85 protein-coding genes and 2 tRNA genes are annotated in these 98,597 nt (G+C 35.7%); 28 read left to right on the top strand and 59 right to left on the bottom strand.

Translation table 11 applies throughout. The annotated features are described in order from the left end of the window. Positions 1–252: 252 nt before the first annotated feature. From BHE19_RS01350 to mutS, 3 genes are all read right to left on the bottom strand, one after another. Positions 253–338, bottom strand: a tRNA-Leu gene (locus BHE19_RS01350). Between the two features lie 14 nt (positions 339–352). Continuing rightward, positions 353–425 (bottom strand) — tRNA-Gly (locus tag BHE19_RS01345). A gap of 151 nt (positions 426–576) precedes the next feature. After that, positions 577–3,183, bottom strand: coding sequence for a DNA mismatch repair protein MutS (gene mutS, locus BHE19_RS01340; protein WP_070905659.1), 2,607 nt, complete (start codon positions 3,181–3,183; stop codon positions 577–579). A gap of 157 nt (positions 3,184–3,340) precedes the next feature. On the opposite strand from mutS, the gene BHE19_RS01335 reads away from it, so the two are divergent. Further along, positions 3,341–3,763: a DUF1573 domain-containing protein gene (locus tag BHE19_RS01335; protein WP_017497760.1), complete on the top strand. Its 423-nt coding sequence runs from the start codon at positions 3,341–3,343 to the stop codon at positions 3,761–3,763. 74 nt (positions 3,764–3,837) lie between these two features. Then, the gene (locus BHE19_RS01330; protein WP_017497759.1) at positions 3,838–4,374 is read left to right on the top strand and encodes an RNA methyltransferase; all 537 of its coding nucleotides are present in this window, start codon (positions 3,838–3,840) and stop codon (positions 4,372–4,374) included. Positions 4,375–4,430: 56 nt separating this feature from the next. Here the strand turns inward: BHE19_RS01330 and folK are convergent, their stop codons facing one another. Both folK and BHE19_RS01320 read right to left on the bottom strand, forming a co-directional pair. Further along, positions 4,431–5,567, bottom strand: coding sequence for a 2-amino-4-hydroxy-6-hydroxymethyldihydropteridine diphosphokinase (folK, locus tag BHE19_RS01325; RefSeq protein WP_070905658.1), 1,137 nt, complete (start codon positions 5,565–5,567; stop codon positions 4,431–4,433). Between the two features lie 58 nt (positions 5,568–5,625). Continuing rightward, complete coding sequence (locus BHE19_RS01320; protein WP_070905657.1) at positions 5,626–6,813, bottom strand: carboxypeptidase-like regulatory domain-containing protein; 1,188 nt, start codon at positions 6,811–6,813, stop codon at positions 5,626–5,628. Between the two features lie 204 nt (positions 6,814–7,017). On the opposite strand from BHE19_RS01320, the gene sppA reads away from it, so the two are divergent. The 3 genes from sppA to BHE19_RS01305 all read left to right on the top strand — a co-directional run bounded on the left by sppA (position 7,018) and on the right by BHE19_RS01305 (position 12,505). After that, positions 7,018–8,775 (top strand): signal peptide peptidase SppA, encoded by a 1,758-nt coding sequence (gene sppA, locus BHE19_RS01315; RefSeq protein ID WP_070905656.1) that lies wholly within the window; start codon positions 7,018–7,020, stop codon positions 8,773–8,775. Between the two features lie 13 nt (positions 8,776–8,788). Next, positions 8,789–9,736, top strand: coding sequence for an alpha/beta hydrolase family protein (locus tag BHE19_RS01310; protein WP_070905655.1), 948 nt, complete (start codon positions 8,789–8,791; stop codon positions 9,734–9,736). Between the two features lie 174 nt (positions 9,737–9,910). Then, positions 9,911–12,505: an AsmA family protein gene (locus BHE19_RS01305; protein WP_070905654.1), complete on the top strand. Its 2,595-nt coding sequence runs from the start codon at positions 9,911–9,913 to the stop codon at positions 12,503–12,505. A gap of 42 nt (positions 12,506–12,547) precedes the next feature. Here BHE19_RS01305 and BHE19_RS01300 read toward each other — a convergent pair whose 3' ends face one another. Both BHE19_RS01300 and BHE19_RS01295 read right to left on the bottom strand, forming a co-directional pair. Then, positions 12,548–13,627, bottom strand: a complete 1,080-nt coding sequence (locus tag BHE19_RS01300) for a glycosyltransferase family 9 protein (RefSeq protein ID WP_070905653.1) — start codon at positions 13,625–13,627, stop codon at positions 12,548–12,550. A 242-nt stretch (positions 13,628–13,869) separates the two neighbouring features. Continuing rightward, positions 13,870–14,664: a DUF2797 domain-containing protein gene (locus tag BHE19_RS01295; RefSeq protein WP_017497752.1), complete on the bottom strand. Its 795-nt coding sequence runs from the start codon at positions 14,662–14,664 to the stop codon at positions 13,870–13,872. A gap of 249 nt (positions 14,665–14,913) precedes the next feature. Between BHE19_RS01295 and BHE19_RS01290 the strand changes: the two genes are divergently transcribed. Genes BHE19_RS01290 through BHE19_RS01275 form a run of 4 tightly spaced genes read left to right on the top strand, consistent with a single transcriptional unit; the run spans position 14,914 to position 17,949 of the window. Beyond that, positions 14,914–16,422, top strand: a complete 1,509-nt coding sequence (locus BHE19_RS01290) for a GH3 auxin-responsive promoter family protein (protein WP_017497751.1) — start codon at positions 14,914–14,916, stop codon at positions 16,420–16,422. Positions 16,423–16,461: 39 nt separating this feature from the next. Beyond that, positions 16,462–17,067 (top strand): hypothetical protein, encoded by a 606-nt coding sequence (locus BHE19_RS01285; protein WP_070905652.1) that lies wholly within the window; start codon positions 16,462–16,464, stop codon positions 17,065–17,067. Beyond that, positions 17,064–17,660, top strand: a complete 597-nt coding sequence (locus BHE19_RS01280) for a Zn-dependent protease (RefSeq protein ID WP_070905651.1) — start codon at positions 17,064–17,066, stop codon at positions 17,658–17,660. The genes BHE19_RS01285 and BHE19_RS01280 overlap by 4 nt, the downstream gene beginning before the upstream one ends. A 43-nt stretch (positions 17,661–17,703) precedes the next feature. Next, positions 17,704–17,949, top strand: coding sequence for a redox-active disulfide protein 2 (locus BHE19_RS01275; protein WP_070905650.1), 246 nt, complete (start codon positions 17,704–17,706; stop codon positions 17,947–17,949). A 242-nt stretch (positions 17,950–18,191) separates the two neighbouring features. Here the strand turns inward: BHE19_RS01275 and serB are convergent, their stop codons facing one another. From serB to BHE19_RS01245, 6 genes are all read right to left on the bottom strand, one after another. Next, positions 18,192–19,421 carry a phosphoserine phosphatase SerB gene (gene serB, locus BHE19_RS01270; protein WP_017497747.1) on the bottom strand — a complete coding sequence of 410 codons (1,230 nt, stop codon included), beginning with the start codon at positions 19,419–19,421 and terminating at the stop codon, positions 18,192–18,194. A 252-nt stretch (positions 19,422–19,673) separates the two neighbouring features. After that, positions 19,674–20,117: a VOC family protein gene (locus tag BHE19_RS01265; RefSeq protein ID WP_070905649.1), complete on the bottom strand. Its 444-nt coding sequence runs from the start codon at positions 20,115–20,117 to the stop codon at positions 19,674–19,676. Positions 20,118–20,147: 30 nt separating this feature from the next. Beyond that, complete coding sequence (locus tag BHE19_RS01260; RefSeq protein ID WP_070905648.1) at positions 20,148–20,585, bottom strand: SRPBCC family protein; 438 nt, start codon at positions 20,583–20,585, stop codon at positions 20,148–20,150. 2 nt (positions 20,586–20,587) lie between these two features. After that, entirely contained in the window at positions 20,588–20,995 is a 408-nt protein-coding gene (locus BHE19_RS01255; protein WP_070905647.1) for a VOC family protein, read from the bottom strand. A gap of 90 nt (positions 20,996–21,085) precedes the next feature. After that, complete coding sequence (locus BHE19_RS01250; RefSeq protein ID WP_070905646.1) at positions 21,086–21,490, bottom strand: SRPBCC family protein; 405 nt, start codon at positions 21,488–21,490, stop codon at positions 21,086–21,088. A 55-nt stretch (positions 21,491–21,545) separates the two neighbouring features. Then, positions 21,546–21,950 (bottom strand): SRPBCC domain-containing protein, encoded by a 405-nt coding sequence (locus BHE19_RS01245; RefSeq protein WP_070905645.1) that lies wholly within the window; start codon positions 21,948–21,950, stop codon positions 21,546–21,548. 169 nt (positions 21,951–22,119) lie between these two features. Here BHE19_RS01245 and BHE19_RS01240 point away from each other — a divergent pair, with 169 nt between their 5' ends. Then, a complete protein-coding gene (locus BHE19_RS01240; protein WP_070905644.1) occupies positions 22,120–23,085 on the top strand; it encodes a GlxA family transcriptional regulator in 966 nt (321 codons plus the stop codon). Here BHE19_RS01240 and BHE19_RS01235 read toward each other — a convergent pair whose 3' ends face one another. The 11 genes from BHE19_RS01235 to BHE19_RS01175 form a co-directional block, all read right to left on the bottom strand. Next, a complete protein-coding gene (locus BHE19_RS01235) occupies positions 23,086–23,331 on the bottom strand; it encodes a hypothetical protein (RefSeq protein ID WP_070905643.1) in 246 nt (81 codons plus the stop codon). A gap of 328 nt (positions 23,332–23,659) precedes the next feature. Then, the gene (locus tag BHE19_RS01225) at positions 23,660–24,235 is read right to left on the bottom strand and encodes a hypothetical protein (protein ID WP_070905641.1); all 576 of its coding nucleotides are present in this window, start codon (positions 24,233–24,235) and stop codon (positions 23,660–23,662) included. Between the two features lie 361 nt (positions 24,236–24,596). Next, positions 24,597–24,917: a hypothetical protein gene (locus BHE19_RS01215; RefSeq protein ID WP_070905640.1), complete on the bottom strand. Its 321-nt coding sequence runs from the start codon at positions 24,915–24,917 to the stop codon at positions 24,597–24,599. A gap of 336 nt (positions 24,918–25,253) precedes the next feature. Next, on the bottom strand, positions 25,254–25,847 hold the full coding sequence (locus BHE19_RS01210; protein WP_070905639.1) for a hypothetical protein: 594 nt from the start codon (positions 25,845–25,847) through the stop codon (positions 25,254–25,256). Between the two features lie 18 nt (positions 25,848–25,865). Further along, positions 25,866–27,053, bottom strand: coding sequence for a hypothetical protein (locus tag BHE19_RS01205; RefSeq protein WP_070905638.1), 1,188 nt, complete (start codon positions 27,051–27,053; stop codon positions 25,866–25,868). 137 nt (positions 27,054–27,190) lie between these two features. Beyond that, positions 27,191–28,423: an ATP-dependent Clp protease ATP-binding subunit ClpX gene (gene clpX, locus BHE19_RS01200; RefSeq protein ID WP_017497935.1), complete on the bottom strand. Its 1,233-nt coding sequence runs from the start codon at positions 28,421–28,423 to the stop codon at positions 27,191–27,193. A gap of 201 nt (positions 28,424–28,624) precedes the next feature. Then, positions 28,625–29,299, bottom strand: a complete 675-nt coding sequence (gene clpP, locus BHE19_RS01195) for an ATP-dependent Clp endopeptidase proteolytic subunit ClpP (RefSeq protein WP_017497934.1) — start codon at positions 29,297–29,299, stop codon at positions 28,625–28,627. 232 nt (positions 29,300–29,531) lie between these two features. Continuing rightward, positions 29,532–30,854 carry a trigger factor gene (locus BHE19_RS01190; RefSeq protein ID WP_070905637.1) on the bottom strand — a complete coding sequence of 441 codons (1,323 nt, stop codon included), beginning with the start codon at positions 30,852–30,854 and terminating at the stop codon, positions 29,532–29,534. Positions 30,855–30,972: 118 nt separating this feature from the next. Beyond that, positions 30,973–31,317, bottom strand: coding sequence for a phage holin family protein (locus tag BHE19_RS01185; protein WP_017497932.1), 345 nt, complete (start codon positions 31,315–31,317; stop codon positions 30,973–30,975). 39 nt (positions 31,318–31,356) lie between these two features. Then, on the bottom strand, positions 31,357–31,845 hold the full coding sequence (locus tag BHE19_RS01180) for a YdcF family protein (RefSeq protein WP_070905636.1): 489 nt from the start codon (positions 31,843–31,845) through the stop codon (positions 31,357–31,359). A 39-nt stretch (positions 31,846–31,884) separates the two neighbouring features. Further along, positions 31,885–32,649 (bottom strand): alpha/beta fold hydrolase, encoded by a 765-nt coding sequence (locus BHE19_RS01175; RefSeq protein ID WP_070905635.1) that lies wholly within the window; start codon positions 32,647–32,649, stop codon positions 31,885–31,887. Positions 32,650–32,847: 198 nt separating this feature from the next. On the opposite strand from BHE19_RS01175, the gene BHE19_RS01170 reads away from it, so the two are divergent. Continuing rightward, entirely contained in the window at positions 32,848–34,224 is a 1,377-nt protein-coding gene (locus BHE19_RS01170) for a hypothetical protein (RefSeq protein WP_070905634.1), read from the top strand. A gap of 60 nt (positions 34,225–34,284) precedes the next feature. Here BHE19_RS01170 and BHE19_RS01165 read toward each other — a convergent pair whose 3' ends face one another. From BHE19_RS01165 to BHE19_RS01150, 4 genes are all read right to left on the bottom strand, one after another. Next, entirely contained in the window at positions 34,285–35,127 is an 843-nt protein-coding gene (locus BHE19_RS01165) for a DUF4249 domain-containing protein (RefSeq protein ID WP_070905633.1), read from the bottom strand. Positions 35,128–35,132: 5 nt separating this feature from the next. Continuing rightward, positions 35,133–37,412 carry a TonB-dependent receptor plug domain-containing protein gene (locus tag BHE19_RS01160; RefSeq protein WP_070905632.1) on the bottom strand — a complete coding sequence of 760 codons (2,280 nt, stop codon included), beginning with the start codon at positions 37,410–37,412 and terminating at the stop codon, positions 35,133–35,135. Between the two features lie 80 nt (positions 37,413–37,492). Beyond that, positions 37,493–38,479, bottom strand: coding sequence for a PDDEXK nuclease domain-containing protein (locus BHE19_RS01155; RefSeq protein WP_070905631.1), 987 nt, complete (start codon positions 38,477–38,479; stop codon positions 37,493–37,495). A gap of 34 nt (positions 38,480–38,513) precedes the next feature. Beyond that, positions 38,514–39,227, bottom strand: coding sequence for a pyridoxine 5'-phosphate synthase (locus tag BHE19_RS01150; protein WP_017497925.1), 714 nt, complete (start codon positions 39,225–39,227; stop codon positions 38,514–38,516). Positions 39,228–39,343: 116 nt separating this feature from the next. Between BHE19_RS01150 and BHE19_RS01145 the strand changes: the two genes are divergently transcribed. From BHE19_RS01145 to murI, 8 genes are all read left to right on the top strand, one after another. Next, positions 39,344–40,003, top strand: a complete 660-nt coding sequence (locus BHE19_RS01145) for a CBS domain-containing protein (RefSeq protein WP_070905630.1) — start codon at positions 39,344–39,346, stop codon at positions 40,001–40,003. 95 nt (positions 40,004–40,098) lie between these two features. Continuing rightward, positions 40,099–40,986, top strand: a complete 888-nt coding sequence (locus BHE19_RS01140) for an NAD kinase (protein WP_017497923.1) — start codon at positions 40,099–40,101, stop codon at positions 40,984–40,986. 173 nt (positions 40,987–41,159) lie between these two features. Next, entirely contained in the window at positions 41,160–41,849 is a 690-nt protein-coding gene (porG, locus tag BHE19_RS01135) for a type IX secretion system protein PorG (RefSeq protein WP_017497922.1), read from the top strand. A gap of 5 nt (positions 41,850–41,854) precedes the next feature. After that, positions 41,855–42,595 carry an isoprenyl transferase gene (locus tag BHE19_RS01130; protein WP_070905629.1) on the top strand — a complete coding sequence of 247 codons (741 nt, stop codon included), beginning with the start codon at positions 41,855–41,857 and terminating at the stop codon, positions 42,593–42,595. After that, positions 42,528–45,275: a BamA/OMP85 family outer membrane protein gene (locus tag BHE19_RS01125; protein ID WP_070905628.1), complete on the top strand. Its 2,748-nt coding sequence runs from the start codon at positions 42,528–42,530 to the stop codon at positions 45,273–45,275. The genes BHE19_RS01130 and BHE19_RS01125 overlap by 68 nt, the downstream gene beginning before the upstream one ends. Positions 45,276–45,320: 45 nt before the next feature. After that, the gene (locus BHE19_RS01120; RefSeq protein WP_017497919.1) at positions 45,321–46,334 is read left to right on the top strand and encodes an OmpH family outer membrane protein; all 1,014 of its coding nucleotides are present in this window, start codon (positions 45,321–45,323) and stop codon (positions 46,332–46,334) included. 15 nt (positions 46,335–46,349) lie between these two features. After that, on the top strand, positions 46,350–46,853 hold the full coding sequence (locus BHE19_RS01115) for an OmpH family outer membrane protein (RefSeq protein ID WP_017497918.1): 504 nt from the start codon (positions 46,350–46,352) through the stop codon (positions 46,851–46,853). A gap of 452 nt (positions 46,854–47,305) precedes the next feature. After that, positions 47,306–48,082, top strand: coding sequence for a glutamate racemase (gene murI, locus BHE19_RS01105; protein ID WP_017497917.1), 777 nt, complete (start codon positions 47,306–47,308; stop codon positions 48,080–48,082). 4 nt (positions 48,083–48,086) lie between these two features. Here murI and BHE19_RS01100 read toward each other — a convergent pair whose 3' ends face one another. After that, positions 48,087–49,322, bottom strand: a complete 1,236-nt coding sequence (locus BHE19_RS01100; protein WP_070905626.1) for a PorV/PorQ family protein — start codon at positions 49,320–49,322, stop codon at positions 48,087–48,089. Further along, positions 49,323–50,651: a DUF4270 family protein gene (locus BHE19_RS01095; RefSeq protein ID WP_233431342.1), complete on the bottom strand. Its 1,329-nt coding sequence runs from the start codon at positions 50,649–50,651 to the stop codon at positions 49,323–49,325. Between the two features lie 440 nt (positions 50,652–51,091). On the opposite strand from BHE19_RS01095, the gene BHE19_RS01090 reads away from it, so the two are divergent. From BHE19_RS01090 to BHE19_RS01075, 4 genes are all read left to right on the top strand, one after another. Then, complete coding sequence (locus tag BHE19_RS01090; RefSeq protein ID WP_070905624.1) at positions 51,092–52,096, top strand: Kelch repeat-containing protein; 1,005 nt, start codon at positions 51,092–51,094, stop codon at positions 52,094–52,096. Then, positions 52,086–52,418, top strand: coding sequence for a DUF4907 domain-containing protein (locus BHE19_RS01085; protein WP_070905623.1), 333 nt, complete (start codon positions 52,086–52,088; stop codon positions 52,416–52,418). The genes BHE19_RS01090 and BHE19_RS01085 overlap by 11 nt, the downstream gene beginning before the upstream one ends. Beyond that, positions 52,419–53,525 (top strand): sensor histidine kinase, encoded by a 1,107-nt coding sequence (locus BHE19_RS01080; RefSeq protein WP_070905622.1) that lies wholly within the window; start codon positions 52,419–52,421, stop codon positions 53,523–53,525. A 138-nt stretch (positions 53,526–53,663) separates the two neighbouring features. After that, positions 53,664–54,380, top strand: a complete 717-nt coding sequence (locus BHE19_RS01075; protein ID WP_026110134.1) for a LytR/AlgR family response regulator transcription factor — start codon at positions 53,664–53,666, stop codon at positions 54,378–54,380. Between the two features lie 81 nt (positions 54,381–54,461). On the opposite strand, the gene BHE19_RS01070 is transcribed toward BHE19_RS01075, so the two are convergent. After that, positions 54,462–54,986: a gamma carbonic anhydrase family protein gene (locus tag BHE19_RS01070; RefSeq protein WP_070905621.1), complete on the bottom strand. Its 525-nt coding sequence runs from the start codon at positions 54,984–54,986 to the stop codon at positions 54,462–54,464. Positions 54,987–54,995: 9 nt separating this feature from the next. Continuing rightward, positions 54,996–55,985, bottom strand: a complete 990-nt coding sequence (locus BHE19_RS01065; protein ID WP_070905620.1) for a PorP/SprF family type IX secretion system membrane protein — start codon at positions 55,983–55,985, stop codon at positions 54,996–54,998. A 143-nt stretch (positions 55,986–56,128) separates the two neighbouring features. Between BHE19_RS01065 and BHE19_RS01060 the strand changes: the two genes are divergently transcribed. The 3 genes from BHE19_RS01060 to BHE19_RS01050 all read left to right on the top strand — a co-directional run bounded on the left by BHE19_RS01060 (position 56,129) and on the right by BHE19_RS01050 (position 58,499). Then, a complete protein-coding gene (locus BHE19_RS01060; protein ID WP_070905619.1) occupies positions 56,129–57,028 on the top strand; it encodes a NifU N-terminal domain-containing protein in 900 nt (299 codons plus the stop codon). Positions 57,029–57,191: 163 nt separating this feature from the next. Beyond that, a complete protein-coding gene (locus BHE19_RS01055; RefSeq protein ID WP_070905618.1) occupies positions 57,192–57,599 on the top strand; it encodes a hypothetical protein in 408 nt (135 codons plus the stop codon). A gap of 87 nt (positions 57,600–57,686) precedes the next feature. Further along, positions 57,687–58,499 carry a mechanosensitive ion channel family protein gene (locus BHE19_RS01050; protein ID WP_035746896.1) on the top strand — a complete coding sequence of 271 codons (813 nt, stop codon included), beginning with the start codon at positions 57,687–57,689 and terminating at the stop codon, positions 58,497–58,499. Between the two features lie 6 nt (positions 58,500–58,505). On the opposite strand, the gene tsaB is transcribed toward BHE19_RS01050, so the two are convergent. The 7 genes from tsaB to BHE19_RS01015 form a co-directional block, all read right to left on the bottom strand. Then, complete coding sequence (gene tsaB, locus BHE19_RS01045; protein WP_070905617.1) at positions 58,506–59,180, bottom strand: tRNA (adenosine(37)-N6)-threonylcarbamoyltransferase complex dimerization subunit type 1 TsaB; 675 nt, start codon at positions 59,178–59,180, stop codon at positions 58,506–58,508. A gap of 34 nt (positions 59,181–59,214) precedes the next feature. Then, complete coding sequence (locus BHE19_RS01040) at positions 59,215–60,507, bottom strand: efflux RND transporter periplasmic adaptor subunit (protein WP_070905616.1); 1,293 nt, start codon at positions 60,505–60,507, stop codon at positions 59,215–59,217. Positions 60,508–60,513: 6 nt separating this feature from the next. Beyond that, positions 60,514–61,896: a TolC family protein gene (locus tag BHE19_RS01035; RefSeq protein ID WP_070905615.1), complete on the bottom strand. Its 1,383-nt coding sequence runs from the start codon at positions 61,894–61,896 to the stop codon at positions 60,514–60,516. An 80-nt stretch (positions 61,897–61,976) separates the two neighbouring features. Next, positions 61,977–63,089, bottom strand: coding sequence for an efflux RND transporter periplasmic adaptor subunit (locus BHE19_RS01030; RefSeq protein ID WP_070905614.1), 1,113 nt, complete (start codon positions 63,087–63,089; stop codon positions 61,977–61,979). 40 nt (positions 63,090–63,129) lie between these two features. Beyond that, positions 63,130–64,395 (bottom strand): ABC transporter permease, encoded by a 1,266-nt coding sequence (locus BHE19_RS01025; protein WP_070905613.1) that lies wholly within the window; start codon positions 64,393–64,395, stop codon positions 63,130–63,132. 2 nt (positions 64,396–64,397) lie between these two features. Beyond that, positions 64,398–65,642, bottom strand: a complete 1,245-nt coding sequence (locus tag BHE19_RS01020; RefSeq protein WP_017497899.1) for an ABC transporter permease — start codon at positions 65,640–65,642, stop codon at positions 64,398–64,400. Beyond that, positions 65,635–66,336: an ABC transporter ATP-binding protein gene (locus BHE19_RS01015; protein WP_017497898.1), complete on the bottom strand. Its 702-nt coding sequence runs from the start codon at positions 66,334–66,336 to the stop codon at positions 65,635–65,637. The genes BHE19_RS01020 and BHE19_RS01015 overlap by 8 nt, the downstream gene beginning before the upstream one ends. 180 nt (positions 66,337–66,516) lie before the next feature. On the opposite strand from BHE19_RS01015, the gene BHE19_RS01010 reads away from it, so the two are divergent. After that, positions 66,517–67,923, top strand: a complete 1,407-nt coding sequence (locus BHE19_RS01010) for a DUF4403 family protein (RefSeq protein WP_070905612.1) — start codon at positions 66,517–66,519, stop codon at positions 67,921–67,923. 63 nt (positions 67,924–67,986) lie between these two features. Here BHE19_RS01010 and BHE19_RS01005 read toward each other — a convergent pair whose 3' ends face one another. The 17 genes from BHE19_RS01005 to tnpA form a co-directional block, all read right to left on the bottom strand. Continuing rightward, complete coding sequence (locus BHE19_RS01005; RefSeq protein ID WP_070905611.1) at positions 67,987–68,289, bottom strand: hypothetical protein; 303 nt, start codon at positions 68,287–68,289, stop codon at positions 67,987–67,989. After that, the gene (locus BHE19_RS01000; protein ID WP_070905610.1) at positions 68,282–68,821 is read right to left on the bottom strand and encodes a DUF420 domain-containing protein; all 540 of its coding nucleotides are present in this window, start codon (positions 68,819–68,821) and stop codon (positions 68,282–68,284) included. The genes BHE19_RS01005 and BHE19_RS01000 overlap by 8 nt, the downstream gene beginning before the upstream one ends. 2 nt (positions 68,822–68,823) lie before the next feature. Further along, positions 68,824–69,513: an SCO family protein gene (locus BHE19_RS00995; protein ID WP_070905609.1), complete on the bottom strand. Its 690-nt coding sequence runs from the start codon at positions 69,511–69,513 to the stop codon at positions 68,824–68,826. Positions 69,514–69,523: 10 nt separating this feature from the next. After that, entirely contained in the window at positions 69,524–70,165 is a 642-nt protein-coding gene (locus BHE19_RS00990) for a hypothetical protein (protein ID WP_070905608.1), read from the bottom strand. Between the two features lie 78 nt (positions 70,166–70,243). Then, complete coding sequence (locus BHE19_RS00985; protein ID WP_017497892.1) at positions 70,244–70,594, bottom strand: cytochrome C oxidase subunit IV family protein; 351 nt, start codon at positions 70,592–70,594, stop codon at positions 70,244–70,246. A gap of 18 nt (positions 70,595–70,612) precedes the next feature. After that, positions 70,613–71,599 (bottom strand): cytochrome c oxidase subunit 3, encoded by a 987-nt coding sequence (locus tag BHE19_RS00980; RefSeq protein ID WP_017497891.1) that lies wholly within the window; start codon positions 71,597–71,599, stop codon positions 70,613–70,615. 42 nt (positions 71,600–71,641) lie between these two features. Beyond that, positions 71,642–72,241 carry a cytochrome c oxidase subunit 3 gene (locus BHE19_RS00975; protein ID WP_017497890.1) on the bottom strand — a complete coding sequence of 200 codons (600 nt, stop codon included), beginning with the start codon at positions 72,239–72,241 and terminating at the stop codon, positions 71,642–71,644. Positions 72,242–72,243: 2 nt separating this feature from the next. Continuing rightward, positions 72,244–73,146 (bottom strand): heme o synthase, encoded by a 903-nt coding sequence (gene cyoE / locus BHE19_RS00970; RefSeq protein WP_017497889.1) that lies wholly within the window; start codon positions 73,144–73,146, stop codon positions 72,244–72,246. 159 nt (positions 73,147–73,305) lie between these two features. Further along, entirely contained in the window at positions 73,306–75,429 is a 2,124-nt protein-coding gene (locus tag BHE19_RS00965; protein ID WP_070905607.1) for an energy transducer TonB, read from the bottom strand. 18 nt (positions 75,430–75,447) lie between these two features. Then, positions 75,448–76,191, bottom strand: coding sequence for a deoxyribose-phosphate aldolase (gene deoC / locus BHE19_RS00960; protein WP_089059938.1), 744 nt, complete (start codon positions 76,189–76,191; stop codon positions 75,448–75,450). Between the two features lie 375 nt (positions 76,192–76,566). Beyond that, positions 76,567–76,938, bottom strand: a complete 372-nt coding sequence (locus BHE19_RS00955) for a VanZ family protein (protein ID WP_232424379.1) — start codon at positions 76,936–76,938, stop codon at positions 76,567–76,569. A 4-nt stretch (positions 76,939–76,942) separates the two neighbouring features. Further along, positions 76,943–77,323 (bottom strand): glycine cleavage system protein GcvH, encoded by a 381-nt coding sequence (gene gcvH / locus BHE19_RS00950; RefSeq protein WP_026110132.1) that lies wholly within the window; start codon positions 77,321–77,323, stop codon positions 76,943–76,945. An 88-nt stretch (positions 77,324–77,411) separates the two neighbouring features. Then, the gene (sov, locus tag BHE19_RS00945) at positions 77,412–84,635 is read right to left on the bottom strand and encodes a T9SS outer membrane translocon Sov/SprA (RefSeq protein ID WP_070905606.1); all 7,224 of its coding nucleotides are present in this window, start codon (positions 84,633–84,635) and stop codon (positions 77,412–77,414) included. Between the two features lie 25 nt (positions 84,636–84,660). Continuing rightward, positions 84,661–85,242: a Holliday junction branch migration protein RuvA gene (ruvA, locus tag BHE19_RS00940; RefSeq protein ID WP_070905605.1), complete on the bottom strand. Its 582-nt coding sequence runs from the start codon at positions 85,240–85,242 to the stop codon at positions 84,661–84,663. Positions 85,243–85,319: 77 nt separating this feature from the next. After that, positions 85,320–87,611, bottom strand: a complete 2,292-nt coding sequence (locus BHE19_RS00935) for an NADP-dependent malic enzyme (protein ID WP_017497882.1) — start codon at positions 87,609–87,611, stop codon at positions 85,320–85,322. Positions 87,612–87,771: 160 nt separating this feature from the next. Then, on the bottom strand, positions 87,772–88,197 hold the full coding sequence (locus BHE19_RS00930; RefSeq protein WP_070905604.1) for a CBS domain-containing protein: 426 nt from the start codon (positions 88,195–88,197) through the stop codon (positions 87,772–87,774). A gap of 710 nt (positions 88,198–88,907) precedes the next feature. Next, positions 88,908–89,360: an IS200/IS605 family transposase gene (tnpA, locus tag BHE19_RS00925; protein WP_070905603.1), complete on the bottom strand. Its 453-nt coding sequence runs from the start codon at positions 89,358–89,360 to the stop codon at positions 88,908–88,910. A gap of 708 nt (positions 89,361–90,068) precedes the next feature. Between tnpA and BHE19_RS00920 the strand changes: the two genes are divergently transcribed. After that, positions 90,069–90,398: a hypothetical protein gene (locus BHE19_RS00920; RefSeq protein WP_070905602.1), complete on the top strand. Its 330-nt coding sequence runs from the start codon at positions 90,069–90,071 to the stop codon at positions 90,396–90,398. A 334-nt stretch (positions 90,399–90,732) separates the two neighbouring features. Here the strand turns inward: BHE19_RS00920 and BHE19_RS00915 are convergent, their stop codons facing one another. From BHE19_RS00915 to BHE19_RS00905, 3 genes are all read right to left on the bottom strand, one after another. Continuing rightward, positions 90,733–92,673 (bottom strand): OmpA family protein, encoded by a 1,941-nt coding sequence (locus BHE19_RS00915; RefSeq protein WP_070905601.1) that lies wholly within the window; start codon positions 92,671–92,673, stop codon positions 90,733–90,735. 11 nt (positions 92,674–92,684) lie between these two features. Beyond that, positions 92,685–93,590: a PorP/SprF family type IX secretion system membrane protein gene (locus BHE19_RS00910; RefSeq protein ID WP_026110131.1), complete on the bottom strand. Its 906-nt coding sequence runs from the start codon at positions 93,588–93,590 to the stop codon at positions 92,685–92,687. Positions 93,591–93,639: 49 nt separating this feature from the next. Further along, the coding region (locus BHE19_RS00905) for a T9SS type B sorting domain-containing protein (protein ID WP_124020454.1) at positions 93,640–98,597 on the bottom strand (4,958 nt) is incomplete at its 5' end.

Genomic DNA, 98,597 nt, shown 5'->3' with positions numbered 1-98,597 from the left:
AGATTCTTAGATTCTTAGATTCTTAGATTCTTAGATTCTTAGATTCTTAGATTCTTAGATTCTTAGATTCTTAGATTCTTAGATTCTTAGATTCTTAGATTCTTAGATTCTTAGATTCTTAGATTCTTAGATTCTTAGATTCTTAGATTCTTAGATTCTTAGATTCTCTAAAATAAATCTGCTTCGCAGATTTATTTTAGAACTCCTGGATTTACACCATAAAAAAAGCCTCTTCAAAAGAAGAGGCTTTAGTACTCAGAGCGGGACTTGAACCCGCACGAACATTGCTGTTCACTGGATTTTAAGTCCAGCGTGTCTACCAATTTCACCATCCGAGCATTAGATGATATAGAGCGAAAAACGGGGCTCGAACCCGCGACCTCGACCTTGGCAAGGTCGCGCTCTACCAACTGAGCTATTTTCGCATTTCAAATTCTAATTAAGAACTGCAACACTTGATTTGTTCTGTATTGCGAGTGCAAATTTAGGACATTTATTCAATTACACAAGCGTTTTTTGAAAAAAAAATCTACTTATTTTATAACTTTCTGATAACCTAAACTTTAAATATGAAATTTATTTTCGTACCAACATTCTTTTAATCTCATTGAGTTTCATCAACGCTTCAACCGGTGTGATCGCATTAATATCAAGCCCCAGAATTTCTTCTTTTATCTCTTCCAGCAAAGGATCGTCTAAATTAAAGAAACTCATCTGCATTTCATCATTTTCAGACTTTACACCATTTAACGCTTCACTTGAGTGGTTTTTCTCCAGTTTTTTCAACATCTTTTGCGCCTTCAAAATTACAATCTGAGGCATTCCGGCCATTTTTGCTACATGAATTCCAAAACTATGAGCACTTCCTCCTTTTACCAGTTTACGAATGAAAAGCACATTGTCTTTTAACTCTTTTACCGCAACATTATAATTTTGAATTCTTGGCAACGATTCTGTCATTTCATTCAATTCATGATAATGCGTTGCAAACAAGGTTTTAGGTCTTCCCGGGTGTTCGTGTAAAAATTCGGCAATCGCCCAGGCAATCGAAATCCCGTCATATGTACTGGTTCCTCTTCCAATTTCATCCAGAAGTACCAAACTGCGATCTGAGATGTTATTCAAAATAGAAGCGGTCTCATTCATCTCCACCATAAAAGTAGATTCTCCCATCGAAATATTATCCGAAGCCCCTACTCTGGTAAAAATCTTATCTACAATTCCCATTCTTACACTATCAGCAGGAACAAAACTTCCCATTTGAGCTAACAATACAATTAAAGCCGTTTGTCTCAAAATAGCAGACTTACCGGACATGTTAGGACCTGTAATCATAATCAGCTGCTGCGTCTCTCTGTCTAAATAAACATCATTAGCAATATAAGGCGTTCCAACCGGTAATTGCTTTTCAATAACCGGATGACGTCCGTTTTTAATCTCTAACTCAAACGTTTCATCAATTTCAGGACATACATATTGATTCTCTATAGCCAATTGTGTAAACGAACACAAACAGTCCAGCTGTGCCACCAAATTAGCATTCATCTGCACCGGCTTGATATAAGTTCCAATCCAGATCACCAATTGCTCAAAAAGCTCTGTTTCGATCTTGTAAATCTTCTCTTCCGCTCCCAGAATTTTAGTTTCATATTCTTTTAATTCCTCGGTAATATATCGCTCTGCATTAACCAGCGTCTGTTTACGAATCCACTCTTCAGGAACTTTATCTTTGTGTGTATTTCTAACTTCAATATAGTAACCAAAAACATTATTAAACGAGATCTTAAGCGAAGAAATTCCGGTACGCTCCGATTCTCTTTTTTCAATTCCCTCAAGATATTCTTTTCCGGAAGTAGAAATAGCACGCAAATCATCCAGCTCTTCACTGATTCCTTTTGCAATAGCATTTCCTTTAGCCACCGCGACAGGCGCATCCTGATTTAAAGTATTTTTAATCTTTTCTCTTAACAAATCACAGGCATGCAGACTATCTCCTATTACCTTCACCGCTTCCTGCGGACTTTCAAGTGCCAGAGTTTTAATTGGAATAATTGCATCCAACGATTCTTTCAGATACACAATCTCACGTGGTGAGACTTTTCCTGTTGCTATTTTAGAAATCAAACGCTCTAAATCTGAGATTTGCTTGATTTGATACTGGATACTTTGTAAAACTTCGGAATTGGATTTTAAATAAGAAACCACATCATGACGGCTTTTTATTCTGGCACTGTCTTTCAAAGGTAAAGCCAGCCAGCGTTTCAACAAACGCCCTCCCATTGGCGAAAGCGTTCTGTCAATCACATCCAAAAGGGTAACCGCATTTGGATTATAACTATGATACAATTCTAAGTTTCTAATGGTAAAACGATCCATCCAGACATAGGCATCTTCGGCAATACGCTGAATCGCTGTAATATGCTGCACACGATTGTGCTGCGTTTCCGACAGGTAGTACAAAATTGCTCCGGAAGCAATAATTCCTTCTCTTAATTCTTCTACTCCAAAACCTTTTAAGGAAGAGGTCTGAAAGTGCTTCGTCAGCGTTTCCAGAGCATAATCTTCCTTATAAATCCAGTCTTCTAAATAAAAGCTATGAAAATCATCTCCAAAAGCATCTTTAAAGTCACTTTTATTCTGTTTCGGAACCAAAACCTCACTCGGGTTGAAGTTTTGCAGCAATTTGTCGATGTACTCTGCATTTCCCTGAGCCGTTAAAAACTCTCCTGTAGAAACATCCAGAAAGGAAACTCCGATATTTTTGTTAGCAAAATAAACTGATGCTAAAAAATTATTTGATTTGGATTGTAAAACTTCGTCGTTTAAAGAAACTCCGGGAGTTACCAATTCAGTAACACCACGTTTCACAATAGTTTTAGTCATTTTTGGATCCTCCAGCTGATCACAGATCGCCACACGAAGTCCGGCTTTGACTAATTTTGGCAAATAAGTATTGACAGAGTGATGCGGAAAACCGGCCAAAGCGGTTTCTGTATCAGAACCGGCGCCTCTTTTGGTTAATGTTATTCCCAGAATTTTTGAGGCTCTAATAGCATCTTCTCCAAAGGTTTCATAAAAGTCTCCTACTCTAAAAAGCAAACAGGCATCAGGATATTTTCTCTTGATTTCATTGTATTGTTTCATTAAAGGTGTCTCTTTAACCACTTTCTCTTTCGCTGCCAAATTATTGTATTTTAAATGAAAAAATTAAGACAGCGAATTTATGACATTTTGAAGGAATATCGAAGTAGTGCAAAAATTAAAATATTTTAAGCTTTTTTTAAGTTGAGATATAAGAATTTTACATAGATTTGTCTTAATTAAAAAAGACTCTAAAAAGATGAAAAAAATAATTTTAATCGCTATGTTAGCTGTAGTTGGAATTACAGCTTCTAATGCTCAAAGCAATAAAAAAGGTAAAATTGCCAAAGTAGAAGGTGCAGGAATGGCTTTCGAAACAGAAACCATTGATTATGGAACTATTGCTCATAATGCAGATGGGAAACGTGAATTTGTTTTTGTAAACAATGGAACCAAACCTCTTATCATCACAAACACAACTGGATCTTGCGGTTGTACAGTACCAACAACTCCAAAAGAGCCAATTGCTCCGGGTGCTAAAGGTATTATTGGTGTAAAATATGCTACTGACAGAGTTGGTGCTTTTACAAAAACTGTAACTGTAACTTCTAATGCTGAAGGACAACCAACAAAAGTACTTACTATTAAAGGTACTGTTTTACCAGATCCGGTAAAAAGCTAATCTAAAAAGTAAAATAGAATAATTCAAAAAGCTTCCTTAACTTTGGAAGCTTTTTTTATGACCTGAATAAACCTATGAGAAAACTTGAAAATAGCGAACTGGACCGTAAATCAATAGAGGATTTTAAAAAATCAGACAAAACTCCTTTGATTTTAGTTTTAGATGATATTCGCAGTCTGCACAATATTGGATCTGTGTTCAGGACCGCTGATGCATTTTTAATTGAAAAAATAATCCTGTGTGGTATTACCGCCACTCCACCCAATAAAGAAATTCACAAAACGGCTCTTGGCGCGACTGAGACTGTTGCATGGGAACATCACGAAAATGTATTGGAAGTAATCGAAAATCTTAAAAAAGAAAATGTACTGACGCTTGCCATCGAACAGGTGGAAAGCTCTATTTTCCTTCAGGATTTTAAAACGGAGAAAAATCAGAAGTATGCATTGGTTTTTGGCAATGAGGTTTACGGAGTTGCTCAGGAAGCAGTTGCGCTTTGTGATGGTTGTATTGAAATCCCACAATTAGGCACCAAACACTCTTTAAATATTGCCGTAAGCGCGGGAATTGTGGTTTGGGATTTATTTCAGAAATTAAACTGGCCCAAATAGATAATGTGTCAATTAGATAATTAGATAATGTGATAATTGCCCCATTATCTAATTTTCTAATTAAAAATCTTCTTCTGGATTTCGTCTAAAATAAAAAGGTAATCTTTATGATTTTTCACGAAATCACGATCGGAAACATCAATAATCAACACATTTAAATCAGTTTGGGATTTAATATATTCTAGATAACCATTATTGATCTTATCCAGATAACCCGCCTCAATATTCTGCTCGTAGTTGCGTCCGCGTTTCTTGATGTTTTGCAGCAGCCTTTCAGAATTCTGATACAAATAAACATACAAATCCGGTTTTGGCATTTCTTTATAGATAATATCAAACAAGTTTCGATACAATCGATACTCGTCTTCGGCAAGGGTAATTTTAGCAAAAATCAAGGATTTAAAGATATGATAATCGGCTACAATAAAATCTTTAAACAAATCAAATTGCGCCAGATCATCTGATAACTGCTGATAACGGTCTGCCAGAAAAGACATTTCCAACGGAAAAGCGTACCTGTTCTGATCTTTGTAAAATTTTGGTAAAAAAGGATTGTCGGCAAATCGCTCTAAAACCATTTTTGCATTAAAATCCTCCGCTATTTTTTGCACCAAAGTGGTTTTCCCTGCCCCAATATTTCCTTCGAAAGCAATGTAGTTGAAGTTCTCCAACGCAATTTCGCGTATCGGATTTTTCAATTCCTGAACTACTTCACAAACACTATCGTCAGGCGAGACTGCAATTAATTCTGTAATGGATTTTTGAAAAACAGGATGTTCCCAGTCTACACCTAAATCCTGCATAGGAAGCAAAACAAACTTTCTGTTTTGCATTAACGGATGTGGGATTTGCAATTTTTCGGACTCGATAATTTCATCATCATAAGTAATCAGATCAATATCGATAATTCGGGACTGATACCCTTGTTGCTCCGATCTGATTCGGCCTAATTTTTTTTCTACTTTCAGAACCTGACTTAATACTTTTTGAGCCGATAAATAGGTATGTAAAACCAATGCACAATTATAAAAAGCATCACTTTCAAACCCCCAGGCAGGAGTTTCATACAGTTTTGAAACCCTGATTACAGTCCCCACTTCTTTATGTATCAAATCGATACACGTTTCGATGTTTGTTAACCTGTTTCCCTGATTGCTGCCTATTGATAAAACGATTTGATGCTGTGACTTCATAATTAATGCAAATTAACTAAAACTATTTTAGAATTAACTACATTATTTGATTCAAGAGTTAGAAGTTTCCAACTATTTCAAACTCTTTCTTGTTCTCTTTGTTTTCTGAAGCCCTCTTCAAAAATGCAGTTAAATCGCTTGTTAAAGGGAGTTGGTTCTGGCTTTTCCAAAATTGTTCTGAGTAAGGAAATTTCACTTTAAAAATATCCTTATCCATAGACAAATTTGACTTTGCTTTTTCGGCAATAAAACTATTGGTTACAAAAAAATTGGTCGAATAATCGTAAAACGCTTTTATATTTTTTTCACTTACAAGTAATTCTACCCTAACATCCGATTTTGCGTTATTCAAATAATATTTATTGGTGCTGGCACTCTTCTTATAATTTGAAGTGGTTTTAAAACTCGTGGTTCGATATTCTACTTTGTCCTTTTTTTGAAACGGTACTTTTTCTCCATTATCATAAAGATCAAAATAGGTTTCTACAATAGCATAGTCATTCTTATTAATTATAAAATAACCACTGGTTTTTTGTGCAATTGTATTTTCTGCCTTTTTGATAAAACTAATTTTAAAAAAATCACCTGCTACATTTTTTTCCTTAGTAAGCTCGAAATCTTCCGTTTTGATAGAGATCATAGCATTTATGTCAAATAATTTTTCGAAACTCTGAAATTCGAAATACACAAAATCAGCCTTATCTTTTATCCCAACTTTCCTCATATTCAAAATCTCAACTTCACATTTATTGTCCGGTTGTGTTTTTGATTTAAAGATGCTTTTTCTCGATACTTTACCATAAATATCCTGTAATCTTTCTAATTCATCATTTCGTTTCAAGACACATCGCAAGAAGAAGTTTTCATTGTACGGTTCGAATATGTAATTCTCTTTCATTTTGGCATATACTTTTTTCATTATAGCCATTTCTTCACCCACCACTACTTCATCAAGTTCAATGGTTTTACTTTGCAAAAAGATCGTATCCTGTTTGTTTATTTCGGTAAAACTGAGTTTCAGATTTTCATATCCAATCAAACTAAAATTCAATTCATCCTGATCGGAAATAAAAGAAAAAACACCTTCCTCATTCGTTATTGAATTGTCCTTTTGATTGTAAATATTTACTTTTTCCAGAGGAAGCTTTGTCAGTTTATCGACTACCACTTTTTTAGTTTGCATTTTTTGAGCCCCGGCATAAAAGCCCAAGAAAAAAAGACTCCACAGAATTATTTTATCTTTCATATTTAAGTATTTGGTTTCCTCAAATATAAAATATTCCGAACTCAAACTATATTTATCTTACAAAATATCTTATCTTTAATTTAATGCGTTAAAAATGCAGAAGCCACAACCATTTCATCCAATTTGCTATTCGAATTAATTTGTTTTTAGATTACTTTTGTAACAAACCAACCTTTTTCGATACTTATTAAAAAAAATATACTTATGAAGTTTTTAGGAAATGTAATTGCCACTGTTATTGGTATTTTTGTATTTATTATCCTCTTCTTTTTTGGGGTCATTCTTATTGGAGCAATTTTTGGAGGAGACGATGCTGTTTCTGTGAAAAGTGATTCTGTTATTGAATTAAATTTAAAACAAATTCAAAACGATTATGCGGGAAAATACAAAGACCCATGGGTAACTGTTTTTTCGGATAAAAAAGGCATCGGTTTAACAGATGTAATCAATGCTATTGAAGCGGCGAAAACTGATGATAACATTAAAGGAATCTCTATTTTAAATGATGAGTCTTCTTTAGGTCTGGCACAATACAAAGATTTGAGAAATGCGCTTGAAAGTTTCAAAAAATCAGGAAAGTTTGTTTGGGCTTATGCCAATACGTACTCTCAGAAAGAATATTATCTGAATTCTGTAGCCAATACTATTTATTTGAATCCTGCCGGAGATTTAGATTTTAAAGGTCTTTCGTCTGAGGTGATGTTCTTCAAAGATTTTCAGGAAAAATCGGGCATTCACATGGAAGTGATTCGCCACGGAAAATACAAAAGTGCTGTTGAACCTTTTCTGGAAAATAAAATGAGTGATGCCAACAGAGAACAGGTAACTGCTCTTTTAAACTCCATCTGGACTACGGTTACGACTGATATTTCAAAAAGCAGAAATATTCCGCTACCGAAACTAAATGAAATCGCCAATGGATTACTGGCCAGAACTCCGGAAATGGCAAAAGCACAAAAACTGGTAGATGTTATTGCTTATGAAGATGTTTACCATAACGCGATTAAAAAAGCGCTAAAAGTAACGGGAGACGACGATTACAATAAAATTTCGATTTTAGATTATACTCAAAATAACATTACAACTGCCCTGACCAATACTGCTACTGATCAAATTGCTATTATTTATGCACAGGGTGAAATACAAAGCGGCGAAGGAGATGTTAATGTAATTGGTGAAGGTTCTATGCGACGTTCTTTACAGGAGGCGCGCAAAAATGAAGATGTAAAAGCAATCGTTCTGAGAATAGACAGTCCGGGAGGAAGTGCTTTAACTTCTGACCTGATCTGGAGAGAAATCGAGATAACCAAAAAAGTAAAACCGGTTGTGGTTTCTATGGGGAATTATGCCGCATCAGGCGGTTACTACATTGCCTGCAACGCCAACAAAATTTTTGCAGAAAGCAATACGATTACAGGTTCTATAGGTGTGTTTGGAGTACTGCCTAACTTCACTCCTTTAGCCCATAAATTAGGAATCAACACAGAGCAGGTAAAAACACATGAGAACTCTGCAAATTACAGTCCGTTTGTACCTGTTGACGAAAAATTTAAAGCCTTTACTTTAGAAGGAGTTGAGCATATTTACAAAACCTTTGTAACACACGTTGCGGAAGGCCGAAAAATGACTTTTGCACAGGTAGACTCGATCGCACAAGGAAGAGTCTGGTCAGGAAGTGAAGCTTTAAAAATTGGATTAGTAGATCAGATTGGAGGTTTGAATGATGCTATTGCTGAAGCTGCAAAAATTGCAAAGATCAAAACGTACAGTACACAAAACTATCCTGAATACGAAAAAACATTCAATGACCTTCTTTCCAATCTGCCATTTGCGCAATCAAAAGAAGCTTTTATTAAGGAAGAAATCGGAGAAGAAAATTATATGCTTATTGAGCAGGTAAAAAGACTTCAAAAACAAAAAGGAGTTCAGGCCATGCTTCCATTCGGAATAAACATTAAATAACTTCCTTTTAAAAATGAAGAATTTATTTGCCCTTGCTGCTATTCTGTTGCTGAATTTTGTGAATGCTCAGAATAAAACTGAAGTTGCTTTTACAGAAACTCCCATTGTTTTAAAAATCAACATCGATCAGCTTTTTGGTACGTTGACCACTCCGAATTTAGAAAAAAGATACCCGGTAGCTTTACTCATTTCAGGTTCAGGGCCTACGGATCGCAACGGAAACAATCCGATGATGAAAAACAATTCTCTGAAAATGCTTGCGGAAGTGCTGGCAAAAAACGGAATTGCATCATTACGATACGACAAAAGAGGAATTGCAGAAAGTAAACCGGCTGCTATCTCAGAACAAACTCTTGTATTTGAGAATTACACCGAAGATGCCAAAAGCTGGATCAATCTGTTAAAACAAGACAGCCGTTTCTCTGAAGTAATTGTAATTGGCCACAGCGAAGGCTCTCTGATTGGAATGATTGCCGGAGCAAAAGCCAATAAGTTTATCTCAATTGCAGGTGCTGGAGAATCTGCCGACCAATTGATCAAATCGCAAATTGCTTCCAAACAAAACAAACAAGTAGAGGAATTAACCTTCCCGATTATTGATAGTCTGAAAAGCGGATTTACAGTAAAAAAAGTAGACCCAATGCTTAATGCTCTTTTCAGACCAAGCATTCAGCCGTATTTAGTTTCCTGGTTCAAATACAATCCGCAAAACGAAATCAAAAAACTAAATGTTCCTATTTTGATCGTTCAGGGAAATCAGGATTTACAGGTGACCGTAAAAGATGCTGAACTCTTATCGAAGGCCAATAAAAATGCTGAACTTTTGATCGTTGATAAAATGAATCATGTCATGAAAATTATCGATGGAGATCATCAGGCCAATCTGGAAAGCTATAAAAATGAGAGTCTGCCTATCTCAGAAATCATGGCCACTAAGATTATTTCTTTCATTAAAAAATAATCGGCAATCATAAAAACATTAAAAATCCGTTTGAACTTATATTCAGGCGGATTTTTGTTTGGGACAAACAGAAGTATATTCTTAGGTTTAACAAAAACTTTATTTATGAACTCCATCAAAAAAAACTATTTTTGCAGCAATCAGTTTGCAATTTAACCCCTCAAATTTATTTATATGGTAAAGAAAATTTTAAAAATAACAGCTATAGTTCTTGTAGTCCTTGTAGCGGCCTTATTTGCCATTCCGTATTTCTTTAAAGATCAAATAAAAGCTAAAATTTCAGAAGCGATCAACAAAAGTGTTGATGCCAAAGTAAGTTTTACAGATGCCGATTTAAGTTTGTTCAAAAACTTTCCAAATGCCACTGTGGGAATCGAAAAACTGGTGATCATCAATAAAGCTCCATTTGAAGGAGATACTTTGGTTTCATTAGGCGAGCTAAATTTAAAAATGAGCATTAAGGAACTTTTCAAAGGAAAAGAAGAGCCTTTAAACATACAGGGAATCAGTTCTACCAATGGTCTGGTGAATATTATTTTCAACAAAGACGGTGTTGGTAATTTTGATATTGCACTAAAAGACAAAGAAAAGGACGTGAAAGACGACAAAAGTAAACCGCTTTCACTGAAAATTCAAAATTATAAAATCGAAAATTTCACTTTCAGATACATCGATCAGGGATCTAAAATAAAAATGGTAATTGACAGTTTGAACCATGAAGGAACGGGCGATTTCACCAATTCAAAATTAGATTTAACAACGAAATCTGTTGCTAATGTTTCTTTGGATATGGATAAGATCAATTACATGAAAAATGTAAAACTGACTTTAGACGCTGTATTGGGAATCGACCTTGAAAAAAGCAAATATACCTTTAAGGAGAATAAAGCTTTAATCAATCAATTGCCTTTGGAATTTGACGGGTTTATTCAGATGGTGGATGCCGGACAAATTTATGATCTGAAATTTAAGACTCCTACTTCATCCTTTACGAATTTCTTAGGGTTGATTCCTTCTGCTTATGCTTCAAGTCTGGAGGGTGTAAAAACTACCGGAGATTTTACTGTAATCGGTTTTGCTAAAGGTGAATTAACCGAAACTACTGTTCCTAAGTTTAATGTGGCAATTGCTTCTAACAATGCTTCGTTTCAATATCCAAACCTTCCAAAATCGGTTCAGAATATTGTGATTGACACGAAAATCATCAACGAAACGGGAATTCTGAATGATACTTATGTTAATCTGGATAAACTTTCCTTCCGAATCGATCAGGATGTTTTTAACGCCAAAGCTAATATCAAAAACATCACGCAAAACCCTATCGTGAACGCGGCCTTGAAAGGAACCATCAATCTGGCGAATCTTTCTAAAGCGTATCCAATTAAAATGGACAAACCTCTTGCCGGTATTTTAAAAGCTGATGTGACTACACAATTTGATATGGCTTCTGTTGAAAAAAGTCAATACCAGAATATCAAAAATGCCGGAACCATGAGTTTGTCCGGATTTAAATATACGGACGAAAACAATAAATCGATGAACATCAGTACGGCATTGGTAGAGTTTAATCCGAGTACCATCAACCTGAAAAAATTTGACGCCACAACCGGAAAAAGTGATTTAAGCATTAACGGAGTACTGGAAAATTTCTATGGTTTCATGTTCAAAAAACAAGAGCTAAGAGGAAACTTCAACATGAGTTCAAATCAGCTGGCAGTGGATGATTTTATGACTTCAGGAACTCCTGCTACAGAAAAAGCAGCTGCAAAACCTACTGAAGCGATGAAGATCCCGGCCTTTTTAAATTGTACTTTAAATGCTAAAGCTACAACGGTTTTATACGACAATCTGAAACTAAAAGACGTTTCGGGACGATTAATCGTTAAAGACGAAAAAGCTACTTTAGAAAACTTTAAAACCTCTATTTTTGGGGGAACAATTGGCCTTAACGGGGCTGTTTCTACCAAAACAAAAGTACCAACTTTTGACATGAATTTAGGTTTCAATCAGGTGGATATTGCGCAAACTTTTACGCAATTAGAAATGATGAAAAAAATTGCTCCTTTGGCAGGGATCATCAACGGAAAATTAAATTCGACTATAAAATTAAACGGAAACTTAGACGATAAAGAGTTGACTCCGGATCTAAAATCAATCTCGGGAGATCTTTTAGGACAGCTGCTTTCAACCACTGTAAATTCTAAAAATTCAACCGTTATAAACGCCTTAACTTCTAACCTGAAATTTATTGATCCTAATAAAATAAATCTGAATGATATTAAAGCGGCTCTAACGTTTGATAACGGAAAAGTGAGCGTAAAACCATTTGACATCAAATATCAGGACATTAAAATTACAATTGGCGGAACTCATGGCTTCGATCAAACGATGAACTATAATTTAAAATTAGATGTTCCGGCAAAATACTTAGGAAATGAAGCCAATGCCTTCCTGGCTAAAATGTCTCCTGCAGATGCTGCAAAACTGCAAAACATTCCAATAAATGCTGTGCTTACAGGTAATTTTTCGCACCCAAAAGTATCAACGGATATGAAAAGCGCTGTGACCAGTCTGGCTACGCAGGTTGCGAATCAGCAAAGAGACAAACTGACTCAAAAAGGAACTTCGGCTCTTAATGATTTTATCAATAAAAACACAAAGGCTAAAGACACCACCAAAGCTGCTGCTACCGAAAAAGAGCAAAAAACTCAGGAGGTTACTAAAAAAGCCAGTGACTTAATCAATGGCTTGTTTAAGAAGAAAAACTAAATAAAAAAGGCATCTACGGATGCCTTTTTTGTTTCTTATAATTTAAATTGCTTGTCCTATAGTATTAAGTTTTCCATTGTTCAGGATGGAGTTTATGATTTTTACATAGTCCTTTTTAGTATGCAAATTAATATCTATTCCGATGCTGCAATTGTCGTAAGGTTCGTATTTTTTAAGGTTTGAAACCGAGAAAAGCCCAATCGTTGGAGTCTGAACGGCACTGGCTAAGTGCATGATTCCGCTATCAGCACCAATAAACAGATCAGTATTGGCAATTACCGACCCTATTTCGCGGATATCTTTACTGTAAAATGTAGGCGCCTGAAATGCAATTTGCGAAACATTTTCTACAGGCAGGATCTCGATAATATTATAGTCTTTATATTCCTCTTTAAGTTGCCTGTAAAAGTTCTCCCACCATTCTTCCGACAAGCATTTTGCTCCTGTTGCATACGTAAAAATACAGATGGTTCTTTTAGAATCAGGCACTAAGTCATTCAAAATTTTCTTTCCGTTAGCAATTTCGGCAGAAGATAGTTTAAGGTCAATCGGGGCTATTATTTTGTTGCTTTTTGCTAATCCAAGTTTCGTTAAATAATTTCGGAAGTTATAAACGGGATATTTCGCAATATGTTCGTAGTCTTTTTTTACAAGTTGAGATTCATCATTTAAATCTCCGTAAAATTTATATTTAGCATTAGAGAATTGGACTGCTAAACGTCCTGAAGAAGAGTTTTGATCTACGTTGATCGCGACATCGTATTTTTGTGTTTTTAATGAAATCCAGACATTCAGGTATTCCAATAAGCTTTTGAACGGTTTTTTAGGCAAACCAATTACCTTATTGATGTTTTGATAATTTCCAAAAATTACCAGAGCTAAAGCTCCCTTAACAAACAAATCGACTTTACAATTTGGAAACATATCGTTGACTTCCTGAACAAGTGGCGTAATCAATAATAAGTTTCCGAGTCTGGCATTTGGCCTGCAGATCAGGACCCGCCTAATTTCTGTTTTATCCACTAAAACAATATGCTGCTCTGACCTTGGCTTTCCAATGTTCTTAGTGAGACGGTGCATTACGCTGCGCCTGACCACATTTATTCGTTTTAAAACACTCATCTTTATAATCCATTTATTAATTAAATATTTGTCCTTGGAAATTCAAAAAAAAACTTTCATTTCGCTTTTTGCTAAACTAGGTTCTCTTTAGATTTAAAATTAAAATCTTCTAATAAATAATTATTATAAAATTGTAATCAAATGTTTCAACATTCAAATTACAATTTTACTAAAACAGTATTATAAATATACTAAAACACTAACAAACAATTCCTTGCAAAGCGCTTTTCTTTCTTTAAATGTTAAACGGCAATACTAACCACATAACCTTCCGAACCTCTCACATTAAAAACAGTTCCGTTCTCAAAGATTAAATATTGCCCTTTAATTCCCGTTAATTTCCCCTGAAATGACGGGGTTTTATCCAGATTCAGACTGGTTACTTTAGTTGGATAATTTAAAACCGGATACTGCAGTTCATACAGATCATTTTTTTGGGTATAAAAATATTCCTGTACTTCTGCCGGAATCAAACTTTCTACTTTTGCCTTTTCAGCCAGCAGGTCGAAACTTTCACCTGTATTTTGGAGCATTTTTCTCCAGTTTGTTTTATCCGTATAATGGTCTTTTAATGCCACCTCAGTTATTCCGGCTAAATATCGGTTTGGAACCTCAACAATCGCAATAGCCTGTGTGGCTCCCTGATCGATCCAGCGTGTTGGAACCTGAGTTTTACGCGTTACTCCAACTTTTACCTCACTTGCCAAAGCCAGATATACCACATGAGGCTGAAGCTGTACTTTCTGTTCGTATTCCAAATCACGATCTGCAATTCCTAAGTGTGCGGTACTGAGTTCCGGTCGCATAATCCAATCCCCAACAGCAGGGCTTGAGTAAAAGCACTCATAACAAAATCCCTGGCGGTAGATCTTTTTCTTCTTGTGGCAATTCAGACATTCAAACCCGACGAAATTAATCTCAATTTCTTTGTTCAGTAATTGATTCATGTTTAAAAAACTGTCTTCAAATACTAAATAATACTGAATTGGAGCCCCCATTTCAGTTTGCATTTTTGTAAGTACGCCTTGATATGTCATTAGAATTTAGATTGCTGATTGTAGATTTTAGATTTGTCGGTCTGAATTCTGAATTTTAAGAGTTAAAATTCAGCCGAACCGGAATGTTTAATAAAAATAGCATGTTATTTTTTACAAAAAAACACTATTTTTGATACAACGGCAAAGTTACTATTTGTCTTTCGATATTCAAATTTTAAGATTCCTGATTTTACGCGAATTGTAAAATCTAAAATCTACAATCAGCAATCTAAAATATAAATTTCACCCATGCCCTTATCAATAATCAACTCTTTCGCTTCGTGGGTCCTAAAACAAAGGATACATCAAATAGAACTTTTTCTAAAATATCCGAATGAAGTTCAGGAAGAACTGTTGCACAATTTGCTGACCGCTTCAGAAAACACTATTATAGGGAAACAGTATGATTTTGAATCGATTAATTCTTATCAGACTTTTGCTGAGAGGGTACCGATTGCTACTTATGAGGAGCTTCAGCCATTGATTGAACGTACACGTCAGGGGGAACAGAATGTATTTTGGGAAACGCCAATAAAATGGTTTGCTAAATCGAGCGGAACAACGAATGCCAAAAGTAAATTCATTCCTGTGAGTAATGAAGCTCTCGAGGATTGTCATTATAAAGGAAGTAAAGATTTGCTTTGTTTGTACCTCAACAACAATGAGGATTCGGAATTGTTTCTGGGTAAAAGTCTTCGTCTGGGCGGAAGTTCTCAGATCTACGAGAACAACAATACGTTCTTTGGAGATTTATCCGCTATTCTGATTGAAAACATGCCTATCTGGGCCGAGTTTAGCAGTACTCCGAGCAGTAAAACTTCTCTGATGAGCGAATGGGAATCTAAAATTGCTGCGATTATAAATGAAACAAAAAACGAAAATGTAACCAGTTTTGCAGGTGTTCCATCGTGGATGCTGGTTTTAATGAATAAAGTTTTAGAAAATACGGGGAAAGAAAGTCTTTTGGATATCTGGCCTAATCTGGAAGTGTATTTCCATGGGGGCGTAAGCTTCTCTCCTTATAAAGAGCAATACAAAAATATTTTACCAAGCAAAGATTTCAGGTACTACGAAATATACAATGCTTCTGAAGGCTTTTTTGCCATTCAGGATTTAAACAATTCGAGTGATTTATTGCTGATGCTGGATTATGGCATTTTCTACGAATTCATATCGATGGATACGTTTGGCACTCCAAATCAAAAAGTAATTCGTCTGGCTGATGTTGAGTTAAACAAAAACTATGCGATTGTCATTACGACCAATTCCGGTTTATGGCGTTACTTGATTGGGGATACGGTTCGTTTTACTTCTCTAAATCCATACAGAATCAGAGTGACGGGCAGAACGAAACATCATATTAATGTGTTCGGCGAAGAATTAATGGTCGAGAATACCGATCAGGCCATTGCCAAAGCCTGCCAGCTTACTCACACCGAAGTGATCGATTACACCGTGGCTCCTATTTTTATGCAGGACAAGGAAAAAGGCGCTCACGAATGGATGATTGAGTTTAAGAAAAAACCTGCTGATGTGGGACTTTTCCAAAAAGTGCTGGACGAAACACTACAAACTTTAAATTCGGATTACGAAGCCAAACGTCACAACAATATGACTTTAAATCCTCTGGTGATTAATGTGGCACGTGAGAACCTGTTTTACGACTGGCTAAAAGAGCGCGATAAATTAGGAGGGCAACATAAAATTCCAAGACTTTCGAATCAGAGGGATTATTTGGAGCAGCTGAAGGAGATGTAATTTTTATAAGGACCTTAACCAAAAACCACGTTAATTTGCATGGAATCAACAGAAAAAATCCAGAATTTACTTCCAATAGGTTATCTTTTTCTCGTCGTGCTGGGAATTTTAAAAGAATGCGTTTTCTTTTTCCAATTGAAAATAAACATTCTGAAATATTCGACCATTATGGATATTCTTGTCAGCCCCATTGCTGATTTAACTGCGAATCCAATTATCATTTTAAGTCTAATTGTTTTCGCCGTTTTTATCTTACTTTTTATCAGCTTATGCTACAAGCATCGCAACAAAAGCTGGGTAAAAAAAATAATCGGCACCAAACCGGATGGCGATAAATTCTCAGACATAGAGATCAAGAGCAAGCTGAAACATTTTTTTTTAATTTCCATTGGAATTGGACTGCTAAGTTTTTTCCTTGGTTTAGGAATTGGTGAAGGGTCCAAAATTGCAGAAAAAATTAAGTCGAATAAACTGCAATACGAACAAAAACTCACCTTTAACACAGGAGAAACAGAAACTATTTTTTTGATCGATGTGAATAGTGCTTACTATTTTTATCTGACTCCAAAAAACAATGCCATCAAAGTTGCCCCTCTGGGAGCCATTAAGAATATTGAATTAACGTGCTTAGAATCTATAAAATGAAAAATACCATTCTGATTCTACTTTTTATTTTTATTTCTTGTACCAATACAAAAGAGCAACATCAAAAAATAATCGTTATTCAACCTTTAGGAGATTTCAATATTGAACAAGCAAAAAGTGTCTTCAATAAAATCAAAACGATTAACCCTAATGTTGTTTTAAGAAAAAATATACCTTTTCCAAAAAACTCTTACTACAAACCCAGAAACAGATATAGGGCTGATAGTATTATTAAAACCATCAAAAACAATGTTGGTAAAGATACCGTAATTGTTGGCTTATCAAACTGCGACATTAGCGTTACAAAAGGTAAAATCAGAGATTGGGGCGTTATGGGTCTAGGCTATCATCCAGGCAAATCCTGTGTAGTTTCTGATTTTAGACTGAGCAAAAGAAACAAAGAAGTACAATTCTATAAAGTTGTTTTGCATGAGTTAGGTCACACCGAAGGTTTGCCTCATTGTCCCGTAAAAACATGTTTAATGAGAGATGCTGAAGGAAAAAATTATTTAGATAAAGAAACTGCCTTTTGTTTAAAATGTAAAAATTATTTAACTGAAAAAGGGTGGAACCTAAACAGTCCTACAACTTGAAATCTCAAAATACACTATTCAATTAACCAAAAACCAACATAAAATGAGCATCAAAAAATACAGCGAAATGACTACTGAAGAGTTAGTTAAAAGCGAGAAAATTTCAAAATCAGCCGCGTATGCATTTACCATCCTTTTACTTTTATTATTTATCTCTAACATTTATCTTGCTTTTTTAAAAGGATTCAGTGCTGTTCAAATTGTCCCTATTGCCTTGCTGCCACTACTTATTTTCAGTTTTAAGACTTTGAAAGACATCCAAACTGAATTGAAATCCAGAGAGAAATAAGAAACTGTAATTCCAACGCAACTCATGAGGGATAGAAGAGAAAATCCTTTTGTGTCTGCAGTGGCTGATACAAAAGGATTTTCACGTCAGTTCACTTCGCTCGTGCGCAGCGAATAGCCCGATCCGCTTTTTTAGATGGACATGCCCATAGCTTCGACTTCGCTCAGCCTGACCAAAATGGGCGAAATCAAAGTTCTTTTTAGCATTACAGGGCTTCGACTTCGCTCAGCCCGACAATAGATTTACATCATATCGATATACCTGTCGTGATATCCTAAAAGGTATAAAACTCCGTCAAGACCCAGACTTGAAATTGACGTTGCGGCGTTTTCTTTTACTTTTGGTTTGGCGTGAAAAGCGATTCCTAAACCTGCTAAATTGATCATTGGTAAATCATTCGCACCATCTCCAACCGCAATGGTCTGGTTGATGTGAATTCCTTCTTTGTCGGCGATTGCTTTTAGGTATTCGGCTTTCTTTTGGCCGTCTACTATATCGCCTATATATTTTCCGGTAAGTTTACCGTCCTTTATCTCTAATTTATTGGCATGAACATAATCGATGCCCAATTCTTTTTGAAGATACTCTCCAAAATAGGTAAATCCTCCGGACAAAATTGCGGTTTTGTATCCATAATATTTCAGGGCTTTCATTAAGCGATGCGCTCCTTTTGTAATCGGTAAATTGACGGCTACATTCTGCAAAACATCTTCGCTCAATCCTTCGAGCAATGCCATACGCTGTTTGAAACTTTCGTTGAAATCAATCTCGCCATTCATTGCTGATTCTGTGATGGCTCTAACCTGATCTCCTACTCCGTTCAGCTCGGCCAGTTCGTCGATCACTTCAGTCTGAATTAAAGTAGAGTCCATATCGAAGCAAACCAAACGTCTGTTTCGTCTGTAAATATTGTCTTCCTGAAAGGATATATCCACATTTAACGTTCTGGAAATTTCCATAAAACTTGCCGTCATGTCAATCTTGTTTACGATCTCTCCGGTCACAGACAATTGTATGCAGGAACGGGGATATTCTTCCAGATCAACAATAGAGGTTCTTCCTGTTAATCTTATGATAGAATCAATATTCAGATTTTGGGCTGACATTATTTTGGTTACGGCAGCCAATTGAGAAGCAGCTAGTTTTTCGCCCAAAATATTGATGATATAACGTTGTTTGGATTGTGATTTCACCCACTTTTCGTAATCCTCGATAGAAATTGGAATAAATTTTACTTTAATTTCTAATTCATAAGCTTTGAACAATAAATCTTTTAAAACGGGGCCGGAAGAGGAACCTGCCTGAATTTCGAATAAAATTCCCAGAGAAAGCGTATCATGAATATCGGCCTGACCAATATCTAAAATATTTGCATCGTAAGTTGCCAATACAGCGGTTAAACCTGCTGTTACTCCTATTTTATCATGTCCTGAAACTTTTAATAAAATAATCTCTTTATCTTCTGTTGCCATTTTATGTTTATTGATTTTACGAAGCGACAAAAATCGGCAATCTAATGTTGATAAAAAAGGATATTGCTTGTTTTTTAAAGAGAAAAAGCACCTAATACTGTGCTTTTTGGAGTAATTTAACAATAATGTTCAGGGATTGGAATAACCTAACTTTTTCAATCTCTGAATTGTTTTTTTTATCACAGATTTCAAGGATTAAAATGGTGAATCCCTGAAATCTTTTGTATTGTGATAAAATATAAGAAGTTGTTTTTAACCTGCCTGGTTTTCATCAAAGTTTACCATCCAGCTTACATCAAACTTATCTTTGAACATTCCAAAATAAGCTCCCCAAAAGGTTTTTGCCATTGGCATATAAACAGTTCCTCCTGCCGAAAGTCCGTTAAAAATACGGTCCCCTTCTGCTGCACTGTCTACATTTATAGAGACAGAGAAATTCCCGCCAAAAGTTACGTCTCCGGATTGCTCACTGCTGTCGCTTCCCATCAGGATTGTGTTTCCAATTGGCAATGAAACGTGCATGATTCTATTAGCATCTTTTTCAGATACCGGAGCACCACATCCTTCCTCGCCTTCCGGCATTTCACTAAATCTTCCAAGAAATGGAAATTCTCCTCCAAAAACGGATTGATAAAACAGAAATGCTTCTTCGCAATTTCCGTTAAAAATTAAATAAGGGTTTACTGCTGTTGCCATGATATTTGTTTTTTTGTTTGTTGTTTGTTTTTATTTTTCTGAGAGTTCTTTAGCGGTCTCCAGCCCTTTTGGAAATGCTTCTTTGAAATAATCGATGTATTTTTCTACTACATCTACCTGCGCTACCAAATCAGTAAATTCGTCATCGGCTGTTAATCGATACGTTTCCATGGCACCTGTCCACTTTTTGATTTCTTCATCAAGAGGCAATTCTTTAAAGTCTTTGATTTCGCCTATATGTTTAAAAGCCATATACTCGTTCGGAATTTTCGTTTCAATGACACTATTCATTCCTTCTCCGTTTGGAGACAAGAAATGTATTTTATCGCCCTGATTCCATTCACTTATGGCGTATGAACCTTCGCAAAAAGACCCCGTCCACTTCTTATAGGTTTCCTCGTCCCATAAAACTGCCCAGACTTTTTGTACCGGGGCTTTAATTCTGATTTTAAATTCTAATGTTTCCATACTCATGATAGTTTACTAAAATCCATAAATAAAACATTCCAGCGATGACCGTCTAAATCTGCAAAGCCACAGCCGTACATCCATCCCTGACTTTCTGACGGTGGAGCAAAAACAGTTCCTCCGGCTTGTTTAACTTTCTTTGCCAGTTCATCTACTTCAGCAGTACTTTCAGCATCAATCGAGATCAGAACTTCTGTACTTGTTTTAGTATCTGTCAGTTGATTATGAGAAAAACTGGCAAACAATTTTTCTTCAAAAAGCATTACTACAAATTTTCCTTCTCCAATCACCATACAAGTTGACTTTGGTGTGTCGTGTTCTTCATTAAAAGAGAATCCTATTTCCGAAAAAAAAGCTTTTGATTTTGCCACCTCTTTTACCGGCAAATTCAGCCAAATTTGTTTTGTCATTCTAACTCTTTTTAAAATTAAATTCTATCTCTGTGATGTTAATCAGTACCTTCGTCGCTTTGCTTCTTTGAACCTTTCAGCCGAAAGAAACTAATTGCTTTCGGCATAACTTTTAAAATTATCCATGATGGCTTGCCAGCCTCCACGCTGCATTTCTTCAGGGTTTTCTGTTTCGGGATCAAATTTTTCAATTACCTCAACTCCGCTTGGTGTTTCTTTAAAAGTAATCTCAACCTTTCTTCCATCGCCTAAAATGTACTCAATAGCTTTGTTCTGCTCTACTACAGTGTACTCCCCTCCAAAATCAAAACTCATACTGCCGTCTTTTGCAGCCATAGTCGATGTGAATTTTCCTCCAACTCTCAGATCATTTTCAGCATGAGGTGTATGCCAGTCGGGAGAAGCAAAATTCCATTTTGTAATGTGTTCCGGTGCTGTCCAAAATTCCCAAACTTTGTCTACTGATGCATTAATAGTGTTTTGTACTGTTATCATTTTATTTCTTTTTTTTAATTATACTTTTAAAATTGGTCCTTGTTTCGTTTTTTATTTAGTTATTTTCAACATACTCTTTAAAACAGTCAATCACGGCCTGACACCATTGCTGCTGCATGTTTTCAGGGTTTTCTGTTTCGGGTTGAAATACTTCTGTGAGAATTACTTTTTCATCACTTTCTTTAAAATGAACACTTCCGGTTCTGTTATCAGATAGTTGATACTCTATTTCTGAAAAAGTTTCTACCCTCGTATAAACTCCTTCAAAATCAAAAGTGGCAGTTCCGTCTTTCGCAGCCATCGTATATTTGAATTTACCTCCAGCCTTCAAATCATTTTCGGCATAAGGGGTATACCAGTCCGGAGAACCAAAACTCCATTTCACTATATGTTCCGGCTCTGTCCAAAATTTCCAGACTTTGTTGACAGCTGCGTTAATTGTGTTTTGTACGGTTATCATTGTTTATTTATTAAAATCAAAGATGTTTCTTTATAAAATTACAAATTATTTAAAGCAAATTTAGTTTTTTAGCATTAGCTTTAAGTTACATTAAAAGTCATTTTTAGGGTCATTTAAGACAAAATACTTACTTTTGTAACCTATCATTTTTCCAAAAACCAATGCAATCATGACTAAGAAAGTAGGATTAATTGTTCCGCACGACTATAAATTACTAAGTATAGCAGCTATTTTAGAAGTTTTTGAAACCGCCAACAAACTTGCTAAAGAAGACGAAAAGCCTTTTGAGATTATGGTATTTCAATTGACAGAACAGATCAAAGAAGCAAATTTGTTCGGCTATAAAGTAAATCCGGTTGAAGATTCAACAACAATCCTTGAACTTATCCTGATTCCGGCTTTTACTACGGATAATATGAGCGAAATGATCGCAAAAAACAAAAACTTTATTCCATGGCTAAAAAAGCACCATCAATCCGGTGCCGAGCTGGCCAGTTTTTGTACGGGTGCCTTTTTATTTGCCGCATCCGGTTTGCTTAACGAAAAGTTGGCCACAACTCATGTCGATGCCTGCAGTGCTTTTACCAAAGCGTTCCCACTCGTAAAATTGAAACCCGAAGAAACTTTAACGGCCGACGGCAGTTTGTATACCAGCGGAGGCTCTACCTCAACGTTTCATCTGTTGATTCTTTTGGTTCAGAAATACTGTGGAAATGAGATTGCAGTTCAGATTGCAAAGATTTTTTCGATCGACCTAAACCGATACAAGCAGAGTTATTTCAGCACCTTTAGACCCAACCATTTGCACAATGATGCCTTAGTTGCCATGTTGCAGCAAAAAATAGAAAGTCAGTACCATACAATCGAAAAACTGGAAGAAATCACCAAAGACATTCCTACCAGCACCCGTAATATGACGCGACGTTTCAAACAGGTTACCGGCATCCCGCCTATTGAATACCTGCAAAATATAAGAGTCGAAAGTTCAAAGAAATATCTGGAACAAACTCAGCTTTCGATTTCTGAAATTATTGAGAAAACGGGCTATAATGACCCAAAAGCCTTTAGGAAAGTTTTTTATAAAATGGTAGGCATGAAACCTATTGAGTATCGGGAGAAGTTTAGGGTGCAGTAATTATTTCAGATTCCATTTCAAAAGTTTTTCTGATGTGCTATTGTCCCAATGATAATGCTGCCTACTAAATGAAGAATCAATTTTTACCGTTGACTGATACTGTTCCAACCAAACTTTTTCTTTGTCAACAGCAATAGATTTCTCCGTTTTTTCCTTTTCTTTCTTTTTTATTAAAAGCCAATGAGTGACCAACATAGGGAGCTCTAAAACAATTATAACAATGGCAAATTTTTTAATATCCTTCACACAAATCCATTTTTACAAATGTAGGAAAAAAAATACAAGAAATAAATTAACTTAGAAAGTTCTTTTCTTCACAAAAAAACCTGTTCGAATTAATGAACAGGTTTTTTACTATTTTCCTACATTCAACTTCTTCTTTTTCTAAATTGGAGCAATCTAAGAAAATAAAGGATAGTACCAATAAGCAAAAAAAGAATAACAAAATAAAAATAACTTATAAGATAATAAGTATCATAGAGGCAAATTGTATAGAAACGCTCAGAAAAGTAGGAACAGATCAATAACAAAACGCACAAAGCTAAAAAAATCAGATAGTTTCTAGTTATTCTTTTCATCGACGATTATTAAAAAAAGCATTATACATTTTAAAATGACCTAAATATATATCCTGAAAACTAATATCTTCAATAACACCATGAATTAATGTTTCTGGAAATTCTTGATACAGTAGTTTGGTTTCAACAATTGATTTAATGTCCAAAACCAAATCTTTCATTTTTCTCGGATCTAAATTTTCTTTCTCCAATTCTTCGATCCTAGATTTCGAAATTATCATTTGGTTCTTATGAATTAATGTCTCAATCACATAATAAGGAACCAAGATACTTAAATGCAAAGTAATCGAGCACAATTCACCTCCTTCAACAATATTCAAAAAAAAGGTATAACATCGATCTTCCCAATCCAGTCTGGAAAAATCTTCAAAACCCCTTAACACTAAATCTTTATCAAATTCGACTCTAATACTATTTCGTAGTTTCTGATTTTCCTCAGAATCAAAATATTCAATTAATGCTTTCAATCTTTCATACTCCATAGTTTCTAAATACAATTCCTTTTGAGTCCATGGACATATATTCTTAGGATAATATAAATATGCTAAATTCATTAAAATTTTTCCAATCATAAATATCAATTATCGGCAATCAGTTGAAAATATGGTAGTCGTTTTGTGCTCAGTTGCTGGTAAAGCAGTAGTTGAGTTAAATTGTACTCTTGCTCCGTGTATTCTTAAAGGTACTTCTTTTTTCAGTTGTAACTTATTATTAACTATACCTCTTAGTTTATAAATTACCGTACTTTTTTATATAAAAAATGTACCATATAAAGTAACAAAGAAAACAATAATACAGCTGTTGCTACTGGCCTGTAGCTAAACACATAATAGGTATCATGAATGTTGATATCCAAACAATATTCAGTTGGATAAATATAACCATAAACCAATAAGCCTATACCAAAAATTAAAAAAATGTAAATAACGTATTTCATAATCTTGTATAATATTCATCTAAAAAGAATGCGTTGAAAAATGTAAATTCTCCAAAAGGTATAAATCCCCTACTAATTTCCGGAAGTCTATAACTTAATAATTCTGGCGGAAATTTTGTAATCCCATACTTTTCAGTTAATGCAACAATTTTATTAATTTCACTGGCATAAACGATCTCTAAATCTTCATTTTTATTAGGTTTTTTGATCCATTTTACATTTTCTAAGTCAACTAATGTATCCAGAACATAACACGTGAAATATGGGGATAAAACACTAATATTTAAGCAAATCGAATGAAGGTGGTTTCCACTCATTTTAGTTAGCTGTAAGTTGAAAGCTCTATTTGGTTTATTACCTCATAATCTTCGTTATCAACTTTGCTGCTTGTTTGACCAGTAGCAACATTGGCGAATAAAGAGAAAAACAAAAAAATGAAGTATGCTCTCGTATTTTTAAATTTGTTTTTTTACTTTCTCTTCTTTTTTATAAACTTTATCAAATAATATACAAACCCTAATAGAAACACTAATAAAACAGGGAAAAAATAACTTACAAGATAAAATGTATTGGAAATACAAAAATTAAAATTGTACTCGAAGAAGTAAAGAAAAATTAACAATAAGCCGGTAATTGTCAGAAATATTAAAAAATCACTTTTCATTTTCTTTGATAATTACATTATTAAAAAAAGCAATAAACATCGTAAAACAGCCAAACTCTGTATCTTGAAAACTAATATCTTCAACAACTGAATTAAGTATTTCTTTTGGAAATTTTTTGTACAAAAATTTATCCTCAATTACTGTTTCAATATCCATAACTAATTCATTTATAGTTCTTCTTTCTGTGTTTTTTTCTTGTAAATTTGTTACTTCTGATTTGGAGAAATACAAGTCAATTATATTTTTTTGAACTTTAATTACATAATATGGGACTATAATGCTAATAAATAATGATATTGTATATAACTCACCATCTTCGATTACACTCACATTAAAAGTCATACATCTATCCCCTAAATCAAACAAGGTGTGGTCATTTAATTTATTTAATGTGTAATCATGTTCAAACTCTGCAACAATTCTCTTCCTAAAAACTTTGCCCTCTTCGCTATTAAAATCATTTATTGTTTGAACTAATCTCTTATACTCCTCGGAAATAAAATAAATGTCTTTTTCTGTAAAGGCACATATATTTCGCGGATAGAATAAATAAACTACATTTTTTAAAACCTTTTCAATCATATTAATCGATTTAAATAGTTAATTACAGTTTCCTGAAGTCCATGTATTTGTTTTATAATTAGTCGCGGGAAGTTTTTCAGTTGAATTAAAATTTACCCTGCCTCCACTAACGTAAAGAGGATAATTGTGTACCAATCTCTCTCTAAAATATCGATCAAGTATCAAATCTGACACGTCTGTTCCTCCATATTTATCTATTACGTCCTGCATTGATTGTTGAAGTGCCCGAGCAGAAACATTTGCCGCAATTCCAGGTGTCATATCTGTATTACCCACCTGTATATTTGTTGGCGTACCAAAATATATTGCTTGTGGATAACTAAGAACATGCAATATTTCAATTCCTTTTGGACTCAATCCTATAACTCTAAAATTAATATTTTTGACCATCGCTACTTGCCAATTAGCCCCTTTTTTCGACGTAAAATTAAAACTCTCACAACTAGGCGGAATAACTTTAGTTACCGTTGATCCTGTAGAACTTCCACTTCCACCACCTCCCGGAGATTTCACATAACCCTTTGGACTGTTACCCTTTGATCCTGATTTTAGACCGCCTCCATAAGCTCCTCCTCCATATTCCTGCTTATTCTCGGATTTTTCTCTTCGAATGATCACTTCATCTAATTCAAAAGGATCTGAATCTGACTTAGCAGTCGATTTATTGAGACGTTCTGACTCCACCGGAGAGATTACTCTAAGTCCTGTTAGCGCTGCTGTCGTATTGGAGTTTTCAAATTTTGCCCCATTTACAAATCCCCTTTCTAAATCCCAGGCAATGATATATCCATTAAAGTTAACTAAATCCGCTGAAATTTTTATTTTTTCTAAAGATTCTGATAACGGTAGTATTTCATATAATGTAGCCGAAAATTCCTTTTTATTTTCTAAAGGGTATAAATACAATACTTTCTGACCTTTATAAGCATCACTAAGATTTTTATCTGTAACAGGAACTACAAGTGCCTCGGTCCTATTTTCAAAAGTTTCCGTGATTGCACTATCCCAATTATAAACCTGACTTTTAAACGACGAATCAATTTTTACTTTTGATTGATACTGTTCAAACCAAACCCTCGCTTGACTAACCTTAATAGATTGCTCTATTTTTTGTTCGCTTCCTGATTCTTCTGAAACACAACGACCTGTTAATACTGCAACTCCTAAAACCATTAAGAGGATTGCCATTTTTTTAATATTTTTCATACAAATATATTTTTATAAATATAAGAAAAATATTATAATAAATAATTTAAATTATAGGTTTTATTTTACAAAATAAAAAAACCTGTTCGTTAAGCCGAACAGGTTTTTTCTAAATTATTAAATCTTATTATAGAAACTTACGAAGCGATTTCCATACGTTTCAATAGATTTTTATTCAAAGTATGTTTTGCGTAATCTTTATCGATACTCAAAACTTTATCGTCTGAACTTGGCAATTCGTACATGGCATCGGTTAAGATTGCTTCACATAACGAACGCAATCCACGTGCCCCTAATTTGTACTCTAATGCTTTGTCTACAATAAAATCTAATGCCTCATCTGTAATGGTGAATTCAACTTCATCCATTAAGAATAATTTTTGGTATTGTTTTACCAAAGCATTTTTAGGCTGTGTCAAAATTGCACGCAGGGTTTCTTTGTCTAAAGGATCCATGTGCGTTAAAACCGGTAAACGTCCAATAATTTCAGGAATCAAACCGAAATCTTTAATATCTTTTGGAATAATGTATTGCAACAAATTGTCTTTATCGATATTGTCTACATTTTTAGAAGTTGAATACCCAACAGCCTGACGGTTCAAACGTTTAGAAATAATACGCTCAACGCCATCAAAAGCACCTCCTGCAATAAACAAGATGTTTTGAGTATTTACTTCCACAAATTTCTGGTCCGGGTGTTTACGCCCTCCTTTTGGCGGTACGTTTACAATTGTTCCTTCAAGAAGTTTCAATAAAGCTTGTTGTACTCCTTCACCGGAAACGTCACGTGTAATAGACGGATTATCACTCTTACGGGCGATTTTGTCAATCTCGTCAATAAAAACGATTCCTCTTTCGGCTTTGGTTACATCATAATCGGCAGCTTGCAACAAACGTGTTAAAATACTTTCAACATCTTCTCCTACATAACCTGCCTCAGTAAGTACGGTCGCATCAACGATAGCCAAAGGAACATCTAACATTTTAGCAATTGTCTTTGCTACCAGTGTTTTTCCTGTTCCGGTTTGTCCCACCATGATGATGTTACTTTTTTCAATCTCAACTTCATCGTCTAATTGCTGTTGCATTAAACGTTTGTAGTGATTGTAAACGGCAACCGACATTACTTTTTTGGTCTGATCCTGGCCAATAACATATTGATCTAAGAAAGCTCTGATTTCTTTTGGTTTCTTTAAAATTAAATCCCCAACCAATTTTGCGCTTCCACTTGATTTTAATTCTTCTAATACAATTCCATGTGCCTGTTCGATACACTTATCACAGATATGTGCATTGATACCTGCAATCAATAAATTAGTTTCTGGCTTTTTTCTTCCACAAAACGAACATTCTAATACTACTTTTGCCATTCTTTATTTAAGTTACTAAGCTGCAAAGATACTAAGTTTTAAAGTTTTTCAACTAAAACTTTAAAACTTAACTCCTTACAGCTTAAGAGCCTGTTTAATTTTTAAACAGGCTCTAATATTTTTATTTTTTTATTTAAAAATTTAAATCACAAAGAACACCTAGAATCTTAGCGTCTTAGCAACTTAGAAGCTTTAAAAAAATTAGCTTCTTCTTAATACTTCATCAATCATTCCGTATTCTTTTGCTTCATCTGCAATCATCCAGTAATCACGCTCACTGTCTTTGTGTACTTTATCAAAAGTTTGTCCTGAATGTTGAGAAATAATATGATACAATTCATCTTTCAGCTTCAACATTTCACGTAAGTTGATTTCCATATCTGTTGCAACTCCCTGAGCTCCTCCTGATGGCTGGTGAATCATCACTCTTGAATGTGGTAAAGCCGAACGTTTTCCCGCTGCTCCTGCACATAGTAGTACTGCTCCCATAGAGGCTGCCATACCGGTACAAATTGTCGCTACATCCGGTTTGATATATTGCATGGTATCATAAATTCCTAATCCTGCATAAACACTTCCCCCCGGAGAATTCAGATAAATCTGAATGTCTTTTGATGCATCTGCACTTTCTAAAAATAATAACTGTGCCTGAACAATGTTCGCGATCTGGTCGTCGATACCTGTTCCTAAAAAGATAATTCTGTCCATCATTAATCTGGAAAAAACATCTAATTGAGAAATATTCAATTGACGTTCTTCAATAATATATGGAGTCATATTCGTTGGGTTCATTGCCGCTATAATTTTGTCATAGTACATGGCATTTACTCCCTGGTGCTTTGTAGCAAATTTTTTGAATTCTTTACCGTAGTTCATATTTTTAGTTTAAAGTTTGAAAATCTAAAGTCTTTAAGCGACTTAAGCAGGTAAAAACAAAGTTCGTACCTTTTTATACAATAATGTCAATTTGTCTTACTTTTTTGTTTCAGGTTTCAGGTTTCAGATTACTTAAAGTCCGTTTAAACGAAAACCGAAACAAAATAAACTTAAAACAAAAAGAGCGTCAGAAAAATCTCCTGACGCTCAAATATACTTATTTTTTTAGAAATTATTCTCCGTATGAAGCGGCAATAAATTCTTCGTAAGTTACTTCTTTTGTAGTTGGATTTGCTTTTTCTTTAAAGATTTCCAATAACTTCTCAGCTACTACCTGCTCAGAAAGTCTTTTCACTTCTTCCTGGTTTGATAAAACTCTTGCTACAATTGTCTGAACTTCTTCATCAGAAGGATTTAACTGTCCAAATTGAGCCATTTGTTGTTTGATAGCGTTTGTTGTAAAAGCTTTCAAATCTTCAAAATTAATCTGGATGTTGCTTTGAGCTAAAGCTTTTCCTTCGATTAATTGAAAACGTAATCCTTTTTCAGATCTTGCGTATTCAACTTCAGCTTCTTCTGCAGAAAGTTTTTTCTCTCCAACAGTTTGCAACCATTTTTTAAGGAATTCAGCCGGTAAATCAAATTTTGTGCTTTCGATCAGGAAGTCCTGAACGTCTAACAATAATTTCTGATCTGCTTGCTGCGCGAATTGAGCTTCAGCATCTTCTTTAATTTTAGATTTCAAATCTTCTAAAGAAGCCACTTTTCCTTCACCAAAAAGTTTATCAAATAACTCTTGGTTCAATTCAGCCAATTCAGCTCCGTTGATAGCCTCGATAGTAAAGTTTACTTCGATATCTAAACCGTGAACATTATCATGACCTACTTTTAAGTAATCCATTAATTGGTGATCGTCTTCAAATAAACCTTTTGTGCTTACTGTTACAACATCTCCCACTTTTTTACCGATGAATTTATCTCCGGCAGCTTTGCTAAAAGTAGCTAAAGCAATTGTAGTTGTATTGTTGATTCCGTTTTCTTCGTTAGCGAAAGTTCCAGTCAAATCTGAATCAGCTACTACCACTTCTTGTGGAATTGCTTTTCCGAATTGTTTTTGGATACGCTCTACCTGACCGTCGATTAATTTATCATCAGCAGTAACGATGTATTTTACGATATTGTTTTTAGCTTCTAAATCAATTTCGAAGTTTGGTACTAAACCAATTTCGTACTCGAATGTTAATTCTTCAGCATCCCAGTCAAAGTTTTCGTTTACTTTAGCTAGTGGAGTTCCTAAAAGATTTAATCTTTCAGCTTGAACAAAACGCTCTAAAGCCAAATCAACTACTTTTTTAACTTCTTCCTGCTTAATTGCTTTTCCGTATTGTTTTTCAACCAGGTCTTTAGGAACCTGTCCTTTTCTGAAACCTTTTACAGTAGCCAATGGCATTTTTTCGTTTATCCTTTTTGCTACCTGACCTTTATAATCCATGTGAACAACTGTCATTACAATTGTTTCATTCACAGCGTCTATTGCTACTCTTTTAATATCCATTTTCTTCTTTAATTTACATAATAAAATTGGGTCGCAAAATTATAAAATTTTTGCAACCCAACCAAGTTTTTAATCTATTGTATTTGAATACGTTTTAATCACGCTTTCTCTATTTATTTTATTTATCGTCTCCTATAATCTTATAGGTGATGGACTGCAGAACAGACAATATAACACTAAAAAACAAGGCTGTCCAAAAGGAATCTACTTTAAAACCTCCGACAATATTTGTACAGAACAAAATAATGATTGCATTAATTACCAACAGAAATAAGCCTAAAGTAATCAGTGTAACCGGTAACGTCAAAATTACCAATATTGGTTTTATAAAAAGATTTAACAACCCCAAAACTACCGCAACAATTACCGCGGTGGTAAAACTGGCAACATGAACACCAGGTAAAAAGTGAGCAATTAACAAAACTAAACCTGCCGTAACAAGAAGTCTGAGTAGTAAATTCATAATGGTATGTTTTAAAAATTTATTTAAAAGTACTAAAATTTAATAATATAAACCTTTGCTCAAAATTGCATTGATTGCTTTTTTTTCATGCTCCAGTAATTTCACCATTTCCTCTTCAGAAATATCATGTTTTACTCCGACATATTCCATCTGATCAAATCCTAAAATTTCATCAAAAATAAGTTTCACCCTTTCAACATGATAATCAGATGTAATGACCACAACAGCATTTAAGTTGTGACCGAGTACTATCTTTTTTGATAAAACGGCATCTTCGACGGTATTGGCAGACAAGGCAGACTCCAGAAAATTTTCAGCACTAAGTCCTTTTTCTTTTAAATATTTGATGGCATAATCTGCGTGTGGAAGCGGCGCTGTATTAAAGTGCTCTCCAAAACCTCCTGTACAAATAATGCAATTGTCCTTTGATTCAAAAATATCGAAACAATATTCTAACCTGTCCAAAGCTACTTGCCCCAAATCTCCTGTTTCTGAATTTGGGGATCCCAAAACTATTAAAACTTTCATCTTTTAAACTAAATAGAATTAGTTATTTTAAATCAAAATTTACTCTTTCAAAAACCCTGCTGTCAGTTCAAAAAACATTTTTGGATTTTCGGCGTGAAGCCAGTGCCCTGCATTGGGAATGGTTTCAAATTTAGCTTTAGGGAAATGTTCGCGAATTGCATCAAAATCTGTATCTAAAATATAGCCGGAATTCCCTCCTCTTATAAACAAGGTATCTTTATCGAAAACTAAATCATCGGCCAGCGCTTTTCCGATAGCATCAAGATTATTATTAAAAACTTCCAGATTGAATCTGAAAGCCAGCTGTCCCGGTTCCTTCCAATATAAATTCTTCAATAAAAATTGCCTTGTACCAAAATCGGATACATATTGCGCAACAATTGCTTCAACATCATTTCGGCTCGGTTTTACCGAAAAATCAACGGCATTTAATCCGGCCAAAATATCCTGATGGTGCTGTTTGTAAAATCGAGGACCAATATCGGCTACAATTAATTTATCGACTATTTCGGGATGCGTAGTAGCAAAAAGCATAGCCACTTTCCCTCCCATTGAATGTCCTAACAGCTCTATTTTTTTTAACTGATTGGCCTGACAATATTCAAACACGTCTTGTACCATTGCTTCATAGGACCATTCGTCTGAATGAAAACTACGTCCGTGATTTCTTAAATCCAGAAGATGAACCTGAAACCCTGCCTCGACATATTGACCTGCAAGTGTTTTCCAGTTGTCTGACATTCCTAAAAATCCGTGCATGATTACGAAAGGCTTTCCTTCTCCTTCTATTTTCGAATATAACATTTGTATTGGGTTTTAAAAACTGCTCACAAAGGTAAAAAAAGTTATGCACCAATTCTTAAACTAATTCCCCCTAACAAAGCTACTTTGTTTAAAAAACTTCGCGGCATTACGGCTTTCCGTAAAGAAAGCACAAATACAAACTGTAACTTGCGCCTTCAAAAATCAAAATAAAATTTTTATTTAATTTAAACCTCAACCATGATTAAAAAATTATTTTTAGTATCCTTAGTTGCTTCTCAACTTATGGTTTCCTGTTCTAGTGACGACAGCAAAGACGAACCTACAAAGGAACAAACTCTGGCAGAACAAATTGAAAATCTTAGCAAACAACCTTATTCAAAACTAACTCCGGCTGAACAAAAAGTAAAATTAGAGGCTGAAGCTAATGAGATGTTGGCTCAATTAGACAAATCAAAAAGTTCCGGTGCTATTGAAGCAATTCAAAACTTAGGCAGATTGTTAGGTCTTAGAGAGGTTGATATTTTTAACGGAAAAAGCGATAATGCAGTAGAAGACATTTTAAATGTTTCTGGTGTTTACGGTATTTATACTTGGGACAATGCCGCAAAAAACTGGGTTAAAACAGCTTCTACAACTGAATTAAAGTTTGTTTTCCCTGCAAAAGCGTCACAAACAGCGAACAATGCAATATTCTCTGCTAAAAGTACTTCATCTGATATCAAAGTAAAAAATATCGACACTTACGGAAACTGGACTTACGACCCTGTAAAACAGCAATATATTCAAAATCCATCTGTATACGACTATTTCTTTTTACCAACATCTGCAGATGCTACTTTAACAATCGATAATGCAACAGCAGCTACTTTTACTCAAACTGCAAAATACTCTAACAAAAAAGAAATCCCGGATGAGTTTGCTTACAAGATGACTTTGAACGATGGATATGCCTGGGAAATGAGTGGTAAAAAAGCGCTGGAAAGCAGCTCAAAAGCTACTTTTACTTTTAACGGAAAAACATTAGTTGATTTCAACGCCGGAAGTACAGCAAACATCGATGGTTTACTTGAAAATGACGAACTTGTTCAGTACAGAGGAAAAGCAAATGGTGTAATTAAATTAATGGACAATTTTATTATTGTTGCTAATATGGATTTGGCTACTGAAGCAGCTGATGATATCGCCTTAGATAAAAGTATTGTTCGCCCTGCTTATTTAACAGATAACACCAACCCTAAAAATGATTACAAAGCCTATTATACGGCCTTAAATGCATACGAGAAAAAATACTCTGAAGGTTTGGTTGCGCTTTTCAATAAAAACATAAAACTGATTTTAGTTTCTAAGAAAGACGGTACCAAAATAGCTGATATTATTAAACGTTCAGAAGCGAGAGGTAACTATACTTTCAATCTGCCTGTTTGGAATGAAAAAAACAAATACTGGTCATGGAATACTGCACAAGGTGAATCTTTTTCACAACCTTACATGGAAGAAATCTACTATCTAAAATTCAGTGATAACACTGAAGTAGAAATGAGTACTTATTTCTCAGAAGGTTTCACAGCACTTGAAACTAAATTCGAGAATTTCGTAAAAGCATTCAAAAGATAATTACTCTTAAAACATAAACTTAAAGCCGTTTTGAAACTATTTTCAAAACGGCTTTGTTTTTTACAGAGCCTTTACCCTAAAAGTACTTTGACCATATCCGGCCCAAATTCCTATTCCGCCTTTTATATTTGATTTCAAACTAGTGTTTGCGGGATAAATAGGGTTTCTGCTGTTTACAATTTCGTTTTGCCAACTGTTCCAAAAATCCAGAGCCTCTTTGTTCTGTGTTCTTAATTTTACATGTATTAAATCTCCATCTACAAAATAAGGAGTGAACTTGGTTTTAGGAAAAAGTAAAACTCCTCTGTTAACTTGTACAGATACTGCCGAAGTACTAAAGTTTTTATCGTCTAAATTGCCATAAAATGCAGGTACAAAAACAGGTTCCTCTCCTTCTATTCTGGTTGCAATCTGATAATAATTTTTTTCGTTTAGCGGGTCATCAAATTTCACAAAAACGTAGCCAGTCGTATCGGTGTCAACTTTCTTTACATACTCTGCACTTTTTATGGCTACTGATTTTGGAATCTTGGTTGTCGCTTCAACCACGCGGTTTAAATACTCTATTTTCAATGAATATTCTTTCCCTGTCTCTCCTTTAAGAACTGAACCATAATACACAAATGGAGGTACTCTATTTTTATCATTCTTAACCCTTAAAACTTCCGATGTCACACCATCTGAAATTGTAATTTTTGCGGAACGTATGACATGATTTAAGACATTTGTGGAATCAATAGTATTGGTAACCGAAATACTGCTCGATAGCAAAACCTGAGCATAATCTCCTTCTTCAATCCAGCCTTCTACTACAATTTTAGATTCTGCTTTTCGGTCGCCAAAATCATCCTTAGAACAACTTGCTATTATCAAAACTACCAGAAACAATATATATTTTTTCATCTTTTTTAAAATTTAAACCTCCAGCTCACAGAAGGCAATATGCAATACAAAACCTTTTCTTCCTGTTTTACAATTACACTGTTTTTATCTTTATTCTCTTTAACACTCAGTACCACATAAATCGGGTTTTTGATATTGAATGTATTGTAAATGGAGAAATTCAAAGCGCTTTCTTTTTTGTTTGTTTTTAAGAAAAAATAATTCACCGAAAGATCGGTTCGGATATAATTAGGCATTTGTGCATTGTTATAACCTGAATACTCTTTAACCGGATTATTATTGATGAAATACCAGGATGTTGGCATGGTAAAACGGTTTCCGGAACCAAACAGTTGTGTAACTCCGAAATTCCATTTAGCATTCAGATCATACATTCCGACAATTGACAGATTATGTCGTCTGTCGTATTTGGCAAAATAGGTTTTCCCGTTGTTGAGTTCCTCAAAATTTCGATCAGACCAACTCAATGTATAACTCAGCCAGCCTGTAAACTTTCCATTGCTTTTACGAAGCATTACCTCCAATCCGTATGCTTTACCTTTTCCCGTCAACAAGTCGTTTTTGAATGTGGTAACCTCATTAAACTGCGTGATACCGTACGGATACTCCAGTAAATCTTTCATCGAACGATAAAAACCTCCCAAAGAAGTACTGAAATTTTTCGAAATATTCTGATTAGAACCGATCGAAAACTCGTCTGACGATTGCGGTTTTATACCGTCTGAACTGGCAATCCAAAAATCAGTTGGAATTCCAACGCTTGAAGTAGTTATCAGGCTCAGATATTGATATTGTCTGTTATAAGATCCATAAAAAGAATATTTTTCGTTTAACTGATAATTCAATAAAACTCTGGGCTGAAAATGCAAATAAGAATCACGGGAACCTGAAGTATAATAATTAACCCGAATACCCAATTCGGCACTTAAACGATCTGTAAATCTAGGCCTTACAGTCGTAAAAATAGCCGCCTCATTGGCATTGATTGTACTATTTTGAAAAGTATTATTAGCATCTGTCAAATTCTCGACATTCACTTTTTGAGGCTGTAAATTATGATGTACGTATTGTATTCCGGATTCTACAGGAACATTTTTTATCTGATATTTAAAAGCGTTATTAAATCCAAAATCTTTTACATACGACGAAACTCCAAACTCAATTGTAGCCTGTTCCATATTCAGCTCATTAGAATATTGGCTGAAATATAGTGCATTTGACATACTTACATTTGGCGAAACTGCAGTAATCAAAGTTGGTGAAATGGTGACATTGCTCCATTTTAAACTGGTTTGCAAAGCAAGGTTTCCGTCTTTGATTTTCAATTCATCACCGCTTACAAAAGCATCGACAGAAAGCAGGTTATTTTTAGAAAGCTGAGAGATAAAAGTTAGATTTCCATCTGAGAAACCATATTTCATATTCTGAACATCATTGTTTTCTGAACCGGAACGCAATAATGGCGCAACAATTTCGTCTATATACGTTTTCCTTGCTGAAATGTACAAGCCTGAGTTTTTACCAACAGGAGCGGTCAATGTAAGCTGTGAAGCTAAAATCCCAACATTTCCCTGAATCCCCAATTCTGAAGGTATTTTTTTATTCGGTATCAAGAGTGTAGTTGAACTCAAACGTCCTCCATATTTTGCATTCGAACTTGATTTATCAAACTCGACACCCTTTATATGATCGGTATTGTAAAAAGGGAAAATCCCCAGCAAGTGTGACATTCCATATACAGGAGTTCCATCGTACAAAATGGCATTATGCCCCGGATCCCCACCTCTAACATACAAATATCCGTTTGCATCTCCTGAATTTTGCACTCCTGGTGTCAGTTGCAAAAGTTTTATAATATCAGTAGTTCCTAAAACAGTCGGAACTGAAGTCAATTCTTTTAAATTAAAGACTAATTTCCCGCCTGATAAAGTCGTTATTGGGCTTTTTTTATCATTGTTCACGATAACTTCTTTCAGATGAGAAACATCTTTATCCAGCACTATTGAAAGCACCGTATCTTTTTCGAAGTTAAGATTAATGATTTTCGTAAGATAACCCAATTGGTTGATTGCTATTTCTACAGGTCCCGGCGACAGCTGTTGCGAGAAATTACCAACAGAGTCAGACAATGTATAATACTGTTGGATCGCTGTTTTTAAAGAAATACTTGCTCCAACGAGATTCTCGTGTTCAGAAGATTTTAGATTTCCGTTTATACTGGCTTTAGATTGCGCAAATACATTGGAAAAACAGAATAAAAAAAAGAGGATAATTGGTTTTGGCACTTGATTTTAATAAGAAAAGTGCGAAAATAAACAATTATAAAGTGTTTTCTAAGAGTAATTATGGTTTTATTTTTATACACTTAACTTTCAGAATCTAACTGAAATCGCTGAATATCATTCTCTATCAACGCTTTTAATTCCTCCTCTTTTGGCATGTATAGTAAATACTGGCTTGCAAAAACACTTTTCTTATCTGCTAAAACAGAATATTTCACTATCGTTTCATCTTTTTCAGAACACAATAGAATTCCAATCGTAGGCTGATCTGATTCGCTCTTCTTTAAATCATCATACATTCGGACATACATATCAATCTGACCAATATCCTGATGAGATAGTAATCCGGTTTTTAAATCTATAATTACAAAACATTTTAAAATGTAATTATAAAAAACCAAATCAATATAAAAATCAGACGTATCCGTAACAATATGCTGTTGTCTCGCTACAAATGCAAACCCTTTTCCAAACTCCAATAAAAATTGCTGTAAATGATCTATTATAGATGTTTCTAAGCTTCGCTCAGAATTTTTAGCTTCAGCTGACAATCCTAAGAATTCAAAAATATAAGGATCTTTTATTAAATTTTGAATAGTATCTGATTCTGCTTTGATACTTTTATGCTCTACAACACGTTCAAATGCTAATGAATTTATTTGCCTTTGAAGCGTCCTGCTGTTCCAGTTGTTCTGAATACTTTCGTTCAGATAATACTTTATTTTTTCCTCCGAAACCAATCGCGACAGTAGTCTATAATGTGTCCAACTCAATTCGTGACGCAATGCGTCACGAATTGGAAAAACTTTGTAAAAAGCACGCATATTTCTCAGATTACTATCATCAAACCCTTTTCCAAACTCAAGTGTAAGTTGATTAGCAAGATTCTTTAAAGTAGCTTTACCATAATCGGCGCGATCTTTCCCTCTTTGTTCGTCTTCAACAATTACTCTCCCAATTTCCCAATAGGTTTCCAATAAAACAGAATTTGCCATTCTAAAGACTCGTTTACGAGACTGGAGAATAATTTCTTTTACTTCTGAAAACAACGGGGTCTGATTCGTGATCATTATCCAATTATTTAAGTTATCTAAACCTTAAAACTTACTTCAATTTATTCAGATACATGTTTACTACGTTATCCAAGCCCAGATAAAGAGCTTCTGAAATCAAAGCATGGCCAATAGACACTTCTAACAATCCCGGGATATTTTGTTTGAAGAACTGAATATTATCCAAACTTAAATCGTGACCTGCATTAATCCCTAAATCCAATTCATTAGCCAGTTTTGCCGCTTCAACATAAGGATCAATTCCGTTTTTATTCCCTAAACCGTATTGATGTGCAAAAGCTTCCGTATACAACTCAATGCGATCTGTTCCTGTTTTTTTTGCTCCTTCTATAACTTCCAGTACCGGATCGACAAAAATCGAAGTTCTGATTCCGTTTCGTTGAAACTCCTGAATAACTTCCGTCAGATACGATTGATTGGCTACAGTATCCCAACCTGCAGACGAGGTAATCGCTCCAATTGCATCAGGAACCAGAGTCACCTGTGTTGGTTTACATTCTAAAACCAAATCGATAAAATTATGCTGAGGATTTCCTTCAATATTATATTCGGTATATACAATTGCTTTTAAATCGCGTGCATCCTGATAGCGAATATGACGCTCGTCCGGACGCGGATGGATTGTGATCCCCTGGCTTCCGAAATTCTGAATATCTGTCGCAACTTTTAATAAATCAGGAACATTTCCGCCGCGTGCATTTCGCAACGTTGCAATTTTATTGATATTTACACTTAACTTTGTCATATAAATAGATAATTAATTCTGGTAACACTATATTTGTTACGACAAAAATACAAAGTAAAACGTAGCGTTTTTTGCTATTTTTTGATTATTTTGCATGAAATATCTTCAATAGATTTATGACAGAAATTACAAACTATATCACCAATGATTTCAGAGCGATTGATAGTCAGGAAACGATAGCATCGGTTCAGGACTTTTTTGCTGATTTGAGTTTTTCGCATTTTCCGGTTTTGGAAAACGGAATTTTTATTGGAAGTATCGCCGCCGATGATGTCGAAACTTTTGATACAGACAAAAAAGCCATTGACTACAAATATACTTTGGAACGTTTTTTTGCCCGAAAATCTATGATTTGGCTTGACGTTCTGGAAGTATTTGCTAAAAATCATACCAATACAATCCCGGTTCTTGACGAAAACAATACCTATATTGGCTATTATGAAATGGAGGACATCATGAAGTTTTTTCAGGAAACTCCTTTTTTAAAAGAGCAAGGCGGCATTATAATCGTTCAAAAAGGACTTTTGGATTACTCCATGGGGCAGGTTACTCAAATTATAGAAAGTAATAACGGTAAAATCCTCGGATGTTTTGTCTCTGAAGCTGACTTAGAAAATGTTCAGATCACCATAAAAATTGGTATAGGACCTATGAATGAAATCATCCAGACTTTTAGACGATACAATTACGAAATCATATCCGAACATCAGGAAGACGCTTATATCAACAGCTTAAAAGAACGTTCTGATTATCTGGACAAATACCTTAACATATAAATTATTAATGTGTCAATAAGCAAATTAGTTGATTAGATAATCTTCACATTGACAAATTATCTAATTGACACATTGACAAATTATCTAATTAACGAATGAAAGTAGCCATTTACGGGCAGTATTACCAAAACAGTACAGGCCCCATTATTAAAGACATTTTTATTTTTTTCAATTCCAATAATGTCGAAATGGTAATTGAAGAAGACTTTCTGAAAATGCTCTACGAAAAAGAACTTGTTAAAAAGGAATATAAAACCTTTTCTTCTTCTACTTCGTTAGACGATAGTTATGAAATGCTCATTAGTATTGGTGGTGACGGAACTATTTTAAGAGCCGCAACTCTGGTTCGCAACTCAGGAATTCCAATACTAGGTATCAACGCGGGAAGATTAGGGTTTCTGGCAACAGTTCCCAGAGAAAGTATCGATAATTTTTTACAATACATCATCGACAAAAATTACACGATCTCCGAAAGAACTTTATTAAGCTTGACCTGTGATCCTAAAAATGAAGCCATCGAAGACGACTTAAACTTTGCAATGAATGAAGTCACCGTCAGCCGAAAAGACACCACGTCTATGATTACAGTTGAAACGTATTTAAACAACGAATACTTAAATTCATACTGGGCAGATGGTTTAATCATTTCAACACCAACCGGCTCGACCGGCTACTCATTAAGCTGCGGTGGTCCTATTCTGACCCCTAATGTTGAGAGCTTAGTGATCACTCCTATTGCGCCGCACAATTTAAACGCAAGGCCGTTAGTTATCCCGGACAATACTGAAATCAAACTTCGCGTTACCGGAAGAGAAGACCAGTATTTAGTTTCTTTAGATTCCAGAATCACCTCCGTAAAAAATGACTCCGTTCTAAAAATTAAAAAAACCGATTTCAAAATAAAAATGGTGGAAATACCGGGCGAAACTTTCCTGAAAACACTGAGAAAAAAACTGCTCTGGGGAGAAGACAAGAGAAATTAAGCGCTTTTCTGAATTACCACTATACGATAATACTACATTTTCCCGTTCTGCATATAGCGAATCATTACCAAATAGCTCAAAATCATATTATAAATTGAAAAAAAAGCACATTTAGCTAAACAAACTTTGATTCGAATCGATAATTATTATATTTGCACGCAATTTTGAATTAAATGAAGAAAATTTTTAATTTATTGTTATGTTTTTTCCCCTTTATCACACTAAATGCTCAAATCAATGAGATTGGTGTTTTTTTAGGTGGAAGCAACTTTGTAGGAGATGTAGGCAAAACTACCTATATTGCACCAGAAAAACTTGCTTTTGGCGTGTTGTACAAATGGAATAAAAGTCCACGTCACTCCTATCGTTTCTCGTATACACAATCAACCGTTACAGGAAACGATTTCGATTCATCTGAAACAGGAAGAAACAGAAGAGGCTATAGCTTTAAAAATAATGTAAAAGAACTTTCAGCGGGTCTGGAATTCAATTTTTTCGACTTTAATCTGCATGATTATCACAGAAAAATAACTCCGTATATCTTCTCCGGGCTTAACTTTTTTATGTACGACAAATTGTACCGCTTTACATCAAGTCCAACCGTAACACAATCTATAAGTTCAAGTTCGTTTGCCATACCTATTATATTAGGTATAAAATCAAACATAACTCCAAGTATTGTTCTGGGAGCTGAAGTTGGAGCACGATATACTTTTACAGATGCTATGGATTCCAGTAATCCAAATACAAAAAACACAAACATATTACAGTTTGGAAATTTAAATAATAATGATTGGTATGTCTTCTCTGGTATTACTTTAACTTATACCTTTGGAGAAAAACCTTGCTATTGCGCAGAATAATAAAAATGAATTTACTAGAATCAATAGATAAAACAAATTTACCTCAACACCTGGCCATTATTATGGACGGGAATGGCCGTTGGGCAAAACAACAAGGTTTTTTAAGAGCATTTGGTCACGAAAACGGAACAAAATCTGTAAAAAACACTATAAAAACATGTGCCAAACTTGGTATTGAATACCTGACGTTATACGCTTTTTCGACAGAAAACTGGAATCGTCCGAAACTGGAAGTCGAAGCACTGATGAAAATTTTGATCAATTCCTTAAAAAAAGAACTTGGAACCCTGCAGGAAAACAACATCAAACTTAATGCTATAGGGAACCTTGAAAAATTACCAAAATCAGCTCAAAAAGAGTTGTTAGATGTAATCGAAAAGACCAAAAATAATACCCGTCTGACCTTAACTTTAGCATTAAGTTACGGATCAAGAGAAGAATTGGTACAAGCCGTTAGAATCATCAGTGATAAAGTTAAAAATAATATAATTTCAATAGACTCTATTGACGATTCAATTATAAATGAGCATCTTTACACGCAAAATTTACCTGACGTAGATTTATTAATAAGAACAAGTGGAGAGCATAGAATAAGTAATTTTTTGCTATGGCAGATCGCCTATGCAGAACTATATTTTACTAATGTCTTATGGCCAGACTTTAAAGACCAAGATTTATATGAGGCTATTATTAGTTATCAAAAAAGAGAACGTAGATTTGGAAAAACCAGTGAACAAATTAAATAATTTTTTAGTGTTGCAAAAAAGAATACAAATAGTCTTTACCCTACTTCTTTTGGGTAGTTTTTCACAAATTAAAGCGCAGGAAAGAGTTCCTTTTGATCAGGGGAAAAAATATATTCTTGCCAAAGTTTCTGTTGTTGGTAAAATAAGCTTTAACGAACAAACAGTTGTTACTTTTTCCGGTCTTCAAAAAGGACAGGAAATTGCTGTTCCGGGTGAAGAAATTAGTGGGGCTATTAAAAAATTAGGCAAACTTGGCCTTTTTGACGAAATCTCTTTTTATGTTAACAAAATCGACAACGACAGTATCTATCTGGATCTGAACATTGTCGAACTCCCTAAATTAAACGAAGTTAAATTCGTTGGTATCAAAAAAAATAAAATCGAAGGGTTAATTAAGGACAATAATCTGACCAAAAACAAAATTGTCAACGAAAACTTAATCACGACAACTAAAAATTATATTGAAAATAAATATAAAAAGGAGGGATTTTACAACACTAAAGTTACCATTACTAATACTCCTGACAGTACTGCAGGCAATCATGTAAACATGCTTGTACGGGTAGATAAAGGAGATAAGGTCAAGATTAGCAGTATCGATTTCATCGGAAACAAACAGCTTAGCGGAAATCAGTTGCGAGCTGCTATGAAAGATACCAAACAAAAGAACGTACTCCGTATCTTAAAGTCTTCTAAATTCATCCCTGAAAAATATAAAACTGACTTAGAAAAAGTCGTTGCTGCTTATAAAGAAAAAGGATATCGTGATGCCCGTATTATTTCTGATTCTGTTAAATACGACAAGAAGAAAAATATGCTGGCCATCAAAATTAATGTGGAAGAAGGAAACAAATACTACTTCGGAAACATTAAATTCTTAGGAAATACAGTCTATTCAGATCAATTATTAAACCGTTATTTAGGAATCAAAAAAGGGGAAACTTATAACGGTGTTTTACTAGAAAAACGTATTGCCGACAAGACAAAACCTGATGCTGAAGACATCACAAACTTATACCAAAACAATGGTTATTTATTCTCTAACATTAATGCTGTAGAGGTAAAAACAGTAAACGACACCATTGATTTTGAGATCAGAGTTACAGAAGGTCCTATCGCATACTTCAACAAAATATCGGTTGTAGGAAATGATAAAACAAACGATCACGTTATTTATCGTGAATTAAGAACTAAACCGGGAGAAAAATACAGCAAAGAACAGTTAGTTCGAACAATTCGTGAAATTGGACAATTAGGATTCTTTGATCCTGAAGCCATTGATCCAAAATTCAAAAATGTTGATGCTGCAGCAGGAACTGTTGACATTGAATATCACGTTGTAGAAAAAGGATCCAGCCAGGTAGAACTTCAGGGAGGTTACGGAGGTGGAGGTTTCATTGGGACCCTTGGATTATCATTCAACAACTTCTCAGCAAGAAACCTGTTCAATAAAGAATCTTATAAGCCATTACCAATGGGTGACGGTCAAAAAGTAGCACTTCGTTTACAGGGAAGTACTTATTTCCAAACCTATAGTGTGTCATTTTCAGAACCATGGTTTGGAGGAAAAAAACCTGTACAATTTAGTTCTTCTATTTCATACAGTAAACAATTCCTAAACAATTTCGCGACCAGACGTGTAGATAAAAGCAAAAGTTTCAACATCCTGACCTTACAGGTTGGTTTAGCTAAAAGACTTACCGTGCCGGACGATTACTTCGTATTATCACAATCTGTAAGTTACCAACATTATGATTTGAACAATTATAACACAGGATTGTTTACCTTTGGTAACGGAGCGTCGAGAAACTTAGCGTATACTATTGGACTTTCCAGAAGTAATAAAGGGGTTAACCCAATATTCCCGACTTATGGTTCAGACTTTAGTATTTCAGCAAAAATAACTCCTCCGTATTCATTGTTTAACGGAATTGATTACGGTGACCTACAAAATCAAAAAGAATATAAAACACAATATACAGGAGCTCCAAAATCTGGTGATGATGGCAAACCATTGAACACTGGAGATTACACTAAAACGGAAATCGTAAACGGAACACCAAGAGTTGTAAGTGTTGGCTCTGATTACGCAAGTGCAGATGTTGACCAGGGGAAAGTCGATCAAAAAAGATACAATTGGCTGGAATATTATAAAATTAAGTTCAAAGGAGAGTGGTTTACCAAACTTTATGGTAAATTAGTACTACGTACGCTAACAGAGTTTGGATTCATGGGAGCCTACAATCAGTCGAGAGGTCTTGTACCGTTTGAGCGTTTCTATTTAGGTGGAGACGGAATGGCAAACTACTCGATGGATGGTAGAGAAACGGTGCAGTTGAGAGGTTATGAAAACAACTCTTTAACTCCTGTAAATGCAAATGGAGAACAGATTGGAGCTACAATCTATAACAAATTCTCTATGGAGTTACGTTATCCGATTACATTAAAAGCTTCTGCATCGATTTATGCATTGGCGTTTTTAGAAGCTGGTTCATCATACCCAACTTTTAAAGCTTATAACCCATTTGATCTGAACCGTTCTGCGGGTGTTGGTTTACGTGTATTCATGCCTGCATTTGGATTATTGGGTATTGACTGGGGTTACGGTTTCGATCCTCAACCGGGAGAAACTAAGGCACATGGTAAAGAAATTCACTTTATCATCGGGCAACAATTCTAAAAAAAAAACAATAGTTGGTTAAAAATTTTCAAATAAAGTAATGTTATGAGAAGACAATTTTTATTTATATTTTTAGCCCTGATTGTAGCAAATACAAGTCAGGCTCAAACAAGAACGACAAGGATTGGCTACATCGATATGGAGTATATTTTGGAAAATGTTTCCGATTACAAAGAGGCTAAGGCTCAATTAGAGCTAAAGGCTCAAAAGTGGAAACAGGAAATAGAAACCAAAAAACTGGACATCAATAATCTTAAAGAAAGCCTTAAAGCCGAAAGAGCTTTACTGACAAAAGAGCTTATTGATGAGAAAGAAACCGAGATTAAATTTCTCGAAACTGAAATGATGGATTATCAACAAAAGCAATTTGGTGTTGACGGAAATCTGATGCATCAGAAAGCTGGCTTGGCAAAACCAATACAAGACCAGGTTTTTACTGCAGTTCAGGATATTGCCGAAGCAAAAAATTATGACTTTGTCTTTGACAAATCATCTGATTTAACCATGCTTTTTAGCAATAAGAAATTTGACATCAGCGATCAGGTAATTCGTATTTTAAACCGTACGGACAAACGAGAGCAACTGACCAAAAAACAATTAAAAGATCAGGAAGCCAAAGAAAAACTGGAAAATGCAATTGATGAAAATCCGGCAATGGCAGACCGACAAAAAGCTCTTGATGACAAAAAAGCCGCCAGAGCAAAACTAATTGAAGACAGAAGACTTGAGCAGGAAGCCAAGAAAAAAGAATACGAAGACAGAAGAAAAGCATTAGCTGCTGAAAGAGATGCCAAAAAAAATGGCACGGTTTCTGAACCTGCCAAAACAGAACCTGCTAAAACGGATGGTACAACAGCTAAACCTGCTACCACTGTTACGCCAACTGAAGGAACAGCACCGGCTCAGCCTGCTGTAAATAAAGCCGAAGAAAGACAAAAACTTTACGAACAGCGCAAAAAAGAATTAGAAGACAGAAGAAAGAAAATTTTAGAAGAAAGAGAAGCGGCGAAAAAAGCAAAAGAAGCCGAAACACAAAAATCAAATACGACCAATAATTAATTAATATTTTTAAAAATGATGAAACAAATCAAAACTTTACTAATTGCTGCAATACTAGTTTTAGGAGCAAGCAACACGATGAACGCGCAAGCTAAGGTAGCTCACGTTGATGTTAGCGAGATTATGTCGAAAATGCCTGCAATGCTAGACGCTCAAAACCAACTGCAAAAATTAAGTGGTACATATGATGCTGAATACAAAAAAATGGTTGACGAATATCAAGTAAAAATCAAAAAATACGAAGGTGAAGCTGCAACTGTAACTGATGCTGTAAACGGAGAACGTTCTAAAGAAGTTCAGGACATGCAAAAAAGAATTGTTGACTACAGAGACAACGCTCAAAAAGAATTACAACAAAAAGAAACTGACATCGTAAAACCATTAATGGAAAAAGTAAAAGCTTCTATCCAAAAAGTTGGAAAAGCTAAAGGTTTCCAATACATTTTAGACGGTTCTACTTTATTATTAGCTGATGGTCCAAACATTACTGCTGATGTAAAAAAAGATTTAGGATTCTAATAAACGAATTCCTTACATAAAAAACGGTCCGTACGATTTAAAGTTCGGACCGTTTTTTTATACATCTCACTGAAATAGGATAAATGCTTCTCTTTAGAGATCAGGCTTGCGCCCTTTCAGGGCTTTACAATGATTATTCTTATTGATAGTGCGTGCACTATGCTATTGCTGAGGCTCTTTCAGAGCAATGAGTTTCAAATAATTCAATCTGAGAGTCAAACCATAAACCAAATGCTTTTTAAAAAAGATTCTGAAAAACTTCTCTTTCAATCACTCCAATATCTAACTCCCCATCCACAAAAACATAGCGAACCTTGTCGAAATCTTTGCGGTCTTTGCGGTTAAACCATCACAATTCTACTCGAGTTAAAATGCCGTTAAAAAACAAAACATCCTACGATTTCCTTTCAATTGGGATATGCATTTATATCAAAAAACATTAAATTTGTCCTATGACAAACAACAATCCTATAGGCGTTTTTGATTCCGGTATTGGAGGAACTTCCATCTGGAACGCCATTCATGACCTGCTTCCTAACGAAAAGACTATTTATTTAGCCGATAGCAAAAATGCTCCTTACGGTCAAAGAACAAAAGAAGAGATTGTTGCTCTAAGTAAAAAAAATGTAGATTTTTTACTGGAACAAAACTGCAAACTAATTGTGGTTGCCTGTAATACTGCTACCACCAATGCTATTCGCGAACTTCGTGCTGATTATGATATTCCCTTTATCGGAATTGAACCGGCAATTAAACCGGCCGCTAACAATTCGAAAACACAGGTTATTGGCATATTGGCCACGCAAGGAACGCTGAACAGTGAACTGTTCAATAAAACTGCCGAAATGTTTCAGCATACCACTATTATCGAACAAGTAGGTCACGGGCTCGTTCAGCTTATTGAAGACGGGAACTTATATTCTCCGGAAATGACTCAGTTACTGGAATCCTATTTGCGACCTATGATTGAGGCCAATATCGATTATCTTGTTCTGGGATGCAGTCATTACCCTTACCTGATTCCGCAAATCAAAAAGATCCTTCCGGAACACATTCATATTATCGATTCAGGAGAAGCGGTTGCAAGACAAACGCAAAATATCCTGCGCGAAACTGTTGGTTTTACTGCTAATCCGAAAAGCGAACCCGTATTTTATGTCAATTCAAATCCCGAAGTTTTAAAATCAATTTTAGACCATAAATATCCTGTTATCGAGAAGGATTTTTAATTCTTTACTCAAATTTTCGCTTAACGAACCAAATTCCGTCTAAAGATAAATTAAGGGATATTTTATGATAATTTTCTTTAATCAGGTTATCCGAAACCCTTCCTCTTTGTCCGTAGGAATAGGAAATATTTAAAGACGAATAGGTATTTTCAAGAGGTAAATTAAGTCCTATTGAAATTGCGGCATTGTGGATTCTTTTACCATCAATTTCCAAATAACCGGTGTCAAAGTTTGCTCCAGCAGCATACTGAACTCTATCCCAATATTTACGAATATTTTTTCTTCCACTGTATGTAAATCCCAGGGCAAACCGATCCTGATTTACGAAATTGCCATACAATTCAGATTGATTGGTACTGCCCCACAAGCTTTTTTCATAATCCAGCGTCATGTTTAAGTTGTTCTTAAAACGTTTACTGATCCCGATCCCCATTTCCAAAGGCATATAATAATCGTCTGTATCTGAAGCCACATCAGACTCTATAGTTGTCACAACATCATCGGCAATAGTTTGAACGGTTTGAACTTTGGATGCTTTAATCCGGGTCGGCACTTTAAATGTTGTCGCAACGGTAAGAGTAGAATCAACATGGTACTGTGTACCTAATGTTGCCCGAAGACCACTGTAATGCGTCTTTTTCTGAATGCTTGTAATGGAATTCATAATTAAGAAACTTCTGTTGTCTTTTGTATTTCCAAACAACACAGATGCTGAAGCTCCAACAGACCATTTCTTACCAAATCGGTAGCCGTAAGACAAATCCAGATTATTTAATCCTCCGGAACCAGTCGCTGTTAAGTAGTAAAAATCCTGGCTGTTTTCGATAGGCAATTTTAAATTCGATATTTTAAAAGCAGCACTCGAATAAGGACGAATCGCAATACTAAATCCTGAATTCTTAGTAACCGGAAAGGCAAATGCCAAATGCGAAAACTGAAAATTATTGCGGCTTTCGCTTCTTAAACTGCTTTGATAAGTAGTCGAAATGGACTTTCCTCCAACATCAAACATAAAATGATTCTGTGGCAAATATCCCAGTGATGCGGGATTTAGATTGTTGATAAAAGAGGCAGAAGGCAAAGCAATTCCTGAAGATCCAATAGAAGGAATGTTTCCAAAATCAGAATCGTACACACTTCCTAAACCATACAACGAGTAAGGTGAACTTGAAATGCTTTGAGAAAACGACGTGAGCGACATCAAAATGAGGCAGCTTAAACAGGCAATTTTACTTTTCATTTAATAAGAGATATAATAAATTTTAAGCTGGAGTTTATTGTTCAAATGTTTCTGATCGCCTAAAACAATCCGGTTAACTGTCTTAGAAATCCCAGGTAAAGTGAGGATAAGAGAAGATCTGGAACTAGATTGCTTCAGCATTTCTTTCTGCAGGAAATAACCAATCGGGACCGAGTATCCCACATTTTCATTGAATTCATCCTTCTTCTTGTTGAGAATACCAAATACGGCAGTTCCGGCCGAATTGACCAACGAAGTACTGATTCGGTTTAAATTATCGCTTACATAAACTTTTAAAGAATCTTCCAACGGATATTTTTCTGAGTACGTATTGTTTACAGGCTTTAAAAACAATTGCGCGTCTACAATCGCTCCGTTAGCTGAAATACGCTTCAGTTGTTTGATGTTCGGGAAATCAATCCGACAGGCAACTCCGGTACCGGACTGAATAAATCCCTGACGATTGGTTAGTACGCTGGAAAGCTTACTATTCGGAGCGGGTAGATTTTGAATTAGGGTTCCTGCCTTATCTAACGAGATGGAATTAAATTGCTTTTGGGCGTCCGAAATCTTGAAATCCATGATATACGGAACTTCTTCAGTATTTGCCTGATATTTGGAATAATACAACCGTACTTTACTCGATGCAACATGAAAGCCAATAACGTTTGCCGAATTTGAAACGGAAGGAACCAGAACAAGCCCTTTTAAATATTCACTAAAACTATCAAAATCTGTGATTTCTCTTTTTTTGAGTTTCTGAAAAAGAGCTGCCCCGAAAGTACTGCTCATCTTAATATTAATAGAATCTTTCCCGGCTGGTCTGGGTTTATACAAAATGCTCCCCAGGCTCTCATCACTATAATTTAAAACCGAATTATTATAGAAGTTTTTGTCATTAGTATTCGGCTTTACTTTCTCTGTTAAGCGATGAATATCAAATGTCTGAACTTTCGTGGTATCTCCGTAATAATATTTATCATATTTCAGAATCATCGCAATAGAATCAAAAACATAATTGGTGGATTCTGTATCAGATCCGTCATTTTTTAAAGAATAAGAATCGGAAGCCAACTGAAAATAACTGTTCGATTTTACTTTTCCATAAATAGGATCTTCATAACTTCCAATTAAAATACGGTTTTTCCCAGAAGTAATCAAAGAGTCAAAATTTATGGTTGACATCTCCACAGTCATGGTATCAATCAAAATAACTTTATTGCTCACGGCCAGATAATCAGACCCCACTACAAACTCACCCGCATCTGAGTCGGTTCCGCATGAAAACAGGGTCATTGTCAAAAATAACATTACGATGTACTTGTGCATATTCTAATTTTTTGGGCAAATATAAATGGCACTCTTTCGCGCCACATCATAACATATACCGTCATGCATTTTTACACTATAAACAGCCAAAAAATATCTATAACAGATCTACAGCATCAAATACCCCGTTCGGCTTTGAAATCGGCTGTTTAGTCTATCAAAAATCGCTATACATATATCTTCTTTTTTTTAAAACCACTAGCCTCCTACTTTTGAACCAATAAATAAGTAATGAAAATAAGGATGCTAATTGGTTCGTTTTTTTTGATTTCGTTTTTCAACAATATTCGTAATACTTTCAATCTGACCAATAGTTTCAACAGTAATTTTTATCATCTTGATGATGCAAAACAATCATAAAGCCTATGATTTTAATACCGGTAACAGCTATGCCTTAGGAATTGGCATCAAATACAAACAATAAATAAACTCAATACATTATGAATAATTTAAAAAAAGGAATACTATTCGCGACGCTGTTTTCAGGTCTCTTTTTTATAAGCTGTAGCAATGACAGCAGCGAGGAGCTAATAGGAAACTGGGTTAAAAAATCGGCATTCGACGGACCAGCAAGATCCAGTGCTACCAGTTTTGTCATTGGCGATTATGCTTATGTCGCAACAGGTTATACCGGAGATGTTTATCTGAAAGATTTATGGTCGTATAATTCAACGGGAGATTACTGGGAGCAAAAAGCGGATCTTCCGGGTATCGGAAGAAGTTCAGCCTCGGCTTTCGCCTTAAATCAAAAAGGATATCTTGGTTTGGGTTATGATGGAACTAATAAATTAAAAGATTTTTATCAGTACGATCCGAGCAGCAATACCTGGGCCCAAAAGACTGATTTTGCCGGAACAGGCCGCTACGCTGCGGTAGGTTTTCAGGCGGGTGGAAAAGCTTATTTTGGAACCGGTTATGATGGAAATTACCTAAAAGATTTCTATCAATACAACGATCAAGCCAATAGCTGGACGCTTGTAAATGGTTTTAGCGGAAATAAAAGACGTAATGCCACTGCTTTTGTAATTGCCGATAAAGTTTATTTGGGAACGGGAATTAATAACGGAGTATATCAGGAAGATTTTTGGGAATTTGATCCCGCCACTGAGGCATGGACCAGAAAACGAGACATTGATAAAGATACCGAAGACGACAGCTCCTACAATGATGATTACGCCGTTGTTCGTTCAAATGCCTCTGCTTTTGCCATGAATGGTTTGGGTTATGTTGTGGGAGGAGATAATATCAAAACCATCTGGGAATATAACCCCACCACCGATTTATGGTCAGAAAAAACACCAATGGAGGGTGCAACCAGAACAGATGCCGTTGGCTTTGCCATCAACAATCGTGGTTTTTATATGCTTGGAAGAACGGGTTCAACCTATTTTGATGATGCCTGGGAATTTAAACCGTTAGATGCACAAACAAGCAATGACAACTAAAATAAAAATACCGTTCTTCTGGAGTAAAATCCGGAAGAATGTATTGCTTACGGCACTTATTTTACAATTTTTAGCCTGCGCGAAAAATGAAACTTTTAAAATCGAAGCCTTCAAAACTACGTCAGGTTGGGGTTATTCGATTGCTACAAAGAACAAAATCATTATCAAGCAGGCTATTATTCCCGTCATAAACGACTCTAAAAGTTTTGCCTCAGAAAGTGATGCTTTAAAAGTGGCACATTTAGTCGTGACCAGACTCGATCAAAATAGATCGCCAACAGTAACCAAAAATGATTTAATTTTATTAAAAATAAAATTATAGATGAAACTCGATACGATTAGAAATACAAGTTCAAACAAAATTTTACTGCACACTATCATCTGGGTTTTCTTTATTCTGACTTCATTAATTCAATTTTACGAAAGTCCGTTTAAGGTTAGCGCCGATTTTTATGTACAATGGAGCACAGGAATTGTTTTGTTTTATCTGAACTTTTTCTATCTGGTTCCTGTCTTGCTTTTGGAGAAAAAATACTGGCTTTATTTTGTATTTGTATTTGCCCTTATTTTACTTTTTATGATTATCAGAATCAATTATTTTATTCCTGATTTTAGTCAGGCAAGGCCTTTAAAAAATTTACCGCCACCGGAAGATCTTAAACTAATGTACAAAGGAACAAGAGTAAGGGCTGTTTTAGCAACAAGACAGCCTTTATTTTTTAAAATTGGCCCTTCGTTTTTCTATATTTTAATCATTACTATCAGCGCTATTATCAGAACGCTAACCGAATTTTACAACAATCAGCAAAACAAATTAATCGCCGAAACACACCGAACCAATACAGAACTGATCTATCTGCGCAAACAAACCAATCCTCATTTTTTATTCAATTCATTAAACAGTATTTATTCACTGGCACACAAAAAATCAGATTTAGTTCCGGATGCCATCGTAACCTTATCAGAATTGATGCGCTATATGCTGTATGAAACGGATAACAAAACGGTCGATTTAGAAAAAGAAATCAATTACATCCAGAACTACATTGAATTGCAAAAACTCAGATTAAACAATATTGAAGACATCGTAATCAATGTTCATGGAGACACCAGAAACAAATTTATTGAACCTTTATTATTGATTTCGTTTGTTGAAAATGCGTTCAAATACGGAACCGATTACAAAGGTGCGGCTCACGTAAAAATTAAGATATTCATTCTAAACAGCAGTCTGGATTTCTGGATTGAAAATACGATTGAAGATTATAGTAAAGATCCTGACAACTCAGGAATTGGACTGGTCAACATTCAAAACCGACTGGATTTACTTTATCCCAATGCGCATAAACTTGATATCACACAACACGACGAATTTTTTCGCGTGCATTTGAATTTGGAATTGGATAAAATTCAAACCGCGATAGATTAGACCTTTTTACCTAAGGTTACTTTACAATAAAAGCTAAAAAGTTCTTCTACGTATTTTTATGATAATTTTAAAACTTATTTTATTGGTTTAAAAGTACTTTTGGCGCTAAACAAAACTTTAAAATTAAAACTTCAACAGATGAAATGTGTAATTATAGACGATGAACCTTTAGCAGTTGAATTACTGGAAGATTTTGTTCAAAAAGTAGATTCTCTCGAATTGATCCATACTTTCAACAATGCCATTGATGCTATTTCTTTCATCAATCAGAACAATGTTGATTTGATTTTTCTGGACATCCAGATGCCGCATTTCTCAGGAATTGATTTCTTAAATACGATCGAGAAAAAACCATTAGTTATTTTTACCACTGCTTTTTCTGATTATGCCGTTGAAGGTTTTAACCTCGGAGCAGTGGATTATTTGGTTAAACCTATTCCGTTTCACCGGTTTTTGAAATCGGTCGTACGGGCACAGCAGGTATTAAATCCGACCACAACGGTTCAGGCCATTTCAGAACACACTACCGCGCCGGAACTGGAACAGGATTTTATGTTCGTAAGAGCGGAGTACGAAAATGTAAAAATGAATTTCTCTGATATTCTATTTATTGAAGGACTAAAAGATTACGTAAAAATTTATACTATTGATAACAAATTTACTCTCACACTAATCAGTTTAATTAAGCTTGAAAATCTGCTTTCGAACAAAGGTTTCTCTCGAATTCACCGCTCTTATATCATCAATATAAAACATGTGAAATCCATTCAGAAGAATAAAGTTTTGATTAGCGATAAACGCATTCCTATTAGTGAAAGTTATAAGACTTCTTTCTTCGAAAGAATCAACCTTTAGATTCAATTTCAAAAATAGAAATTCCAAATTCCAATATGTTGCGTAAAACTTTTGGAATTTGGAATTTGAAACTTCTAATATTTACAACGTTTCTTCATTTTTAAACCAACCGGAATACATGACGTAATTGTTAGAAATACGCTCAATTTCGCCTGCAAAATCAGACTGATCAATGTCTTTTACTTTTTTAGCCGGGACACCTGCATAAATACTTCCTGAAGTTATGACCGTATTTTGAGTAACGACAGCACCGGCTGCAATAATCGAGTTGCTTTCAACCACACAATTATCCATAACAATAGCGCCCATACCAATCAAAACATTATCGTGAATCGTGCAGCCGTGAACAATTGCATTGTGTCCTATGGAAACATTATTACCTATAATAGTAGGATGTTTTTGATACGTACAATGGATGATGGCACCGTCCTGAATGTTCACCTTATTTCCAATAGTAATAAAGTTAACATCACCACGAATAACTGCATTGAACCAAACACTGCAGGACTCTCCAAAAGTCACATCGCCCACAATTGTAGCATTTTCGGCCACATAACAATCTTCTGGAATCAAAGGTGCTTTTCCGTTTACAGATTTAATCAGCATAATAAGTTTTTAATTAATGGCAGGACAATTACAATCGTAACGTTCCTTTTTACAAAATAAATTAATTCCGAGGGTAATTTGGTGATAGCCACCTGTGTCAAATTTTACATCACCCGTAACCTGAGAATAGGTATAAGCAAACATGAAATTTTTATAGTTCACGCCAACGATTGGTGTAATATATTGCAGTTTTTGAGCAGCTACTCCACTTGATGAACTGTACTGAGTACCATTAAAACCTTTTCGATAAGACAAGGCAGCCCAAAGACTTCCAAAATCCATATTTTTATACGCTTTAAGGTTTAAATCGATAGTCTTTTCTTTGGTTTTATCAAACACCTGAAACATTACAGATGGCTCCCAGGTTATTTTACTTCTTTTTCCAAAAACATAGCCTGCACTTAACAGAAACTTTCTTAGATTATTACTTTCATATTCGGTATACAATTCTCTTCGGGTTTCCAGAACACCCTGAACTGTTGCATGGGCATAAAAATCAAGATAGTTGTACGATGCCCCAATATCTAAATTAAAGTACGAATCTTTTTGAATAGAGCCGAAAACGATAGGATCAAAAGTAGTTCCAAATTTAGTTTCATCCAATTGACTCTGAATCACTCCCCCACTAATACCAAATGAAAGCTGATTTAAATCGAGTTCATCTCTGGAAAACAAGATATGATGTGCATAGGTAAGTTTCAATCCTTTTTGAGAATGGTAACCGTTTTTATCATTAAAAATAATAATTCCGGCTCCTGACCGCTCTCCTATTCTGCCATTAAAAGTCAAAGTTTGCAAAGACGGAGCATCCTCCTGGCCAAACCATTGTTTTCTGGCAGTCAGTCTTATCTTGGCACAATTCGCCGCTCCTGCCATCGACGGATGGATCAGGTAATAATTATCAGACAAATAATCAGAGTAAACCGGTATCCCCTCTTGTGAATAAGAATAAGCGGATACAATTAGAAAAAACAATAAAACCCTGATTCTAAATTTCATAAAGACAATATTGAACGACTATATTTTAAACTCCTCTAATTTAATACGATTAATTTGAAAAGAGTCTTAATTATTTTATTAAAAAATCAAATATAGGTATTAGTAGAAAATAACTTTACTAAATTTGTAAAAAATTACAAATCATGACAAAAATCACCATAAAAGAAACTCAAAATCCAACGATATTAAAGTTCGAATTCGAGGATTTCATTACTCAGAATCAAAGTTTCGAATTCAAAAATATTGACGAAGCACAAGCCTCGCCTTTAGCACAGCAATTATTCTATTTACCGTTTGTAAAAACCGTTTATATTTCAGGAAACTTTATCGCAATCGAAAGATATAGTATTGTAGAATGGGATGATGTGAAAGATGCGGTTGCGGAACAAATTACTTCATTTGTAGATAAAGGTGGAATCATTATTAAAGTTGAAGAAACCCAAGCCAAAAAACAACCTATTACAGTTTATGGAGAAACAACTCCTAATCCTGCAGCCCTGAAATTTGTGGTGAGCAGAATGCTGACCAGAAACGCTGTTGAGTATAAAAACATCGATCAGACTGCTTCTTCTCCATTAGCCAAAGAATTATTCAAATTCCCTTATGTGAAAGAAGTTTTTATTGATGAAAACTACATTTCGGTAACCAAATACGACATCAATGACTGGCAGGAAATTACACTTGAAGTACGAACTTTTATCAAGCAATTTATTGAAAACGGAGGAACTGTTTTAGATGAAAGTCTAATTGAAACAGCTACTAAAAATGACATTACAAAAGACGAAGCATTTGACAAACTGGATGTTACTTCGCAACAAATCATTAACATTCTTGAAGAATACGTAAAACCTGCAGTTGCTGCTGACGGTGGAAATATTGCTTTTGACTCTTATAATGAAGAAGACAAAACAGTAAAAGTAATTCTACAAGGAGCTTGTAGTGGCTGCCCATCCTCAACTTTTACTTTAAAAAGCGGAATCGAAAATATGCTAAAAAGCATGTTAAATGACGAAGCCATTAAAGTAGAGGCTGTAAACGCTTAATTTTTTTTATCCTTTATAAAATACAGAAAGCGTCTGCCAATGGCAGGCGCTTTTTTCATTAAAACACATATCTCACTAATTATCAGCAAATTATTAATCAAATAACGCTGTACTATTTTAAAAATAGTTAATATTGTATTCTAAACCAATCAATATCAAGACTATGGGATTATCTTCATTCTTTAAGAATTTATTTGGCACAGCCAAAGATTCTGCTACTGATCTGGCACATCAGGCCGAAACCACTTTTGAACAAGCCAAAGAGGCCGCTGCTCCTTATATTGATAAAGCAGAAACCTTCGCCGAAGAAACTTTTACAAAAGCCAAAGAAGCATCAGAACCACTGATTGAAACAGCAACGGATTATGCGCATCAGGCCAAAGATATTGTTAGCGAATATGTCGAAAAAGCATCTGATTCTATAAGCGACGTAATTGATTCTGTAAAAGAAAAAACCAGCGAACTAACCGGAGAAACTAAGGCAATTGTTTCAGAAACCGTAACTGATATTAGCGAAAAAACGGTTACTAAAGCAGATGATGTTATTGACGGGACTACCGACAAGGAATAAAACTCCTTTTTCTTATCCCGGGAAATATTTTTATATTTGCACAACTAATATACCTTCTCTTTGGGAAGGTTTTTTTATTCTAAAAATATGTACAATTCAGAACAGATTAGCAATTATGCTACTAAATTTATTAACGTATTAATCGATTATTCTCCAAAATTAATCTCGGCATTCATCATTTTATTTGTCGGAATCTATGCCATCCGATTAATCAGCAGAATCATCACAAAAATAATGATCCAAAGAAATCTGGATCCCACATTGACCCGATTCCTCTCCGACATCCTGATTTGGGCACTCCGAATTTTATTGTTTGTGACTTTTATCTCAAAGCTTGGTATTGAAACATCATCCTTTGTTGCCATATTAGGAGCAATGGGTCTTGCCGTAGGTTTGTCTTTACAGGGTTCTCTATCCAATTTTGCAGGAGGAATGCTGATTATAGTATTCAAACCTTTCAAAGTAGGCGATACGATCGAGACCGCAGGAGGAGTTATTGCAACCGTGGTAGAAATTCAGATTTTTGTAACAAAGATGTTAACCGCCAACAATCAAACTGTTTTTGTTCCAAATGGAGCTTTATCAAACGGTACCATCATCAATTATTCGATGCAGGGAGAACGAAGAGCCGATTTGACTTTTGCAGTTTCGTATGATTCTGATATAAAGAAGGCAAAAGACATTCTTTTGAACGTTTTAAACAACAATCCAAAAGTACTTAAAAAACCTGCTCCTGAGGTTTTTGTAAAAAACTTAACCGCAAGTTCTGTAGAGTTTGCCGTACGTCCGTGGGCAAAAAACGCTAATTACGGAGCTGTTTTTTCTGAGACTTTAGAGAATTGTAAAGCAGCATTAGATGAAGCCGGAATTTCGGTTCAGCCGTATACTCTTCAAAAATAAAAAGTTTTATGCTTTTTTTGATGGAGGAGCCATCATAAAATCTTTTAAATAATAAGGTTCAAAATAAGCGACATCAACAGTGTCGCTTTTTTGATATTTATCATAACTGATTTTACTCATTGCAGCAGCCGAAGGATATTTGATCTCTTCCAAAAACACAAAATTTGATTGGGTCAAAACTGTTTTACATTTTTCGGCACAATCACCTACAAAATACACAGTCTCTGTATACCCCTTAAAAGAATCCTCGGTAATAATTTCAGCCTGAATGGTTCTTTCCACTTTTAAATCGGCTGTAAATACTTCACTGTATACTTCCATTCTTCTGGCATCCAGCATCGGAATAATTTTCCCTTCGGAAACCTTAGCCTGTGAAGCTAATGTTTGCAAAGTATCAACTGCAATCAAAGGAATATTTAAGGCAAAACACAATCCTTTAGCGGCCGAAACCCCAATACGCAGACCGGTATAAGACCCCGGTCCCTGGCTTACGGCAACAGCCACTAAATCCTCAGTCGCTACACCTGCTTCGGCAATTACCTCTTCGATAAAAACATGCAGTTTTTCGGCATGTGAATAACCTTCTTCGGCAATTTCCCTGCATATAATGGTTTCTCCGTTTTTAGCAATAGATACGGAGCAATTTTTGGTAGCGGTTTCAATATTGAGAATAAAAGACAATGTATGTAATTTTAAATTTTTATGATGATGCAAATTATTTCTTAGAAGTATCTGCTTTTTTGAGTTTTACTTTATCTCCGGAATTCAAATCTTTAGAGACAGTGGTATAAGGCCCTGTGATGACAACATCTCCTGCTTTCAATCCTGACATTACTTCGATATTCGTATCGTCCTGTATACCGGTTTTAATAATTTTAATTTTGGCTTTGCTTCCTACTTTTACAAAAACGCATTCAAACTTTTTATCGCTTTTCGGAGCTGCTTTTTTGTCCTCATTAGGATCTTCTACCTTAAAGTCTTTTACTGCAGCGGTATCTGACTTAACCACAACTGAACTGATTGGCACCGCCAAAACATTGTTTTTAGTTTTAGTACGAATATCAACCGTAGCCGTCATTCCGGGTCTGAAAGGAGAATAAGTACTTGGTTGTCCTTCCAGTAAATCCTGATAAGATTCTTTTAAAATACGTACCTTAACTTTAAAATTTGTTACCTGATCAGAAGTCAGCGCTGTACTTGCCGAATTAGAGATACTGGTTACAATACCTTTAAATTTCTTTTTCAGATAAGCGTCAACTTCAACGTTTGCTTCGTCGCCAATTTTTACTTTAACGATGTCATTTTCGTTTACGTCAACTTCAACTTCCATATTGTTTAAGTTGGCTACACGCAAAAGTTCTGTTCCGGCCATTTGCTGCGTTCCTAAAACACGCTCTCCCAGCTCCACATTTAAAACCGAAATAGTTCCGTCAGCAGGAGCATAAATTAACGTACGTCCTAAGTTGTCTCTGGCCTCTGTAACCGATGCCGAAGCACTTTTAACATTGTAATATGCATTTTGCTTGGTGGCCTTGGCTACTTCGTAACTCGAAATGGCCTTGTCCCAATCTGATTTTGAAATTACTCCTTTTTCGTATAACGTTTTGTTACGCTCGTAATTTGCTTTTGCTTCGTTATAACTAGCCTCAGACTGTGTTAAACCGGCCTTAGTTCCTGACAGATTAGCCACAGAACGATCTAAACCGGAGGTGTACAAATCAGGATTTATTTTTACCAATAAATCTCCTTTTTTAACCACCTGGCCTTCTTTTACATTTAATGCAATAATTTCTCCCGAAACCATTGACGAAAGCTTCACTTCAATTTCAGGCTGGATTTTTCCTGTTGCTGAAACTGTTTCAACAATTGTTGAAGCTATTACTTTTGAAATTTCTACTTCTGTTCCTTCATCCTTATTCCCAATGACTCCTGCTTTCGAAAGACCAACTAAAACTGCAATAAGTGCTACTGTGCCACCTACTAAAAGATAAATCGTTTTTTTAGACATAATAAATTATTTTGTAACAATTGGAACAATTGGAATTCCAAAGTAGAATTCTAATATTTTTATTTTAAACATGTAATCGTATTTTGTTCTGATCACATCAGACTGCGCATTTGTTAACAATGTTTGCGCCTGAGTAAAATCAAAAGAATTCATTAAACCTACATCATACTTTTCTTTCGCATAGTTATAGGCCTGCTGTCTTGCTTCTAATGTTACTGTAGACGATTCGTAAGTATTTAGAGCCCCTTTTGCATTTGTAAAAGCGGTATAAACATTACGTTGCAAATCTAAACTTTTTTGCTCTAAATCTATTTTAGATTTTTCTAAACTTACTTTACTGCGCTCTACATTATTTCGAATTGAAAAACCATTAAAAATTGGCACATCTAAACGAAAACCAAAATTATGCCCTTTATTATCACTAAACTGTTTAAATATCGGGTCCGGCCCTACAGAATAGGGTTTATTATTTTCATCCAGTCTGGTTCGGTCACTGTAACTCGCTCTGGTATCAAATCCATAGAACCCTCTTAATGTTGGCTGATAAGCTCCTTTTGCAATAGTAACATTTTTCTGTGCTATTTCAAGATTGGTTTGCGCCAGTTTTAGTTCAGTTCTTGTTTCTTTTGCTTTGTTATAAATCTCATCCGGAGTTTGTGCCATAATGTTATTTTCATCTTTTGCGTTAGTATCATCTACCACATCAAAATCTGTAAATTCTTTTAGTTGTAAAAGTTGGGCCAAACTCAATTTTGAGATTAAGAAATTATTTTCTGAAACGGTGATATTTTGTTTATCAGTTGCGACAGTTGCTTTTAAATCAAACAAATCACCTCTGGGAATAGTCCCGGCATTAACCATTTCTTCTGAACGAGCCAAACGTTTTTCATCAATCGTCAGCTGTTCTTGTTTTATTTTTAAATCTTCTTTATTCGAAAGGATCTGAAGGAAGGCATTGGCCACATTCAGTGAAATATCTTCCTGCATTTTCAGCAATTGATATTGTGAAGCGATGATGGCAAGTTTTGTTCTTCTATACGTATTTTGAATTTGCAAACCTTTATAAATATCAACTCCCGCACTTAAACCTACAGAAGAGTACTGTGTCGTTTGATTACGCAAAAGACCGGTTGTAAGATCCTGATTCAAACCAATGTTCCAGGAATGTGATGCATTACCACTTACTGACGGAAGATAACTTCCAAAGGCAGCCCTTTTGTCAATCGCTGCATTTTGAACATCCAGTTCTGACAACTTTATCGTAATATTATTTTCTAATGCATAACGAACACATTCTTCCAAAGTCCATTTCTTTGTTTGCGCCTGACCCGACAAGCCAAAACCGAATAACACTGCAAAAACAAGACTATTATATTTATTTATTTTCATATATTTTGAATGAAAGCATAGTAACCCTACTACACAAATTTAACACTTTTTAAAAACCAAAAATTCTTTATTTGCTCAAATTACTTCTTTTCTTCACTGATCAAACCCTGATTCCAAATTTTAATTTTATCCGAAGCTTTGATTCCGCTTTTCACCTGAACGTAAATTCCGTCACTTACTCCTAAAACTAAATCTTTTCTTTGAAATTTCTGAGGATTAGTTTCAATCTCAACATAAGGCTTTTGTGTCTTTTTATCAAACTGTACCAGTGATTCTTTTATTGCCAAAACTTTATCTGCTTTTTCTAAGATAATTGAAGCGTTTGCACTCAAACCTGCTCTGATAAAAGTAGCATCTCTATTCACTAAAGCTGCTTTAATTTCAAACTGAATTGCTCCGTTTTCTACAACACCTTTAGGCGCAATATCGGTCAGAGCAGCTTCAAATTTTTTATTCTCGATCGCTCCAACGGTGATTTCAATTGGCATTTTTTCTTTAATTTTCCCTACTTCAGATTCATCAATTTTTCCAATAAAAATCATTCTTCCCACATCCGCTACGCTCGCAATAGTAGTTCCTTCATTAAAATTATTACTCTCAATAACCTGATTTCCTACTTTAACCGGAACTGCCAGTACCATTCCGTTTACTGTGGAACGGATTAACGTATTGGCATAATTTCCAAGTGAAGTTGTTGTTCCTGTTTTAACAATATCTAAACTTTGCTTTGCTGCCAGATAGTTTTGTTTGGCTTGTTTGTACGCTAATTGTGCTGCATCAAAATCATTTGCTGAAATTACGTCTTTATCGAACAATGTTTTTTGTCTTTGATATATTTTTTCCTGATTGTCTAAAGCAATTTTGGCAGTCTGTACCTGATTCTGGGTACTGCTTACATTAGAAACATTGGCGACAACTCTAATTTTGGCAATCATATCGCCGGCTTTAATTTTCTCTCCCGCTTTGATATACACTTCTTCGATAATCCCTGAGATGTTTGGTTTGATTAGGACCTCTTCATTAGGCTGAATATTACCGGTTGCAATGGTATTCTTGACGATAGTTTTAATCTCTGCTTTCTCCGTTTTAAATACAATTGGAGACTCTTGATTCTTAGCGTACAAGTAATACAGTGCGCCAAAGAAAACTATAGCAATAAAGATTAAAATGGTTACGGTTACTCCTTTTTTCATTGTGTTTTCAGTTTAATTCGATTATATTCTGATTGATAATTTATTCTGTTCGTAAAGCATCTACCGGCTTCACATTAATTGCGGTTTGTGCCGGAATAAACCCTGCCAGCAAACCTGATCCTACTAATATTATTAAAGCCACAAATACTACTCTCAAATCGACACTTGGATTTGCAAACATGGTATTGCTATCCGGCGGCATTGAAGCTAATGCCATGTTTAAAATCGCGATAATTCCGGTCGCTACAGCAATACCCAACATTCCTGAAATAATGGTCAAAAATATAGACTCTGCTAAAATTTGTCCCCGAATAGCAGCTGGTGTCGCTCCTAAAGCCCTGCGGATACCTATTTCTTTGGTACGTTCTTTCACTACAATAAGCATGATATTTGAAATACCGATCACTCCTGAAATCAGCACTAAAGTACCCACGAAATAAGCAATGATTTTTAAGATACTAAACAAACTCTGTACTTTGTTGAACTGCTCGTATAAATCAAAATTACCTACAGCACGCTCATCTGTTGGATTTATAGAATGCAGTCCTTTAATAATCTCGAGAATTTTTGGTTTTAAATCGGTAATAGACGTTTCATCTTTTGCAGTAAGTGCCATCCATCCCACTTTATCTCCGTAATTGAAAGCTTGTTGAAAAGTGGTAAATGGAATAAATATATTCTTTTGCTCCTGCTCCGCATTTCCTCCCTGTTGTTTTGAATTGTAAACTCCTACCACCATAAAATTGATTCCGTTGATTTTCACATACGTTCCAATCGCTTCTTCCTCTTTTCCATAAAGTTCACTGATAACACCTTTACCTACCACGGCAACTTTTCGTCTTTCAAGAATGTCCTGCTGATTTACAAATCGTCCTTTAATGATATCCATCGGCTGCTGCTTGATCAGCTCCGGGTAATCTCCATAAATAGTAAATGCCGAAGTTTTGGTGCCACGAACCACATTATTAGTCCCATTAAAATCACCCAGTTGATTTCGAGGCGACACATATAACAAATCCGGCAAAGCTGCTTTTAGCGCTCCAACATCACTGTTCCTAAAATCATAACGACGTGTTTTAGGCAAACCTTTGTAGGCTTTCGATGTGGTCTGACTCCACATAAACATGGTGTTTGTGGCAATTCCGTCAAAACCTTTCTTAACTCCGTTCTCTAAACCGTTTCCGGCAGCCAGCAATATCACCAAAATAAAGATACCCCAAAATACACCAAACGCCGTTAGCACCGTTCTGAAAACGTTGGCTGTTAAAGCCTGTAAAATCTCGTCCCAATTATCTTTCTTAAACATAATTATTCGTCTCTAAGTGCTACAATAGGTCTAATTTTTGCCGCATGATAAGCCGGAAAAAATCCTGCCAGAGCACCTGCAAATATGAGCAGCGCCAGTGTAGTTAAAGCCACACTAAAATCGACTTCAGGGTTTCTAAAATACTCGCTTTGTACCATCGGTCCAACAAATTCCAATAACGCTAAACTAGCCAGCAAGCCTGTAAATCCAGCAATAGTGGTTATGAAAATAGATTCATGAAGGATCATCGAAATGATTGAAAACGGAGAGGCTCCGAGTGCTTTTCGTATTCCAATTTCCTTAGTTCTTTCTTTTACAATAATCAACATGATATTACTTACCCCAACAACTCCTGCAATGATGGTACAAATACCTACCCACCAAAAGAACAATCTTATGTATAAGTTTAAGTCATAAAACTGTTTTGCATCTTTAACGGAATTGTAAACTCCAACTCCACTGTCATCATTCGGAGCAATTACATTTTTACTTTTCAAAAGGTCTTTTAAATCTTGTGTGAATTTTTCAGATTGCGCCAAAGCTTCATTGTAATCATTCGTTTTCTTTAATGTAAAAAACAGATTACTGATTTTATCCCCTCCGCCGTAAGCTCTCTGAACAGTAGTTTTAGGCAGATAAGCTCTGGTTTCTTCTCTTTCTCCTCCCGGATCAGTAAAAACTCCTACTACTTTAAAATTGATATTATTGATCGAAATTTCTTTTCCCAAAGGATCTTTGTCTTTAAACAAATCTGTTTTGACTTTCATTCCAATGCAAGCTACTTTTTCATTATTCGCCAAATCATTACTGTTTATGTATCTTCCCTGAACAACAGTAAGATTCTCGATCCCTGAATAATCCGGATCAACTCCTCTGTATTGATAACTCCCGGATTCTTTTCCATAGGCAAAGGTTCCTCCCCAATAATTTTGTGTTGCGGCCTTCAAGTCCAGCTTATCATTAAATTTCTGTACCGATTGTGAATAATCACTATTTCTAAACTGAATTTGTCTTCCCGGATTCAGCCCTTTATATTCTTTAGTTGTTGTTCCCGACCAAACCTCAATAATTCCGGCAGCATCACGTTCAAATTGTTTCTCAATTCCGTTTTGAAGTCCTTTACCTGCTCCAAGCAAAATCACCAAAATAAAAATCCCAGACGCTACAGAAACTCCGGTAAGAAATGTTCTCAATCGGTTTTTAGAGATTGCCTCAAATATTTCCTGCCAACGCTCAATATTAAACATAAGATGAAGCTCTAACTTGTTCTACCTTTTTATCATCGATAATTAATCCGTCTTTCAGGACCACATTTCTTTTGCACATTGCGGCAATATCAGGTTCGTGAGTTACGATCAGGATTGTTTTCCCTTCATCGTTAATCCCCTGAATCAGTTCCATAACCTCGTAAGAAGTTTTAGTGTCTAATGCTCCTGTTGGCTCATCTGCCAATAAAACTTTTGGATTCGAAGCCAGAGCTCTTGCAATGGCAACACGCTGTTTCTGACCTCCTGAAAGTTCATTCGGTAAATGATGAGAATGCGAACCAAGTCCTACTTTCTCTAAATATTTCATAGCAATATCGTAACGCTCCTTTCTCTTGATTCCCTGATAATACAAAGGCATTGCAACGTTATCGAGAGCGGTTTTATAATTGATCAGATTGAAAGACTGAAATACAAATCCCAAAAATTTATTGCGGTATTTAGACGCTATTGTTTCGTTTAACTTTTTGATTGGGGTTTTATCTAAAATATAACTACCGGAATCAGCCTCGTCGAGAATTCCTAAAATATTCAAAAGTGTTGATTTTCCTGATCCTGATGATCCCATAATTGCAACCAGCTCACCTTCTTCAATATTAAAATTAATTCCCTTTAACACGTGTAACTCCGAACTACCCATTTTATAGGATTTGTGCAAATCTTTGATCTCAATCATGGTGGTAATTGTTAAATTTTAAAACAATAATAGCATTTTTCTTAACTTTTTTATGATAAGAAAACGTTAATAATTATCTCTTCTTCTTTGGATAAGACTCACTTTTTTGCTAATTGTTACACATTTTTACAATAATATAATTGTTTTATTAATTTTGTCAGACTAAAAAAAATCATAACGATGAAGTTTTCTTCCATTATCTCCTTATTCACGCTACTTGCTGTCCTTGCAGGCTGCTCTACAGCCCAAAAACTGGAAACCCTAAAACCGGAGCCGGATGACGCAAGTCCGTTAGTTTACGAAGCAAACCCCTCTTTTATCAATTTACCAATTACAGTAAAACTTAGCGATATTGAAAATCAGACCAATGCCCTTTTAAACGGATTGATTTATGAAGACAATACGATCGACGACGACGATATCGAAATGAAAATCTGGAAGCAGGCTCCTATAAAAATTCAGAATGACCCCGCAAACCCGGACAAGAAAATAAAAACGATCCTACCTTTAAAAGCCACTATTAAATACAGAATCGGCACCAAAAGACTAGGTGTTGAACTTTACGACATCAGAGAGTTTAATCTGAATGGTATAATTACCCTTTCCAGTGAAGTGGCGCTGACAAATTGGAAACTAAACACTAAAACCGAGTTTAAATCATTAGACTGGAGCGAAAGTCCGACCATGCAGGTTTTTGGTAAAAACATGCCTATTACTTATCTGATAAACCCGGCTATTTCTATTTTTAAATCAAAAATTGAAAAGAAAATAGACGAGGCTATCGAAAAATCGATGGATTTTAAACCAAATGTTTTAACTGCTTTAGAGAAGATATGCACTCCCTTCCAACTGAGTGACACTTATGAAAGCTGGCTTAGAATTGTTCCTGTTGAAGTGTATTCAACCAATGCCAAATTAAAAAATGATCAGTTTTTACTGGACATGGGAATGAAATGCAACATGGAAACCATTGTAGGCAAACAACCCGAATCTAAATACAGTGCCAATAAAATCATATTGAAACCTGTCGCTAAAATTCCTAATCAGATTTCAGCAAACATTGCTGCCATATCTACCTATGTTGATGCTTCAAAGATTATGACGAAGAATTTTGCAGGTCAGGAATTTGGTTCGGGCAGCAAAAAAGTGACGGTAAAAAATGTATCCATCTGGCATAAAAACGGAAAGATGGTTATTGCTCTTGATGTTTTAGGCTCTGTAAACGGAACACTTTATTTAAACGGATTTCCTCAATACAATCCTCAGACTAAAGAAATTTACTTTGAAAAACTGGATTACGTTTTAGATACCAAAAGCAGATTAATGCGTACTGCAAGCTGGCTGGGTCAGGGGTATGTTTTAAGAAAAATGGAAGAGAGTTGTCGTTATTCGATACAACCCAATTTAGAAGAAGGTAAGAAAAACATGGCGGCTTATCTTAAAAACTATTCTCCAATGCCGGGTGTTTTTGTCAATGGAAAAATGGAAGACATTCAGTTTGATAAAATTCAGCTAACCAATCAGGCCATTATTGCTTTTATCAAAATAAACGGTACTGTAAATGTCTCGGTTAACGGTTTGAAGTAATAATTAGGTAATGAGATAATTAGAAAATTAGATAATGAACGAATTGCCACATTATATAATTTTCTAATTATCTGTTTTTTTCTTTTTTGACTGGTACATTCTGTATATCAGAACACCTATTACTGCCACCAGTAAATACGGGATGACCATTAAATATACGATTCCATTATTTACTGCTTCTGCTTTTTTAACATTTGAATCTCCACCAAGCGCTGCACGACACATCGCACATTGAGCATTCGCGTTTAGAGAAAAGAGAATAGAGGCCAGAATATAGAAGCATTTCGTTGACAAAAAATTCACAAACCTACTTCTATTTACTTTTCTATTTTCTTTATTCTTTAATCTATTTTCCATTTTAAGCATAATAAGGAGAAATCATTAGGTAAACCACAACACCGGTAACCGCAACATACAACCAAAGCGGAAATGTTATTTTAGCAATTTTTTTATGTCGGTCAAAGCGTTTTGCCAATGCACGTACATACGTAATTAATACCAATGGAATAATGGCAATAGACAATAAAATATGAGTCACCAAAATAAAGAAATAGATATAACGAATTGCTCCTTCACCACCAAATTTAGTAGAATCAGAGGTCATGTGATACGCCACGTACATTACTAAAAAAGCTACTGAAAGTCCAATCGCTAAAGTCATTAAGCGTTCATGGAGCTTACGTTTTCCCTTTTTAATGGCCAATACTGCCCAAACTAAAACTACAGCGGTAATACCATTAGTTGTTGCGTAAATTGGAGGCAGAAACGAAAGCGGCTCTACTTCAATTCCTAAGTCTTTCAATTTTACTCCAAATAAAATAGCAACCACAAGTGGAATTACAATTGAAACTGCAACAATAAACTTACTGAATTTTTTCTCTAATGAATGATCTTCCATTTCTATTCTTCTAATAATACTTTAATATCTTCCTGTATGTCTCTAACTCCTTTTTTATCTAATCCGTCATAATAGATATTTGGGTTTCCGAATTCATCTTTTCTGCAACGAATATTCCCTTCTTTATCAATTAAAGCGAACAAACCTGAGTGTTCAAAACCACCGCTCACTTTTTCATTCTCTCCGGCATATAAATTGAATCCTTTATTAGACAATTCCATGATCGTATTTTTATCACCCGTTAAGAAATTCCAGGTAGAAGATTTTACTCCTAATAACTTCGCATGTTCTTTTAAAACCTGTGGTGTATCATGTTTAGGATCGATTGTGATGGATACGATTCCGAAATTTGGATTTCCGAAAAAAGTCTTTTCGATCTCCAGCATGCTTAAATTCATTTTCGGGCAAATTGACGGGCAAGTTGTGAAGAAAAACTCTAACACATACACTTTTCCTTTGTAAGTATCATTCGAAACTTTAGCATTGTCCTGATTGGTTAATTCAAATTTCGGCGCTGGTCCAATTTTCATCAATTTACCATCCGATTTTGAAGTTTTCAATCCTACATTATCCAAACGGTTTCCTTTTACAATGTCTCCGTTTTTAACTCTGTCAACAATTTTAGGAACGGCATAAATTCCAAAAATTAAAATGATAAACGAAATACCGATATATGATTTATTCTTAAACATGATAGAAAGATTAAAGTTGTTTTGTTGCGTTGTGATTCTTTTTTAGAGCAGCACGGTATTCGTATAAAATGATTTTAAAATCATCCAGCATTTCATTGCTTAGCTCTGAAGGATGAAAAGTGTCATACCCCTCTTTATATTCAGCTGCATCTTTTCTTCCTCTAAGATTTCTTTCTTTATCGACGATAAAAACATTCGGAGTTCCAAGATTCTGATCTAATTTTCCTTTTAACTTTAGCTGATTGTAGAATGTTTGAATTTCTTCCGGTGAAGCGAAGACGAAGTTCCAGCCTTTCACGTCTGTAAAAGGTTTAAGAGCATCTACTACTTTTTGTGCATCGGCTTCAGTTCCCAACGGGCAAAGTATTACAAACTGAAGATCTTCAAAACCATTATAGCGTTTGTAAATTTTTTCGTTTAAGTTAAAATAATTCCCGCGATTGCTTAAAAGTTCAGATCCTGAAAAACCAAGAACCGTGATCTTTTTATCCAGCAAAACTTTCTTTCCGTTCAGGGATTTCCAATCACCGAAATCTTTAATTTTTGGTGTTATAACAGGAAGTGTAGTAAAGCTGTTAACCCCCGAAGCAAAAAACAAATAGGCTACAATTGGCAAAACAAAAAGAGCAAAAAGAACTATATTTTTTTTCATTATATCTGTACAAGTTATTGAGGTACAAAAATAAAAAAATCCCGATGTTATCGGGACTCTTTTCGAATTAATATCATGTTAAAAATTCCATTTAATAGTAGAATCTTTAAAAACCCCATAAATATAATGTCCTTCTGTTAACAGAATAAACAATAAATATAATACCAGGAAAATAACCGGTGCTACAACAGACCATCTAAGGCTGCTTTTTTCACCTTCCATGTGCATAAATGCCCATACTATATAATATGCTTTGAATATTGTAAGGATGTAAAAAATCCAGTTCAATAAATTCAAGCCAACAAAATGATTAAACTCTAATGATGCAGGTTTGTAGATACCTAAAATAACCTCTACTGTAGTTACTACTGATAGTAATGCAAAAACAAACCAGATTCTTTTTGTATTTGATACGTGCTCGTGTGACATAATAATTAAAATCTAAAATTAAACTAAGTAGAAAACTGTAAATACAAATACCCAAACTAAATCGACAAAGTGCCAGTATAAACCAACTTTCTCTACCATTTCGTAGCTTCTTCTTTTCTCGTAAGTACCTAATAATACATTAAAGAAGATAATGATATTAATGATAACTCCTGAAAATACGTGGAATCCGTGGAATCCTGTGATGAAGAAAAAGAAATCAGCAAATAATTTATTTCCGTATTCGTTTCTAATCAAATTAGCACCTTCTACAACATATTTAGCACTTGCTAAACGAGCTTCAGACTCTTCTCTTGATAAAACTGTTTTTTTCTTTTTGTCTGTAAGATGTTCTGTTCTGATTAAAACTTCAGGATGAGCTTTAAAACCTGCCTGAATTTCTGCAACTGTATAGGTTGGCTGTGCCTGAGCATCTTCCATAAACCATGTTGAATGGCTTCTTGTTAAAGCTTCTCTTTGTTCCGGTAATTTAACCGCAAAATCAGCAAGAGCAACTCTTTTACCATCTTTATCAACAAACTGCAATAAACTTCCACCTGCTGTTTCAACTGCTCCATACTCTCCTTTAATGAAGTTTTTCCACTCCCAGGCCTGAGACCCCACGAAGATTAAACCTCCAATAATAGTTAAGAACATGTAAATTGCAACCTTTGTTTTTTTCAATTGGTGACCTGCATCAACAGCTAAAACCATTGTTACAGATGAGAAAATCAAAATAAAAGTCATTAAGGCTACATAATACATTGGTGCCGCAACGCCATGCATAAAAGGAAAGTGAGTAAACACTTCATCAGCCAAAGGCCAGGTTTCAATAAATTTAAATCTTGAAAAACCATAAGCAGCAAGGAATCCAGAGAATGTTAAGGCATCTGATACGATAAAAAACCACATCATCATTTTACCATAACTTGCTCCTAATGGCTGGATCTCATGACCGCCTCCCCAAGTTTTTTCGTCGTTGTTTGCAGTAGTAACTGTCGCTCCCATAAAAGATATTCGTTAAAAAGTTCCCAAATTTACGTTTTTTTCTTATTTAAAGAAATATAAAAATAAAAATAAATACAACCATAATAAATCCAAAAAGTGCCAATACATCGCACCTAGTTCTATACCAAGAGTTTGAGTCGAATTGTATTTTTGTTTAAAATGATTATAAATTATAATTAAAAGTGAAATTAATCCTCCAGCCAAGTGTAACAAATGTGTCACGGTTACTACATACAAAAATGTTGTAGTAATTGAGCTACCTTCTCCCGTAAAATAATACCCGCTTTCAACAATTTGCCCAAAACCTGCAAATTGCAGTACCACGAACAAAATCCCTAAAGCTAAAGTTCCCAAAAGTAAAGCTGTAGTAGCACTTCTATTGTCTTTCTGAATGGCTTTTTTAGCCAGGTAAAAAGTAACACTACAAGCCAAAATAACCGCTGTACTATAATAAAATGCCGTTGGCAATTCAAAGTTTTTTAACCAGTCGGCTCTTGATTTACTTACCACAAAAGCACTTGTAAGTCCGGCAAACATCATGGTCATACTTACCATTGCAAACAAGAGGATAAGTTTTGCCGATTTGGCTTTCCTTAGCTTCTCTTCAGCCGCCGTTTCTGTTTTTGTCATTGTCATTTCCATAACTATCTTAAAAATTTATCTACTATAAATACGATTTGCAGTAACGAGATATACGAAACACTTACCAGCATTAAAGTTCTCGCTGCTTTTGGTGTTCTTAACTGATACAAACGTACTGCATAAAACAACATCCATAAACCTAACAAAAACACTAAAATTGCTGCTATTGGCGAGATAAACAATTGCCCTGTATATCCTAAAACCGGTAATAACGAAGCAACAATCAACCAAACTGTATATAAAATAACCTGCAAAGCGGTTCCTTTATCTTTTTTTCCTGTTGGCAACATGAAGATTCCGGCTTTCTCATAATCTTCATACAAAAACCAGCCAATTGCCCAAAAGTGAGGAAATTGCCAGAAAAACTGAATTAAAAACAGTGTTCCGGCTTCTATACCAAATTCTCCTGTAGCAGCAACCCAGCCTAACATGAAAGGAATTGCTCCCGGAAAAGCGCCTACAAAAACAGACAATGAAGTTACCGTTTTCAAAGGGGTATAAATACTGGTGTATAAGAATATGGAGATTGCGGCAAACATAGCCGACTTAGCATTTATAGTGTAAAGCAAGGCGATACCAATAATAGTAAGCAAACTTGCTACAAACAAAGCCATTTTTGGAGACATGCGTCCTGAAGGAACCGGGCGATTTTTGGTTCGATCCATTAAAGCATCGATATCTTTTTCGATCACCTGATTAAATGCATTCGAAGCTCCAACCATGCAATATCCACCGATTGCCAAAACTGCCAAAACACTCCATTTAAAAGGATGTTCCTCATTAACTCCCAATAAATATCCGGCTACGGAAGAGAACAATACACTGATTGCTAAACCAGCTTTGGTAATCTCTTTGAAATCGGTAAATATTGATTTTAGTGAAAATGTATTTTTAGTCGCGTTCAATACAGTAATTATTTGTATGTTTTTTTTGAGTGGTGCAAATGTACAAATTAGATTGTAGAATTTAGACCTATAAAATTAGATTTTTTTCAATAAAACCTTTACAAAATAAGGACTTGCAAATCTTTAACACTATTATATCAAAAAATCTTATTAAAAACACTAGTAATCAAAATACCAATTGAAGATATCAGAACGCAATCCGATAGAAAACCAGGTAGTACTTTGCTTAAAAGTTGTTGGTGTATTTTTCGTAGGATCAAAATTTCGATATAAAAAACTTCCAAACAGTTTCAGATTCGTCATCGGGTTTATCAGGTATCCTCCTTGTATATCTGCTATAAAAACGTTTGTTTTATTTCCCTGTCCTACTTTTACACCTTTATCATACGGTCGTTTCTCATCATAATTTTTATAAATGTTACTTCCGTAATTAAAACTATCTTCAGCGGTATCAAAGTCTAAACCTCTTTTTCCAACGGTAAATTTCGCATCAGCAAAATAACGCCCTTTATGATAACGTCCGATTGCAACCAGTTCTGAAAAATTACCTCCCCATTGGTGCCCTATACTCTGATTGTTGTGCCCGTAATTGGTAATCACCGCACTGTGCGCATATACATACGGACGCACATGATTGTATTCCAGCTGCAGCAGCAAATCTTTTACTTCAAATGCATTGAAATATTTTGCTCCCAATTGGTATCCAAATTTATTTTTCCAACTGCCGTCTCCGCTTTTCATATCTCCTAATGAGAATTCATCCAATAAAAATTGAGCATACAAATTAATATTATTGCTCCACTTGTATTTAGACGTTACTCCCAATAATGCATTTCCACTTCTTGATGATGATGCAAACTCGACAGAACGGTAGAAAATAATTGGATTCACAAAATTAATATCAAAACCTCTGTTGTTATTATCTGTCCAGACTACTGATTCAAAAAAGCCTAAATTCAGTTTGTTAGACACGTTCCAGCTTAGGTAATGATTGGCCATGAATTTTGTGGCATAAGTTCTTTCCAATGTTACATCCGGACGAACATCTTTGAGCCACATATATGTATTGGTGTATTTTATTTTCCAGAAGGTCGTATTGATTTTAAAATACGGATACGGACTTGCTCCGTCACTTTCAAGTAATGAACGGTATCCATCACCAATAAAATTTCTTCCATAACCCAATTGCAGATCAAAAAATTTACTTGGTGCGTAGGTAATATTTGCTTCTGCTAAAGGAAAATCATAAGCATCTGTTTTAAATCGTTTCGCAATTCCCATTCCCGGAAGAATGGCCGGATTTCCTCCTGACGGTTTTAAGGTTTCGGCAAAATCATTATAATAACCCGCAAATCGTCCCTGACTTTCAAAAATAGTTGTGGTAAAATTGATTTGTTTTCCTAATCCTCCTCTGAAATTTAAGGCACGTGTATTTACGTAGGTGTAGGAAGCATCCAGATCCGAGGCTTTTCCCATTTGTAAATCCACAATAGGATTTAAGGACAGCCAATAATCTTCTCCCTGAATCTGAACCATATTTTCATTCCAGAATTTTCTCCCCAGCCAGGTGGAAACATTTTTCTGAAGGGATTGATTTACTGCTTTTAAATTATAATATTTTGAAACTTCAGCATACGTAAACGGCTTTGATGCGGTATGGTTATTACTTCCCACCTGATTCATTGCTTTATCAAACTGTGCATAATAGCTGTGTGAAAACGGAATATTCAAATGGCTTTCAAATTCCGGATTGTTGTATTTTTTATACACAATACTATCCAGTTCTGTCATTGGTTTTTCGATAGGCTTTAAAATTTGGGCTGCAGCTAATGCTTCCTGAGCAATCTGATTGGCACTTTTTAAAGGAATATCGATCGAAATTGTGTATTTGGAATAAGTTGGTTTTCCGTTATAGGTAGAAGGTTTTATTTTGGGAAACTTCTTAAAAACACGTTTAGCTTCTTCTGATAACGCATCGTTTAACGCGTTTACATAAATTACTTTAAATTCGCCATTTGCATCTACTTCGAACAACACTTTTACTTCTCCTTTATAATTGGCTTGTTTTAGATTTTCTGGCACCTGATAATTCTGAAATACAAAATCCTGCACTTCTTTATAAAAACAATTTTCAAGTTGTTTGGATTGAAGATTTTCACAGTTTGGAAAAACCGGAAACTGTTCTGCAGTGAAACCGGGTTTGATTGAAGTATTGTTACTTTCCTGAGAAAAAGCAAACAAAGCGGTTAAGGTTAAAATAAAAGACAGGGCAATCTTATTCACGTAAATTTAGGTTTTTATTTAATATTGATTTGAGGTATTCCCTCCATCCGCAATTGTTTTTGCAGCAGAGGTTCCGATTCGTTTTACACCTAATCGAATCATTTCTATGGCATCCTGATAAGACCGAACTCCTCCGGCAGCTTTAACTGGCAGAGGTGATGCGTTTTCCAGCATCATTATAATTGTTGGAAGGGTAGCTCCGTTTGGCAAATCGTTTTCGGTTTTATAAAATCCGGTAGACGACTTCACGAAAACTGAACTGTAGTTTTCTTCTTTAAAATGAGACATCACTACATTTTTAATCAATGCCGAAAGCTGAATGATCTGTGTATCATTTAAGGCGGCAACTTCAATAATCCATTTCACTGTTTTATTGCTTGCAAGACCAATTTGTGTTCCCACTAAAATTTCCTGTTTGACCAGATCAACATCGCCTTCTTTGAATGCCTTATAATTGCAAACAAAATCCAGATCATCTGCTCCGTCTTCGATTGCTTTGTTGGCTTCTTTTAATTTAGACTCTAAATCTGAGTCTCCTTCAGGAAAGTCAATGACTGTACCTATCAGCAAAGTCGAATTGGCTTTATGAATCATTTCTTTTGCCAAAACTACCTGTTCGGGCCGAATCATGATGAGTTTAAAACCTTCGTGAATTGCCTCTTCAATAGCATTTTTAACCACAAGGGTATTTTCTGCTTCCGAAAGTCCTGCCTGAGAGGCTGTTTTTAAATACGTAGAGTCCAGATATTGCTTAACATTCATGATTTGTGCGTGTTCTGAGAATTCTGCAAAAATACATTTAAAATTAGAATGAATCACAAAGGCTGGGAAGATTTACGTAAAGTAGCCACGGGTTTCTTTTAAAACAAAGCAACATGAAAAATAATCTGACAACGCACTATCATTAAACTAATAGATTTTTGAATACAGAGTAACGATTGCTGCTTTTTGGTTTGATGTTTCTTAATGATACAATCGTCGGTTTTATAACATCTGAAATCAAAAATCGTTAATCTTTATTATCCATTTTTTCCGGACTATAATAACATTGCTCGCAAAGTCTCAAAGTTTTAATCAACCTTGAAAGTGTTAAGATTAGAGCACAAAAAAAAACCCACCGAAGTGGGTTTTATATTCTTAAATTTTATCGATTTGTTTTTTAAAAACTATAGCGGCAAAAATACCAAAAATAGCTCCAAGTGCATTGGCTAAAACATCTGTTACATCTGATGCTCGTGTAACCGTTAAAACACCTTGCAGAATTTCGATTGTAATTCCGAAAAAAACAGAAAATATAAATGAAATTAAATAGGCCTTGTAATCGTCTGGTGCTTTTCCTTTCAGCTCTTTTTTGAAAAACAAAATCCAGGAAATTGTAAATCCAAAATGAAAACAAAAATGGACAATCTTATCTATACTCGGAAAATTTACGGCCGGAATATTACTGGAATCTGTTAAACAAAAATAAGTAATGATTCCTGAGCAGATAATTGCCCAGATTAAAAGCAATTGTTTAGGCACCTATAAGTTCTTTATAAGCGTCAGCAGACAATAAAGAATCAATTTCTGATGCATCAGCAATTTTAATTTTAATCATCCATCCATCTCCGTAAGGATCAGAATTCACAGTTTCAGGCTCGCTTTCAAGATTTTCATTGAAGGCAATGATTTCTCCTGTTAATGGTAAAAACAAATCTGATACTGTCTTTACAGCTTCAACTGTTCCAAAAACCTCATCTCTGTCAAGTTTTTGATCTAAAGTTTCTACTTCAACGTACACGATATCTCCTAACTCTTTTTGTGCAAAATGAGTAATTCCTACTGTTGCAACATCTCCTTCGATGCTAACCCATTCGTGATCTTTTGTGTACTTTAAATTTGCTGGTATGCTCATAATAGTTGTGTGTTTGAAAATTGATAGTTTAATAATTGAGGCACAAATGTAATAATCTTATAATAAAATCCTCTTTAGAAATTCAAAATTAATTCCCAAAATTATATCGAAGTGTAAATCCTGATCTAATATTCGTTAAAGGGAATGCTGTCGAGATTACCGCTTTCGAAAACGAATGATCGTAATAGAATATCGCGGTCAGGTTTTTACTGAATGCATAGTCTGCCGTAAGTTTTAACGACCATATATTTTGTCCTGCTGCTAATTGGTTGTTGTCATAATCTAAATAGCGCACTAAGGTTTCATTATTTCGATACGAAAAGTCACACTTAATATTGATATCACTTTTGATAATTCCCGTTGGAGAATCAGCAAGTCTTGAGGAGAAAATTACATCTTTAAAACGATAGCCCAGACCTACAACATATTCCATCCCTTTTACTTCGGTCAATAAATTATTATCAAAACTCATAGACAAAGCTCTGTCTTTTTTAATCTCTGTCAATACGCGTAATGAGCTTTTCAATTCAAAATCCATTCGGATTAACGGACTGAATTGCTCCACAAGGTTAATATTAGACATGATGGTTTTGTTAAAGAAATTGGTATTCACATCCTGTCCGTTAGGCTTCTCTATATAATCAAAATTAGATCTGAACTGGTTGATGGTATACGATGCTCTATAATTATGCTGTAAAGAAAAACGCTTGAATTTGTCTTTAAAATATTTGTAACGCATTAAACCGTTGTACTTAATACTCCAGTTTGGAATTGGGAAGCTTCTGAAAATATCTGTCGAGCTGCTTGATGCACTACTTCCTGTATAAGCCGCTAAAAATGCAGGCAATAAAACCGCCTGATTGCTTTTGGTAAATCCTATCGGATACCCTTCATTAGCCGTATATACTTTATAATTAGGATCTGTAGGAGCCGGAATTGGGTTATTAGCATCTCCATATCTCGGAATTGGTGCTCCTGCACCATAACGCTCCTCTGCCAGACGGTTTGCTATAATCATACGGTTGTTTCTGAAATCATCAAATGCGGCAGACTCTGTTGCGGTGCTGGTCGAAAATGCTGTTTTTATAAGCACTGTTGAAATAGAGAACATCCCATAATTATAAGGTGACAAAGCCTTATAATCTAAATCTCCGGTCACATTATTTTTAACAACACTATACTGCTCTGAATTATTTTCAGAATAATTACGATCCATATTCAGGTCAATTTTCAAATCAGGCAATAAGTCTATGTTCGCCGTTACTTTCAGGAGCTTATTGGTTACCTGAGTAAAACTTTGATTAAAATCCTGGTAAGAGGTTAACCATCCTCTTTTCGCCGCTTCAAAACGAATGTCGTCCTGGCTTCCGAAAACAAATCCTAAAGTAGGTCTCGATGTTCCGAAGAAACCAACACCCGGTGTATACCCCGGTAAAACGGTTCCACTATTCACGGTATAATTTACCTGAACATTTTTTATACTGGTCAGAATACCAATCATGCCATCATAGAATGGACTGCTAGTGGTAGCCGGTTTTGCTGTATTTACAATCTTCTCCCCTGGTTTTGGCGGTGCAGCTGCTTTAGGTTTTGCTCCTGTTTTTGAACCCGGAGTTAATCCTAAATACTTGTACAGCGTGTTCATGTTAAGCGTTGTCGTAAATGTATTCGAATTGGCATTCTGAATAGTGTTTCCTAAATCAAACGTACTTCCGCTGACAGGATCCACATATTCAGATAATGCAGTCGAAGCACGCTGCCAGCTATAATCGGCGGTATACGAATAATTTGCTTTGATGAAACTCAGTACCGGAATTTTATGAATTGGAATGTCATAATTCAACACTAACTGTTGTACGTGCTGATTTGGCGTTCCAATATCAAAATAATCGTCCCAGATATTAAAATCCTGTTTTGGTGTATTGTCATCATTTAGAAAATTCCTTACGATATTATTGGATGCAGCTGTATAGTTAATTTTTAAAGATTTCGTTAAATTGAAACCAAAACCGTACTGATAATTAAAGGCAAAGTTTCGTCTGTACAACGGATCAAGACCAATTCCCTGTACTTCCACTTCTCTAAATTGCTGACGATTACTTTGTCTCAAAATATTTGTGTTAAAGGAAACATTTGAAGGCAAATAATTAAAATTAAAATCACTCAGCATTTTCCAGTACTCACTTTTCTTCATGAATTTAGTCTTCTTGAACGGAACCACTTCTTTTGGCTGGAAAGTGTACGCATAATTCACGGCACTATTCGATTGCTCGTCTACGTAATCTGCCACTTCATAATCGTGACGTTCTACCTGATTGTACGATTGTGAGAAGGTGAAATTTTCAACGTCATAAACATGCGGTTTCTGTTCCGGTGCTCTGTCTTTTCTTACGCCGATAAAATTGATACTTCTTCTTTTGGTATAGTCAACAGCTCTGGTTCTGATGTTCTCTTTCTCTGCCTCATCGGTCGTTTCTTTAATCAGCTGTTTTAATTTTATATCCTGATTGAACGGGTCATATTCCGGTGTGATAACTTCTTCTCCAATTGCGTAATTAAATGGCAAATTGATTCCCCATCTGTGTGGCAATAATTTCCCTAAATTCAAATTGGTAACAATATTATACTGCTGTAGATCTTCACGGCTTCTCTCATTTGCTCCTTGTTCTAAAGATCCAAAACCAATGGTACTCTTTTTACCGGTAGCCGATACGGTAGCAAAATCCGCCATATTGGTATCGATATTTAAAATTGCTGCCATACCGCCTTTGTTCTCCAGATCGGCCATTCGAAGTTCGTTGAACCAAATCTCTCCTTTAATGGTTTTATGATCTGCCCTACTCTTAACTCCCACCATCAAAGTTCGGACTAAACCAAAATTAGGATTTCCTTTGATTCCTAATCTTAATCTGCCATCTCCATCACCTCCGCCAACACTTAGGTCGTCATCCGGATAGTAAATCCCGTTAACATCTCTTTTATCAGAATTAATATCAACAGTCATCCCCTTAATTTTCATTCGGGTCAATAACTCCAGTGCTAAATCAATATTGTTCTCTTCCAGCCAAACCTGATCCGGACTTATGCTACAAGACCCTCCGGTTCTGGTCACTTTTAAAGGAACCTCGACCTGATAGAAGTTTTGTGTAAAGTCATTTCCAAAACGGATAAAACCTACCATTTCATCATCGAGTAACGTGTTTTCGTTTGGCAATGATTCAGCATGTAAAAACATTTTCAGTTTTTTGTACTGACGCATGTCTACACTTACATTCTTAAAAACCGCTCTTGAATCCTGATATTGTAATCCTGAACCGCTAACTCTAACCGCTAAGGCTTGCTCATTTTGATTGATAATGGTATTGTTATTATACAGCTGCTCTCTACGAACGCCCGGTGGCACCACATAATTCACAGGACATTTTGTACCATTCTCCTGAATGTTTACTGCCGCAACATCAAACTCTGTTCCGTCGTCAGCCGGATTCGTATCGTTGGCATCAAGTGTACCGGTATATCTTCTCCATTCTCCTCTCACTAAATCCAAAGCTCCAAAACGAACAGTCATCTGATCACTGAAGCCGGTCATGAACATACGCATGAAACGAATCGATCTGAAATCTGTAATATTTCCGATAGTATTTTGCGGTTGAGCAACCGGAATTTTAAACTGAATCCATCTTGCTGTTGTCGTTGATCCGTTTGGCAATTCAACATTGCTTACTTCACGAATGTCCGTAACGAAATTCTGCCCTACCTGCATTCCCGGTTTTACATCGATGCTATATTCATAATATGCATTGATGGTACTCATGGTGTTGTCACGGTTGATATCTTCAACATCCGGTAAAGTTGTTGATCCACGGTTCGGGGAATCGATACTTACGGGAGAGTTTCCTTCTGTACCATTGTAATTTTTGTAGCGGTCTAAAACGCCTCCATCAGTATTCAGATAATAGGTATAATCGTCTCCGGCCGGATCTGTTTCTCCACCGTAATTTGTATATACTGAAGCTTCTTTCGAATTGGGTAAACCGTCTAAACCAACATCCTGATTGCTACGATTACCTGCATTGTTATCGAAGGCATAAATTAAAGATTGTGATGCCGGAACGTCTCCCCAAAGCGGTCTGGGATTTACCATGATCTGATCCGGGCCTAATCCGTTTTCGTATTGTTTTCTTCCGTCTTTTAAAACGTCTTCCGAGATTTCTCCTAAGTTGAAATAAATTTTTCCGGTATTACCAACTGCTGCTTCTCCATTACCTACATAAGGATCCATTACCCAAAACTGAATGTACTCGACATTCCCTTGTTCGAAGTTGGTCGAATTCAAAGCACGCATGATTCCTCCAAAATTAGAACTGGCGGGACTTGCACCAAAATTCGGATTGTTGTTATAAGGTCCGCGGTTAGACGGATAATACGTTAAGTCCAGTGTATTCACTACCTGAATCTGTCCCTGAGCAATATCTGTATTTGGATATAATTCCCGGCTATAAATACGTCTCGTGGTATTTAATGACAAATCATCATTTGAAATACCCGATGGTTTTGAAGCGTAAAAAACAGGGTCGATAGTATACCAGGACAATTTTGCACGTTTAAAGCCATATTCTAATGTAGTTGAATTGGCATTAAAAGTATTGTCATTGATAGAATTTACAAATGGTGTCGAAGCCAGACTCCACGCATACGCTGATCGCATGTCGATGGTAGACTGAGAACCTTCGAAGTCATCAATATAAATAGTTGCCTCACCTTCAAAATCACTGGCTTTTGGAGCATCCGGTTTTAAGAAAGCTACTTCTCCTCTTATCGAAAGATTGGAAGGAACATCTGTATCTATGTTTGGTAATTTGTTAACTAATCTGGTGAAGAAAGGAACTTCGGTAGAGTAATTTCCATTGAATCCAAAGATCGTATTATTTACAGATTCCTGACCGTAACTTGATTTTTGAGTAAACGGTCTTTCGTTCATTTTCAAATAAGTTCCTCCTACAATAAATTTATCTGAAATTTTATGCTCAACATTGAAACCTATAAATCTTCGGGTCTGTTGTCCGAAAATTGAGTTGTTCTCCAATGACACCTCAATTGGTGTATTAGAAGCCTGAAGCGAAGGATCTAAAATCTGAACACGTCCTAATTGGTAATCTACGCTATAATCGATCCCTTCCACCAGTCTTCTTCCGGCTGCCATAACAACAACAGATCCCTGCGGAACATTAAACGCTCCGATTGGAATACCATTGCTTCCTGATGATTTGTATTTTCCTCTTAGTAAAAATTTATTCTTATCACTGTCCTGCAAAGCTCCGGACTGTGTATTTCGGTACATGTTTCTGAACACATATCTTTTCTGATTGGCATTATAGGTAGTCGGATCGTCGTAGTTCTCACCCGAACCTGTATTTTGTAACTTTTTAAACAACAATTCTCCAAAAGGCTCTTTGGTACTAAAAATAATTCGAGCATTCTGAACGTCTACTGTAATTCCCGGAATATAATCAAAGAAACCATCTCCTCCGGCTTGCGGATCATTGTTATAATTCAATCGGTCCAGATTAAAGACATTCAATAAAGGGGTCAGCTCCACTTTATTATCTGCGGTAGGATTTGCAGGGAATGTTGTTCCCGGTACCGGTGAAATATAGTTGATTGGAGAAGGATCTGTATACAGTATGTTTAATCTGAAATCGTCTTGTTTGATTTGATACGCCTGAGGAATTTGGTACACGTTTTTCATCATCAAATTCCAAACCGGATTCTGAACGTTCGTCAAATTACTCTTCAGCATTTTTAACACTAAACTCTGAGTGATGATCGCTTTATTAGCATTGTTGTTTCCGGTCACTACGGTTCCGTCAACCCCGTCACTTCCAAACTCTCCGACCTGATACACTTTTCCTCCAACAGTGTACTCAAATGCTACTGCTAAAATTTCGTCATTGGCCAAACGCTGCTGTAAGGAAATGTATCCCAATTGCGGATTGAAAGTAAATTCGTTTGCGGTTAATTTCCTGGCGTTTTCTAATACAGAATAATCTGTTCCTTCGCTGGTATTTGCGTTATTAAATCCTGATTTTGCCGTTACGATTTCTCTAATATTAGAATTTAGGTAGGCTCCCGGTTTCCCAATAGTAGCCGGATCGTATTTATTGTTGGTGTTGTTTGTTGGTGTATCGATAGGGTTATTAAAAAATCCGACAGGATTGCTTATCACCACCACCTGATTATCCGGAACTCCCGTAACCTGTCCTTCTCCTAAATCCTGAAGCGCGATAATGTTACGTAAGTTATTGTTGTTGGTTGCTACCCTGTTTTGTTTGTTAGTTACCCAAACTTCTATTCTGGTAACCTGAACACGGCTATCGATAAAAGGATAGCTTTTTAATGAAGCATCGTATTTATTTCTGAAATACTGAGATAAGAAGAAATGTCTGTCATTATCGTAATCCAGCGCATACAAATCAAAGTTCTGTACGGTACCGCCACCTTCTGCAACTATACTCTTGGTTTGTGACTTCTGTTCTGAGAAAACTCCGGTAACAGTTGTCTTACCAAATTGCAAAACTGTTTTAACCCCGAACAAACTTTGGGCACCTCGAATAAGGGTGCTGTTTAAAGGCATACTCACGTTACCTACTTCCACTTTCTGAACAATATCATCTTCTGAAGGTGTATAGGCAAGTTTAAATAAATTTTGAAAGGCAAAAGTAGACTGGGTATCATAATTAGCATTTACCTCTAATCTGGTTCCTACTTTCCCCAATAAACTCATACTGATTCGCTGATCGAAATCAAACGTTAGGCTAGATCTGTTTCTTGGTGAAAAAGCCGGATTATCCTGTTTGGTATACCGGATTCCCAAGTCCATTTCTACTGATCCTGTTGGCTTTACATCTATGGTATTACTTCCGAAGATACTTTCGAAAAGTCCTGAATTGATATAATATCGCGGTAGTAAATTCTTTTTAGCTGCTTCACTCCCTGACTTTTTACCATCAATAGCATCTGATTTTTTTCTGAAATAATCTCTTCTGGATTCTTTCAAAACTAAATCTTCGTATTCTTTTGGCGTTAATACAATTGGATAATTGATATTAAAACCGTCTACGGAGCTGGTGTAAATGTAGCGATCGGTTATAGGATCATACCGATAGGCTGAAAGTATGCTTGGCGGATTTCCTATTTCTACTTTACCAACGGAGAATTGTGTTTTAGTTGTATCTTGAACTGTGGGATTTACTTGCGCACGCAAAACATTACCGCAAAATAAAAACAGTAAAAAAATACAAATTTTACGCATACTAGTTGGTTTAAATAAATTGGTTTTATAGGCTTTTTAATGCTTTTTTGATGATGGTTTCCACCGTAGCTTCCGGGTCTTCTTTTACGATTTTCTCTACTACTTTTTCAGAAGTTTTACGAACAAAACCTAAAACCTCCAAAGCAGATAACGCTTCATCTCGATTTGTATTGTTTTGAACGACCGAAACTTCGTCCAAATCGTACAATTTTAACACTTTTTCTTTTAAATCTAGTATAACTCTTTGTGCTGTTTTGTTCCCAATCCCTTTTATAGACTGGATTACGCCTACGTCTCCTGAGGCGATAGCATTGATAATTTGTCTTGGCTCTATGGATGACAACATGGTTCTGGCAATGTTTGCACCAATTCCTGAAACCGACAATAACATTCTGAATATTTCGCGTTCTGATTTTTCTACAAAACCAAATAATGTATGCGCATCTTCTTTGATTTGAAGATGCGTATACAATTTTATATTTTCTACATTGGGAATTAATGAAAAGGTATGTAAAGAGATGTTTACCTGATAACCTACTCCGCCACACTCAATGATGACTTCTGTTGGATTTTTCTCTACTAATTTCCCCTGTAAATGTGCTATCATAGTATAATTTATTAAGGTCAAATATAACAAAAATGCATTAAAAATACGACATTATTATTTGACCTTAATTATTTCTACTATTTCGCTAATTTAATCTTTTTACTTTCTTTTTCCTGAGCGTCAATAACTGCAATTGCAGCCATATTTACCATTTCTTCAACGCTTGCTCCTAATTGGAAAATGTGAACCGGCTTACCCATTCCCATCATAATTGGTCCAATAGAATTTACTTTGTAAAGTTCTTTTAGCAATTTATAAGTAATGTTAGCAGAATCTAAATTAGGGAAAATCAAGGTATTCACTTTCTTACCTGCTAATTTTGAGAAAGGGAATTTTTCTGCAAGCATTTCCTGATTTAAAGCAAAATCTGCCTGGATTTCTCCATCAACAATCATTTCCGGATGGTTTTTATGCAAGTAAGCTACTGCTTCTCTCACTTTTGAAGCACTTGGACTTGTTGAAGACCCGAAGTTTGAATACGAAACCATTGCAATAACAGGCTCTACACCAAACATTTTAGCCGTTTTAGCTGTCATGATCGCAATGTTGATCAAATCTTCTGTTGAAGGATTGATGTTGATTGCTGTGTCTGACAAGAACATTGGTCCGCGAGAAGTCAACATCATATTGGCTGTAGCTACTAATGAAGCTCCCGGTGCTTTTTCAATCAATTGTAACATTGGTTTCACAACAGTCGGATAACTTCTTGTATGACCTGTTACCAAAGCGTCTGCTTCTCCTTCGTTCACCATCATTGCGGCAAAATAGTTTCTTTCGCGCATGAATTTTTGTGAATCTAATAACGAAACTCCTCTTCTTCCTCTTGTTTCCCAATATGAATTAGCAAATCGGTTACGTCTTCCTTCTTCTTCATTGGTTTTAGGATCAATAATCTCAAGTTCAGCATCAAAACCTAATTCTTCTTTAAGTTCTAAAATGACTTCTTTATTTCCTAATAAAATTGGATGACCAATTCCATCTTCGTGTACAATTTGCGCTGCTTTAAGTACGTTTAACTGATCTGCTTCTGCAAAAACAATTCTTTTTGGACTTACTTTAGCACGGTTGGTAATCAAACGTACCATTTTATTGTCGTTCCCCATACGCTCGCGAAGCACATCTTCGTATGCTGCCCAGTCTGTAATAGGATTTTTTGCTACTCCGGATTCCATTGCTGCTCTTGCAACTGCAGGTGCAACCACGGTAATCAATCTAGGATCAAATGGTTTAGGAATGATATACTCTTGTCCGAAACCTAATTTTGTTGCTCCGTATGCTACGTTAACCTGCTCCGGTACCGGCTCTTTTGCCAAAATAGCTAATGCTTTTACAGCAGCCATTTTCATCGCTTCGTTAATTTTTGTAGCACGTACGTCTAATGCTCCTCTAAAAATATATGGAAATCCAAGAACGTTATTTACCTGATTAGGAAAATCTGAACGCCCCGTAGCCATAATAATGTCTTTACGAGTTTCTGTTGCTAAGTTATAATCGATTTCCGGATTTGGATTTGCCATTGCAAAAACAATTGGATTCTCGTTCATTGTCAATAACATTTCAGGTGACAAAATACCTCCTGAAGATAATCCGATGAAAACATCTGCTCCTTTCACTGCTTCTGCTAAATCAATTTTAGCTCCGTCAACTGCATATTTCAACTGCAATTCTGATAGCGAAGAATTATCTTTTGTTAAAAGTCCCTTACTGTTAAACATCTTGATGTTCTTAACCTGAACTCCTAACAAAACATATAAATCAGTACAAGCAATTGCTGCAGAACCTGCACCCGAAACTACGACTTTTACATCTTCAGCTTTTTTTCCTGCCAATTCAAGGGCATTAATTAAAGCCGCTGACGAGATAATTGCAGTACCGTGCTGATCGTCGTGCATTACCGGAATGTCTAATTCTTCTACCAATCGTCTTTCTATTTCGAAAGATTCCGGTGCTTTAATGTCTTCCAGATTTATCCCTCCAAAAGTTGGAGCAATATTTTTTACGGTCTGAATGAATTCTTCGATATCTTTTGTACCGATTTCGATATCAAAAACATCAATATCAGAGAATATTTTAAACAACAATCCTTTTCCTTCCATTACTGGCTTAGAAGCCTCAGGACCAATGTCCCCAAGTCCTAAAACTGCTGTACCGTTTGAGATCACGGCAACTAAATTTCCTTTTGCTGTATATTTGTAAACGTCTTCTACGTTTGCTGCAATGTCTAAACATGGCTCTGCAACTCCTGGCGAATAAGCCAAAGATAAATCTCTTTGGGTTGCATATTTTTTTGTTGGAACTACCTGAATTTTTCCTGGAGTTGGTTCTGAATGGTACAGTAACGCTTCTCTTCTTTTACTCTCTTTGTTCATTTATTTTTAGCTTTTATTCTAGCTTACAAAGATATAAGTCTTGTTTTAAAATGGCCTATTTTTACTGCTTTCTTTTCCTAAAAATAAAATTCGGAGCGAAAAAAAAATAGCCCAAATTAATTTGGACTATTTTTTTGATATGTTTTATTTTTTGCTTGTTTTATTGCGAAATATAAGAGTTTAAATGATTAATAGTATCTTTCTGAATTTCTATAATGGCCTTAACCACATCACTTATAGATATAATTCCCACTACAATTCCATCTTCCAGAACCGGTAAATGTCTGATTCTTTTGGTACTCATTAGTTCCATACAATCTTCAATCTTATTTGAAAGTTTTACCGAGAAAATATTGCTTTCCATAATTTCATGTACAAAAGTTTCTTTTGATGATTTATCTTTCAAAACAATTTTTCGAGCATAATCCCTCTCAGACAATATCCCTTTTAAATCGGAACCATCAATAACAAGAATGGCACCTATGTTTTTCTCTCCCATTACCTTTAAGGCTTCATAAACCGTTGTGGTTGAAAGAACTGAATAAACATTTTTCCCTTTTGCGTTTAATATTTGTTCTACCGTCATAGCTGAAAAATTTTAGATTTATAAAGTTAGAAAAAAATGCAGACACACGACAATGAAAAACAGTTTTTTAAAACCATAAAACATTCATTTTAAGCAAAATAACTAATATTTTGTGTTTTATAAATTTTAGTTTAAAGAATGGAATGAATTTTAAGACTTTTTTGCGAAAAGCGCATTATTTTTTTGATTGTCAGATTTATTCTAAATAAAAAAATCTGTTGAAGTTGAAGATTTGCTTTTGCCTTTTCAGGGCGGTACTCATTGTCTATTTAATCGCACTACGCTAATTTCATAGCGCTACGCACTATGCTAATGCTTTTTTGGGCCTTCGGCCCCTTTTTACAGACTTTAAGTACTCATCATTATAAATCTATGGTTATGAATAAATCAATTAAATGTGTTTTGTTTTATAATAAACGAGGCTTAGTAACAGCGTAATGTACCATTACGAATAAAAAATGACTCCTACCTTAAGCCCTGAAAGCTAATGTTTTTTTGGCTTTCAGTCCTGTTTTTTAAAGGCTTTGAGTACTTATTATTATAAATCTATCATTATGAATAATCAATTAAATATATTTTGTTTTTATAATAAAGGAACTTCAAATCATAAGCGTTCCGAACATGCTCTGAAAGAGCTTTAGCAATAGCGTAGTGAACCGCACTACGAATATAAAAACGATTGTCACCTAAGCCCTGAAAGGGCGAAAGCACTAATCCCATAGAAAACGTTCATCATAAGCTACCTGATATTTATTTAAAAATGCCAGCAACTCTTCTCTGAAGTTACGCTTTTTATGATGTTCTTCCTGATTCTTAATGTATTGTATTACTCTCTCTAGTTCTGATGGATTAACAGAAAAGATCCCATAACCATCTTGCCAATAGAATTTCGCGTAACGATCGTCTATGGTTTTTATCCATTTTGAGGATTGCTTTTTTACTTCTTCGACCAATTTCATTTGGGTGATTTTTTTAGATAATAAACATAATACATGTACATGATCTTGATAGCCTCCTATCTGAATTGGATTGCATTCTAATCCTTTACAAATTCCGCCAAGATATTCCCATAAACGCTCTTGTATGACATTGTCAATAAAGGGATAACGTCTTTTAGTACTAAATACCAAATGAACATATACTTTTGATAATGATTGTGGCATAATGTTCTTTTATTTACTGTTGTCTTTTGCTTTTGCCCTTTCAGGGCGATACTCATTGTATAATTAATCGCACTACGCTAATTTCATAGCGCTACGCACTATGCTAATGCTTTTGGGCTTTCAGCCCATTTTTAGAGACTTTAAGTACTTATCATTATAAATCTATGATTATGAATATCACTTAAAAATATTTTAGTTTACTATAAACAGGGCCTCAAATCATAAACGTTCCGAACATGCTCTGAAAGAGCCTTAACAATAGCGTAGTGCATCGCGCTACGAATATAAAAACGATTGCCTCTCTAAGCCCTGAAAGGGCGAAAGCACTAATCTCATAGAAAACGTTCATCATAAGCTACATGATATTTATTTAAAAATGCCCCCAACTCTTCTTTGGAACTACGTTTTTTAATTTGCTTTTGCCCTTTCAGGGCGGTACTTGTCTATTTAATCGTAGTGCGATGCACTACGCTAATGCTTTAGGGGCTTTCAGCCCTTTTTTTTTAACTCCTAACTATTTACAATCGCAAATCTAGTTGTTTTTTTTATAAGAAAAAACCTAAAAAAATAAATATAAACCCAACTTACTTAAGATTAGAAAGAGTACAATATTTTATTAACACGACATAAATGTCGTGCTATTTACGCCAATAGTTTAATACATTTATTTAGTAAAAAAATAGAACTTAATATATCAAAGATGCTATCATGGAAACAAATGAATTTAAAAATCTAGAGCAACTACAAAAACTAACCGCCCGATATTTCCATACTCTAAAATCGGCCAATGACAATGCAGAAAACAGTATAGCTCAAATTAAGTTTGCAAATTATTCTGAGTTAGGCAGTGTGATTACCTACATGCTTAAATTATGCGTTCTCGCGTTGAATCAGAATCGATATGAAAATTCAGAGACTGGTATAAATGTAGGTCTCATTTTAGAAATGGTTCTCCAGATATTTCCCGTGGATGAATTTGAATTTTTAAGTGAAATTAGCCAGATCGTTGCTACTAGTTCTCTCCCTGCCAATGAATAAATCACTATTTTTTTGCTCGCAAAGACGCTAAGGCACAAAGTTTTTGTTGTTGGCTGTTGATGCCAATGTGTATTTTACGCATCGTTTTGTCATTCCGAGGAACGAGAAATCTTCGCAAGAAACTAACACAAAGTGCATGCCGTTGCCGAGTTACTGGTGGAGATCCCTCGTTCCTCGGGATGACAAGATTGCGAATAAAATCTGCTTCAATCTTTGTCGAATTACTAGTGTGATCCCTCGTTCCTCGGAATGACAAGATTGTGAATAATTTGATAACAACGAAAAAAGCCCTTTTCTAAAATTTAGGAAAGGGCTTTAAACTATTACTTTTTATTTACAAATTGGTGATTACAAATTCGCTTCTTCGGTTGCGTTCATGTTCTTCATCGGTACATTTTACGCCATCAGAACATTGGTTTACCAATTGTGTTTCGCCATATCCTTTTGCAGTTAATCGGGCTGGGGCTACTCCTTTTTGAATCAGCCAGTTTCGGGTTGATTTGGCTCTCTTCTCAGATAAAACCTGATTGTACTGCTGGGTTTGTCGGCTGTCTGTATGGGAACGGATATCCAATTTTAAGGCAGGGTATTGTTTTAGAATTTCGACAATTTTCTCTAACTGATAAGCGGATTCCTTTTTAATAGTGGCTTTGTCGAGATCAAAATAAATGATCGGAATATCGAGTGTTTTTGCCAGATCTGTTCCCACTTCAATGGGTTTAATTCTTTTTTCCAGCTGAATCAATAAAGTCGTTTTTCCGGAATTTCTTTTAATTGCTACCGGTACTTCCTTGCTCTCATAATCTGTTTTCGACGTTCGTACGAAATAGTTTTTTCCACATTTTACATTCGGAAAAATATAATTTCCATTGTTGTCAGTGATGACTTCTGCAACGGGTTGGAAATTTTCATCAAACAATGCCACATTCGCATTTGAAAGTATAACATTGGTTTCTGAATCGGTGACAGTACCTGTTAATTGTTGTTCGCAATTTAGTTTTCGTCTTTCGGTAAATCGATAAACATCGTCAAATCCATGTCCCTTATCTCTGTTGGAAGAAAAAAATCCGTTTCTGTCTTTACTATTGATTATAAAAGCAAAATCGTCCTGTGGACTGTTAATTGGTTCTCCAATATTTTGTATTTCTTCAAAGGTGCCCTGATCCTTTATTTTTGTCACAAATACATCCAGTCCGCCCAATCCCGGTCTTCCGTCTGTTGCGAAATAAAGTTCGTTATCTTCGGAAATAAAAGGAAATGTTTCTCGTCCTTCGGTATTGATTGCTGATCCCAAATTTTGAGGTTTTCCAAAGGTTCCATCTTCATTTATGGTTACTTTAAACAAGTCGGATTGTCCTAAAGTTCCCGGCATATCTGAAGCAAAATAGAGCGTTTTTTCGTCTACACTTAAGGTAGGATGCGCTACACTATACTGATCACTGTTAAACGGAAGTGCTTCGATATTTTTCCATTCTCCTTCTACTAAATTTGCTTTGTACAACTTTAATAAGGTGACTTTGTTCTCGTCTCTGCCTCTTTTACCGTTTAAGAAATTGTTTCTTGTAAAATACATTGTTCGGCCATCTTTTGTAAAAACGGGTGTCGATTCGTTGAATTTTGTATTTACTTTCTTCTGAAAACGCTGCGGTGTTCCTAAACTTCCATCCGGTAATAATTCGGCGGTGTATAAATTGGTAAAGGATCGGTTGGTCCACTTGAAATTTTTCTTTGCGACTCCGCCAGTATCTCGTGCAGATGTAAAAACTAGTTTATTATCAAAAATAGTACTCCCATAATCTGAATACTTAGAATTTATTCCGGCATCGGCAATTTCAAATCGTCCTGAATTTGCTTTTATCTCGTTCAAATAATTTTTATTGGATTCGAATAAGATCCCTCTTTTATCTGTTGCCTGTTTTTGATTGAATTTTTCTAAGATTACATCTGCTTTAGCGTAATTTCCAGAAGCTTTAAGACATTGTGCGTATCGGTACAAATACTCAGGCTCTTGTTCTTTATTCATGGAAAATAATTCATCGTACCATTTTAAAGCTTTTACCAATTCTCCATTAAAATAATAGGAATTCCCCAGACGCTGGAACATTTTTTCGTCTTTGTATCCTTTCTCAGCTACATTTTCATAGATTTTTATAGCATCGATATAGGCGTACTTCTCGTATTTGGTATCGGCATACTTTATACTGCCGGTTTGTGCAATTGCATTAAAAAAGAGGAATAAAAAGGATATGGTATAGTGTAGTTTTTGGCTTTTCATGTAGGGCTTTTTTAGAAGAATCTTGGTGAGGTAATTCTATTGTAATTATTAAGAAACTCAAAACGCAGGAAGACTTCATGCGACCCCGAATTGTATCTTCTTAAATTAGTAGTTTCATGATCGTAACCATACCCCACATATAAACCATCTGTAATCTGAAAACCTGCCATTGCGCTAACCGACGCGCTCCAACGATAAGCCAGTCCGATTACAAATTTATCATTGAACATAAAATTCCCTGAAACATCAACCTGTAAAGGGGCTCCCTGAACCATCTTGGTCAACAATGCCGGTTTGAATTTGATGTAATAATCCAGATCAAAAACGTAACCTGCCATTAAATAATAGTTGATTTTATCCTTAAAAATAGCGGTATCATCATCATTGAATCGATTGGTTTCGATAAAATTCGGAATTGATAATCCCAAATATGCTTTGTCAGAATGCCAATAAACCCCGGCTCCAATATTGGGTGTGATTCGATTGTTTAAATTCTGAAACTGCGGGTCTCCCTGATTTTCAGGATTCAATTTATTTACATCCAGATTAAAAAGATTTGCTGTTGCTTTTATTCCAAAGGAAAGTTTAAAGGTTTCTGAGGTTGGAACACTATACGACAAATCGGCTGATAAAGTGTTCTCGTTGGTTGGACCAATTTTATCGTTTACCAAAGAAACTCCCAATCCTAAATTGCTGTTGTTTAAAGGTGTATTTATAGCAAAGGTGCTGGTTTCGGGTGCTCCGTCCAGTCCGACCCATTGTGTACGGTACAGTCCGAAAACACTTAGCGCACCACGGGAACCCGCATAAGCCGGATTTATTGCCATGGTATTATACATATATTGTGTGTATTGCGCATCTTGCTGCGCCGAACACACCACTGTAAAAAACAGGAACATTACAATTATCTTTTTCATTTGAATGGCTTTTAAATAGCGGTCCGGGATTACCAGACCGCCGTAGTTTTTACTTGTTGATATATAAATAACCTGATTTTTCATGCGAATTAGATTCGTTGTCTTTGTACTTTAAGATGTAGAAGTAAGTTCCTACCGGTAATCCTTCGGATTGTTTTATAGTAGTACGTCCTTCTGAGAAACCTTTAAAAACACGATCTTCGTTATTGTAGTTGTCTTTTTCGAAAACCAGAACTCCCCAACGATTGTATATTTCAACCGTATTGCTTGGATAACATTCTAAGCCCTGAATATAGAATCTGCTGTTTTTGTCATCTCCATTTGGTGAAAACGCATTAAAGACTTTGATAACACAGCCCGTTAAATCCAATACGGTTGGTTTGTCTTCCAGAACACTTTCATCATCTGAAATGTCATCTACCACAACTCCTTTATCACTTCGTCCCTGAACGCTTGCCTGATTGCTTACGCTACCTTTATTGATATCACTTTGTGTGATTTTATAAATGGCTTTAAAGTTATATTCGTCAGATTCGTTTACACCCAAATCAATTGCCTGTCCTGAAACGACAACTCCCGGTAAAGGATCTGAAATGGTGATTCCTTTTAATGGAACGTTTCCGGTATTGGTTACTTTAAATCTGTACGTAATGGTTTCGCCTGCATTGGCAAATCCGCTTCCGTTTTCGTCATTAAATACTGCTGTTTTAATTACTGCAATAGCAGGAACTTCAACAAAAACAGTTAATGTCGCGGTACCACAATTGGTTGGATGAGCCTTTTCACAAAGTTGATAGTTTAAGGCATAAGTTCCACCTGGTGTGTTTGGTTTCACATTTACGGTTCCATCTGAATTAAACTCAAAGTAAGGGTTTTTCGATAAATCGGTAAATATAACTTCCGAAGGATTAATTGGTAAACCTTTCAGTAAATCATTGTTGAAAACATTTATGAATTCAAGAGAACCATTTATACCGTCTACATTTACAATTCCATCATTCGTAACTACAATTTTCACTAAAGGTATCGGAGGATCCGGGTCTACTACATTAATTACCGTAATCTTCGCTACTGCCTGACTGCAATTAGACGGATTTAAAGCTTCACATATTTGATACGTTAATTCATAAGTTCCAGAAGGGGTTCCCGATTTTACTTCAATTCTACCATCAGATTTTAAAGTTAAATTCGGATTTGGCACAATCGTCGTTAAGATAACGCTTGAAGGAGTCAGTAATACTCCGTTTAAAGTATCATTCTGGAAAATACTTGTTGGAGAACTTTGTCCTTTACTACTGTCAACAGTTCCGGCATTATCATTATTCGCTTTTATAACCGCTCCTGTTACCGGAACATAACTTTTTACAGTAGAACAATTCGTAGGATTCAGATATTCACAAATACTGTATTCAACTTCGTATCTGCCTATCGGTGTTCCGGCTTTTACCGTTACCGTTCCGTCCGCATTTAAAGTCAATCCTGTTGGAACATTTATTGCTTTTAAGATTACTCCTCCAACACTATTTTTAATTACTGCCGGATTTCCATTCAAAGTATCATTCGTTATTAATGAAGCTGTAGTTCCGCCAATACTTCCGTTTATAGAAAGGGTTTCTTCTGTCACTGCATTAATCACGGCTTTTCCAACTTCAACGGTAGCTGTAGCTGTTGCACAGTTGGCAGGGGTTGCTCCTTCTTCACAGATTTCGTATGTGATTTGGTAAGTTCCTGTTACGGTGTTTGGATCTAGAGTTAGTACTCCGTTGGCATCAATGCTCAATGGTCCTGTTTTAATTGGGGTTACATTGGTATTGGCTGCGGTTACCGGCTGGCCGTTTAGGCTATCGTTTGTTGTTACGTTTCCAATTGTGGTTGCTGTTGTTGTACCCGGTGTTTGTACTGGGTAGCTATTGTCAACGTTGGCTACGATTGGGTTTTTAACTTCAACAGTGGCCGTAGCTGTAGCACAGTTGGCAGGGGTTGCTCCTTCTTCACAGATTTCGTAGGTGATTTGGTAGGTTCCTGTTACGGTGTTTGGATCTAAAGTCAATACTCCGTTGGCGTCAATGCTCAATGGTCCTGTTTTGATTGGGGTTACATTGGTATTGGCTGCGGTTACCGGCTGGCCGTTTAGGGTATCGTTGATTGTTACGTTTCCAATTGTGGTTGCTGTTGTTGTACCTGGTGTTTGTACTGGGTAGGTATTGTCAACGTTGGCTACGATTGGGTTTTTAACTTCAACAGTTGCAGTAGTACTTGCACAGTTGGCAGGGGTTGCTCCTTCTTCACAGATTTCATAAGTGATTTGGTAGGTTCCTGTTACAGTGTTTGGATCTAAGGTCAATACTCCGTTGGCGTCAATGCTCAATGGACCTGTTTTGATTGGGGTTACATTGGTATTGGCTGCGGTTACCGGCTGTCCGTTTAGGGTGTCGTTGATTGTTACGTTTCCAATTGTGGTTGCTGTTGTTGTACCTGGTGTTTGTACTGGGTAGGTATTGTCAACATTGGCTACGATTGGGTTTTTAACTTCAACAGTTGCAGTAGTACTTGCACAGTTGGCAGGGGTTGCTCCTTCTTCACAGATTTCGTATGTGATTTGGTAGGTTCCTGTTACAGTGTTTGGATCTAAAGTTAGTACTCCGTTGGCGTCAATGCTCAATGGTCCTGTTTTGATTGGGGTTACATTGGTATTGGCTGCGGTTACCGGCTGTCCGTTTAAGGTATCGTTTACTGTTACGTTTCCAACTGTAGTGGCTGTTGTTGTACCCGGTGTTTGAACTGGGTAGCTGTTGTCAACGTTGGCTACGATTGGGTTTTTAACTTCAACAGTTGCAGTAGCACTTGCACAGTTGGCAGGGGTTGCTCCTTCTTCACAGATTTCATAAGTGATTTGGTAGGTTCCTGTTACCGTGTTTGGATCTAAGGTCAATACTCCGTTGGCATCAATGCTCAATGGACCTGTTTTAATTGGGGTTACATTGGTATTGGCTGCGGTTACTGGCTGTCCGTTTAGGGTGTCGTTGATTGTTACGTTTCCAATTGTGGTTGCTGTTGTTGTACCTGGTGTTTGTACTGGGTAGGTATTGTCAACATTGGCTACGATTGGGTTTTTAACTTCAACAGTTGCAGTAGTACTTGCACAGTTGGCAGGGGTTGCTCCTTCTTCACAGATTTCGTATGTGATTTGGTAGGTTCCTGTTACAGTGTTTGGATCTAAAGTTAGTACTCCGTTGGCGTCAATGCTCAATGGTCCTGTTTTGATTGGGGTTACATTGGTATTGGATGCGGTTACTGGCTGGCCGTTTAGGGTGTCGTTGATCGTTACGTTTCCAACTGTAGTGGCCGTTGCTGTACCCGGTGTTTGAACTGGGTAGGTATTGTCAACGTTGGCTACGATTGGGTTTTTAACTTCAACAGTGGCCGTAGCGGTAGCACAGTTGGCAGGGGTTGCTCCTTCTTCACAGATTTCGTATGTGATTTGGTAAGTTCCTGTTACGGTGTTTGGATCTAAAGTCAATACTCCGTTGGCGTCAATGCTCAATGGTCCTGTTTTGATTGGGGTTACATTGGTATTGGCTGCGGTTACCGGCTGTCCGTTTAAGGTATCGTTTATCGTTACGTTTCCAACTGTAGTTGCTGTTGTTGTACCCGGTGTTTGAACTGGGTAGGTATTGTCTACGTTGGCTACAATTGGATTTTTAACTTCAACGGTGGCAGTAGTACTTGCACAGTTGGCAGGGGTTGCTCCTTCTTCACAGATTTCATAAGTGATTTGGTAGGTTCCTGTTACAGTGTTTGGATCTAAGGTCAATACTCCGTTGGCGTCAATGCTCAATGGCCCTGTTTTGATTGGGGTTACATTGGTATTGGCTGCGGTTACCGGCTGTCCGTTTAAGGTATCGTTTATCGTTACGTTTCCAACTGTAGTTGCTGTTGTTGTACCCGGTGTTTGAACTGGGTAGGTATTGTCTACGTTGGCTACAATTGGATTTTTAACTTCAACGGTGGCAGTAGTACTTGCACAGTTGGCAGGGGTTGCTCCTTCTTCACAGATTTCATAAGTGATTTGGTAAGTTCCTGTTACAGTGTTTGGATCTAAAGTTAGTACTCCGTTAGCGTCAATGCTCAATGGACCTGTTTTGATTGGGGTTACATTGGTATTGGCTGCGGTTACCGGCTGTCCGTTTAAGGTATCGTTGATCGTTACGTTTCCAACTGTAGTTGCTGTTGTTGTACCCGGTGTTTGTACTGGGTAGCTATTATCTACGTTGGCTACGATTGGGTTTTGCACAATAATAGTAACTGTAGCTGTTGCACAATTTGCTGTTGGGTTTGCAACTTCGCAAATCTGATAATCAAAAGTATAAGTTCCAGATGGTGTATTTGGCTGAACTGTAACAGCTCCTGTATTAGTATCAAAACTTAAATTTGAAGGTAAAGTTGTAGTCGAAGTAATTATAACTTCATTAGCCACTACATTTTTACAGTTCAGAGAGTCATTATCCAGAACACTTGGAACTGCAATTCCACCCAGAACTCCATTAAAGGATGTTACACGATCTTCGACAGCTTTGATTGGTCCAATTACTTTCACCGTCTGCGTACAAGTCTGAGTATTACCGGCAACATCAGTAGCTGTCCACGTTACCGTAGTGGTTCCGATTGGGAAGCTTGATGGTGCGTCGTTAGTTACCGTTACTGTTCCTGAGCAGTTATCGCTTGTAGTTGGAGTGCCTAAAACAACTCCGGTTGCTGTACATGAATTAGCATCAGCTACAGCAGTTACATTTGAAGGACAAGTGATTGTTGGTTTTTGTGTATCGTTTACTGTTACCGTTTGCGTACAAGTCTGAGTATTTCCGGCAGCATCAGTAGCCGTCCAGGTTACCGTAGTGGTTCCGATTGGGAAGCTTGATGGTGCATTGTTAGTTACCGTTACTGTTCCTGAGCAGTTATCGCTTGTAGTTGGTGTTCCTAAAACAACTCCGGTTGCAGCGCATGAAT

The sequence above is a fragment of the Flavobacterium tructae genome, from assembly GCF_001853485.1.
Lineage (GTDB): Bacteria > Bacteroidota > Bacteroidia > Flavobacteriales > Flavobacteriaceae > Flavobacterium > Flavobacterium tructae.
This window is presented reverse-complemented; position numbering and strand designations above follow the sequence as displayed.

Coding starts and splice junctions, on each gene's coding strand:
- tnpA (WP_070905603.1), bottom strand. CDS start 89,360: ATGCCACAATCATTATCAAAAGTATATGTTCATTTGGTATTTAGTACT.
- BHE19_RS01145 (WP_070905630.1), top strand. CDS start 39,344: ATGACAGAAATTACAAACTATATCACCAATGATTTCAGAGCGATTGAT.
- BHE19_RS01015 (WP_017497898.1), bottom strand. CDS start 66,336: ATGATTGAGATCAAAGATTTGCACAAATCCTATAAAATGGGTAGTTCG.
- BHE19_RS01040 (WP_070905616.1), bottom strand. CDS start 60,507: ATGTCTAAAAAAACGATTTATCTTTTAGTAGGTGGCACAGTAGCACTT.
- BHE19_RS01205 (WP_070905638.1), bottom strand. CDS start 27,053: ATGAAAAATATTAAAAAAATGGCAATCCTCTTAATGGTTTTAGGAGTT.
- BHE19_RS01175 (WP_070905635.1), bottom strand. CDS start 32,649: ATGTTATATTCGAAAATAGAAGGAGAAGGAAAGCCTTTCGTAATCATG.
- BHE19_RS00910 (WP_026110131.1), bottom strand. CDS start 93,590: ATGAAAAAGATAATTGTAATGTTCCTGTTTTTTACAGTGGTGTGTTCG.
- BHE19_RS01010 (WP_070905612.1), top strand. CDS start 66,517: ATGAAGTTTTCTTCCATTATCTCCTTATTCACGCTACTTGCTGTCCTT.
- BHE19_RS01170 (WP_070905634.1), top strand. CDS start 32,848: ATGATTAAAAAATTATTTTTAGTATCCTTAGTTGCTTCTCAACTTATG.
- BHE19_RS01060 (WP_070905619.1), top strand. CDS start 56,129: ATGACAAAAATCACCATAAAAGAAACTCAAAATCCAACGATATTAAAG.
- porG (WP_017497922.1), top strand. CDS start 41,160: ATGAAGAAAATTTTTAATTTATTGTTATGTTTTTTCCCCTTTATCACA.
- BHE19_RS01185 (WP_017497932.1), bottom strand. CDS start 31,317: ATGAATTTACTACTCAGACTTCTTGTTACGGCAGGTTTAGTTTTGTTA.
- BHE19_RS01265 (WP_070905649.1), bottom strand. CDS start 20,117: ATGGCAACAGCAGTAAACCCTTATTTAATTTTTAACGGAAATTGCGAA.
- ruvA (WP_070905605.1), bottom strand. CDS start 85,242: ATGATAGCACATTTACAGGGGAAATTAGTAGAGAAAAATCCAACAGAA.
- BHE19_RS01295 (WP_017497752.1), bottom strand. CDS start 14,664: ATGACATATCAAGGCGTACTTACAAAAATGCAAACTGAAATGGGGGCT.
- BHE19_RS01285 (WP_070905652.1), top strand. CDS start 16,462: ATGGAATCAACAGAAAAAATCCAGAATTTACTTCCAATAGGTTATCTT.
- BHE19_RS01080 (WP_070905622.1), top strand. CDS start 52,419: ATGAAACTCGATACGATTAGAAATACAAGTTCAAACAAAATTTTACTG.
- BHE19_RS01035 (WP_070905615.1), bottom strand. CDS start 61,896: ATGAAAATAAATAAATATAATAGTCTTGTTTTTGCAGTGTTATTCGGT.
- BHE19_RS01290 (WP_017497751.1), top strand. CDS start 14,914: ATGCCCTTATCAATAATCAACTCTTTCGCTTCGTGGGTCCTAAAACAA.
- BHE19_RS00935 (WP_017497882.1), bottom strand. CDS start 87,611: ATGAACAAAGAGAGTAAAAGAAGAGAAGCGTTACTGTACCATTCAGAA.
- BHE19_RS01090 (WP_070905624.1), top strand. CDS start 51,092: ATGAATAATTTAAAAAAAGGAATACTATTCGCGACGCTGTTTTCAGGT.
- BHE19_RS01000 (WP_070905610.1), bottom strand. CDS start 68,821: ATGGAAGATCATTCATTAGAGAAAAAATTCAGTAAGTTTATTGTTGCA.
- BHE19_RS00920 (WP_070905602.1), top strand. CDS start 90,069: ATGGAAACAAATGAATTTAAAAATCTAGAGCAACTACAAAAACTAACC.
- BHE19_RS01320 (WP_070905657.1), bottom strand. CDS start 6,813: ATGAAAGATAAAATAATTCTGTGGAGTCTTTTTTTCTTGGGCTTTTAT.
- BHE19_RS01155 (WP_070905631.1), bottom strand. CDS start 38,479: ATGATCACGAATCAGACCCCGTTGTTTTCAGAAGTAAAAGAAATTATT.
- BHE19_RS01075 (WP_026110134.1), top strand. CDS start 53,664: ATGAAATGTGTAATTATAGACGATGAACCTTTAGCAGTTGAATTACTG.
- BHE19_RS00985 (WP_017497892.1), bottom strand. CDS start 70,594: ATGTCACACGAGCACGTATCAAATACAAAAAGAATCTGGTTTGTTTTT.
- BHE19_RS01050 (WP_035746896.1), top strand. CDS start 57,687: ATGTACAATTCAGAACAGATTAGCAATTATGCTACTAAATTTATTAAC.
- BHE19_RS01070 (WP_070905621.1), bottom strand. CDS start 54,986: ATGCTGATTAAATCTGTAAACGGAAAAGCACCTTTGATTCCAGAAGAT.
- BHE19_RS01260 (WP_070905648.1), bottom strand. CDS start 20,585: ATGGAAACATTAGAATTTAAAATCAGAATTAAAGCCCCGGTACAAAAA.
- BHE19_RS01180 (WP_070905636.1), bottom strand. CDS start 31,845: ATGAAAGTTTTAATAGTTTTGGGATCCCCAAATTCAGAAACAGGAGAT.
- BHE19_RS01115 (WP_017497918.1), top strand. CDS start 46,350: ATGATGAAACAAATCAAAACTTTACTAATTGCTGCAATACTAGTTTTA.
- BHE19_RS01085 (WP_070905623.1), top strand. CDS start 52,086: ATGACAACTAAAATAAAAATACCGTTCTTCTGGAGTAAAATCCGGAAG.
- BHE19_RS01310 (WP_070905655.1), top strand. CDS start 8,789: ATGAAGAATTTATTTGCCCTTGCTGCTATTCTGTTGCTGAATTTTGTG.
- BHE19_RS01005 (WP_070905611.1), bottom strand. CDS start 68,289: ATGCTTAAAATGGAAAATAGATTAAAGAATAAAGAAAATAGAAAAGTA.
- serB (WP_017497747.1), bottom strand. CDS start 19,421: ATGGCAACAGAAGATAAAGAGATTATTTTATTAAAAGTTTCAGGACAT.
- BHE19_RS00995 (WP_070905609.1), bottom strand. CDS start 69,513: ATGTTTAAGAATAAATCATATATCGGTATTTCGTTTATCATTTTAATT.
- BHE19_RS01335 (WP_017497760.1), top strand. CDS start 3,341: ATGAAAAAAATAATTTTAATCGCTATGTTAGCTGTAGTTGGAATTACA.
- BHE19_RS00915 (WP_070905601.1), bottom strand. CDS start 92,673: ATGAAAAGCCAAAAACTACACTATACCATATCCTTTTTATTCCTCTTT.
- murI (WP_017497917.1), top strand. CDS start 47,306: ATGACAAACAACAATCCTATAGGCGTTTTTGATTCCGGTATTGGAGGA.
- deoC (WP_089059938.1), bottom strand. CDS start 76,191: ATGAATGTTAAGCAATATCTGGACTCTACGTATTTAAAAACAGCCTCT.
- gcvH (WP_026110132.1), bottom strand. CDS start 77,323: ATGAGCATACCAGCAAATTTAAAGTACACAAAAGATCACGAATGGGTT.
- folK (WP_070905658.1), bottom strand. CDS start 5,567: ATGAAGTCACAGCATCAAATCGTTTTATCAATAGGCAGCAATCAGGGA.
- BHE19_RS01055 (WP_070905618.1), top strand. CDS start 57,192: ATGGGATTATCTTCATTCTTTAAGAATTTATTTGGCACAGCCAAAGAT.
- BHE19_RS01065 (WP_070905620.1), bottom strand. CDS start 55,985: ATGAAATTTAGAATCAGGGTTTTATTGTTTTTTCTAATTGTATCCGCT.
- BHE19_RS01190 (WP_070905637.1), bottom strand. CDS start 30,854: ATGGATATTAAAAGAGTAGCAATAGACGCTGTGAATGAAACAATTGTA.
- BHE19_RS01330 (WP_017497759.1), top strand. CDS start 3,838: ATGAGAAAACTTGAAAATAGCGAACTGGACCGTAAATCAATAGAGGAT.
- BHE19_RS01150 (WP_017497925.1), bottom strand. CDS start 39,227: ATGACAAAGTTAAGTGTAAATATCAATAAAATTGCAACGTTGCGAAAT.
- clpP (WP_017497934.1), bottom strand. CDS start 29,299: ATGAACTACGGTAAAGAATTCAAAAAATTTGCTACAAAGCACCAGGGA.
- BHE19_RS01305 (WP_070905654.1), top strand. CDS start 9,911: ATGGTAAAGAAAATTTTAAAAATAACAGCTATAGTTCTTGTAGTCCTT.
- BHE19_RS01250 (WP_070905646.1), bottom strand. CDS start 21,490: ATGATAACAGTACAAAACACTATTAATGCATCAGTAGACAAAGTTTGG.
- BHE19_RS01215 (WP_070905640.1), bottom strand. CDS start 24,917: ATGAGTGGAAACCACCTTCATTCGATTTGCTTAAATATTAGTGTTTTA.
- BHE19_RS01245 (WP_070905645.1), bottom strand. CDS start 21,950: ATGATAACCGTACAAAACACAATTAACGCAGCTGTCAACAAAGTCTGG.
- BHE19_RS01165 (WP_070905633.1), bottom strand. CDS start 35,127: ATGAAAAAATATATATTGTTTCTGGTAGTTTTGATAATAGCAAGTTGT.
- BHE19_RS01255 (WP_070905647.1), bottom strand. CDS start 20,995: ATGACAAAACAAATTTGGCTGAATTTGCCGGTAAAAGAGGTGGCAAAA.
- BHE19_RS01300 (WP_070905653.1), bottom strand. CDS start 13,627: ATGAGTGTTTTAAAACGAATAAATGTGGTCAGGCGCAGCGTAATGCAC.
- BHE19_RS01240 (WP_070905644.1), top strand. CDS start 22,120: ATGACTAAGAAAGTAGGATTAATTGTTCCGCACGACTATAAATTACTA.
- BHE19_RS00980 (WP_017497891.1), bottom strand. CDS start 71,599: ATGGGAGCGACAGTTACTACTGCAAACAACGACGAAAAAACTTGGGGA.
- BHE19_RS01120 (WP_017497919.1), top strand. CDS start 45,321: ATGAGAAGACAATTTTTATTTATATTTTTAGCCCTGATTGTAGCAAAT.
- BHE19_RS00990 (WP_070905608.1), bottom strand. CDS start 70,165: ATGAAAAAAAATATAGTTCTTTTTGCTCTTTTTGTTTTGCCAATTGTA.
- BHE19_RS01030 (WP_070905614.1), bottom strand. CDS start 63,089: ATGAAAAAAGGAGTAACCGTAACCATTTTAATCTTTATTGCTATAGTT.
- BHE19_RS01225 (WP_070905641.1), bottom strand. CDS start 24,235: ATGATTGGAAAAATTTTAATGAATTTAGCATATTTATATTATCCTAAG.
- BHE19_RS01025 (WP_070905613.1), bottom strand. CDS start 64,395: ATGTTTAAGAAAGATAATTGGGACGAGATTTTACAGGCTTTAACAGCC.
- BHE19_RS01125 (WP_070905628.1), top strand. CDS start 42,528: ATGAGGCTATTATTAGTTATCAAAAAAGAGAACGTAGATTTGGAAAAA.
- clpX (WP_017497935.1), bottom strand. CDS start 28,423: ATGGCAAAAGTAGTATTAGAATGTTCGTTTTGTGGAAGAAAAAAGCCA.
- BHE19_RS01140 (WP_017497923.1), top strand. CDS start 40,099: ATGAAAGTAGCCATTTACGGGCAGTATTACCAAAACAGTACAGGCCCC.
- BHE19_RS01130 (WP_070905629.1), top strand. CDS start 41,855: ATGAATTTACTAGAATCAATAGATAAAACAAATTTACCTCAACACCTG.
- sppA (WP_070905656.1), top strand. CDS start 7,018: ATGAAGTTTTTAGGAAATGTAATTGCCACTGTTATTGGTATTTTTGTA.
- sov (WP_070905606.1), bottom strand. CDS start 84,635: ATGCGTAAAATTTGTATTTTTTTACTGTTTTTATTTTGCGGTAATGTT.
- BHE19_RS01275 (WP_070905650.1), top strand. CDS start 17,704: ATGAGCATCAAAAAATACAGCGAAATGACTACTGAAGAGTTAGTTAAA.
- BHE19_RS00930 (WP_070905604.1), bottom strand. CDS start 88,197: ATGACGGTAGAACAAATATTAAACGCAAAAGGGAAAAATGTTTATTCA.
- BHE19_RS01210 (WP_070905639.1), bottom strand. CDS start 25,847: ATGATTGAAAAGGTTTTAAAAAATGTAGTTTATTTATTCTATCCGCGA.
- BHE19_RS01100 (WP_070905626.1), bottom strand. CDS start 49,322: ATGAAAAGTAAAATTGCCTGTTTAAGCTGCCTCATTTTGATGTCGCTC.
- BHE19_RS01280 (WP_070905651.1), top strand. CDS start 17,064: ATGAAAAATACCATTCTGATTCTACTTTTTATTTTTATTTCTTGTACC.
- BHE19_RS01095 (WP_233431342.1), bottom strand. CDS start 50,651: ATGCACAAGTACATCGTAATGTTATTTTTGACAATGACCCTGTTTTCA.
- BHE19_RS00975 (WP_017497890.1), bottom strand. CDS start 72,241: ATGGAAATGACAATGACAAAAACAGAAACGGCGGCTGAAGAGAAGCTA.
- BHE19_RS01020 (WP_017497899.1), bottom strand. CDS start 65,642: ATGTTTAATATTGAGCGTTGGCAGGAAATATTTGAGGCAATCTCTAAA.